Genomic DNA, 87,733 nt, shown 5'->3' with positions numbered 1-87,733 from the left:
GAGCTATCTGCCACGAGTCTAAACTCGTGCGACTAGCATGGCTAAATCGAATCCCAATAGCAATGTCCTCCGGCAGGATCAACCGGAATGTTCCCTCATCAGAGATGAGGGGGTGGCGGGAACAATCTCGTAAAGAGATTGGTCACCAAAATGTGTCTCATTGCATGGTCCGAGTTCGGCGTCCACCGAGCGATCGGGTGACACCGAACTACCAAGGCTAACGTCGGATCCCATCTGTACGGCGTACCGCAGGGGCGGGATCCCCATTTCTTCGGATTAGATCGAACGCGACTAACGGGTATAAACCCGTCGAACTCGACTCGGCCGACCCGGGTCGAACGGCGTCGATCTGCTCCACGAGTGCCGACCGAGTTGAACGGTCGGGCAATCCCGTGTGTTGTCTGTTGCATTCCATCCGAATGCCCTCGTACATATAAGGGCATCGTCTTGGGATGGCCGCCGTCGGGCGATTCCGACGGCGGGTGTCGTCCGGGAGTGCCCCGTGCGACCTTCGCATTACATCGAATGCCGGGTTGATACTTAACCCCGTCGAAGGAAAGCCGCCACGTCATGCGGTTTCATGCCGTGTGGTGGCAGTAACATACCTCGATACGACGACACCAATCTATCGGAGTAGCTTAGTCGACTCTAGGTTCGGATCGCTTCAGTTCCGCTTTTGAAGGCTTGCTCTCGTGCGTGCGCGTGTGTATGGGCACTGAGGACCGACGCACACCCGACAATCGTTCGTCTCGGGAAGCAGGGAGCTGGCAGCAAGCTCCTGGGAGCGTGTCTCCGAGTCTAACGCAGCCGACATCACATCGAGAGATTCCAACCAACAACGACACGTGCGCGTGGGCTCGTCGACATTCAAACGATAATCATGCCTGAATAGGCACTACCGAGACGGACCGATACATACAAAAACCGGTTCGGTCGACCATCTCAGAAGAGACAGATCGACGAAAACCGGGGGAAGACGCCGGGTGTGTGGGTTTTGATCGGACGACCAACGAGTCGAGCATATAAAACCGGCGAAAGTAGTTTATAACGGGTCGGTTTATAAGGGAGGATCGTATATAAGGAAGTATAGATGACAGCGCCGGCAGACTCCATCGAAATCCAGAACGTGGTCGCATCGACAGGCATCGGTCAGGAGCTCGATCTCGAAGCTCTCGCCGAGGACCTTCCAGGAGCGGATTTCAACCCCGATAACTTCCCTGGACTCGTCTACCGAACACAGGAACCGAAGGCCGCCGCCCTGATCTTCCGGTCGGGGAAGATCGTCTGTACCGGTGCCAAAAGCATCGATGACGTGCACGAAGCACTCGGCATTATCTTCGAGAAGCTCCGTGGACTGTCGATCCCGGTCGAAGACGATCCGGAGATCACCGTCCAGAACATCGTTTCGAGCGCCGACCTGGGCCACAACCTCAACCTCAACGCGCTGGCGATCGGTCTCGGGCTCGAAGACGTCGAGTACGAACCCGAGCAGTTCCCCGGCCTCGTCTACCGGATGGACGAGCCGGAGGTCGTCATCCTGCTGTTCGGTAGCGGGAAGATCGTCATCACCGGCGGCAAACAGACCCAGGATGCGACTGCCGCGGTCGAGCAGATCGTCGAACGGATCGAAGACCTCGGCTTGCTGGGCTAGGCGCCGTCGACCAACCCACTATTGGTGTGGGGAGCCGACCGCACACCGAATGGATTGCTGCCATATACGATCCTCAAAAAGCGGCACGCATGATGTCTACGATGTGCTTTCTTCGGTTAACACGTCTTTGACCACTTCGGGATCTTCGAGCAGTTGGTGGTTCGTGTAGCTGCCCTCGGCGCTGCCGCCGCTGTGTTTCGACTGCTCGATGATATCCAGGAAGGCGTGTTCTTTGAGGAGATCACGCACTCGCCGCAGCGAGAGGCTGTCGGAGCCCTCCTGTCGACAGATGTTTTCATAGATCTCGTAGACTCGACTCGTACGGAACCCCTCTTGGTCGTCGTTCGACAGCGAGAGGACCGCAAGCGCCTGGAGGACGTACCGCGAGTGGGGCGTCGAGCCGCGGATCAACTCCCGAAAACGGTCGGTTTCGGCCCGTTGGCGGGCCTGGGTGACGAACTGCTCTCTGACAGTCGTCGAGCCGTTCGACTGGGCGATCTCGCCCGCGTACCGCAGGATATCGATTGCCTTGCGTGCGTCGCCGTGTTCCCGCGCTGCGAGGGCCGCGGCCCGTGGGATCGTCGACGGTTCGAGGACGCCATCCCGGAAGGCGTCGCTGCGGGCCTCCATGATGTTCCGAAGCTGATTGGCGTCGTACGGCGGAAAGACGAACTCCCGCTCACAGAGGCTCGATTTGACGCGTTCGTCCATCCGATCTTTGTACTGGATCTTGTTGCTGATGCCGAGGACGCCCAGCTTGCAGTCGGTGATCTTGCCCGCCTCGCCCGCACGCGAGAGTTGCATGAGAATATCGTCGTCGCTGAGCTTGTCTATCTCGTCGAGGATGATGACGACGACATCGAAGCGCTCGTCGAGAATACGCCAGAGTCGCTTGTAATAGGTGGATGTGCTCAGCCCCTTATCCGGAATGTTGATGTCGGTTTCAGCGACCTCGTTGACGCTGTCGGCGATCGTTTGGACGGCTTGTGTTTCGGTGGTGTCCTGGGCGCAGTCGACGTAGGCAAACGTCGCGGTGACACCCTCGTCGCCAGCGGTCTCGACGAGTCGCCGGGAGACGTACTTGGCACAGAGGGATTTGCCGGTGCCCGTCTTGCCGTAGATCAGGACGTTGCTCGGACTCTGACCGAAGATGGCGGGGTTGACCGCGGTGGCGAGCTGGGAGATCTCGTCGTCGCGGCCGACGATCCGCCCCTCACCCGGGAGGTGGCTGATCTCCAACAGCTCCTTGGTGGCAAAAATCGGGTCCTCACGGGTAAAAAGATCGTCCGCAGTCTCAGACATACCCCAAGACACCACGTTTCCGGTGAAATGGGTTTCCTTTTGATCGCCGAGACACACACACCACGTTTCCGGTGAAACCCGGTTCGAGGGTGGGGGTCGAACTGAAACAATGGTCGGTCGGTAGTTAGTCTCCACCAGTAGCCAATCGGTACAGTGGTGCTCTAGACCACTCTCGGATGAGACTACTCCCGAAACTACTGCCGACGCTGTCGGTCATTGACTACGAAACCACGACAGAATTACGATAGAACCGGACACAAACAAGGGCTGTTTCGACTCGACACTAATCGAGTAGCATTCCAGTATTGTCTACGAGTAGTTTACTGAACTATTCGCCAGTACACTATATAAAAATACCTATAGTGTTGGATTAAGGTCTGTCTAATCTAATAATAAAGCCGACAAAATGGGGGTGTTCTGGTGGGTATGTTTGGATGTACAGCTACCTCTGTGGCCTGTTTCACCGGAAACGAGGTGTGTGTGCGGGGGAGCAAACACCGTCGACGTAGCAGCAGTGAAGATCATCGGAATGACTGGGGTGTGACGTCGGACGATACGGATATCCAACCATTCTGAATACTCCACTGCTCATACCCAACCGAAATCTTGTGTAAATGTTTCCTCGACAAGTACCTGCATGACGATTATCTATATGCCAATCAACGACCGAGCCCCATCTTCACCATTGGAACATTCAAAATAGAAATATAACTGTGTTTCACCGGAAACACGGTGTGGGTCTCATCGTCACAGACAATTGTTTCACTGGAAACGCGGTGTGGCCACACAGTCAGTTGTTTCATCGGAAACACGGTGTGGGGTACCACCTGGCCCATCATGTATTTCATCGGAAACGTGGTGTGTGTCCGCTTACACGGGAGTGTGTACCCGACTGTACGGGACCGAGTCCTCAGGCTTCGTTCCCATCCGATATATCATATAGTTGTCTATTTCTGGGGTTGAATTCCGGGCTCCATCACGTATCCAACAGTATCTGTGGGCAAAACCGTGTATGAAGGGGTAGATTAATTACTGTAGGTTAGAGTGAACGTATCGTATGATGAGAGGGTTCGATGGGGGAGAATCCACCAGCGAGGGTACCGACAGCCAACCAGTTTCGATCACAGCGGGTCGTTCCAGGAGGACGAACTAATGCCCAAAGCAACAGATTCAGTGATATTTTCCGAGACGGAACGGGAGATCCTGGAAACGGCATTACAGAATCCCGACCTGTCAAATGCGGAAATCGCCGAGAAAACCGGGACTCGGCTCACGCTGGTCAGAGACACACGCGCCACCTACGAAGACGAGGTCGAACTTGCCGAAGACGTCGCCGAGGAGAGCGTCGAGACGCCAGCGGCGGTCGACGACGCGGCGCTCAGCGAGACACAGGCCGAGATTCTCGAACTGGTGGCAAGCGATCCCACCATGCTGAATGCGGAGATCGCCGAGCAGACCGGCGCACGGGTCGCGCTCGTCAGAGACACCCGCGAGGAGTACGAAGACGCCATCGACACGGCAGCCGACTCGGCAAACGAGAGCACCGACGGTAGTAGCGACTCGTCAACCGAAGACGTCGAACCCACGGAGACACAGGCTGCGATCCTGGAGCTCGCAGCGGACGATCCCGAGATGACGAACGCGGAGATCGCCGAGAAGACCGGCGCGCGGATCACGCTTGTCCGGGACACGCGAAGCGAGTTCGAGGGCGACGACGGTGCGAACGTCACTGACGGAAGTGCACACAGCGATACCGAATCGGCCGACGCGATCGACTCCGAGGCGTTCTCCGGGACACAGCTCGAAATTCTCGAAACCGCACAGGCGAACTCCGGGATGACCAACGCGGAGATCGCTGAGGAGACGGGCACACGAATCACACTCGTCCGGGATACGATCCGCCACCATGAGTCCGACGACGACTCAGCCGCCGACCAATCGGCGGACGAACCGGCGGCATCAGACGATGATACCGACGTCCTGTCTGCTGTCGACACCGAGGCGTTCTCCGGCGCTCAGCTGGAGATCCTCGAAGCCGCACTGTCGAACCCCGAGTTGACCAACGCCGAGATCGCCGCCCAAACCGGTGCACGCATCACGCTCGTGCGAGATACGCTCTACGAATACGAGTACGATGACAAGCCATGGGACAAGGATCTCGAAGCCGACACTGACGACTCCGAGTCGGAGTCAGACGATGTCGACGAGGCCACACCGACCGAGGAAACGATCGAGATACCGGAGACGACGGCCTCCGAGCTGCTCTCCGAGGCGGAACGTGAGATTCTGGAAACCGCACTGGAGAATCCGGAGCTCACGAACGGCGAAATCGCCGAGCAGACCGGCTCGCGGCTCACGCTCGTCCGGGACACGCGAGCGACCTATGAGGACGCCGTCGACCTCGCCGATGAGTCCGAAGAGAGCGCCGAAACCGAACCGAGTGGGACGGACACAACTGGCGAACTCAGCGACCGACAGCGCGAGATCCTCGACGCCGTCCAGGCAAACGCCGAGTTGACTAACGCCGAGATCGCCGACCAGGTCGGTGCACGCGTGACGCTCGTCAGAGATACGCGCGCTACCTACGGTGACGACTTCGAGGCGGCCGACACAGCCGCCGCGGAAACTACGGACACCGCTGGTGACGACAGCTCGGAGGCTGCTGACGACACCGTTGAAGCCAGCGCTGGAACAGCTAGCGACGGGACGGGCGGAATCAGTGCCGGTCCGATCGTTGCGATCCTGATCGGGCTGCTACTGGCGATCGCGGTTGCAGCATCGCTGGGCGTGATCTGATCGACGTTCGGTCTGATCGACGTTTGGGCAGTGCTGACTGCCCACTCATCTCCCCCTCCATCACGGCAATTACCCGGACCCATCGCGGTTCGGCTCACCAACGCGGCAAAATAATTTTGGGTGCGGCTGTGACTTCTCAGATACTGAAGTGACTTCTCGGATACTATGATGATTGAGGCCGGACGGTCCTCATCGTCGACGACGAGGAATCCCTCGGCGAACTCTACTCACAGTATCTGGCCGACCGCTACGAGACACGCATCGCTCTCCCAGTCCATAATCTCGGCATTTCTCAGAGACACCTTCTGGAGCGACGAGCCGAGATCGACTTCGGCGAGGTCACCGACTTCCGATACGTCCGCACGCCACAAATAGCATAAAACCCCTGCCAGCGGTGGTCCGGCGAGACACCAGCCGACACGGAGCAAACGTCAGTTCAGCCCACACATTGCTTATGCGAATAGGTCACATACTCACAAGAGATGTCCCAACAGATCCAACAGGAACTCGACGTCGACCAGTTTACCCTCGGTCTGGTCGGCCCCGATCAAGAGTGGGCGGGCACCGTAGCCGACGGCGGCACCGTTCGAACCCACACCCCAGCCGGGTGTTGGGGACCGATGATCACGCCCTCGTTCCGTGGTGGACACGAGGTCACCCGGCCGATCCGTGTCGAAAACGCCGAAGTCGGCGACGCACTCGTCGTCCGAATCAAGGACGTCCAGGTGACGAGTGTCGCCACCAGCACAGGCAGCATGGCCGAGCGTGACGAAGCCTTCGGCGACGACCCGTTTATCGACCACCGATGCCCCGACTGCGGAACCGAGTGGCCCGAAACGGTCGTTGAGGGAACCGGAGAGGACGCGATTCGGTGTGCGGAGTGTGGAGCCAACGCCTCCTCGTTCGGTTTCGAGCACGGCTACACCGTCGTCTTCGACGAGGATCGGACGGTCGGGCTGACTGTCGGTCCGGAGGGAGCCGAACAGCTCGCCCAGAACGCCGCCGAGAACATGGCTCTTCCCGAAAACTCTCGGCAGCATCCGATCCTGATTTATAAACCCGACGAGATTCCGGGCACCCTTGGCCATCTCGCACCGTTTATCGGGAACATCGGCACGACGCCAGCGGTCGAACTCCCGGACTCACACAACGCCGGAGACTTCGGCCAGTTCCTCATCGGAGCCGAGCATGACTGGGGGATTGACGACGAAAGCGAGTTGGAGGCACGGACTGACGGCCACATGGACTCGAACGACGTGCGGCCGGGTGCGACGCTCGTCTGTCCGGTCAGAGTCGACGGCGGCGGCCTCTACGTGGGCGACCTCCACGCCAATCAGGGCGATGGGGAACTCTCACTGCACACGACCGATGTGAGTGGGACGACCGAACTCGAAGTCGAGGTCATCAAAAACGTCGAGCTGGACGGGCCGCTCCTCCTGCCGAACGAATCGGATCTCCCGGATATCGCCACCCCCTACACCGACGAGGAGCGCGAGGCAGGCAACGAGCTTGCTGCCCAGTACGATGTCGAGGCGGTTGCCGATGCGATGCCGCTCCAGTTTATCGGATCGGGGGCGACGATCAACGAAGCGACCGACAACGCTTTCGACCGGGCTGGCTCGCTGCTCGGGATGACCGAAGGCGAGGTTCGGGCCCGCTGTACGTTTACCGGTGGCGTCGAAATCGCCCGGCTTCCAGGCGTAGTCCAGCTCTCGATGCTCGTCCCGACCGACCTGCTCGAAGAAATCGGCCTGGATTCGGTTGTCCGAGATCACTACGATCTCTAAGATCGGTTCGTCGCTCACCCACGTGATGGCTATCCGCCCTGGGCGGCCGGAATAAGAGACACCTCGGCAGTTGGCGGACAGGATGTGTCTGGGTCGGCACGCTCGCCATTGACGAGGACGCGAACACTGGCCCGGAGCGTTCCTGGCTCATCGAACAGGTGGGATCGGGCTCCTGGATACTGCTCGACAAACCGTTCGAGGACGTTCTGAACAGATACATGGTGATCAATGTCGGGTAGTGAGACCGTTTTCGACCCGGTGATCCCTCGAAGTGGCCCGTGGACAGTCAGTTCCATGGTAGTATCTTGGTAGCATACTGCAAGGCTGTTGTGGTCACGTCGACTCGGCACACGGGTTAGAACTCACTCGGGGGCACGGTGTCTTTCTTTATAAAGAATGTACCCCTGCCTATGGATTTTGAATCAGTCGGTAAGGAAGTGGGGACGGAGGGATTTGAACCCCCGATCGACTGATATCTCCGGTCTGCGCCTCGGAACTCCAGAGGGTCGTCAACGCGAGCCGATGATCAGTCGGTCGCTCGGTATATCAGTCTGGAGTATCGTCCCGGGCGCGTGGCCTCTGGAGTCAGTCGCCATGCCTGGCTTGGCCACGTCCCCTCGCCCTCTACTTGCGTGATGGGTTGTAAAGAGGTTTCGATCCAATTCCCGGACGGCAGCTACTCGCCGACCGAGTTGACCTGCCGTCACAGAGCCGACCCGCTACTCGTCTTCTTTCTCGCTCCACTCGCAATCCTGGCATTTGTACCCCGTCACAAACGCCGTCACGCTCGGCATATAGCCCACGCTGATGACGTTGCCACCGCAGTCGGGACACTCCCGGTCGGCGTCTTCGATCTCCGTTGCTTCCATCGGTCGATCGCCCTCGATCATCTCGGCGAGCGTTTCGGACGTGACCATCCGCCCTTCGACTACTCGGTTGCTCATAGCTCCGGTTGGGTGACCAACACCTAAGAAGTTCCTGTATGCGCCTTTCCGGCCACCGGACGGCCAGCTCGTCGACCAGCCAACCGATCTACCGATCGGTCAACTACCCATCTCGGAGGAGACGCCCGCTACAACCACGGAGCCTGCGAACGGTCCTCGCTGGGGGAGCCGTAGCCGACATCGCCGCCCTCAATGCGGACCTCCTCCGGATCAACCTCGGCATCCGGATCGACTTCAGCGTCCAGGCCGACCTCGGCATCCGGGTCGACCTCGGTGTCAGGATCGGCGGCGGCCATCACGGTCGTCTCCGGCGCTGACTGGCCAGCCCCTCGACCGGCCGCGCCGTCGGTAACCGCTGAAATCACCGAAACACCCGAGTCAGCGTTGTCACCGATGGGAGCCACGCCACCGGCCGGGTCGATCGGCTCGCCGCGATTCGTGGCAGCCCCTCCATCGCCTGCATGATCCTCGCCGAGCAACGTTTCGTCGGCCGATTCGGCGTCAGGATCGTAGGCCAACAGCCCAGCGACGACCAACACCGCTAGTGCGATGGGGGCATCAGTCTCCAGGAGCCCGAGGATCGGCAGGGCGAGCACGCCGAGGGCGACCGAACTCCCGAACCGGAAGCGGTCGAGATCGACGTTCCCACGCAGCTGTGGGGCGGTCAACGCCACCAGGAGCGCGAAGGCAACACCGATCCCGGCGGTCGCGGCCGCACGGGCGATCAGCTCGGGGTCGATTAGGAGCTCGATCACCAGGCCGTTGGGCTGGAGGCTCGCCACCAGCCCGAGGGCGATGATGACCCCGGGACTCGGCAGGAGTTCGCCGATCTTCGAGCTGGCGGTTTGGGCGGCGATCGCGAGGATCACCAACCCGGCGAACCGCTCGAAGACCACCATATCCAGGACGCTCTCGATGGTCAACGCGAAGACGGCCTGCAGGGCTGCCAACGGGACGACCACCGCTCCGATGAGCAGGATCGAGCCGATCATCTCGCGTGGGCTGTTGTCCATTTCGGCGAGGATCACGGCCAGGGTGGCCGAGCCGCCGAAGATGAGCAGCCCGGTTTCGAGCATTCCGACGGCGGTATCGAGGGTGCCCGCGAGGATCAGCGCGACGAAGATGCCGTCGACTAACGGCAACGCCATCACCGTCGCCAACAGACGAGTGGCACCACCGACGCGTCGCTCCAACTGGAGTGCGATCGGGTGCTGTGAGACACTCATGCCGAACTAGTGGCCGTCACCATCGGCCAAACGGCGATATGAAGGCAACCCACCGGCCGCGCCGTCGACGCGCCCGCCAAAGCAGCCATTAAAAATGGCTCCCAGCGTGGATACTGCCTTTGTCCACATCGGTGTAAAGCGACTGCCGGAGCGCTGCTGCTCGATACCGGCCGTCCGCGATGCGGTGTTCCACTGGGAACTCATGGTTACAAATACACCCGCAGCCCGCTTAAACGTTGTGTGGGTGTGCGAAACACGCACAGTTGTTAGCCGATAATCAGTCTATAGTTCAATTTCTGCATACAATAGTTAGACGAATGGGCAGACTTAAACTAAATAAATGAAAAAGCATATTGACAAATCCCGTCCGAGGTCAAAATACACATGATAATTCGTGTTTAATAGTGGTGCACAGGGATGTATACCTGTGTGGGATCTCTGTGTCGTATCCACACGGGCGTGTAGACTCGGAACGTTTTTGGCCGATCCGCGATGACGGTTTATATGGCGAACCAGAGTGCAGAGGGTTCTTTCTCTCAGAAGCTACAGGTACCGGAGGCGTTGACGTTCGACGATGTGTTGCTCCGTCCGATGGAGAGCCGCATTGAGCCCGACGACGCGGATGTCTCAACGCGTGTCTCTCGTAACGTCGAGCTAACGATCCCGATTCTCTCGGCAGCGATGGATACGGTGACCGAGAGCGACACCGCGATCGGGATGGCCCGCGAGGGCGGCATGGGCGTGCTCCACCGAAACATGGAGATCGACGAAACTGTCGCCGAAATCAAGCGCGTCAAACGCGCCGACGAGCTGATGATCCGACGGGACAACGTCGTCACCGCCAGCCCCGAACAGACGATCAGCGAGGTCGACCGGATGATGAGCCACGAGGGCGTCTCGGGCGCGCCGGTCGTCGACGACGACGACACCGTCCTCGGCATCATCTCGGGCACCGACATCCGACCCTTCCTGGAGGTCGGCGAGACCGACACCGTCGAGGAAGCGATGACCGACGAGGTCATCACCGCCAGCGAGGACGTCGAAGCCCGCGAAGCGCTCGAACTCATGTACGACTACAAGATCGAGCGCGTCCCGATCGTCGACGACGAGAACCAACTGGTCGGCCTCATCACGATGCAGGGCGTTCTCCAGCGCCGCGAACACCAGGAGGCCGCCCGCGACGAGGAGGGACGCCTGGTCTGTGGGGTCGCCGTCGGCCCCTTCGAGACGGACCGCGCGACCGCTGCCGACGAGGCTGGCGTAGATGTTCTCTTTATCGACTGCGCACACGCGCACAACCTGAACGTGATCGAATCGGCCCGCGAAATCAAAGAGACAGTAGACGCCGACGTGGTCGTCGGCAACGTCGGCACCCGAGAGGCGGCCGCCGAGGTCGTCGACTTCGCCGACGGGATCAAGGTCGGGATCGGCCCAGGGTCGATCTGTACGACCCGCGTCGTCACCGGGGCCGGAATGCCACAGATCACCGCGATCGCGGAGGTCGCCGACGTGGCAGCTCCCGAAGACGTCCCGGTCATCGCCGACGGTGGGATTCGGTACTCGGGTGACGCAATCAAGGCCGTCGCCGCGGGTGCAGATGCGGTTATGCTCGGCTCCTACTTCGCCGGAACGGAGGAGGCTCCCGGTCGCGTCATCACGATGAACGGCAAGAAGTACAAACAGTACCGCGGGATGGGCAGCGTCGGCGCGATGAAATCCGGCGGCGGCGACCGCTATCTCAAGGACGCCGCCGAGGACGAGGAGTTCGTCCCCGAGGGTGTCGAAGCCGCAACGCCCTACAAGGGAACGCTCGCCTCCGAGCTCCACCAGCTCGTCGGCGGGATGCAGTCGGGGATGGGCTACGTCGGCTCCGAGACGCTCCCCGAGTTCAAACAGCGAGCCGAGTTCGTCCGCGTCTCGTCGGCTGGCCAGACCGAGGGCCATCCACACGACGTGATGATCACCGACGAGGCACCGAACTACAGCCCCGAGTAGTTACTGCCTACTAATTTCTTTAGTACAGTAACCACAATATTTATATCTGGTAATTTACTTCTACTATGTGCTACAGTATCTCATCCCACACCATTATATGTATCTTGGATATCAGCTGTGTTTCGGGTCGGCGGGACGGACAATCAAAGGGGTATTTTCATATATCCTCGCATACGACGACACTAACGTGACCGCTGAGGGATTTAGGGAGCCATGAACGACGATCGCCCACTCGTTCTCGTCGTCGAGGACGAAGCAGATTTAGCAGACCTGTATGCCACGTGGCTGAAAGCCGACTACCGTGTCCGAACCGCCTACGGCGGCGAGGAGGCGCTCGAAAAGCTCGACGACGAGATTTCGGTGATGCTGTTGGACCGGCGGATGCCGGGGCTCTCCGGGGACGAAGTGCTTGATGCCGCCCGCGAGCAGGGGATCGACTGTCCGGTCTCGATGGTAACCGCGGTCGAACCCGACTTCGATATCATCGAGATGGGGTTCGACACGTATCTGGTCAAACCAGTCACCCGCGACACGCTCAAGGAGACCGTCGAGGACCTCCTCTCACGAAGCTCTTACGATGAGGGCGTCCAGGAACTCTACTCGCTGGCTTCGAAAAAGGCGCTCCTGGAGTCCGAAAAGGGTCGCTCCTCCCTCGAAGACAACGAGGAGTACCAAGAACTCACCGAACGACTCGAAGAGCTTCGGGCCGAACTCGACGAGACGCTCGGCTCCTTCGAGGATCACGACGAGTTCGTCGGCTTTTATGAGGCCTTCGAGACGCCGGATGGTGACCAGGAGTTCGACTTCGATGACGACGGGACGTTCGATGACGATGATGAGGACTCCGACAGTTTCGAGTTCTGAACTGTTGGCCTGTGATTTTTACTGGCATTTTCCGTTCGAGTTTGTGGCAACGGTTCACCCCCTATTCGGCAACAACTCCGAGATAACACTTTAGCGACGCCTCGCAGTTGCCTTGGGTATGGGTGTCAGTGACGCGCTATGGGAGATCGAATCTGCCATCGGCGACGTGTTCGACCAACACGGACGTGACGTCGACCGACAGACAGCCCAGGCCCGGCGAAATACCTACGAACAGACGCTCATCGACGTCAACCAGTGGGCTGGCCCGGAGGCGATGCATTCGCTGAGCGACTGGATCGAACGGGAGATCAGAACCGCCGAACGGCTCCCGGCGAACCACGAGGTCCGACAGATCGGATCCGAAATCTGTCGGCGTACGACAACATCAAACCGATCGCCACCCAAATTGTGAGCGTACCATCCATTCGCCGCCTAGTAGCCAACGCTTACCCTCAGTAACCAGTGCATACGATCCGTTGACGCGTCCGGCAAGGGGGAGTGTGCCGTTTATAAACCATCGAGCCCCCGACTAGCGGCTTCGATAGAACTCTTCGAGCCGATTCATCGCGGTTTTGAGCTCCCGCATTCCCGTCGCATAGGAGACCCGCAGATGACCCTCGCCGCTCTCGCCGAACACGCTGCCGGGGACGACAGCCACGCCCTGGGCCTCCAGGAGCTCCTCGGCGAAGGCCTCGTCGTCACCGCCACACTCCGGGAAGGCGTAGAACGCCCCACGGGAGGTAAAGCACTCGAGGCCCATCTCTTCGAACCGCGAGAGGACGAACCGTCGGCGGCGGTTGTACTCGGCGGTCATCTCGGTGACGGCGTCCTCACAGCTCCGTAGCGCCTCGATAGCGGCGTACTGGGCGGTTGTCGGAGCCGACAGCATCGTGTACTGATGGACGCGGTTCATCGAGTCGATTGCCTCTGCGGGACCCAACGCATAGCCGAGCCGGAGACCCGTCATCGCGTAGGCCTTCGAGAAGCCGTTGATGACGATCGTTCGCTCCCGCATCCCTGGCATCGAGGCGATCGAGGTGTGGTCGCCGTCGTAAGTCAGTGCGGCGTAGATCTCGTCGGCGATCACGTCGACCTCGTTGTCGACACAGAAGTCGGCGACGGCTCGAACGTCCGACTCGTCCATCACAGCCCCAGTCGGGTTGTTCGGATAACACAATACGAGCAGATCGGCGTCTTCGGCCCCCGCGGCCCGCAGTGCCTCCGGCGTCAGCGCGAAGTCGTCGGCGGCGCTGGTTGGGACGCCGAGCGGCTCGCCGCCAGCGAACTTGATGCCTGGCTGGTAGGAGATGTAGTTGGGTTGATGGACCGCAACCGTATCGCCCGGCGAGACGAACGTGCGTAGCGCGAGGTCGACGGCCTCGCTCGCGCCGGTCGTCACGAGCACCTCGGTATCGGGATCGTAGTCGTGACCCCAGCGGCGGGAGTAGTCACTGATTAACCGCCGTAGGTCGCTCATACCACGGTTCGAAGTGTAGGATGTCCGGCCCTCCTCCAGGGAGTGGATCGCCGCACTCCGGGCGGCCCACGGCGTCGAGAAGTCGGGCTCGCCGACTCCCAGTGAGATCACGTCGTCGCGCTCCTCGGCTAGCTCGAAGAACTTGCGAATCCCCGATTCGGGGACATCCGCGACACGGTCGTTTGGCTGGAGCGTCATGGCGAAACCGAGAGCCGGTCGTCGCCGTCGCGGTCGCCGAAGTCGATGCCAGCCTCCTTGTAGGTCTCCATGATGAAGTGGGTCACCGTCTGGGTGATCTCCGGGATGGGTGCGATCTGGTTGGAGATGAACCGCGAGACGTCTTGCATCGAGTCGCCGGTGACCTCGATGGCGAAGTCGTAGTCACCCGAGACCAGCCGCAGGGACTCGACCTCCGAAAAGCGGGCGATCCGGTCGGCGATCTCCTCGTAGCCCGTCTCGCGGTCGAGTTCGACGTTGAGTTCGACGAATGCCGCCACGCGCTGGTCGTCGGTGTTGTCCCAGTCGACGACCGCCTGATATCCCCGGACGGTGCCGTCGGCTTCGAGCTCGTCGAGCAGCTCCTCGACGCGCTCGGCGTCGACACCGAGCTGTCGGGCGATGTCCTCGCTCGACTCGCGGGCGTCGGTCGACAGCAGCGACAACAGTTCGCGTTTGGTGTCCATACCCTCTGTGTCCGTTCCGCCCGCATATTATTTGCGACACACCCCTGCAAACAGTTCCCACGCTGCAACGGTGCCGACCAGTTCAGAACACATACCTTCATCGTCGACGTTGAGTCAGTATGAGCTACCTGCCGTGGGCGGTCATCGCCCTAGGGGCCTACACCCTCGTCCCGGTATTGATGCGGACCGCGACGACCGGCTCCGAGGCGATCCCGAGCGACGTGGCGACGGTTATCTCGAATTCGATCCTGGTTGTCGGGGCGGCGGCAGTCGTCGTCGGCACCGACCAGCGCGTGACGCCGCATTTGGGGAGCTCGAAACTCCCGTATGCGGTCGCCGCGGGCGTCTTTCTGGCCGTTGGTATCCTTACCTACTACCGCGCGCTCGCCCTCGGCCCGGTGAGCGTCGTCACGCCCGTCTTCGGGATGTTTCTGGTCACGAGTTCGATCATCGGGATGGCGTTTCTCGACGAACCAGTTACCGCCCGAAAGCTCGCCGGGATCGGGCTCGCGGTGCTGGCGGTGTATCTCGTGACGGTCGACTGAGCCTTCTGTACTAGAATCGAGACGGTCAAACCGTCGACGCTCCCAGCAGGAGTATGGAGCTTTTCGGTCGGCTGTTGGGACTGCTCGCCTTGCTGCTCGTCGGCACCGGGCTCCGGCACGCTGGGATACTGACCAGCAGCCGCACGGCCCGGCTCAACGCGGTCGCCTACTACATCGCCCTGCCTGCGCTCGTGTTTACCGCGACCTACGACCAGAACATCGCCGCGATCCTCACCCCGACGCTCGTCGTCGGCGTGGTCGCGGTGCTGTCGTCGATGGCCGCCCTCGCGTGGCTACTCAACCGTCGACGGAACCGTCCGGCTCGACAGAGCGTCGCGATGATCCAGTCGTACCACTCGAACCTCGGCTATCTCGGCCTCCCACTGGTGGCCTCGACATTCGATGCGGAGGTGACCGCGATCGCCAGCGTCGTTCTCGGTATCGGTTCGCTGGTACAGGTGCCGATAACGGTGCTCATCCTCGTGGGGATCAACGGGGCCGATACGCGGCTGGTCGATCAGCTGGCCGAACTGGGCAAAAACCCGGTGTTGATCGCGCTACTCGCTGGCATCGCCATCGGCTCGCTCGGACTCCCGGTGGCCCAACCGATCACCGTGGGACTCGACGCGCTGGCTGCGCTTGCGCTGCCGCTGGCACTGTTGTGTGTCGGGGCGACACTGGAGGTCGACGGTCCCGAACTGGATCTGGAGGCGACCGGTACGGTCGTCGGGCTCAAACTGATCGTCATGCCGGCCGTCGCGTGGCTGGCCTTTTCAGCTCTCGGTGTCGGTGCGCCGACGTTTACGGCCGCAATCGTCATGCTCGGTACGCCGACGGCGGTCTCGACGTACGTCTTTGCGAACGAACTCGGCGGTGACAGCGAGTTCGCCTCGCTCAACGTCTTCGCATCGACGGTGGTGTCGGTCGGCTCGCTGTTCGTCTTGATTCGGCTGGTGTTGTAGGTCCGTCCCGCACAGTCCCCTAGCCCGTAGATACCGTTTTGTGTGCGGTCTCCAACTAGTCTACCGCTCGCCATGTCTTCGGACATCATCGACCGAATCGGGTTTCTCCTCCGGGACCGCCAAACGCGGGCGGGCAGAGCAACGAACTCCCTTTTGTATGTTCTCAACACCGCGTTCATCCTGCTGTATATTCTATCGACCTACGAGTTCCCTCCACCCTACCCCGCACTCATCTTGAACCTCGAAGTCGTGTTGGGGGTCGTCTTCCTCGGCGAGTACGCTGTTCGCGTCGAGTCAGCTCCCGACAGGTGGGCCGAGATTACCGACCCTTACACGGTCGTCGACCTCGTGGCCATCCTTCCGCTGTTCCTGTTTCCGGGGCCGGGGGCAGGCTTCCTCCGTGGTTTGTACACGCTTCGGATCTTTCGGTTTCTTCGGCTGTTGGTCGACGAACAACAGCTGTTCGGCCGATCGCTTCCGATCAGGACCATCCGCCGCACCGAACTCTCGGTGACGATCTTCCTGATATTCTTCATTGCGACCGGCTTCGTCTACTCCGCCGAGGTAGGGGCCAATCCCGAGATTTCGAACTTCGGCGACGCCTTCTACTACACGGTCATTGCCGTCTCGACGGTTGGCTTCGGCGACATCATCCCAGTGACGGCGCTCGGTCGCTGGATCACTGTCGTTGCTGTCCTCATTGGTTTCATCCTCATCCCGTGGCAGGCAACTCGGCTCCGAACGGTGTCGACAACTACAGATACAGCCTGTCCACGATGCGGTGATCAGGTTGCCGACGCCGACCGCTACTGTCGTCACTGTGGCTCTGGGTTAGTGGACGTGCCAACTGAAACGTCGGCGTCGAACTCAGCTGACCGATAGCGATAGCCGGTCTACCCACTGGTCTATTCATCCCCGAAGGGCTTCGACCGGCCGGTCAGTGGCAGCCTTCCAAGCGGGGTACAGTCCGCTGATGCCGCTTGCGAAGACTGCGAATCCGAACCCATAGAAGACGTACTGGAAGCTCCGCCACTCCAGGACGAGCAGGGCGTTGTCGGTCAGGAAATAAAACAGCAGGAGGCCGACCCCGACCGAGACGGCCGCACCGACGACTCCACCGACCACGCCCAAGAACAGCGCTTCAGCCAGGATCATACGGAGAATCTCGCCCCGCCGGATGCCGACCGCTCGGAGGACGCCGATCTCGCCGCGGCGCTCGATCGTGCTCATCAGCATCACGTTCAGGATGGCGACGCTGGCGACCACCAACGAGATCGAGCCGATGCCGAGTAACGCGAGGTTGAGCGTCCGGAAGAACGAGCCCACCTGCTCTTCAACGTCGGCGAAGTTCCGCACGCTCACGACCTCCTCGTCGCCCTCGTTGAACCGCGTTTCGAGATCGTTCGTGAGCCCTCTGGCCGTCCGGTCGTCGGCGATGAAGATCGTCACCGAGTCGTAGTACTCCTGGGTCGACAACGCCGACGGCGGCAACACTAGTTCGTTTCTCCCCCCACCGAGGCCCTCGGTCGACGCGATCAGCCCCTCGATCCGATAGAGTCGGCCGTCGTACTCGACGGGATCTCCAGGTTCGAGCCCGAGCGTCCGTGCGGTGGCGTTCGACACCAGCGCACCGGCCTGCAGCCGCTCGGGTGCCGGTCCGGTCGTGAGGTTGTACAGGGCGTTGGCGTTGGTAACGCCTGTCACCCGGACCCTGCGTTCGTCACCGTTGCGGGCGGTGAGCGTCGTCAGATTGGACTTCTGTGGGACGACCGTCGACGCTGGCGCAAGCGAGCGGATATCCCCGACCTGATCGTCGGTTATCCCCTCTTCTTCGGCGTCTTCGCCCGGCGTGACAGTCACCTCGGCGCTCAGGCCTCCGAGATCCGAGGTCGCCTGCTGTTGGAGGGCGACCCCAGCGATACCGAGCGAGGCGATGGCGACGACACCGATGACGATTCCGAGCGTCGCCAGGGCGGTCCGGACGTGGTTTCGCCCGAGGTTCCGCCAGGCCATCTGGACGCTCGGGACGCGCCACAGCAGATCGGCGATACTCATTGGATCTCCCCGTCGACGAGTCGTACGACACGATCAGCATACTCCACCAGCTGTTCGTCGTGTGTGACCGAGACGATAGCAATGTCTTCGTCCTCCTTGAGCCGAGTCAGTTCGTCGAGAATCGTCGCCCCGGTATCCTGGTCCAAGTTCCCGGTCGGCTCGTCGGCCAGCAGGATTTCGGGTTCGTTTATAAGGGCTCGGGCGATGGCGACCCGCTGGCGCTGACCGCCCGAGAGCTGATCGGGCGTGTGGTCGAGGCGATCGCCGAGGCCGACTCGCTGGAGTAAGTCGACCGCGCGGTCGCGCCTGTCGACGCCCGTATCCCACATCGACGGCAGTTCGACGTTCTCGGTCGCAGTGAGCATCGGCAGCAGGTGGAAATCCTGGAAGACGAACCCGATCGCTGTCCGGCGCTCCTCGGTCAGTTCGTCCTCGGAGAAATCGGTCACATCGCGGCTGTCGAGCCGGACCGTCCCCTCTGTCGGCGTGTCGAGCAGGCCGATCATGTTGAGCATCGTGCTTTTTCCGGAGCCCGAGGGGCCGATAATCGTCACCATCTCACCGCGGTTGGCCTGGAAGTCGACGCCCTTCAGTGCCGCGATCAGTTCCTCACCGTTCTGATACCGCTTGATGATCTCGGTGAGTTCGATAACGCTCATTGTCGTCGCCACAGGACCGTACCGACGACACCGATCACGAGCAGGACGACCACGACGCCGATCGGGAGCAGAGGGAGGCCACTCGATGGTGGAGTACCGCTTGCGGCCGCTTGCGTGTTCGGCGGCGGAGCCGTGGTGTTCGTCGATTCGACGGCGATCTGCTGTGTCTTTGTCACGCGCTCGTCGTCGACGATATATGTGATCTCGACGGGGATCGAGTCGGTCTCCGGCTCGATGTCGGCGGTCAGATCGAAGGTGGCGAACTCGCTGGCATCGATCCCGCCGACGAAGTACTCGCCGTTCGGCGATTTCGGGGTTACACCCTCGGTATCGCTAACGCTCAACAGGACCGATTGGACATCGCTGTTTCCGATGTTCGCGGCATCGCCCTGGATCGTTACCCCGTTTCTGGCGGAGGTCTCGACGCTCGTCAGTTGGACTTCCCCTTGCAGATCCGATTCAGTAACGTCGATAAATACGGGGTGGGTATACGTGTAGATCTCGCTATCGTCATCCGAATACTGTGTTGTAATCTCGATTTCGAGGCGTTTCTGTCCGGGGTCGTCGAACGTCGCCGACAGCGGTAACGAGAGCGAGCCGCCCGAGCCGACGGTTCCAACGCTTTCGAACCGGTCGATGGTCATTCCGGATTGACGGAGGTAGACGTATCTTACGTCGACGTTTCGGCTCTCACTGTTCTCGATATTCGAGATTATCGCATCGATCGTGACGCTCTCCTCAACAGTCGGATCACTCGGGGTTACGTTCGTCGAGATCTGTATCGGTGGATCGGTGGCCCCTCCGACTCCGGCAACCGTGCCGAAGATCGCTCCCACGAACAGAGACACAGCGACCAGCCGCACCAGCCACGCGGACGCCGATATCTCGTCGGCTGTCATCTGGACCACCCTGGCTGAGTCAGTTCGATGACTACGCCGGGAACTGTCACTCTATCGTCTCGAATTCCAACCATTTGTCCTAACGTCTTCACTCCGTCTGATAAGATTGTATCCGTATTTCTGGCTCAGAGACTGCCCGAAACCACACATTCCTTTCTTTCCCGGCCACCTATAGGGACGTATGGTGCTCAAAGAGTCCGATTCCGAGCTGAGTCGCGGGGACGCCGCCCCCGCGTTCGAACTGACCGGTACCGACAGCGAGATCTACACTCCCGATTCGTTCACCGACAACAAGGCACTGCTACTGGTATTTACCTGCAACCACTGCCCCTACGCGCAGGCCAAGTTCGACTTCCTCAACGAACTGTCCGACGAGTTCGACGACGCCGCCGTCGTCGGGATCAACCCCAATGCCAACCCGGAGTACCCCGACGACGACTTCGAGCACATGGTAGAGCTCGTCGAGGAGGGCACCATCGACTACGACGCCTACCTCTACGACGAAACCCAGGATGTCGCCCGCGAGTACGGTGCGGTCTGTACGCCCGATCCGTTCCTCTTCGCCCGCGAGGGCGACGAGTGGAAACTGGCCTATCACGGCCGACTCGACGACGCGCTCAACCCCGACGACGAGCCGACCGAGTTCTACGCCCGTGAGGCCATCGAGTCGGTGCTGGCCGGGGAGAAAGTCACACATGACGACCTGCCCTCGCGTGGCTGCTCGATCAAGTGGGTCGACGAGTAACGGACCGGTATAAAACGGATAAATCGACTACGACCGCGACTGTTCCAAGGCCTCGCGGGCGTTTTCGACCGCGGCCTCGTGTTTCGCGGGGTAGGCTTCGACCTTGGCGCGGAGCGTGATCCCGTCGCCGAGTCTGATCTCGTCCTGGAAGGCGGCCTGTTTGTCCAGCCGCATGAAAAACGAGCAGTTGTCGTCGACGCGCTCGTCGAGTTCCTCTATCACACGGTCGATGTCGTCGAGTTCGGCCAGCCGGTCCAGGATATGTCGCATCTCGTCGGCGTTCTCGACGCGCGCCGAGAGCACCACGATCCGGTCGCCGTGGTGGCCGGTGTTTTCCATGCGGTCGAGGTCGAACTCCTCCGGCAGGAAGGCGCGAATCGCCTCCTCGACCCGCTTTTCGTCCTCGGTCGCATAACAGAAGGTCCGGAGATCGATGTAGTGAAACGGCACTCTCGGCATTATCCACCTCTTGGTGACTGGAGGGAAAAAGCGCTCGGCTCGCGGTGGGCGTTACTCGTCGTCGTCGGCCTCACCCTCGACGGCTTCGAGGTCGTCTTCGGGAACGCCGGTCTCCTGGCCCTCCTCGAAACTGATCGTGTAGGTCGCATCGCCGAACATGTTCTCGACGACCTGCGTGATCGTTCCCGTCTCGCCGTCGTACTCGCTGTGTTTGTCGTGCAGCACGGCCTCGTCGTCTTTCTCGAAGCTCATGACCACACGTTCCGCTACCACGGATAAAAACGCGTGGATTCGTCGGCTTTCGACCGCGAGATAACTGAAACAGCCCTTTACATCTCCCGAACCCATTTTTAATAGACGCGCTGAGTGTCACCCATACTGATGGATTCTCACACGCGCCGACGGGTTCTGGCTGTCGCCGCAGCCGCTGTAGGCGGGGTGGCTGGCTGTCTCAGCTCCGAGAGCAGTTCGAGCGAGTCACACTCCAGGACCGACGGACCGGGCCGAACCATCCCCGACGAACAGACCACGACAGCGCCGCCGACGCTGTTCCGTCGCACCGACTCGGCACAGCCACCGATCCGCCTCCCTGAAACCGATTCGAGTGAGGATGAGACCCCATCACCGATCCGCGAGCACTACCCACGGACGACGCTCGTCGACTCCGCCTCGATGGCCGACCGGCTGGTCGACGACGCAGGTGGAGACAGCAGCGACGACACCGACCTCGCGTCGTTCGTCTCGGCGACGGATTTCGACGCCGAGAGCCTGTACCTCGAAACGAGACAGGTCGACCAGTGTTTTCGGCTCTCGCTTTGTTATCTCAGCTGGCAGGACAACGAGATCCGGACGGACTACGGCCGGGTGCTCCGCCCTTACGATGAACAGTGTACGGCCGAGGCGACTGCCTTCGAATCGCGGCTCTTCCGGCTGCCGGTCGCACTCGATGCGGACGAGATCAGTGGATACGGGTCGAGTACGAGCAGCAGTCGGTGTTACCCGGCCGAACGTCGGAGCAACAGCAGCCGCATGAACCAGTCGACTGAGCCAGTGCCACGAATGAACAGCAGTTCGTCGTCCCTAGACGGGAGTGGACTGCTATGACCGACCCCTCAACGACCCGACGGGGCGTACTGACGGTCGCGGGGGCGACGCTGCTGGCGGGCTGTAGCGCCCTCGATGGCGACAGAAATAATGAAGACGAGACGATCAGCGCGCTTCGGCTCCGTGAGATCGTTCCCGACGATGCTGCCGACCCGATCGTGGCAGACACCCTCCCGATCGACATCGAGCAGTCCACGCTCGCCGCCTCGGCACAGCGGGTCGACGAGCTGCTCGCCGATCTCCCCATCCCGTTCGGTCCCGAAAGCGTGCCGAACGGCCACATTCGGCAGCGACTCACCGAGGCCGCCAGCGAGGCGACAGACCACGTTGCCGCGGCCCGCACCGCACCCAGCCGACTCGTGGCGCTCACCGAACTCCGCCACGCACGGTCGGAGGCCCGGTATGCGGCCGCTGGCTGGGCGTTCGTCGACCGCGGGTTGACCGAAGCGGAACTGCGGAGCGAACTCCAGGAGATCGTCGGTGAGGCCGAGTCGTTCCGCACTGACTTCGCGTATTCCGGTTCCGATCCCGTCACGGCCGCGCTGGTCTACGGGCAGGCCGAACGCCTACTCGATTCGGTGCTCGAAGATGGTCGCACGCCGAACAACTGGGAGTCGAGCCGATTGCTGACCGTCGCCGCGTGGGGCGACCACGTCGAATCGGCCCGGACACAGCTCGACGACGCCCGCTATCTGTACGATCGGTATCAGTCGACGCTGCCGGACGACGCCGGATCGGTCGACGAGACGCTGTCGGCGGCTACCGAGACGCTCCGAACCGACATACAGCGCCGACAGAAGGACATCCCACCGGAGCCCGACGGCGACGACCGGCTTCGCTGGCGGCTCTGGGACGACCTGCGAGACGACGCCGACGTGAACACCGAACGGGTCTACGACCCCATCGGTCCGGCCAGCGGGCTGCTGGCGGCGACCGAGGGGCTCACGGCGCTGCTGGCCGCCGACCGGCTCGGCGACCGATTCGACGAGGGGATCGACCGTCCCGAGACGACCGCCGACGTTCGAGCCGCCCGCACCGCCGCAGTCGACGCGATCACTACCGCACTCGATGAAAGTCCGCGCGCCGACCTCTCGCGGCCGATGCTCGCCGACGCCGCGCGGTCGGTCAGCTTTGCCGACGACCGTCTGAGACAGTCAAGCGGCGACGTCCGATCCGCACAGCTCGATCATCCGATCGTCGAGTATACCGCGGCAACTCTGCGAGCACGGAGCGTCCCGGCCGCGTGTGAAACGGTTCTCGATGCACTCGACAGTTAAAGAGAGGTTGTCGATCTGACAGCCGAAACCGTCCGTCGGTCGACAGCTCGAATCGAGTGCCGGATACGGAGCGTCAGTCGGCGTTTTTCGCAACCAGATGGTAGGGTCGCTGGGAGATGGCCTTCCGGAGTTCGCTCAACGACTCCTTCCCCTCGTTTCGCATCGCGCCCATCACCGCGAAGACCTCCTGGCGGGAGACCTTCACGCCGCGTTCGGTCAGCGCGTCCTCGGGGTTGGCGGTGAGTTCCCGCAGGGTGCCGACCGCCAGCAGGAACGGCACGCCCCACGCGGCCAGCGTGTTGCCGTGGCGGAGCGGCATCGCCTTGAGGTACCCCTCGGCATCGGTGAGGAACGACTGGGCGTGGCTGGCGGTCCGGCCCACGACCTCGGCGGCCTCCTCGCGGTTTTCGGGTTCGACGACGGCCTCCTGGTCGATCCCTTTGTCGGCCAACCACTCGGCGGGGAGATAGACGTTGTTCTCCTCGGTGTAGTCGTCATAGACGTCCTTCGAGATGTTCACCAACTGCAACAGCAGGCCGAACTCGACGGCCGTGTCGTAGAGCCGCTGGCGGCGGTCGGCGGCGATCTCGCCGCGGGTCAGCAGGTTCGTGATGAGGTTGCCGACCGTCCCGGCGGCGTAGTAGCAGTACTCTTCGAGCTCGTCGCGGCTGTCGATCCGGAGCCCGCCAGCGTTGGCGTGGCGGTCGACGAACATCGCCATCCCCTCGACCAGCTCACGGACCGGCGGGATGATGGCCTCCTGGACATCGGCGGGAAGCTGCTCGAAGGTCGCAATCACTCGTGGGGCCTCGGCGACGACCCGCCAGTCGGCCGACCGCTCGTCGGCCTCGGGGAGCCACCCGTCGACGGCGGCCCGAAACGCCTCGATATCGGTCTCGCTGTCCGGATCGAGGGCCTCGTCGTAGGTTCGGAGTAGCGCGGCCTGCGGCTCCGGCGGGATGTGGCCCGCGTCCTCGATGGTGTCGGCGACCCGGCAGAGCAGATAGCCCAAACAGATGTGATCCGACATCGGTTCATCCAACACGTCGATAGTCAGCGCAAACGTCCGAGAGACCCCCTGGACCGTCTCGTGGCACCATGCGAGATCAGCCTCGTGGTCCACACCGGGAGGTCGAGATTCGTGTCCCGTCATTCAAGTACCGGTACATAGGGTATGAGGCATAAAAAGTCTCTTGGGGTGAACCGACGACCCACGTCGGGTCCGAGACGACAGAACCCCAAATCATACATCATTGTTCGTTTACAAACTGCCCGATTCGGCCCGCCAGTTCGGCGCGGACCGCCCCGCGGTCGAGGCTCGTCTCGAAGCGCCGCGGATCGAGTTCGCGGAACGCCGAATCGAGCGTCCGCTCCAGGAGAGCCTCGACGGTCACCGGCTGACCCACCTCGCGCAGCCGCTCGCTCAACCGTGTGAGTCGTCGGTGACTCCCGTAGCGGTCGGCGAGGTCGGCCGCGGTTGTCTTTTCCAGCGCTTCCGGATCGCTGGCGTCAGCCATCTGGACCGTGGGATTCGGGAGCCGTCCGCGGTGGCCCGACTTGTCGCGGACCACCACGCCCGCCGCCGGGCCGTCGTACCACGCCGAGTCGGGAATCCGGTAGCTGGCGGGGTCGAAATCACGCGCCCGAAGCTCCTGATCGATCGGATTGACGGCCGCGAGACCGAGCCGCTCGAAGATCCCGTCGACCGCATCCGGCGGGCGGAACCGCTCCGTCTCGGCCGACCAAATGTCGGTCCCCAGAAACGAGGGTGTCCGCGCCCAGTCGTACTCGAGGCCCCGATACTGCATCGCTTCCCCGAAAAAGGTGATCGCCTCCACATCCTTGAGGGCCGCCCGGAGCGCCTCACGGTCGAGGGTCTCCTGGATATGCCGAACCACGTGGCGGTACTGCGGCGGCAGCTCGTCGGGACTCCCGTAGACGCGGTTGGCGTCGCCGAACTCGATGAGCCCCGATTCGCGGAGCCGGAACCGCAGCGGCGCGCCAGCCACCGCTTCGAGCAGCCACAGGTGGCCCGACTCCAGGAGCGCGTCGGGAGCATCGTCGACGTGGGGAACGGGTGGAAACGGATGCATCGGATTGCTGGTCTACCTGACCGGTCGCGTCGTGGACAATTATGTGTTGTGCGCCCCTCAGTGCGAGTAGATGCTTCCTCGACTGCCGGATTCCGACCTCGACGACTCGCTCCGGGACGGTGTCGACGGCCTCGTCGCTGCTGCCGATGGCGATGCGGAGCCGCCGACGATCGTCTCGATCAGCGATATCCATGGCTATCTCGACGATGCCCGAAGCGCGCTGTTGACACTCGCCGATCACCCCGATTACCCGCCGGTCGTGGTCGAGGACGACGACGGACGGCTCCATTGGGCCGACGAGAACTACGTCCTCGTTTTCAACGGCGATCTGGTCGACCGCGGCCCGGCCAACGAGGGCGTCCTCGAACTCGTCGCCCGACTCACCGCGGAGGCCCCGCCCGGCCGCGTACGAGTCACTCTCGGCAACCACGAGGCGCTGGTGCTGTCGCCCGACCAGTTCGGCTTCGATGAGTGGTTCTCCGGACAGGTCGACGATGCTGCCCGCCGCCGACTCTGCGAGGCGATCATCGACGGCCACATCGTCGCCGCGTATACGGGACACAGAGTCACCTACGCCCACGCCGGGGCCGACGAGCCCTACGACGTCACCGCGGCAACCGAGTCGCTCGTCGCCGCCGCCGAAACGCTCCAGGAGGCAATCGGGACCGACGAGGATCGAGCGATGCAGGAACGACTGATAACGGAGTTCCCGGCGGTGTTGGGCATCGGCCGGAACCATTTGAAAGGCCCCGAGGCCGGACTGGTGTGGCTCCATTTCGACCATCTGTCGGCCGACGCACCCCCGCAGGTCGTCGGTCACACCCGCCACGACACACCGACGACGAAGGGCCGGGTTCACTGTCAGAACGTGCTTCGAAACAACCTCGACTCCCCGTCCACAGGCAGTCGGGGAGACCCCGACGAGACCACCGCCACCGGAGGTGGTGAGGCCGTCTTCGTCGAGACGCCGGAGACGCTTTCTGCGCTGATCCGACAGCCCGATGGCAGCGTCGAGAGGCGGCCGAGTCCTTTTAAATAACCCACAGCCGCCCGAATCAAAATATCAAAACTGAATTCCCACACTACAGGTATAAATACCGGTTGTGGTTTTATGCGCATATGACTGATTACGCGGCGATGTTCGGCCGGGGAGGATTCAACGACCGGGTCGATGTCGAGTCGCTCGTCCGGGATATCGGTCTCGACGGCGAGGAGATCGCCTGGCGGAAGGATTTCGTCGACTTCGACGAGGAAGATGCCGAGCGACTGGCGGCGCTCGAATCGCTGTTCGAAGCACACACCGAGGAGATCGCCGAGCTGTTCTACGAGAACCTCACCCAGTACGACGATACGGTCGAGGTCATCGGCCGATCGTCGAAGAATGTCGAGGCGCTCAAACAGACTCAAAAGGCGTACTTCGCAACGCTCGCCGGCGGCAACTACGACCAGCAGTACTTCAACAACCGCGCTCGCATCGGCAAGCTCCACGACATCCTGGAGATGCCGATGAAACACTACATCGGCCAGTACGGCGTCTACTACGACCTCATCCTCCCGCTTTTGACCGAGCAGGCGACCAACCGACTGAGCGAACGCTTGCGGTCGGCGCTGGGCGATGCCGCCACCGACGGGGGAACCGCAGCCGTCAAGAACGGCAGCGACGAGCCACTGGCGGCCGTCGACGAGATCGTCGCCGAGGAGATCGACGAGCTGCGGGCCGACATCACGTCGGTCCTCCGGATCATCAACCTCGATATGCAGGTCGTCGCCGACACCTACATCCACTCCTACAGCCAGCGACTCGAAACGGAGGTCGAGCGCCGCGAGCAGCTGGCCCGCGAGGTCGAAGAGGATCTCGAAACGCCGATGGCCGAACTCCAGCGCTCCTCTGACGACGTCGCCCAGTCCTCCCAGGAGATCTCGACGCTCGCCGACGAGCAGTCCGGCCGGGTCCAATCGATCGCCAGCGAGGTCTCGAACATGAGCGCGACCGTCGAGGAGATCGCCTCCAGCGCCACCGAGGTCGAAGGGAACAGCCAGCGCGCCCAAGAGCTGGCCGAGGACGGCCAAGACGCCGCCGACGACGCGATGGGCGTCATGGACGATGTCGGCGACGCCGTCGCGGAGGTCTCGACCGATGTCGACGAACTCCAAGCCCGCGTCAGCGAGATCAATTCCGTCGTCGAGGTGATCAACGATATCGCCGAACAGACCAACATCCTCGCGCTGAACGCCTCGATCGAGGCCGCCCGCGCGGGCGAAGCCGGATCGGGCTTCGCAGTCGTCGCCGATGAGGTGAAATCCCTGGCGAGCGACTCCCAGGAGCGCGCCCAGGAGATCGAGGACCTCGTGGCGGCCATCGAGAGCGACACCGAACAGACCGTCGAGAGCCTCGATCAGACGACCGAAGAGATCGAACGCGGCGTCGAACGCGTCGACGAGGCGATGACACTTCTCGACGACATCGCCACCGCAGTCGAGGAGACCGCCCACGGGATCAGAGAGGTCTCGGATGCGACCGACCAGCAGGCCGCCAGCTCCGAGGAGGTCGCCAGTATGCTCGACGACCTCGTCGACCGGGCCGACACCGTCGCCGAGGAGGCCGAGGAGATCGCCGCCGCCAACGAACAGCAGGCCGAAACGATCGACGAGATCTCCCAGACGGTCCGGCGACTCACCGAGTAGTCCAAAAACATCGATCCGCACAATTGCGGACCGGACGTCCATTCCCAATTCCCTTGAGGAGGGCGCATGCCGCACCTCAACCGCGGTGGCCATCCGCCGAACGGCTGGCGTCTCGCGTACTGAATAATTTATAGGGACCTATAAAAACCCTCGCTATAGTAACCTATTTATACACCATGAATCGAACCCTGCGAGTCACCCGAGCCGACGGAGCGCACGCGAAATGACAACCGTCAGCGCACCCGGGAAAGTCTATCTCTTCGGCGAGCACGCGGTCGTCTACGGCGAGCCAGCGGTGCCGTGTGCCATCGAGAAACGTGCCACCGTGACCGCCGAGCCACGCGAGGACGACCACGTCCGCGTCGAGGCGGCGGATCTCTCCCTCGACGGGTTCGTCGTCGAGTACGCCGGAGCGACGACCGACCGACCGGACGTCGACGTGCCCCAACCCTTGCTGGACGCCGCGATGGGCTACATCGACGCGGCGGTCCAGGAGGCCCGTGAGGCAGCCGATGCCCCCGAGGCGGGGTTTGATATCACCGTCGAAAGCGAGATCCCGCTCGGGGCAGGACTCGGCTCCTCGGCGGCCGTCGTCGTCGCCGGGATCGACGCTGCAACGCGCGCACTGGGCGAACCGCTCGATCGTCGCGAGCTGGCCGACCGCGCGTATCAGGCCGAGTTCGAGGTCCAGGACGGCCAAGCATCACGAGCCGACACCTTCTGTTCGACGATGGGCGGGGCGGTCCGCGTCGCTGGCGACGACTGCACGGAACTGACGACGCCCACGCTCCCCTTTGTCGTCGGGTTCGACGGTGGTGCGGGCGACACCGGGAAACTCGTCGCCGACGTGCGGGCGCTGCGAGATCGCTACGAGTTCGCCGCCGACACGGTCGAAGCCATCGGCGATATCGTGGCGACCGGCGAGGAGTTACTGCGGGAGGCCGACCCCGACGCCGAGCCGAGCGACGACCTGGTTTCGGAACTCGGCGATCTCATGAACATCAACCACGGCCTGCTGTCGGCCCTGGGCGTCTCTTCGCGATCACTGGATACGATGGTGTGGGCCGCCCGCGAGGCCGGAGCCGAGGGCGCGAAGCTGACCGGCGCGGGCGGCGGCGGCTGTATCGTCGCCCTCGACCGCACCGAGGAAACCCAGACCAGCCTCAAATACACGCCCGGCTGTGAGGACTCCTTCCGCGCCGAACTCGCCACCGAGGGCGTCCGCGTCGAGGAGGGCGAAGCCGAGAGATGACCGGCACAGACTCCGATCTCGTCGTCCTCAAACTCGGCGGCAGCGTCATCACTGATAAAGATTCGCCGGAGACAGTCGACGACGAGGCTTTACATCGTGTCCTGGACGCGGTCGCCTCGACAAGTAAAAGCGAAGACGGTCGGCTCGTCGTTGTCCACGGCGGCGGGAGTTTCGGCCACGTCCACGCGGCCGACCACGGTGTGTCGACGACCACCGGCACCTCGGATGCGGCGGCCGCAACCGCGATCCACGGCGCGATGAAGCGGCTCAACGGTGTGGTGGTCGACCGCCTCCAGGAGCGCGGCGTGGCCGCCCTCCCCGTCCATCCGCTGTCGGTCGCCGCGCGTGACGCCGAGGGAGTGCTGTCGTTGCCAGCCGGGGCCACGGAGGGGCTCCTGGAGGAAGGCTTCGTCCCGGTCCTCCACGGGGACGTGATCGCCCACGCAAATGAGGGCGTCACGGTTCTCAGCGGCGACGAGATCGTGACCAGCCTCGCCGACTCGCTGGGAGCGAGTCGCGTCGGCCTCTGTTCGACCGTGCCGGGCGTGCTCGACGAGCACGACGCGGTGATCGAAGAGGTCCGATCCTTCGAGGACGTCGCGTCGGTCCTCGGCGACAGCGAGTCGACAGATGTCAGCGGCGGGATGGCCGGGAAGGTCCAGGAACTCCTTGATCTGGGTGCACCAGCCCACATTTTCGGCCCCGATGCGGTTGGAGACTTTTTAACTGGCGAGCGGGCCGGGACGCTGGTCGACGGTCGATAACGCCACAAAAACCTTATAAACGGTTTTCGGACGCTCCACGATCGGCTCCCTCAGGACGACAGTTCTGTCTCTATCCCATAAGGTATTCACCGACGGAAATTCAGGCGTTCCTGTGAACAAACGCCTCCAGACGATCGGTCTCGTGCTGATCGTCGTACTCGCGGGCTGTAGCGGAGCACCCGCGGCGGACGGACCCGACGCGGACAACGGAACGAGTATCGAAAACGACACCGCCGGGGCGACGGATGTGACACAGTCCCTCGGAATCACCGTCGACGAAACGACGACCGGTGACGAACTGAACGAGATCGGAGCCACCTATCCCCGAGACGAGTTCGTCGTCGACGCGGCCCAACACGACGAAATCGAGATCGGCGTCGACTCCGACGGGGACGGAACCACCGAACGCACGTTCAACGAAACCCACATCAGTGGCGTCAACAACAACGCCTACTCCTTCGATATCTCCCTTGAGTCGGGCTATACGCTCCAGTCAGGTGATGTCGTCACCGTTGAGTATCCTGCTATCGATAACCCCTCGGAGCCGGGAGAGTACACGGTCGAACTGCGATTGAACGACCGCCAGACCGCCAACGCAACGGCCGTCATTGAGTAGCTGGCATCCCTGTTTGCGTACGCGGACCAAATCCTTATTCAGCGGTCGCGCCGACCTACGGGCATGAACGACGATGCCGTGTTCGAACTGCTGTCGACGGTCGAGGACCCGGATCTCGGTGATGATATCGTCTCGCTGGGGCTGGTCAACGCGGTCGACGCAGACGGCGACGAGGTCAACGTCTCGCTTGCCCTCGGTGCCCCCTACGCACCGCACGAATCGAAGATCGCCAACGATGTGCGGGAGGTCTTCGCCGAGGAAGCCCCCGACATCGACCTCTCGATCAGTGCGGGCCTCCCCAAATCGCTGGGGTCGGACGACGAGGTGCTGCCGAACGTCAAAAACATCATCGCCGTCGCCTCCGGCAAGGGCGGGGTCGGCAAGTCGACGGTCGCAGTCAACCTCGCGGCGGGGCTCTCCCAACTCGGCGCGCGCGTCGGCCTCTTCGATGCCGATATCTACGGCCCGAACGTCCCCCGGATGGTCAAAAGCAACGAGGGCCCCGAGGCCACCGAGGACAAGACACTGATCCCGCCGGAGCGCTACGGCATGAAACTGATGAGCATGGACTTTCTCGTCGGCGAGGACGACCCCGTGATCTGGCGGGGGCCGATGGTCCACAAAATTCTGACCCAGCTAGTCGACGACGTCGACTGGGGCCAACTCGACTACCTCGTCCTGGATCTCCCACCGGGAACCGGCGACACCCAACTGACCGTCCTCCAGACGCTCCCCCTCACTGGTGCAGTCATCGTCACCACGCCTCAACAGGTCGCCCTCGACGACGCCGTCAAGGGACTGCGGATGTTCGGCCAGCACGAAACGCCCGTCCTGGGGATCGCCGAAAACATGTCCGAGTTCCGGTGTCCCGACTGCGGCGGTCGACACGATATCTTCGGCAGCGGCGGCGGCCGGTCGCTCGCCGACGACGAGGACCTCCCGTTCCTCGGGGCGATCCCGCTCGATCCAGCCGTCCGGGCCGGGGGCGACGGCGGCGAACCGGTCGTCCTGGACGAGGGCGAGACGGCCGACGCCTTCCGGACCCTGACCGAGAACGTCGCCAACAACGTCGGAGTCATTCGCCGCCGCCACGTGCAGACGGTGAACTCACGGTGAGACCGACAGTCACGAAATCGAATAACAAGAGACACATACCAGCAGGCAATCACTACGTGTAGATGTACTCGTGGGTTAGTCGACGATTGGGACGGACGTACGAGCGGCTCCTCCACCGCGAGATCGGCGACGGGCCGACACACGTCGCAATCATCCAGGATGGCAACCGGCGCTACGCCCGCAAACAGGGCGAGGACGCACCCGACGGCCACCGCGCCGGTGCCGAGACCTCCGAACAGGTCCTCGATTGGTGTGACGACGTCGATATCAAGGAGCTGACGCTGTATACGTTCTCGACCGAGAACTTCGACCGCCCCGCCGAGCAGAACGAACCCTTGTTCGATATGATCGCTTCCAAACTCCGGGAACTCGCCGACAGCGACCGGCTCCACGACCGGGAGGTCTGTATCCGGGCGATCGGCGAGATCGACCGGCTCCCCGACCGCGTCCAGGAGGCCATCGCCTACGCCGAGGCCGAGACGGCCGACTACGACAGCTTCCGGCTCAACATCGCCCTCGCGTATGGTGGCCGCAACGAACTCCTCCGGGCGGCCCGCGAGGTCACTGCGGCCGTCGGGGCTGGCGAGCTCGCGCCCGACGAAATCGACGTCGAAACCGTCGAATCCCACCTCTACCGCCAGCCGGTCCGGGACGTCGATCTCATCATCCGGACCGGCGGCGACGAACGGACCTCGAACTTCCTGCCGTGGCACGCCAACGGCAACGAAGCGGCGGTCTACTTCTGTGCACCCTACTGGCCGGAGTTCTCGAAGATCGATTTCCTCCGCGGCATCCGGACCTACGAGTCCCGCGAGCAGTCCTGGCAGCGAACCAAGGTCGACCGTGCGGTCACCCTCATGCGGGCGCTGGGGAGTCTCGAACTCGACGAAGCCAAACGCGTGGCCGGACGGCTCCGCGACCAGCTTCCGCAGGCCGGTGTGCAGGCCGTCGACGACGAACTCGAAACCCAGCGGTCGACCGAGATCGTCGGGCCCGACGAAACGGAAAATACCCCGGCGTCGTCGGCCGATTAGGGAGCGGCTACTCGCCGAACCGTCGCTGTCGATCCTCGTAGTCCAGGAGCGCCCGTAGATAGTCCCGCTTGCGGAAATCCCGCCAGTTGACATCCGTAAAGTAGAGTTCCGAGTAGACGGACTGCCAGATCATGAAATCCGAGAGCCGTTCGGCCCCGGTTTTGATAACGAGATCGGGCTCCTCGCGAAAGACGAGCCGGTCGTCGATATGCTCGGCCTCGATCTCTTCGGGAGCGAGCTCGCCCGCATCGACGGCGGCGGCGAGCTGGCGGACGGTTTCGGTGAACTCCCGTTTCCCGCCGAGGCCGATCGAGATCTGGATCGGCTCGTCGGCCTGTTCAGTGTCGTTGGGGGTTCTGACCGCCAGTGGGCGCGGAGCCGACAGCTCGGCGAGTTCCCGTCGAAGCGTCGGCACCACAGCTTCATCGAGGACGCTCACAGAGACGGTGATCCGCTCGGCCCCGTACTCGACGGCCCACTCGAAAAACGACGACAGCGTCCCGTAGGCCCCCTGTTCGAGCAGATCGCGCTCGGTGATGACGACCGCGACGTGTCGAGGGGGGTCCTGCGACCGACGGCGGAGACGGACGGAAAGATAGGTATCGTACAGCACTACCGGAGCCACACGCTACGGCCTAAAAAAGCTCGCTGTCACCGACTCACACGCCGTTTCGGGATGTCGGGACCGTTAAGTGTGTCTCGGAGATATCCCGTGGTGTGACAGACCGGCTCCGACGCGCTGGAGGGTTCGCCGCCGTCGCCAGCCTGGGGTTGGCGGCTCCGGTGCTCGGCCCGGCTTTGGTGGTCCCGTTCGCCCTGATCGGCCTCGCGGCGATAACGGTCAGCAGCGGTCCCGTATTCGAGTTGTTCGCCCGTCCCGGCGACTGGGAGGACGGCCGACTCAACGGGCTGGCTGGCTTTTCGCTCGCTGCGGCGGCCCTCGCGCTGTTGGCGACGATGCCACAGACGCCGCTGCCGGTTGGGATTTTCGTTGCGACTCTGCTGATCCTCGGCTTCGGTAACCTCGGTATGGAGGCCGTCCGCTCGCAGACGAGTCAACCGTTTCTGACGGTCGCTGGCTTCGTCGCCAGCGGCTTCGTGGCCGGAATCACCGGTCAGTTCCTCGTCGATCTTCAACTCGGGGGGAACACTGAGTGGTCGGTGATCACGTTTCTCGCGATTGTCGGTGCGCTGATCGCCGCCCTGCTCCGCGAACTCCTCTATGAGCGGGACGACCCGCTGGTGTTGCTCTCGGTCGGACTCGTAGTCTGGCTATTCGCCGAACTGGTCGGGACGGTGCCGCCGGTCGAACTGGTAGCGGCGCTGGTGGTCACTGTCGTCCTCGGGGCGGTCTCCTACGGACTGGGGACGGCTTCGGTGTCGGGGATGCTCACCGGCGTCCTGCTCGGCGTGCTGATGATCGTTCTCGGCGGCTTCGGCTGGTTTGCGGTCCTGATCGCGTTTTTCGGCATCGGTGGGCTCTCCTCGAAGTTCCGCTACGGCGACAAGGAACAGCGTGGTGTCGCCGAAGGCAACGACGGGGCTCGCGGCACCGGCAACGTGTTGGCGAACGCGGCGGTCGCACTCGTCGCCGTGTTGGGCTTCGCAATCGTCGAAGGCGAAGGCCCGCTGGCCGCCGCGTTTCTCTTCGCGTTCAGCGGCTCGCTGGCGACCGCGCTCGGCGACACGCTGTCGAGCGAGATCGGCGGCCTCTTCGACAGCCCACGGCTCATTACTACGCTCGAACGCGTCGACCCCGGTACCGACGGCGCGGTGACGTGGCAGGGCGAGCTAGCCGGGCTGGCTGGCGCGGGCATAACGGGCGTGCTCTCGATGGCTGTGCTTCCGCTGGGGGCGATGTGGGCTGCCGCGGCTGTCGTTGCCCTCGGCGGCTTCGTCGGGATGACCGTCGACAGCCTGCTGGGGGCGACACTCGAAGGCGGACGACTCGGCAACCAGTGGGTCAACTTCCTAGCCACACTGAGCGGTGGCCTGACAAGCACCGGCCTCGCGGTCTGGCTGCTCTGATGGCCCCACAGTCTCCACCCGTTCGTCCCGCCCGAGAGAACGATTCCGCCGCACTCCGGCGGCTCCAATCGCATCTCTCTGAGCCGAGCCCGACGCTGCTGTCGACGGCGATCGCCGAGCGATCGGATTCGGTTCCGATCCGAACCTCGCGGCTCCTGGTGAGTCCCGACAGCGACGACCGGCCGGTCGGCTACCTGCTCGCCGTCGGCGAGGGACCGATCCATATCGCGGAGCTTGCTGTCGATCCCGACCACCGCCGGGAACGGCGCGCGACTGCTCTTTTAAATAAAATCTGTGACAACACAACACATGCAGTGACGGTTCACGTCGCGGCGGAGAACGAGCCTGCCCGGTCGCTGTATCGGCGTGTTGGCTTCGTCGAAGCCGAGCGGTCGCCGGAGCTGTTCAAAGACAGCGAGGGCATAACGCTTCGGTATCCGTCGTTTAAAAGCGAGTAGGCGTCGACTTACGCTTCGACATCGAGTTCGGCCGCTCGGAGTTGTTCGGCGGTCAGCACCCGGGTGCCGACCGGCTGTTTGACGAACTCGCCGGTCGATCGAACGACGACGTGGTCGAGGCCGCGCTGGGCGGCCACATCGAGCATCCGTTGGGTGAGTTCGCCATCGAAAACGAGGGCGAACGCCTCGTCGGCGGTTTCGAGCGTCGCAACGAGCTCCTCGGGGTCGACCTCCGCCAACAGCTCGAAGGATTCCGAGAGGAGCCTGGCGGTTCCAGTTCCCTCGCCGATGACTGCGCGCACGTGGCTCCGGAGGGTGGCGGGTGTGTCGCTTTCCGTGGCTGCCGTGGTGTCGTCGGTCGCCTCGGAATCGGCTGTTTCGGGACTGTCCGCTCCGTTCGTTGGCTCTATGTCGACTGTTTCGTCGGCTGTGGGCGTCGGCTCCGGATCGGCTGTGGATGGCGGTTCCGGTTCCGTTGTAGACATCTCGGCGTCGTCTCCGGATAGATCGTCCGAACTGGTCGGGATGACCTCGACCTCCGTCGGTGAGTCGGTCACCTCGGCATCGTTCGTTTCGGCGGTGTCCGTTGGGTCGGCCGCCGACCCCTCGTCGGCATCGCTCACGGCGAAATCGAGATCACTAGTTTCGATCAGTCCGGCGATGGTCTCTCGGATGTTCTGGGCGTCGCCGATCCGGTCGGCGGCGATCTTCTCCCGAAGCAGGCCGTGGATCTCCTTCCGCGAGAGGTCTTCGACCGACTGGTCGGCCGGGGCGAAGACGACGTAGTCGACGTCGCCGACCTGCAGCAACTCACGAAGGATGAGCTCGCCGCCACGGTCACCGTCGACGAACACGGTGACCGTCTTTTCGGCGGTCAGCGAGGCCACTGCCTCGGGGATGTTTGTCCCCTCGACGCCGATGGCGTTTTTAATGCCGTGTTTCAGCAGCTGGAGCACGTCGGCCCGCCCCTCGACGACGATGATTGCATCCGAGGAGGCGACGCTCGGCCCCGCCGGAAGTCCGGCATACTCGGTGATCTCCTCGACCTGGGCCGACTCCCGAACGTCGCTCAGTAGCTCCTCGCTGGAGATGGCGGTCTCGTCGAAGGCGGTCGCGAGGAGTTCCTTGGCACGGTCGACGACCGCCCGCCGTTTGGCCGCCCGCACGTCCTCGATGGAGGTGACCTCGATCGAGGCCCGACAGGGGCCGACCCGTTCGATCGTTTCCAGCGAGGCCCCGAGCACCGCCGTCTCGGCCTTATCGAGGCTGGTTGCGATCGTGAGCTCGCCGAACGACTGGCCGTTTTCGGAGCTGATCTCGACATCGATGCGGCCGACTTTCGAGGACTGCTGGAGGTCTCTGAGATCCAACTCGTCGCCCAGAAGCCCCTCGGTCTGGCCGAACACTGCGCCGACGACGTCGCTTCGCTCGACGACGCCCTCGGCGGCAATCCGGGCGTGAATAAGGTATTTGGCTGTATCGTCCATGATGTGTATCCCTCGGAAATCTGCTGATGACTGTAGATGCGGAGCCGATCCGCGACTGCTCTAACACGCTATATAAATACTGTGGTCCCAAATAGCTGTCGTCCATTCTCAACCGACACATTCCACCGGCAAGCGGTCAGTGGTGGGTTTTCCCGGCGATCCAGTCACCGGCCGCCTGCAGCGAGACCAGCGGCTCGGGGGGTGCGTCGTACTCGAAGACGATCCACTCCACGTCGGCGTCGGCCGCAACAGCCAGACAGCCGTCGAGATCCACATCCCCTTCGCCGAGGTCGACTGCAACCCCACCGCGCGGAGCAGTCAAGTCGAGCCGCACGTCCTTGAGATGGATCGCAGTCAGGCGGTCGGCATACCGATCGATCAGCGCGACCGGATCGGCATCGGCTGCGGCGGCCCACCCGACGTCGAGTTCGAGGCCGACGCCGGTTTCCGCTAAAAGTACGTCCAGGGCGAACAGTTCGCCGATCCTCTCGAACTCGGCGTCGTGGTTGTGGTAGGCCAGCCCGAACCCCTGTCGGTCGAGAGCCCCAGCCACGCTATCGATGGCCGCTGCCGCCCCGCGGATCGTTCCCTCCTGGAGCCGCTTTGGGTCGAGGGAGGGAATCACGACCGTCTCGACGCCGAGTTCACGGTAGGGCTCGACTGCACTTTCGACCCCTGATTCGAGCGTCGACAGCGGGATGTGAGCACTCGGCGCAGCCAGATCGAACCGAGCGAGCGTCGACCGAACCGGTCCGGGGTCGGTGCCGAGGCCCGCGAACTCGACGCCGTCGAACCCGGCCTCCGCGACGGCTTCGAGCTGGGCCGAAAGCGACAGCGGCGAGGCGTCGAATGTGTAGAGCTGGACAGCCGTTTGCATACTCGCGGCTTCGCGTCGGAGCCGATTATAGCTCCTGACCGGCCGAAGGAGCCGACTGTCGGACCGACGGAACTGTATTGAAGGGATAATCTCTTCAATAAGCCACTCCGGGGACGATTAGCAATATTTAGGTGTGTCTGTCGGCAATCCGCAGTAATGACAGCGCGTATCCGAACCCTGCTGTGGGTGGTGACGTTCTCCGTGATCGTCGGCCTCTCGGTGCCGTGGTTCCTGTGGGGCGATCCACGGACGGCCGCCGGGCTCCCGATCTGGCTGTGGTGGCACATCGGCTGGATGGGGCTCGCAAGCGTCGTGTTCTACCTGTTCACGCGTACTGACTGGGACCGCTATATGGGGGTAACCGATGGCTGAGCTGAGCCTCCAGCTGGGGATTGTCGTTGGCTACCTGGTGCTGGCGTTGGGGATCGGGCTGGTCGCCTACCGCGTGACCGAAAACGTCGCCGAGGATTACTACCTGGCCAACCGGTCGATCGGTACGCTCGTCTTGCTGTTTACGACCTTCGCCACGCTGCTGTCGGCCTTTACGTTCTTCGGGGGCCCGAACCTCGCCTACGCCCGGGGACCGGAGTGGATTCTCGTCATGGGCGTGATGGACGGGGTGTTGTTCGCCATCCTCTGGTATCTCATCGGCTACAAACAGTGGCTCATCGGCCAGCAGGAGGGGTACGTCACGCTCTCGGAGATGTTGGGCGATCGGTTCGGGTCGACTCGCCTTCGTGGGCTCGTCGCTGGTATCAGCCTCTTTTGGCTCTTCCCCTACGTGATGCTCCAGCAGATGGGCGCTGGCGAGGCACTCACCGGGCTCACTGGCGGGGCGATCCCCTACTGGGCCGGTGCAGCCCTTATTACGGCGTTTATGATCCTGTATGTCGTGATCGCCGGGATGCGCGGGGTCGCCTGGACCGATACGATCCAGGGGCTGTTCATGCTCTCGGTGGTCTGGATCGCCCTTGGCTGGGTGCTGTCGGCGGTCGGTGGGCCAAGTGGGGCGACCGCCGCGCTGGAGTCGAGCAACCCCGAGTTTCTCGCACTCGGCAGCGATTTCTACACGCCCGCCTATATCATCTCGACGGCGGTAGTGATCGCCTTCGGCGTCACGATGTTTCCGCAGATCAACCAGCGGTTCTTCGTCGCTGGCTCCGACCGTGTGCTCAAACGCTCGTTCGTTCTCTGGCCGGCGCTCGTGTTGCTGTTGTTCGTCCCGACGTTCCTGCTGGGGACCTGGGCTGCCGGACTCGGTATCGAAGTCCCGGAGGGGGCGAACGTCCTCCCAGTCCTCTTATCGGAGTACACGCCCGCTTGGTTCGCCGCGCTCGTGATCGCTGGCGCACTTGCAGCGATGATGTCGTCCTCCGATTCGATGCTCCTGTCGGGGTCGTCGTACTTCATCCGGGACCTCTACCGACCCTTCGTCGATCCGACGCTGAGCGAGTCCCGAGAGGCCTGGCTCGCCCGCGGCGGTGTGGCGGCCTTTGCGACCGCCACGTTCGTCGCCAGTCTGAGCCGCCCCGGCACGCTGATCGAGGTCGGCAACACGGCCTTCGGTGGGTTCGCCCAGTTGACACTCCCCGTGATGGTCGCACTCTACTGGCAGGGGACGACCCGAAACGGGATTCTCGCCGGAATCGTCGGCAGTCAACTGCTCTACCTCAGCCACGTGTTCGTCCCCGCGGTCCCGGTCGACCTCGCCGGAACGACCGTGTCGCTGTTCGCCAGAACCTACGGCGGCTGGGATGTCGCCCTGGCTGCGATGGCGCTGGGTGCGCTGCTCACCGTCGGCGTCTCGCTGCTGACGACGCCAGCGGGCGACGAGGACGACAGCCGGTTCGTGGTCGGGGCGGATTAGGCGGCGACTAACCGGTCAGTTCAAGCGGTTGTCGACGCTGACACTCACCGCGAGGGCCAACCATAGCTTTGTGATACGTAGCTGTAGCTATCCGCAACCACCTGATGATGAACCGACGGGCGTTTTTAAAAACGTGTGCCGTAAGTGGGCTGCTTCCGACAGGAGTTGCTGTCACAGGGTCTCGACCGACACGTGCGTCCTCGTCGTCCGGCACGGTGCCGATCGAGTGTGGTCAGTGTGTGGCGAACCAAGCGCAGTACGCCGACGGGTCGACACCGCCGTCTCCGCCGACCTACGAACCTGCGACGATGCGGGTCGACCGTGAGATCGTCCAGGAGATCACGGCTGGCCGAACGCTCGCCGGTGAACTACAGGGTCGGCTCGCCGACGTGACCGAACTCTCTTCTGCGATGGAGACCGCAAGCGGGCGGGTGAGCGTGAGCAGACAATCCACTGACGATGGTCTGCGACTGTTCGTCGACTGTCCGGCCCCGGTCGAGACCGACCGGGTCGAGGGAGCCATCGAGCGTATCGCCGACGAGCTCGACGCCGGGCGAATCGGGGAACGGCTCCTGGAGAGCGGGCGCGTCGAGGTGGAGGTTCGGACCCGACCGACAGAGCGACTGGAAGCCGACTGTCAGCACACCCTCGGCCGGTTTGCCGATGCCCGATACCGGAAACACGGGATCGCCATGGGGGCGGCAGTCAGAAGCGAGACGGTCGGCAAGATCGCCTCGACTGGGTTCCGCGGGCTCCGAAACGGGCGGGCCGTGATCGTCACGACTGCCCATACCTTCGAGGAAAAACAGGACCACGACCCCGCCGCGCTCCGCGGGATCGAACTGTATCAGTCCAGACAACCCCACACGATCGGTCGGTGTTATGCGGCCGGAGACACGGTCGACGTCGCCGCCGTCGCCGTTGAGACGGACAGCTACCCGAGCCGGTTTCTCGCCGATCCGGGCGGCAACAGCTACGACGACCGGCCGATCGTCGGGGCCGCGAGCTGGTCGGCGCTCGAAGCCGCCCACGCCGAGGGGCGGCCGATCTACAAACAGGGCGCAGTCTCGGGCCGGTGTGCGGGCCGGATCACCGAGCTCACGGAGGCCCCCGACGGCCACCGCGAGCTGGGCGTCGATACTCACAGCGCGGGCGGCGACTCCGGCGGGCCGTACTTCCTGGAGACCGACGAGGGGCTTCTCGTCGCCGGGATTCATAAGGGCGTCCGGTCGGAGAGCGGCCAACGGCGGGCGATCTTCGTCGGCTCGGTACTCGATACGCTCGACATCGACATCTACTGACAGCCTCGACAGCACTCTCTACTGCGACCGCCGCCGATCTCCAGAGGCACTCGACCGGGCGGCCGACGCCGATTGCTAATCCGCAGGATAAATGAACTAAGTTATGTACCACATTCTGTTCATACGTACTGTATGTTTGATCGTAGTGTCAGGATACCAGTTCTGACGGGGGGCGTAGCCGATGCATAACGTGCTGGTCGTCAATAGGGCCACTGGGATACTCACTGACGGGATGAACGCGTTCGTCGAGTTCCTGCCGACGCTCGCGACGACGCTACTGATCGTTGCGGTCGGGAGTGCAATCGCGATCGGGCTCGGCCGGTTCACGACACAGCTCGCCACCTACGCGAACCTCGATGCACGGGCGGCAAACACGCCGCTTGCTGCGCTGTTTAGCGGCCGACCACGTCTCGCGCTTATCGCAGGTACGGCCGTCAAAGCCTACGGAATACTGCTCGCCTTCCGCATGGCTACCGGATACGTCGGCCTCAGTGGGCTGAACACGTGGCTGAATGGGGTCGTCGGCTATCTCCCGCAGTTTTTCGGCGGACTGGCGATTATCGGGGCCGGGTTTTTCCTCGCGAACTACGCTGGAACCGTCGCCGAACGCTCCATGTCGGGGATGGTCCAGGCCGTTGTTTCGCCGGTTCTCAAGGGGCTGCTCTACTTCATGGTCGTCGTCGTGGGTGTCGACACCATGGGAATCAACGTCCAGATCGTCTACGTGATCGGCGAGACGTTCTCGACGGCCGTCGGCCTCGGGCTGGCGCTGGCCCTTGGGTTGGCGTTCGGCCTCGGCGGCAAGGAGTACGTCGCCGCCCACCTCCAGGAGTGGGCCGACGGTACCGGGTCGGCCGGTGGCGCTGGTGGGGCTGGTGGGACTGGTGGCGGTGTGTCCGGTGGTCCGAACGACGGGTGGGACGACACGACCGCCGACGGAATGACTGACGATGTGGATGGCGGTGACACAAGCGACACCGGAATAGATGACGACTGGGAGGAAGCTGACACAAGTGACACCGGAATGGATGACGACTGGGACGAGGGCGAAGACTGGGACGAAGGAGAGGATTGGGACGATGGTGAGGACTGGGATGACAACGCGGTCGAAGACCTCTCCGACGACTGGGAAGAGGACTTCTAACGCCGGTTAGGGACAGTCTACGTCCGCGAATGACTGTTAGTTCGGGTGCGAATGGAGCAAGTCACGGCGTCCGAGTCGGGTGCCGTCGAGCCGTTCGACCTGCCACCAGTCGGCGTAGCCGTCCTCGCCCGCATCGTCGTGGCGTAGTCCCACGGTGAACTCGTAGCGGCCTTATTGGGCAGTCACCACCACGCTGACGACGTTTGCCTCCTGGAGATCGAGTTCCCCCGTTCCATCGTCGTTTGGTCGGACCCGTCGGTCGGCTCGGCGTCCCCCATCGTCTCGCTACAGCCAGCCAGCGCGCCGACAGCGGCGGCTGCGAGACCTCCGAGAACGAAGGGGCCATAGTACCCCACAGAGCCGCCACGCGAAAAAGACACTGTTCTCATAGGTTCGACCCTACTGATCATACGTTTCCACGCCCAACAGAGGGTATGCATCTCTTCTGGCACCAGCGGGATCTCCGGATTCGGGGCGGGATCTCCGGATTCGGGACAACTGCGGGCTGGCCGCGGCCACGCATGCGGACACCACGCTTCCGGTGTATATTCTCGACCCCGAATGCCGCGAGCAGGTCGGTCCGCGCCAGTGGGCATTCTTTATAACCGGCATCCGACGGCTCAAACAGTGCTACCGCGGGCTCGGTTCGGACCTACTCGTTCGGGAGGGTGATCCCGCCGCCGAACTCGATGCGATCGCCGCCGAATACGACGCCGACCGGCTCTATTACAACCGGCACTACCGGCCCCGCCGACGTGATCGCCAACAGCAGGTCGATGACACCCCCCAACGGCGTCGGTGACCGACCTCGTGTTGGTCGACCCGGAAGGGTTGGAGCCCCGGTATCCGAGCCACAGTCAGTTCTACACCGACTGGCAGGCAATCGAGAAACCGACACCCGCGGCGGCACCGAGCAGCGATGCCCTCGCAGCGGTGACCGACGATGCCGAACTCCAGGAGGCGGTGGTCGATATCAACCTCCCCGAAGCGGGGTATCGTGCCGCGAGATCGCGGTACGACGAGTTTCTCGCCGATGGGATCGGGACGTACAACGACACACGGGATGATATGGCCGCCGCGGTCGACCGACCGGTCGGGGCGGTCTCGCGGCTCTCGCCTTATCTCGCCGCTGGAATGATCGGCATCCGCGAAGTGTGGGCCGACGCCACCCACCAGTACGAGACTGCCAGCAGCGACGCCGCACGGCAGAATATCGACAAATTCCGCTACGAACTCTCCTGGCGCGAACAGCACTACCACCTGCTGTACAACAACCCTGAACTCCCAACTGAGAACTACAAGACGGTCCCGAACCCCATCGCCTGGCGGAACGACCCCACGGAGTTCGAAGCGTGGCAACGCGGCGAGACGGGCTATCCACTGGTCGACGCCGGGATGCGCCAACTCGACCGGGAGGGCAATATCCACAACCGCCCGCGGCAGAACGTCGCCTCGTTTCTGACCAAGCACCTCCTGGTCGACTGGCGGAAGGGCGCGGCGTACTTCGCCGACAAACTGGTCGACCACGACCCGGCCAACAACAGCGCCAACTGGCAGTGGATCGCCTCGACCGGGACCGATACGGTCGACGTGCGTATCTTCGATCCGGTGGCCCAGATGGCGAAGTACGACGATAACGCGGTGTACGTGACGGAGTACGTTCCCGAACTGCGTGGAGTGGAGCCCGAGAAAATCGTCGACTGGCCGAACCTTTCAGCAGGGAAGCGTGAGGAGTTGGCTCCGGAGTACTCCGAGCCGATCGTCGACCGCGATAGGGCGTACGAACGCGCCCAGCGCGTGTTCGAGGAAGCCCTCGGGCGGCGATGAACCGGCGATCGACGGTACCTGATGCCGCCGACGAGGCGACTGGCAAGGACACCTAAGTGCCTCTCGGCCGTTCCGATAGATATGCTCGAACCGCTCCGCCAGCGAGCCCGATCCGAGTCCACAGAGCCCGACAGTAGCGAGCACCCGCCGTCGAGGCCAACTGCCCGGACGACCGCGTTTCGACTCGGTCGGCTGCTCTATGGTGGGCTCCTCGCGCAGATGGCACTCGATGGCCTCATGAACCTCAACGAGCGCGCCCAGTACGCCGAGGCGAAGGGTGTCCCACTGCCCGAACTGGCGACGAAAGGCTCCCACTGGCTCCTGCTTTTCGGTGGGGTCGGAATCACATTGTGGCGGGTTCCCAAACTCGCCGCAGTATCGGTGGTAACGTTTTTTCTCGGCGTCACGCCGATGATGCACGACTTCTGGGCGGTCGACGAGGAGCAAAAACAACAGGAGACGATCAACTTCGTGAAAAATTCGGCCCTGCTCGGCACCGCGCTGTTGGTGTTCGGGGTCGCACAATCGGAGGAAGAATCCACTTTTAAATAATGGTCGACGCTGGACGTACCGTGTTCAGAACTGGTCGACGAACGGTCGTGCCAGCCGGCGGAGCACGCTGGAGACGCCACCAGCGGCCAGTCGACCGACGCCGCTGGCACCCATCTTCCCTTCATCCAGCGCGTACCGTGGGTCGTCGGCGTCGGGGTCGACTGGATAGATGGTCCCATCTTCCCCGGCTATTTCGATTGCCTCACGGACCCGCGATTCGGTGAGATCGCAGTCGACAGCGAGTTCGCCGACCGTTTTCGGGCCCTCCCGAACGGAGTTCGCAATGAGTTGGGCGTGCTGTGAGAGCACCATTACATCGCTGGCGCTCGGCTCATCGTCCGGTTCGGGGGTGTGGAACCGTCGCCCGTCGAACCGCCGACCCTGGACGAAATCCGCACGGGCGTCCAGGAGCACCCACAGACTCCCTCCGAGAGCCAGGATCGGCACCCAGAGCCTGCGGGCAGCTGTGGGCTCCTGGAGTTCGCCCCAGAGCCAGAGACAACTCAGGGACAGCAGGACCCCACCCAAGCCGACTTTCACCCACCGCTCGTCGACAGCGGGATGGACTTCGAGGATGTCGATGGTTTCGGTGACCAACAGAGCCGTAAGTAACCCGAGAATGAGCGAGAGGTTTCGCGTGACGGCGTATATAAGGCCGAGCAGAACCGCCCATTTGAGCGCACTGACGGCGTCGACGCGCTGGCGGACCAGCGGGAGGATACTGCCGGGCATCTGTGCGTGGCAACAACCGCCGTCAAAATAAAAACGCCGGTGAGTACAATCGTGGTTCCAGGACGAAAACCGGTCGAAACGAGGGGTAGAAATGGGCTGGCGCGGATTCGAACAGGGCGAGACGTGCTCACTACGTTGCGTGCGACTCGCTGGCTCGAATCGTCGCGTGTTCCACACACCCGCAGTCGGAACGCCTCGTTGTCACTCGGCGTTCGGTGAGTGCGGGAGAAGTGGGCCGGCGCAGATTCGAACTGCGGTTACGGCCACCCGAAGGCCGAAGGATACCAAGCTACCCCACCGGCCCGCAGTCGACCAGACGCCGCCACCGATTTTAATGGTTGTGATCCGCCGATCAGTACGTCTCGTAGCCCGCGGTGTCGAGCCAGTTGTGAACAACCGTCATCGTCTGGTCGGCATGAAGGACCTCGGGGCCGACGCTGAACCGTCGCTCGGCGTTTTCGGCCAACAGTTCGGCCTCCGCGTCGGTGAAATCGTGGTGGTCCGACAGCACGAAGATCGGATCGGCGGGCGGCTCGGCCTCGGTCAGCGGCTCGCCGTCCTCGTGGAGTTCGACGACCGTGCCATCGCTGGCGACCGTTTCGAGCGTCGACGCGAACCCCATCCGATACAGTTCGACGCCCGGCGAGACCTCGGCGGGCTGGTGGCCGATCGCGTCGGCTGTCGATTCGAGCGCGCCCTGAATACGGGAGGCGACCGCCCGCTCGTTGGGATACAGTCGCTTGGCGGTCGCACCGTCGAACCGGATCGTGTACTCGTCGTTCAACACGAGATGGACGCGGCAGTCCTCACGGATGCCATGCGAGAGGAACAGCCCGGCGTTGACACACCGACACAGCACGTCGAGCCGACCGGCTCCGCCAGCGAGATCGGAGAGCGAAAAGTCGGGCGTGGTTGGGGCCTCGTGACCGAGAACGATGAACTGACGCATACCAGTCGGTCGTGGTGCGGTGGCTTATCGCCAGTGGTTTGTCGCCGAGATCGGGGTCACGTCGCTGTGGGCAGGTAGTAGTTGTCCTGGCGGTCCACGAGGTCTTTGGTCACTAGCGTCTCCAGGATCGGGAGCAGCGAGATGGTTTTCATCTCCAAGGACCGATTCAGTTCGTCGAGCGTCGACTCGCCGCTGACCTGGAGGTAGAGGTAGACGAGCTTCGTCCCGTCCGACGTGAGTTCTGGGGGAACCGACACCGATTCGGGTTCGGCTGGACCGTACGACTCCGTTGGGCTGGACTCTGTGTTACTCATAGTTGACTCCTGGACGCCGACGAGAGGTGGCTGTGCTGTCGCTCACGGCACGTGTGGGGGACACTCGGCACGGCCCGCCTCGCCGGACGCTTCATCTCGAAGGTCCACCCCCGATGTAATAGCTGTTATGTGGGGTACAGTTGGATGTCTTCCACAGTAGTCATACACCTAAAACAGCCTGCAGGAGACCGTATTCGAGACGAATCTATCAGTCAGCGTATTCGATTTGGCTGCTGGCTTCGAGCCTGTCGAGACAGTGGTTGATCGTCCGCGTCGTCTCATCGTCGGTGTGGGGGTAGACCCCGCGAAGTTCGTCGTCCTCGTAGACCGCCAGACAGAGACACGGCAGCGACAGGACGCGGTAGGTTTCGTCGGTGATCTCGCAGTTGACCTCCTCGACGTTGAACGCCGATTTCAGCGCGACCGACTCTTTGACGGCCCACTGCTGGAAGGCGGTGAAATGGTCGAACACCCGCTGGTAGTAGGTCGTCCCTTCCAGCGGCCCGGCGATCCGGATCGCTTTCGTCCAGACGTTGACCTCGTAGTCGTCGATCCGATCGTCGGCGTCGAGCCCCTCAAGCCGGTCTAACACCGCCTGCTTCTGTTTCTCACAGCCGAGTTCCGGGTCGGCCCGAACGAAGAGCCGGACCGTCCGGTGCTGCGTTTCGCTCCCGTTGATCATTGTTGGAGCGGTACGCCCAGCACGGATATATAATGCCGCAACGGTCTCAACGCCGATATTCAGTACGCTAAGGCGATTTCATCAGGAAGAAAAGACACTCACGACGCCGATGGCCGCGGGTGGCTTAGTCCGTGTCAGGGATCGGGTCGATCAACACAACGGCCTCGCCTTTGATGAGCTGTTTGTCCGACTCGTTGTGGACGTTGGTCGACAGGATGTATTTGTTGTCTTCGAGGTCGTCGACGACCTCGATGGTCGCGGTCAGCCGGTCGCCAATGTAGGCGGGCGCGAGGAAGGTCATATCCTGCGAGAGGTAGATCGTCAGGCCGGGGAGTCGTGCGAGCGCGGCACTGATCAGCCCGGAGACGAGGGTGCCGTGGGCGATCCGGTCGCCAAAACGGCTTTCCTCGGCGAACCCCTCTTCGAGATGGAGGCGATTGGTATCCCCCGATACGTCCGCGAAGGCGGCCACGTCCTCGTCGGTGAGCGTTTTGCTGAACGAGATCCGGTCGCCGACGGTGAGCACACCCTCCTCGGCGGCTTCCCGGTGGAGCTCCCACTCGGGCCGCGCGTAGGCGACCGACGGCCCGCCGCTCGTTCGCTCGGAGTCGGTAAGGCCGTAGGCCGCCAACGCCGCGCGGTTGACTTCGACGGCACTCTTGACGAGATGTCCTGTCGCACGGGCCCATGCATCGGCCATGTTGTACGGTACTGCCTCGATCCCCGCGGTTGATTCTTCACCATTCATAATTGATGATATTCGGAACTCAGTGGGTACCGTTCTTATCCGTTTCGGTCGCCACCCTTTCGTCGACTCCCGTCGTGGAGTCCGGTTACCGTACTCTACGTTGGTCCATCATTTACCATTTGTTGCCATCAGATGGTACGTGTTGGTATTTGGCGACAAGCACTAAGTAGGAGTCCGCCGAAGGTGTAGTCGAGATGACGAACGGCTCAGACGAGATGGCGTGGTCGCCGATGCAGTTCGCAGCACAGCTGCAGGAGGCTGGCCAAGAGATGACTTCCCAACAGATGCAGGCGTTCACCGAACTCATGTCGACAGGCACCGACAGCCCGTCGGGACTCGACCCGACGGGGCTGGCCTCCCTCGGCACGGGAATGGCGATGTTCAAGACGCGCGTCCAGAGCGGCGGTCGGATCAGCATTCCCGACACCGAACGCGAGGTGTTGGATATCGACGAAGGAGACATCGTCCAGGCGTTCGTCATTCCGATCGAGCAGCCCTCCAGTGATTCCAATGAGTAACACAGAACACAGTCCCCGCACGAACCCGATGGCATCGATGATCGCCCTCCAGCGACAGTCGCTCAAACAGGGCCAGCAGGTCCTCCAACAGAGCATGAACGCTCAGAAGCAGGCCCCGCGAATGTGGAAAGACGCGATCGACTCCCAGCGGTCGGTCCAGAAGACGGGCCTCGAAGCGAGCCGCAGCCTCGCCAAAGGGATGGTCGAGATGATGGAAGCCACCGTCCCGAGCGACCAGTCGCTGGTCGGCGAGGAAGACAGCGACGCCAGCGAGCAGCAACACGAGGCCTTCGAGAGCCTCCACCAGGCCGTCGAAGACCAGTTCGAGGCCGTAGACGAGATCAGCGACCAGACCTGGGAGGCGATCGAACAGCAGCTCGACGAGAGCACCGACAACTACGCCGAGTTCGTCGATCAGTCGACCTCGATGACCGAGGAGTCGGTAACGGCCGTCGTCGATTCGCTCGAAGAGGTCGAATCGGAGATGGGAGAAGGAATGCGGTTCGGCGTCGAGACGAGTAGCCCGATGGGGACGACCCGGATGGACACCGACATCGACGACGAAGAGACGGCCTAACCCCGCCCCCTCCGATGTCAGAAACCAACCAGTCGACAGCAGCCGGTGAACAGTGGAGCGAGTACGCCGAGGAGCTGAACCGATCGTTCGTCGAGGCCTTCGAGCAGAACATGCGGATGCAGACGGAGTTCCTGGATTCCTGGCGCGAATCGCTGGCCGAGGGCGACCTCGATGAGACGACCGTCGACGGCATGCAGGGAGCCAGCCGGGCCTACGAGGTCTGGATGGAGGCCGCCGACGCCCAGTACGAACTCGTCGGCGAGTCGCTCCGCGGCGAGGACGTCGACCTCGAGGAGTTCCGCGACGTCTGGCTCACCGCGGCCAACGACGCGTTCAAAGAAGTGATGGGAACGAGCGCCTTCGCCGCGGCCACGGGCCAGACGGTCGGCGAGATGCTTGAGGCGGGCGAGCAGCTCGACCAGCTCAATCGGGAGACGCTCGGCTCGCTGGGGTTCGCTACCGACGGCGACATCCAGGAGGTCGGCGAACGGCTGGTCGAACTCGAACGCCGACAGCACGCCGTCGAGCAGAAACTCGACCGGCTCGTCGAACTGGTCGAGGAGGCCAACACCGAGGAGCCATGAACCCCTTTAGCGCCGCCGTCGACACCCAGCAGCGCAGCCTTACGGCGACCGCGGAGTACCTCGAAAAACTCCCCACACTCGCCGAACAGGTCGAGCGCGTCTCCGACATCGAGGTCGGGCTGACGCCCAACGAGGTCGTCTACGAGGAGAACAAGCTCGAACTGCTCCACTACACCCCGGAGATGGCGGGGATCGACCCCGAGACGCGGCAGGACGTCCCGATCCTCATCGTCTATGCGCTGATCAACAAACCCTACATCCTGGATCTCCAGCCGGACCGCAGCGTCGTCCGGCGGCTCCTGGAAGCCGGTTTCGACGTGTACCTCATCGACTGGGGCGAACCATCCCGGCTGGATGCGAGCCTCACCTTGGAGGACTACGTCACCCGTTACACCGACAACTGCGTCGACGTGGTTCGGGAGCGGTCGGGCCAGGAGTCGATCAATCTGCTGGGCTACTGTATGGGCGGGACGATGGGCGTGATGTACGCCGCGTTGTTCCCCGAGAAAGTCCGGAACCTCGGACTGATGGCCGCCGGACTCTGTTTCGACGGCACCGGGGGTGTCCTGGAGCTCTGGGGCGAAGACGAGTACTACGACGCCCAGCAAGTGAGTGACACCTTCGGCAACGTCCCGGCGGAGTTCCTCGATATCGGCTTTGCGCTGATGGACCCCGTCTCGAACTACGTGAGCAAATATCTCCGGCTGTACGACAACGTCGAGGACGACGAGTTCGTCGAGAACTTCGCCCGGATGGAGCGGTGGCTCGACGAGGGGATCGATGTCGCGGGCGAGACCTACCGGGAGTTCATCGAGGACATCTATCAGGACAACAAACTCGCGCGCAACGAGTTTCATCTCGGCGAGGAACACGTCGACCTCGCCGCAATCGAGATGCCGATCGTCCAGGTCGTGGGCCACTACGACCACCTGATCCCGCCGGAGTCGAGTACCGAATTCAACGATCTGGTGCCGAGCGACGACGTGACCACCTTCGACGCACGGACCGGCCACATCGGGCTATCGGTGTCGTCGAGTTCCCACGACGAACTGTGGCCGTCGGTCGCCGACTGGTTCGCCGAGCGGTCCCAACCCGAAGCCGACGACGAGGCCGGACACGACGAAGCCGAGCATGACGAGACCAGACACGACAGCGAAGCAGCCGACGAGACGGCGTCGACTGGCAGTGACGCCGAGGTCCGTGAGGCTGAGCCGGAGGAAGCTACTGAGAAGCCGGAGACCGACGACGAACCGGCGGTTGGTGACGAAGCGCCCGAAGAGACACTCGATGAAGAACCGGAAGCGAGTGAGGAAGCGCCGACGGACGACGAAGACGAGACCAGTGAGTCGACGTTTTCGAGGGGTATCGGTGGCGATCAGTTGCAGTCGATCCGCGGTATCGGCCCCCACTACGCCGAACAGCTCCGGGGGGCGGGCATCGACAGCGTTGCGGCGCTCGTCGAGGCCGACGCCGAGGCGCTGTCCGAGCAGGTCACTCCCTCCGCCGAGCAGGTCCAGGAGTGGATCGACAACGCGACCGACCACCAGTCGGACTGATTCCGCAGGGATTTCTTTTGTAAACTGACTGTTTCGAATCGCGTACTATCGTCACTACTGTAACAAGACTTAATGGCGGATTCGACACACCAGTAGACAAGCGGCCAGCACGGTGTGTCCCCACTCCCTCCACCGATCGTCTGCAGTTCGACAGTCGCCACTGATCGTCTGCAGTCCGACAGTCCCAGAGCCGACGGCTTCCAAAGTCAATGGGCGTCTCTCACACCCGATGTTGCCGCCACCACCGCACTATGAACTTAGACTCCCAGACGTGCGTTGTGACCGGCTCCTCGCGCGGTATCGGCAAAGGAATTGCCACCGAACTCGGCGCTCACGGCGCGAACGTCGTCGTCAACTACCGGAGCTCCGAACGCGAGGCCTACGATGTCGTCGACGAAATCGAGGCCGACGGCGGCACCGCGATTGCCGTCCAGGCCGATGTCACCGAGGGCGAGGAGGTCGAGGCGATGGCCGACCGGGTACGCAACGCCTTCGGTCCCGCGGACGTGCTCGTCAACAACGCTGGCATTACGATCGACAAGAAGTTCGAAAACATGAGCCGTGAGGACTGGGACGCCGTGATGGATGTCAACCTCGGCGGCGTCTACAACTGTACCAACGCCTTCTTCGACGATCTCAAGGCCGCCGACGAGGGGCGACTCATTAACATCTCCAGCGTCGTCGGCCAGCAGGGCAACTACGGTCAGGCCAACTACGCGGCCACCAAAAGCGGGCTGTTCGGCTTCACCCGAACGGTCGCCCTCGAACTCGCCGACACCGGGACGACCGCCAACTGCGTCTCTCCCGGCTTCGTCAAAACCGATATGCTGGAGAAGGTCCCCGAGCGTGTCCAGGAGAAGATCCTCAACCGAATCCCTCTGGATCGGTTCGCCGATGTCGACGACGTCGCCTGCATCGTGCGGTTTCTCGCCAGCGAGGATTCGAGCTATATGACCGGCCAAGTGTTGGGCGTCAACGGCGGCATGGAGTGGTAATCTTACTTATAGGTGGCCGCCGAACCCCGAGCTAAGATGCCAACAGTGAGCGTCGACCTCGACGAGGAGCTGTTCGAGTGGCTCAGTCAGCGCGCCGACGGCGACAATACGTCGGTAGCCGCCGAACTCGCCGCACTCGCCGCGGAGGCCCGCTGCCGCGAGTCGGCCGACGAGCCCGCAACCGAACTCCCAGTGGGCGTCTACGAGGCCGACGACGGTACCACGGTCGTCGAACTCGGCGATCCCGCTGTCGACGAGACGGAACTCCCGGTGGGCGTCTACGACGAAGCCGACGCTGAAGACGAGTAGCCCGCCACCAGTCGCGCTAGCCCGCCCGGTAGATTCATGTGAATAGATCACATCCTCTGAAAAGGTATGTCACACGGGAGCACTGGTGGCGAGGGCACGCTCAGCACCGCCGACCGGCGTATTTTGCAGCATCTTGCCGCGTCGGGCGTGGATTATCCGGCGTTGATCGCCTCGAACACCGGGCTCCACGTCCCGCTTGTCGAGCGCCGCTGTGAGGCGCTCGAAGCCGCAGGCCTCATCGAACCGGTCACCGGTGAGGTGCTCTACCGCGTGACCGAACACGGTCGGCAGGTCGCCCGGTCGGAGTTTTGAACGGGCCCACGGTGGGGCACCTCAGTCAGTCAGCCCGTAGCCACGCTTGAAGAGGATGATATCGGCGGTGACCACGATTGCGGTCCCACCGGTCAACACCGCCAGCGAGATCAGCGGGTCGACCTCGGCGACGCCGAGGAAGCCGTAGCGGACCCCGTTGACCATGTAGACCATCGGATTCAGCAGAGAGATGTCACGGACCAGCGGCGTCAGGTCCTGGAGGGAGTAAAACACCGCCCCGAAGAACACCAGCGGCCGGAGCAGGAACTGGTTCATCATCGTCAGATCGTCGAAATCCTCGGCAACCAGCCCGCCGACGATGCCGAGGCTCGAAAACAGCAGCGTGATCACCAGCATGAACGCCACCAGGAACAGCGGCTGTTCGACAGGGACCGGCTGGTAGAGCCCGCCGATGATCAGGACCCCGAGGACGGCGATAAGCGTCCCGACGAGCACGCCCCGAAGCGCCGACGATAGCAGGTAGGCCCACACCATCTGGGCATAGGACAGCGGCGAGGTCAGCGTCTCGTCGATATACTCGTTCCAACGACCATGAAAGATCGAAAACGAGGCGTTCTCGAAGGCGTTCGAAACCGCCCCGAGCACCACGAGCCCCGGCAGGATGAACAGGATGTAGGGGACGCCGATGATCTCGCCGACGCGGCTGCCGAGGACGACCCCGAACACCGAGAAGTACAGCACGTTAGTGATAAACGGCGGAATGAACGTGTTTCGCGGCCGACGCACGTATCTGAGGATCTCACGTTTGACCAGCGTATAAAAGCCGGTCGGCACTCCTGCGGCCGCGGCTGCGCGATCGACGACGCTCATCGGTCGCCCTCCACCCGACGGCCGCCATCGGGAGCTACCGGCTGTTCTTGTTCACTTTCCGGGCCGGATTCGTCCTCGCCGACCGAGTCGTTCGCCCGCTCGGCGGGTGTCGCATCGCTCTCGTCGGTCCGGGTCATCTCAACGAAGATCTCTTCGAGGGAGGTCCGGGCGATTTCGAGATCCAGGATCTCCAATCCGGCCCGATCCAACTCGCGGACCAGCTCTGGGGCGACCAGTCCGCCCTCGCGGGCAGTGACTTCGAGCTGGTGGCCGTCAAGACTGACCGACTCCACGCGGTCGTCGCCAGCTAGCAATTCGGGCATCGTTGCCGGTGGGTCCCGGAGTTCGACGACGATCCGATCGGCCCCGCGGCCCTTGAGTTCCTCCGGGGTGGCGACCGCTCTCACCGACCCTGAGTCCAGGATGGCGACCTCGTCACAGAGGCGTTCGGCCTCCTCGATGTAGTGGGTCGTCAGCAGGATCGTCGTTCCCTGCTCGTTGAGTTCGGTGACCAGATCCCACAGGTCCCGCCGGAGTTGAACGTCGACACCGGCAGACGGCTCGTCGAGGATCAGCAGATCGGGATCAGTAATGAGAGCACGGGCCAGCAGGAACCGGCGTTTCATCCCGCCGGAAAGCCAGTCGAACCGGGTGTCCCGTTTGTCGTAGATGCCCACCTGTTTGAGCACTTCGTCGGCCCGCTCGCGGGCCTCGTCGGCCGGAATCCCGTGGTAGCCCGCCTTGTGTTCGAGCACCTCTCGAATCGGGAAAAAGCGGTCGACGTTGAACTCCTGTGGCGCGAGGCCGATCGCGTTGCGGGCGTCCTGATAGTCGGCTTCGACATCGTGGCCGAAGACGCGCGCGGTCCCGCCGGATTTCCGGACCAGCCCGACGAGGATGTTGATAAAGGTCGTCTTTCCCGCGCCGTTGGGACCGAGCAGGCCGAAGAAGCTCCCCTCGGGAACCGTCAGCGAGACACCGTCGAGGGCAGTCACGTCCTCGTACTCCTTTTTCAAGTCCTGGATTTCGAGGGCGGGCGTCGACTGGCTCATTCGTCGGCCCCCGTGGCAGCCTCGGAGCCCTCGGCCGTCACATCGGCCAGTTCTGTCGCCCGGTCTATCAGCTCGAAGATCGCCGAATCGGCGACTGCGTAGTAGGTCCACTTGCCCTCCTTGCGGGTCGAAACGAGCCCCGCGTCGGTCAGACAGCCGAGATGCGAAGCGACTGTCGACTGTGGGGCATCAACGGCCGCTTGGAGTTCACAGACACAGCACTCGCCGTCCCGAAGCGCCCACAGCAGGCGGAGCCGCAGGGGATTCGAGAGCGCCCCACACAGACAGCTCACCCGGTCGGCGACCGCAGCGTTGCCCGCCCGCTCGCGGAGGGTCGCCGCCTCCGCTTCGGGGTCGTCGTAGAGTCGAGACAGGGAGTCTGGCAGCTCACCCGTCGACACGGTAGAATCAGTCATATCGTACTCTATCGATATGAATCAGACACCTAAATACTGCGTGGTTAGCCCCTTTAGTGGCTGTGTGTACCACAGCCATGGCCTGTCAGGGCACCCCGCTACTCTAGGTGATGGTAGTCGAGTTCGTGCCGTTCGTCGAGGGCCTCCTGGACCGGCGCGCTGGGCGTGCCGACCGACCGTCGACGGATCGCCGGTCCCTGGGGGCCATCGGAGACGACGAGGTTCTCCCGGAACTGTTCGTCGGGCGCTGGGTAGTCGGCCCGGTAGTGAGCCCCGCGGGATTCGGTGCGTTCGAGAGCGGTCCGAACCGTCGATTCGGCGACCGCAAGCGAGAAGCCGAGATCGACGGCCAACTCGAAGGCGCGGCTCGTCCGGTCGCCCTCGATCCGGAGATCGCGAATCCGATTCCGGAGCGCCTGCAGTTCCGAAAGCGCCTGCCGGAGCCCCTCGTCGTCCCGGATGATCCCCGCGTCCTGCCAGAGGATCTCGCCAAGTTCGTCGAGTAGCTCCGCGGGAGTCGATCCGCCATCGGCGGCTTCGAGCCGGGCGAGCGCGGCGAACTCCCGCTCGGCACGGGCGCGCATCCGCAGCGAGAGGTCCGCCTCAGTGGTCGTGACGGCGTCGACGCCACCATCGTGTTGGTGGTCCTCGCCGCCGTCAGTCGTGATCCCGTGCTCCTGGACCGTCTCGGCGATGTGTTGGCCGACCGGTTTGGCGACCGCCACGGTTTCGGCCAGCGAGTTCCCGCCGAGTCGGTTTGCGCCGTGGACGCCTGCGGTCGTCTCACCGACAGCGTACAGCCCCTCAACGCCGGTTTCGCCCGTCTGTGGGTCGATGTCGACCCCGCCCATCGTGTAGTGGGCAGTGGGGGCGACCTCCATCGGCTCGCTGGTGATGTCCACTCCGAGGGAAGCGAATCGCTCGACCATACTCGGCAACCGTTCACGGATGTAGTCGTCCTCGCGGTGGGAGATATCGAGGTAGACGCCGCCGTTGGCGGTGCCTCTGCCCTCGCGGATCTCCTGGGTGATCGCGCGGGCGACCACGTCGCGGGCGTCGAGTTCCATCTGATCCGGCGAGTAGCGCTCCATGAACCGTTCGTCCTCACTGTTGTAGAGCCGCCCGCCCTCGCCCCGGACGGCCTCGGTGACGAGCCGACCGTCCCAGTCGTCGCCATAGCGATCGCCGACCATGCCGGTCGGGTGGAACTGGACGAACTCCATATCCAGGAGTTCTGCGCCTGCATCGAGTGCGAGCGCCGGGCCGTCGCCGTTGTTTTCCTCCTCGCGGGATGAGTGGCGGTTGTACATCGCGCTGGAGCCGCCCGCCGCAAGGACGACATGATCGGAGACGAAGACGAGGAAATCGCCGGTCTCCATGTCGAAACCGACCGCGCCCTCCATGCGATCGCCGTCCGACAGCAGGCGGGTGATCATCACGTTGTCGCGGTAGGGCACGCCGAGCGACTGGGCCCGGTCGACCAGTGTTTCAAGCATCGCCTCACCGGTCCGATCGCCCACGAAACACGTTCGCCGGAAGGACTGGGCTCCGAAGTACCGCTGCTGGATCGCCCCCTCGTCGGTTCTGGCGAACTCCATGCCCCACGCGTCGAGTTCGCGGATGCGGTCGGGCATCTCGCGGGCGACGAGTGCGACCGCCGCGGGATCATTTAAAAAGTGCCCCTCGCGGAGCGTGTCGGCGGCGTGGATCTCCCACCGATCTCCGGGGTCGCGGCTGCCAAGCGCGGCGTTGATTCCGCCCGCAGCCCACGTCGTATGCGCATCGCCGTAGTCACGCTTGCCGATCACGAGTGGTTCGACACCCTGTTGTTTGAGTTCGATCGCAACACGGGCACCCGCGGCCCCAGCTCCGATAACGAGGACTGGAACGTGGATCTCCTCGTAGTCGATATCTGTCGTGGTCGACTCGCCGGGGTCGGAAGCCGATGCGTCGCTGTAGATCGAACCGGTAGTATACTGGCTCATTGGAGGGTTGAAACGTCGGACCGTCTCGATTGTATATAACGGCGAGCACCGCTTGAAGGCTTCGCGCCGGGGGAGTAGTCGACAACTAACTACGTAGCAGGCATCCTGAGAAGTGCAATTCGTGTGTCGACCGGGCACGGAGAAACGCCGAAGGGCAAGACAGTTATCGCCGCCGTGGATTGATGGGGTAATGAGTATCCTTGCCGAGGCGCGGGCAGTCATTGCGGCTGGCCCGGTCTGTGACAGCTGTGTCGGCCGCGTCTTCGCCGACCGGAGTTTCGGCCTCTCGAACGACGAGCGGGGCCGCAGCCTTCGGACCGCCATTGCCCTCGACGACGACGAGCCCTACGAGTCGGTCGACCCCGAGGAGTGTTGGGTCTGTGAGGGCGAGTGCGGCCGGTTCTCCGAGTGGGCCGACCGCGCGGTCGAGGCCATCGGAGACCCCGAGTTTTCGACCTACCAGGTCGGCACCAAAACCCCGCCGCTGATCGAGGAGAACGACGAACTCCTCCGGATGGACGCCGGGCTCGATGTCGATCGCGGCGAGCTTTTTAAATCGAACTTCAACCGCGAGGTCGGCAAACGTATCGGCCAACGGACAGGGACCGACGTCGACTTCGGTCGACCGGACGTGCAGATCACCCTCGATATCGAAAACGACCGCGTCGATACCAAGATCAACTCGGCCTTTATATACGGACGCTACCGCAAACTGGAGCGAGATATTCCACAGACCGAGTGGCCCTGCCGGGAATGCCACGGCAGCGGCCGCAAGGGCAAACGCCCCTGCGACCACTGCGACGGCGAGGGGTATCTCTACCCCGAGAGCGTCGAACAGCTGACTGCGCCGGTCGTCATGGACGTGATGGACGGTACCGAGGCCACCTTCCACGGTGCGGGCCGGGAGGACGTCGACGCGCTCATGCTGGGGACGGGTCGCCCCTTCGTGATCGAAGTCGAGGAGCCCCACCGTCGGACGATCGACACCGAGCGCCTGGAGGGCGACATCAACGCCTTCGCCGAGGGCAAGGTCGAGGTCGAGGGGCTCCGGCTGGCCGACTACGAGATGGTCGAGCGCGTGAAGGGACTCGACGCCTCGAAAACCTACCGTGCGGCCGTCAAGTTCGACGCCGACGTAACGGACGAGGAGCTGCAGGCGGCGGTCGAAGAGCTCGACGGGGCGACTATCGAGCAGTACACGCCCGAGCGGGTCGACCACCGCCGGGCCGGACTCACCCGCGTCCGGGACGTCCTCGGAGCCAGCGCCGAACTCGACGATCCGCGCCACGCCACCGTCGAAATCCACGGTGAGGGCGGGCTCTACATCAAGGAACTCGTTTCGGGCGACAACGATCGCACCGAGCCGAGTCTTGCCGGACTCCTGGAGACCGAGGCGGTCGTCACCGATCTCGACGTGACCGCCGTCGAGGGCGTCGACGAGCCCTTCGAGCGCGAGGAGTACTTCCTGGACTGAATGTCCGGGTTCCAGATCGGCGTCGACGAGGCGGGCAAGGGCCCCGTCTTGGGGCCGATGATTGCGGCGGCGGTCCGCGCCGATCCGGCCGATCTGCCGGAGGGGATCGCCGACTCGAAACGGCTCACCCCGGCCAAACGGGAGTCGCTGGCCGACAGGCTGCAATCGATGGACGGGGTCGACATCGGTGTCGGCATCGTCTCGGTCCAGGAGATCGACGATCCCGAGACCGATATGAACGGGCTGACGGTCGCCGCACAGGTCCGGGCGATCGCGGCGGTCGCCGAAGGGAGCGAGGAGGCCATCGTCGACGCGGGCGACGTCTCCGAATCGCGGTTCGGTCGGCGGGTCACCGACGGCGTTGCTAGCGAGGGTATCGACATCGCGGTGACGGCTGAACACGGAGCCGACGAGAAGCACACACTGGCGGCGGCTGCCAGCATCGTCGCAAAAGTCGAACGAGACAGTCGAATGGACGCAGTCGGAGCCGACTACGACGACTGCGGCCCAGTCGGCAGCGGCTACCCCAGCGATCCGACCACCCGCGAGTTCCTGGCGAGCTACGTCGACCGACACGGCGAACTCCCGGCGTGTGCTCGCCAGTCGTGGTCGACCTGTGAGGACGTGTTGGCGGCGGCTGAGCAGGCCGCTCTCGGCGACTTTTAAGCAGTCCTACCGTGGCTCGTCAGTTTCGGTTGGCTGCTCCGGCCCAGTCGATCGATCCGTCTCGACCGAGTGGTCGGTGTCGGTTGGTTTTTCGGTTGGTTTCGGGAGTCGGCTGATCGTGGCGAAGCCGACGAGCATGGCCGCGATCCCCAGAATCGCAAACAGGGAGGCTGACTCACCCGTATTGGTTCCGGCCGCCAACAGCAGCGTTAGTGCGCCGACAGCGACGGCACAGACCCCGAAGACGGCCCGCGAGAGGGCTGACAGTAGCTGTCCGACCGCCCGCCGAACGCCGCGCGTGGCAGCGTCGTCCGTTCGTGAGTCGGATGCCATCTGTCCTTCGTTTGCTTACCAGATACAAAACCTATCGGATCGGTCAGACGACCGTCTGACAGTTGTAGTCCACTAAAAAAAACAGCCTGTAGCCCGCTTACCGGTCGGTCATCAGGTACCGCAGGATGTCACCGTAGGCCGGACGGGTGATCAACACCCCGACGAGCACGCCGAGGATGGTGAAGATAGCGAACCCACGGAGGTTGCCCAGCGGCAGCGCCGCCAGCGGTGACATGGCGAGGATCGTCGTCGCGGCGGCGACCCCGATCACCCAGAAGGCACGTCTGAACCGCGAGTCGAAGACGCGTTGGCTGTTGACCTCGCCCTCGGACATCACCTCGTCGGCGATGATGATCAGGTCGTCGACGCCGGTTCCGATCACCGCGATGAAGCCAGCGATCACAGCCAGATCCAGCGGATAGCCGAGATAGGCCGCGAACCCGAGCAAGATTACCACCTCGGAGAAGGCGGTGAGGATCATCGGCAGGGCGACCTTCGGCTCGCGGTAGCGGGCGAAGACGACGCCAGCGACCGACAGCACCGAAAGGACCCCGATGATCAGCGAGTAGGTTCTGAAGTTGTCACCCTGTGTCGGCGAGATGTAGGAGGTCGTCCCGCCCAGTACGTCGAGTTGGGCTGGGAGCGCACCGGCGCGCAGGTTGATCGCCACGCGCTGGGCCTCCTCGAAGTCGGTCGTCGTCAGGATGAAGCTCGAATCCCGCACCCAGTCGCCGCTCTCGATGCTTTCACCGAGATCGGGGTTCATCCCGAAGGCGTTGACGACCTCGCCATCGACGACCAAGAGCAAACACGGCTGGGTGTTCTCGCGGTCCTGATCGTAGGTACACGTCGAGCCGCCCGGCGCGAGGCCGGTCTCGACGGCGACCTCACGGAACTCCTCGGCGGAGTCCGGACGGATCGTCACGGGAACGTTCGGTCCCGGCCCGTTTTCGCCCTGGCTGGCCGTACTGATACTCTGGAAGTCATCCTGAGTGAGTACGGCCCGTTCGGTCGTGTACTCGCCGCTGTCGTTCTGGTAGTAGATGTCGACCCGGACGTTCCCGCGGTCCTCGATCAGCTCGATGACGTCTTGGCGGTCCTGTCCGGGCACCTCGATGAGAATGTCACCGCTGCTTTGGAACTCCTGGACGGTCCCACCCGAGAGTCCGGCCTGATTGATCTTCCCTTCGAGGACGTTGATCGCTTCCTGTCGCGTTGCGTCCGTGACGCCCGAGGAGATCTCGTCGTACTCGTAGCCAGCATCGTCCATCGCGGTCGCGAACTCGGTTTCGGTGACGTTCGGATTGACGACCTCGACGGTGTTGGCCTCGCCCTGCTCGGTTGCCTGTCGGGCGATGACATCGGTTGTATCGGTGTTCGGGAGTTGGCCCGCTACATCGGTTTCGACCTCTTGGGGGGTCCCACCGGCGAACTCGACGTTGTCGGCGGTCAGTCCGATGAGCGGTGCCCGAATTCGGGTCCCACCGGCCAGATCGAGGCCGAACCGGAGATTGGTGAGCGTCGAGGCCTCTTCGGACTCGTTGCCGAGAGTTTCCTCGCCGGAGTCGAGCGCTGGCGAAAACAGCGCGAGGCCAGCCAGCAGGATGAAGACCGCCAGCAGCGCGACCCGCCAGTTGGATTTGAGCCAGCCGATCATCGTTTGACCCCCTCGTAGACGTACCAGCGAAGCAGACTCACGTTCACCAGATAGGTGTTCATCAGGTCGGCCAGCAGGCCGACCACGAGAATGAAGCCGATCGCTTGCATGATCTGGATGCCGAACAGCGACGCCAGGATCGTCATCACTGCCATCGCGGCGATCGAGGTGATCGTCATCGTCACACCGGTCCGCATCGCCCGCCGCGTCGACTCGTAGAAATCACCCGACTGACGGAGGACGCTGTTGTTCAACAGGATATCGGAGTCGACACTGTAACCAATCAGCATCAGCAGTGCCGCCACCGTCCCGAGTGTGAGATCGATCCCGAAGAGGTTCATCATCGCCAGCGGGATCATCACGTCCGAGAATGCCGAGATGACGATCGCGATCGACGGCACGAACGACCGGAAGATCACGAAGATAAGAACGCTCATCCCGGCGAACGCCGCGACGACGCCGCCGAGGGCGAGCTGGCCCTGTTCAGGGCCGAAGCTCCCGTCGACCGAGTCGACAGTCAGCACATCGAACCCCGCCGCATTTGCCTCCTCCTCGATCTGTGAGGAGCCGAGTGCGCCCTCCTGGAACGTCACGACGAACGAGCCGTCAACGTCGACCTCCTGGACCGACTCCGGGGCGACGCTGAAGGCTTCGTCGATCTGCTGGCGAGGGTTCTCGCCGTCGACATCGATTCGCAGCTCAGTACCACCCGTAAACTCCAGGCCCAGATTCGCCGGGGCACCCGTCACCACGTACCAGCCGACGATCACCAGCAGCGCCACCGCCAGCAACGCCAGCGGCACCGCCACCAGTTGGCGGTTCGAGTACTGGGTGTAGTCGACCTCCGGTACCGCGATTGCAACCATACGGCTTCGTCTAACTCAGCCTCGAATAAGCCTTCTTGTTGATGGATATCTTTGAATACTTATGTGTCTGATTCGTGAGGAACTGGTCGGCGAGTCGCTACGATGATCTAACTGTATTCTGGAGCGAACTGCCCCGACAGCGGACTTAAAAGGGATTTGAGCCCGGACAGTAAGCCGAGCAGGCGACCTGTCCCAAAAGTGGCCGGTGAATAGCTTTACTGCTTGCGGCCGACTAGTTCCGTTATGTACCGCGTTCTCCTGCCGATCGACACACACGACTCACGAGCGCGAGCGCAGGTCGAGGCCGTCCTGGAGCCCCCTCTCGCCACGGGCGACCTCGCGGTCGATGTCCTCCATGTCCACGAGGGCGACTCGACGACCGACCCCCAGTGGGCCGCCGGTGAGGGGTTCGCCGAGCGCTTCGACGAGGCGATGGCAGAGACGGTTCGCAGCAGTGATCGACTTCCCACGTCGGTCGCAACCGCCGTCGATCTCCTGGAGGCAAGCGGCCACACGTTCACTGTTCACGAGCGGGGTGGCGAGCCAGCGGTGGAAATCCTCGATTTCGCCGCCGAACAGGACAGCGACACGATCGTCCTCGGGGTCACCGGCCGGTCGCCGGTCGGCAAGGTGCTGTTCGGCAGCGTCGCCCAAGCAGTGATCCTCGATAGTGATCGACCGGTGACGGTCGTGCCAGCGCCCACCGCGGAGTCGTAGGTGGGGTCGCGCCGACTCGGAGGCGGCCAATTTCTCGGTATCGAAACGTATCTGTCGTCTATATATGTATAACTGACACTGAAATAGTACTTAGGGCCAGCAGTTTGATCTCTAGGCTATGGGAAACCGCTCGCGTCGACACCAGGTGTGGGAGTACTGTTGGGAACTCGACCGGCGTACTCGGAACGCCCTCCGGATGCGACCGACGGCGCTCCTGGACTATTCGAAACTCACGCCGGAGGAGCGGGAACTGGCCGAGCGACTGGCAACCGATGGCGGCCGCAATGAACGGGAGCAGCCAGTCGGTGCTGGCGGGAGCGGCGGTGGGGGAGATGGCGGGAGCGGCGGTGGAGGAGGAGATGGCAGCGGTGGCGGTGACGCCAGCGGCGGCAATGGAAACGGCGACAACGGCGACGACGGGTCGGCGTTCGACGTTGGCGGCCAGTACGGCCGTCGGCAGAAGATCGGCCTCGTACTGGGACCGGTGCTGTTCGCGGCGATCATGCTCATTCCCACTCCTGAAGGGTTGTCCCCAGGTGGGCAAGCCGTCGGCGCGACCACGGCCTGGGTGGCAGCCTGGTGGATCGGCGAGGCGATACCGATCCCGGCGACGTCGCTGTTGCCGATCGTCCTCTTTCCGCTTACCGGGGCGCTCGATGTGGATGCAACGACCGCGCCGTACGCCAACGACCTGATTTTCCTCTTTATGGGCGGCTTCTTTATTGCGATGGCAATGCAGCGGTGGGAGCTCCACCGACGGATCGCCCTGCGGACGATCCGCGTGGTGGGTGCCGGACCGAAACGCATCATTCTCGGCTTCATGATCGCGACGGCGTTCCTCTCGATGTGGGTCTCGAACACCGCGACCGCGATGATGATGACCCCGATCGGCCTCGCGGTTATTCTCCAGACGAGCGACATCGTCGACCGCACCGGCACGGACATCCCCACCGAACAGGGCCAGTTCAATTTCGGGACGGCGTTGATGCTCTGTATCGGCTATTCGGCCTCGGTCGGCGGCGTCGGCACGATCATCGGGACGCCACCGAACCTCGTGTTGGTCGGTGCGATCAACGAGACGTTCGACCAGACGATCTCCTTCGCCCAGTGGATGCTATACGGCGTGCCGATCGCCGCCCTCGGCGTCCTCATCATCTGGGTGTACGTCACCAGAGTCGTCATCCCGCCGAACATGGACACGCTGCCCGGCGGCATGGAGATTATCAACGAGGAAATCGATGCGCTCGGAACAATGAGCCGCGAGGAGAAGCTCGTCCTCATCGTCTTCACCGCAACTGCGATCGCGTGGATCTCCCGATCGTTCGTTCTTCAGCCGATTATTCCAGGCATCGCCGACAGCGTGATTGCGATTGCCGGGGCGCTGGCGCTGTTTTTGATCCCTGCTCGCGAGGAAGACGGCTCCTTTACGTTCCTGCTCGATTGGGAGACCGCCGTCAACATTCCCTGGGGAATCATCTTGCTTTTCGGTGGCGGGCTCTCTATCGCTGCCGGGTTCGAGGAAACCGGCCTCGCCGAGTGGATCGGCGGTCTACTCGGCGGATTGCAGGGTGTCTCGATCGTGCTCGTCATGACTGTCGTGGTCCTGCTGACGATCTTCATGACCGAAGTCACCTCGAACACGGCGACCACCGCAATGTTGATGCCGATCATGGCCTCCCTCGCGGTCGGCCTGGCAGTTCATCCGTACGGAATCATGATCGGTGCGGCGACCGCCGCGTCGTTCGCCTTTATGTTACCCGTCGCAACGCCCCCGAACGCCGTCGTCTTCGGGACGGGCTACATCACGATGCCACAGATGGCCAAAACCGGCTTCGGGCTCAACATCATCGGCATCGTGTTGGTGATCGCACTCGCGTTGACGTGGCTCCCGCTGGTTTGGGGCATCGATCTCACGCAGCTCCCGACATGGGCGGGCTGATCGGTTGAGGGTGACTGCCCGGTTTTCGGTCGGTCACTCGCCGTTCCACTCGCCGCCGACGCGGTCGACGCCCATCATTGCGTCTCCTGGATGCTCGGTAAACACGACTTTCATGTTCTCGTCGGGCACGTCGTGTGTGGTTCCAGCGTGTTCCATCACCGCGAGGGCGAACGCGCGCTTGCGCTCGACGGACCGTCCGCGCCTGATCTCGGCGTCCAAAAACAGCAGTGGCCCCTCGACGGCACGGCCGAGGTGGAGGTCGGCCGACTCGCGGGCGCGGATCGTCACCGCGACATGGCCTGCGGTCGTGTCCATCTCGGTCGTATACAACTCCGTGACCGTCTCCGCGAACGCTGTTTTTTCGGCAGCCGACAGCGAGAGCGTCGTATCGAACTGGAGTAGCGGCATGGGATGAGTCACGTCGTCTCCGTCTTGTCTCTTCTGGGGCCCCTGAGCAATTAGTCAGGGTGGTTCTGTGTGAGGTGTTTGTCCCGCTCGGCGTCGGTCTCGAAGGTCTCGCCGCAGACTGGGCAGTCGAACCCGTCGTTGGCTTCGTCGTCGGGCGGCATAGTCGAACACACGTCTCCTGGAAACATAATGTGTGACCCCACGATGCCGTCCCATCCACCGCGACTGCATGAAGCGATCGGCTGCCAGCGACTCCTACGGCAGATATCGAATGCTCACCACGCCGGGCTCGGAGCGAACCTCGACTCGGTTGACGCCAAGGCGTGCGGCCCGCGAGAGCGTCCCCTCGCGGTCGTCGATGACGTCCGCAACCGCCTCCCCGGTCCCGTCTTCGGGGACGGTCAGGACGTGAATTTCGCCGATCCCGGCCCGCGGCTCCCGCGTCAGTTCGCCGACCGGCTGGTCGGCTGCCAGCTGTCGTTCCTGCTGGGTCGGCGGCTCCTCGCTTTCCTCGATCGAAAGGGACCGCCGCTCCTCGATCTCGGTGAGCTGCCACGACACCTCCATCGGGGGATCGGGCGAGACTTCGCCTTCGATGGCGTCGTCGACCTCCACACCAGGGTTCGAGGCCAGCGTGTGGACCTGTCCGTCGTGAACGTCTTTTAATACGGCCGAATCGCCGTCGGCGTGGGTGACGAGAAACGTGCTCTCTTTCGTGTCGTCGTCAGTCATGGGTGGATAGTCGAGACGCGGGGGTTTCGGCGTTTCGTCATCGCTGCCCACCGGGAGGCTCGACTCGCGCTCGATTGTAGTCTCCGAAACACCTACGCGTGAGCCCTCGGAGGCGAATCATATGACACGTCCGTTTTCCAGCCGTCTGGTTGGGGTGGCGATCGTTGGAGCGGTTCTCTCGCTGTCTCGACTCTGGGTTCCTGGACTGTTCGGGCTCCTCGGTGATGTCCGCTGGGGCGGCGGATTCCTCATCATCGCAAGCATCGAGATCGCTGCCGATCTCGCAGCCGTCCTCGCCGCGGTCGGTGTCGGTGCCCACGTCATCACCCAGTCGGATGGATTCCGCTCGACGGGGATACTAGTCCAGCTAGCGTTGATCAGTGCATGTGGAGTTATCGTCTCAGTCGGCCTCTTGCGGATCGCTCCCTACCGCCTACTCGCGCCGGTGTACCCGGTGCTGTATTTCGTACGGACCGGCGGGCTCGTGGTGCTTCTGGGGGCCATTATTTGCAATCGATACCAGCACCGGGATGCCACCGACGGCAACCCGCGTGCGGTAAACGAGTGACGTGTAGACTGCCTGCTCACCGCGACAGCAGGTAGTGGCCCGCGGCCATCGCGGCCATCATGATCACTGGCGGACTGATGGCGGCGATCTGCGGCAGGGCGTAGAGAACGCCCACCACGGGACCGAAGGGGCCGCTCGGCGGATCACGGCACACTGTCGACCCGTCGAGTTCGAAACACTCCGGCATCGAGATGATGGCGGCGACGTAGATCGATACCAGAAATCCGACGCCGAGCAGCGCCATGATCGTATCGTAACGGGGGTGATACGAGAAGCCGCGCCGGTGTTTCCGGGCGACCAAGAGGATCGGCGCGAGCAGCGGTCCGGCGGCGAACAGCCCCATGACCGCGATGAACGTCCGCGAAAGCGTCAGCGAGCCGCCCGGCGCTCCGGATGTCTCGCCGATCCAGACCACCAGGCTCAGGAGGAACAACCCCCCTATAAAAACGGTCCCGAGCGTGCCGACGAGGACGTACAGTTTAAAAACTCGTGAGTCACCGTGTCGTAGGGCATACGGGAACGCGCCGAACAGCCCGCGGTAGCCGTCTGCCATTGCCAGCGATAGGTGGTCACCGGAATTAAACGTCGTGGATCGGGTCGTACAGACCGACAGTCGGCTATCCCGACAGACGACAACGATTTTACCGTAGCCGGACGCGCAGGTACGTATGTATCTGGATATTGGAAACGTGTTGGATACCTCTCCCGGCATCACCGAACAAACTCTCGACCGACTCGATGAGCGCGTAGCAATCGCCCACGAGCGGATCGCCGAGGGTATGGCGGCCGAGGAACACGGCTACGCCGCGCTCAACCTCCCCGAGACGGTCGACACCGACGAGATCCGTGCGGCGGTCGAGCCCTTCGGAACCCCCGAGGCCGTCCTGACGGTTGGCATCGGCGGCAGCGCTCTCGGCGCGGCAACCATTTCGGCCGCGCTGGCCGACCAGACCGACGTTGAGGCGCACTTCCTGGACAACGTCGATCCCGAAGACACTGCGGAACTCCTGGAGTCCCTCCCACTCGACGAAACCGTGGTCAACGTCGTCTCCCGCTCGGGGACGACCGCCGAAACCCTCGCTAACTTCCTTGTTGTCCGCGAGGCGATGGCCGACGCGGGCGTCGACTGGACCGACCAAACCTTTGTCACAACTGGCGACGAGGGCAACCTCCGGAACCTCGCCGACAAACACGACCTGCCCTCGCTGAAGGTCCCCGACGGCGTGCCGGGTCGGTTCTCGGCGCTCTCGACGGTCGGCCTCGCGTGTGCGGCCCTACAGGGACTCAATATTGAGGGTGTCATCGAGGGGGCCCGCAGCGAGATGGACAAGCTCTCGGGGTCCCTCGAAGCGTCGCCGGGCTACGCCTACGGCGCGGTTGCCTACGCACTCGCCGAGCGCGGCGCGCTCACCAACGCGATGATGCCCTACGCGGAGTCGCTGGAATACTTCGCCGAGTGGTTCGCCCAACTGTGGGCCGAGAGCTTAGGCAAGGAGGGGCTCGGCCAGACGCCCGCCCGCGCACTCGGCGCGACCGACCAACACTCCCAGCTCCAGCTCTACCGGGCTGGCCCACGGGACAAACTCGTCACGCTCGTGCGTCCCCGCCAGCGCGAGGATATCGACATCCCCGAGACGGATCTGGAAGGCCTCTCGTATCTCGGCGGCGCGGGACTCGGCGACCTGCTTGATGCCGAGTTCGAGGCCACCGAGGCCAGTCTCGCCGCGGAGGACCGACCCAACGTTCGGATCGAGATCGATCGCGTCGACGCCCACGGGGTCGGCGAACTCCTGTATGCGATGGAGGCCGCCACCGTGATGTACGGCGAACTCGCAGGCGTCTCGACGTTTACCCAGCCCGCAGTCGAGTGGGGCAAGAAGGCCGCCCGCGGCCTGCTCGGCGGCGGCGAGTTCCAGGAGGCCGAGGCGGTCGCCGACAAACGCGAGTTCACTATCGAGTAGGCCGATCCGCCCGACACTATTGACTATTTATAAATAGGAACTTACTTGTTCCGTTCGTTATGATCTAGTCGGAACCCGTTCGTTCGGGACCATATATGAAACGGACTGGTGGGGTGATTCGAGACGGGCGGTCGGCCGCGCCGGTGCAGACGACGCTTCTGATCGCGGTCTCGGTCATCGTTATCGTCGTCGTCAGTGCGGTAGCGCTCGGCTACGTCGATCTGGTCGGTCAGCCGACGACCGTTCCCGCAGGCAGCGGCGAGTGTACCTACGCCCTGGATTTCGATCCGCGAGACGTGGCCGGATTCGCCGAGGACAGAGCCGAGAACGCGCGGTATTCGGATGGCTCGTTCCCCTGTGTGCTCTGGCTCGATGCCACAGCGAATCGGGGCGTGTCGCCCGGCGATCCCGTCACCGAGTGGCGGGACAGAAGCAGCAACGAGTTCGACGCACGGCCGACCGGCGAGGCTCCCGAGTGGGCGGTCATCGACGGAATCGACGCGATCCGGTTCGACGGCACCGCCAACAGCTCCCTCCGGGTCGATGCTACGCCCGACGCCATGTCTGTCCGGAACGATTCGGGGCTGACCGTGACGATGCTGGTGTACGTGATCGACAAGGAGTACCGAAACGGCGGGCTGTATGCGATCGATGCGGCCGATGACGGTGACCCAGCCATTGAACTCCGCCAGTCCGACGCGCCGATCGAGAGCGGTCGGGCCGACGAGTGGTGGGCGACTCCAGGACCGACTCCGGAGATCACCACCGACGGCGAGTGGGCAATCATCACCCATACGACCGACGGCGAGCAGGGGACCCTCTTTGTGAACGGCGAGAATCTTGGCACTGACCGCGATGGGATCGCCGAACTCGGCAGCGAGGTTCGGATCGGCGCGGCCGGATCGAGCCGGGGGTTCAACGGCTACGTCGCCGAGCTCTTCGTCAGCAACGAGCGACTCTCGGCGGGCAACCGGAACGTCGTCCAGTGTGCGATGGACGCCAAACACGACGACGTGGTCGATCTCAATGTCTGCTGATTATTGTGAGATACCATACCGTGGATGGCTCGGATCGATCATATACTGCCGCTCCCGTCGGTCAATCGCCTCGATCCGGTCCATATCGGCCTCATCCAACTCCCAGTCGGTGACCGCTAGATTCGACCGGATGTGATCGGGTGTGGTCGACCGGGGAATCGTCACGATCCCGTTTTGGACCTGCCACCGAATCACGATCTGGGCCGGGGTTTTGTCGTACTGTTCGGCCAGCTCCAGGATCACCGGCTCGTCGAACACTGCCGTCCGGGCCAGGGGTGCGGCCGCCGCCAGCGGCACGTCGTGGTCGGTTGCGTACGCCCGCAGTTCCGCCTGTTTGAACCACGGGTGGAGTTCGACCTGGTTCATTGCGATTGGAACGTCCGAAATTCGCCGCGCAAACATCAACTGGTAGGCCGTGAAATTGCTCACGCCGATGTTGCGGACCAGTCCTTCCTCGACGAGCCGTGCCATCGCCGACAGCGTCTCACGCAGCGAGACCGCCGGATTGGGCCAGTGGATCTGGTATAGGTCGAGGTAGTCAGTGCCTAACCGGTCGAGCGAGTCACGACACGCCGAAAGAAGGGATTCGTAGTGGAGGTGTTTCGGCACGACTTTCGAGGTGACAAACAGCTCCTCGCGGTCGTACGCTGCCAGTGCCTCGCCGACCTCGCGTTCGTTGCCGTACCCCTCCGCACAGTCGATGTGTCGATACCCCGCCTCAAGGGCAGTTCGAACCGCCTCGGTGGTGTTCTCCGGATCGATGTCGTAGGTGCCGAAGCCAACGAGTGGGATCTCATCGCCGCTCGGAAGCGTTCGTGTCGGAACGGACGTCATACCGGCCAGTCGACCGGCTCCTACTTCAACTGGTGGTGTGTGATCGCCTCGGATCCCGAACCCTCGGTGTCGAGCGTGGCGACGTGAAAGGCATCGTCGGAGCCGGGGATCGGCAGCCCGCCCGGATTGACGCGCACGGTGCCATCGCGGGCTTCGAGGGCGCGTTCGTGGGTGTGGCCATGAATCACGTAGTCGTACTCGCCGGAGTCGACCAGCGCCTCCCGGAGCAGTTTGTTGGTGCCGTGGTAGACCGCGATGGAGACGCCGTCGACCGTGAGCCGCCCACACTCGCCGAGATAGGTGCCGAACTCTTCGACCGTGTTGGCGAGGGCCCACTCGCCGTCGTTGTTGCCGCGGACGGCGTAGAACTCGAAGGTGTCGCTGTCGAAGGGGGTCGCCGAAAACGGGGCGACGATGTCGCCGCAGTGGATGACGCGCTCTACGCCTTCGGATTCGAACAGCCAGACGGCTTGGTCGACGTAGTCGAGGTTGTCGTGGGTATCGGAGACGATGCCGAGTTTCATACTGGGTGGTCGTGGGCAAGGCCTAAGAAATTGATCCGTTCGCGGGCGGCTCACTCGTCCGGCGTCACCCTCCAGCCCGAAACCGTCCGCTCTTTGGCGAGGAAGGCGGTGAAATACAGGAGCGTCGCCAGCAGACCGCCAGTGCTGGCATCAATGAGAATCGGAGTCAACTGCGGAGCCAGTTCCGCGATCAGTTGGACCCCAATGAAGACGCCCAAGACGAGCAACCCACGGCCGCTCATCCCAATACGGTGAAAGCAGTCCTCGACAACTTCGAACGGGAGCGCGAGCAGAAATAGAATGAATCCGGCGGCAGCGATCATGAACGAGTCGACCTCGGCGACCAAATTCGGGAGCAGGAGCCCCGTAGTCGCAACGCTGCCGATCACCTCGACCCACGTCGGCGGGCGGTTCGGAAAGTACGGCTCGAAGTCACGGGGAGCCATACGCAACCAGTCATTCTACTGAACAAAAAACTGTGTCATCTATAGTCGGCGCCCAACGTCGTCGAGCCGACTACTCGGCGGCCTCGATCAGCAGTTCGACGCCCGGCAGATCGTCGCCGGTCAGCGCGCGGATGTACGCGCCGCCAGCGATCGAGACGTGGTCGAAGTCGTCTTCGTCCATCCCGTACATCTCGATCGATCGGGAGGTGTCGCCGCCGCCGACCACCGAGAAGCAGTCGGTCTCGGCGATCGCTTTCACTGCGCCGACCGTCCCCGCCGAGAACTTCTCGTCCTCGAAGACGCCGAGGGCTCCCTTCAGGAAGACGGCATCCGAATCCCGAATGATCGGGTCGTATTTGTCGACCGTCTCCTCGGAGATGTCCATGTAATCGTAGTTCGCGGCGTCGAGTTCCTCGTTGTCGTGCTCGGCGCGCTCGCCGTCGTCATCCTCGTAGGCCAATCCCTCGGGAAGTTTGATCTGGTCGCGGCGCTCCTCGTAGAGCTCGCGGATAATCTCCTCGTTGTTCTCCCACTGGGTGTCGTACAGGTCGAGGTTCTCGTGGCGGTCGTAGCCGACATCGTAGCCCGCCGCCCGGAGGAACAGGTGGCTGGCGATCCCGCCCATACAGAAGGTGTCGATCTTGTCGCCCAGCGTGTTCATCACGCCGATCACGTCGGTGGCTTTGGTGCCGCCGACGACCATCGTGACCTGCCCGTCGAACTCGCGGTTGGCGATGGCGGTGTTGGCCTCGTACTCGGTTTCCATCACCCGACCCGCGAAGGCAGGCAGGACGAGCGGGAACCCCACGAGGGAGGCGTGTTTCCGGTGGGCCGCCGAGTAGGCGTCGTTGATGTAGGCGTCGAAGTGCGGCGCGAGCGTCCGGACGAACTCGGTTTCGGCCTTGACTTCCGGGTCTTCCTCGGGAAGTTCGTCGTCGCTCATCCGGGTGTTTTCGAGCAGGAGCACGTCGCCAGCCTCCAGGGATTCGATGGCCGCGATGGCGTCATCGCCATAGATGTCGTCGACGAACTGCACGTCACGACCGATGTGGTCGGCCATGATCTCGGCGTGTTGGTCAAGCGAGACGAAGGTGTCGTTGCCGGGTCGGCCCTGGTGAGCCATCAGCACGACGCGGTGGCCCGCCTCGGCGAGTTCTTTGACTGTCTCGGCGTGGCGGCTGAAGCGGCGGTTGTCCTGGACCTCGCCGTCGTCGACCGGGGAGTTGAGGTCGAGGCGGACGAGGACGCGCTGTTCGGCATCGAGGTCGTCGATCGTGTTGAAAGATGTCATGAGTTTGTAGACGGCTGTTGCGGGGTTTAAAAGACGCTGCACCGACTGCGGGGACCGACTGGCGAGTTAGGCTTCGTTGGTGATGTACTCGGCGACGTCGAGCATCCGGTTCGAGAAGCCGTACTCGTTGTCGTACCACGTCAGGATCTTCACGAGGCCGCCCTCGCCGCCGATGACGTTCGTGGAGCTGAGGTCGGCGTACGACGAGAACGGCAGGCCGACGATGTCCGAGGAGACGATCTCGTCGTCGGTGTAGCCCAGCACGCCTGCGAGTGGGCCGCTGTCGGCGGCATCACGGAAGGCGTCGTTGACGTCCTCTTCGGTGACGTCGGCTTCGAGGTCGACGACCAGCTCGGTGATCGAGCCGTTCGGGATCGGGACGCGGACTGCCATCCCGTCCATCTTGCCTTTGAGCTGTGGCAGGATCTCGGTGGTGGCCTGTGCGGCACCCGTCGAGGTCGGGACGATGTTCTCGGCGGCTGCGCGGCCACGACGGGTCTTACCCTTCGGGGCGTCGATCAGCGTCTGGCTGCCCGTGTAGGCGTGGATCGTCGTCAGCGTCGCCGTGTTGATGCCGAACTCCTCGTCGAGCACGTGGGCGACCGGCGTGACGCTGTTGGTCGTACAGGAAGCGTTCGAGACGACGTCCTCGCCGTCGTACTCGTCTTCGTTGACGCCGTAGACCAGCGTTTTGACCGGCTTGTCGCCTTTCGGCGGCGCGGAGATGACGACCTTGTCCGCACCGGCGTCGAGGTGCTGACTGGCGTCGTCTTTCGTCCGGAAAATGCCGGTACACTCGAAGGCGACGTCTACGTCGAGGTCGCCCCACGGCAGCTCGCTGGGGCTCTGAATGTTGTAGAGCGAGACCGAAGTACCGCCGATCGAAAGCTCGTCGTCTTCGAGTTCGAGGCCGTCGAGTCGGCCCATGATGGTGTCGTACTTGCCGAGGTACTCCATGTCCTCGAAGTCCATCACGTCGTTGATGCCTGCGAGTTCGAGCCGCGGGTTCTCCATGACCGCGCGGAACACGCTGCGACCGATTCGGCCGAATCCGTTGAGTCCGATACGAACTACGTCCGCTTCGTCGACCTCCTCGCCAGCATCCAGATAGGATTTACTCATGACTGAATGAGTGTACTACAACTACTTAAAATAGGCCGAAACGAATCGAGGATAAACACCACATACAGAAGGTTAGACCGGACTGTAACTGTGATCGCGCTCGCCGTAGCTCGACCCCCTGGACAGAAACCTTTTGAGCGATCCACACATACGCCGGGGTATGAGACGAGACGACCGCGAGGACCCATTCGGCGATATCTTCGACGAGATCGAACGCATGATGCAGGGGATGACTGGCGGGATGGACGATGCGGGCTTCGGCAGCGAGACTCATATCGACGTCTACGAGGAAGACGACATCGTCCGGCTCGTCGCGGACCTTCCAGGAATCAACAAGGACGAACTCAGCCTCCAGTGTGATGGCAAGACGCTCACCATCAGCGCCGCCAGCGACCGACGTGAATATGACGAGCGCGTGCGCCTGCCTGTCGGTGTCGACGAACATTCCGCCGAAGCGACGTTCAACAACGGGGTCCTGAACGTCACCTTCGATCGGGCCGACGACACCGCCGCCATCGACGTCGAATAACTCGAAGACGGGCAGGTCGACTCTATTCGTTTCCGGACTGTTTTCGTCGCCACATCGTTCGACACAGCCACGCTGACGGACACTCCACAGTAATTATACCTAATTAAATTTAATTAAACTGAGGTATCTACTCTCCGTGAGTGTATTCGGCAACTACCGTAGGGCAAATTCGCCAGTGACTGTTTGCTGCCAGCCAGCCGACACGGAACCGATGGTTGCATCAACAACCCGGAGTCGACTCGCGCTCGTCGGAGGTGGCGTCCTCGGCATTGGTTTGTCCGCCGTTCTCGACGTGATCGTCTTTCACCAGATCCTCCAGACACACCATCTACTCTCGAACATCTACGATCCGGGGACGCTCGATGGCCTCCAGCGGAACGTCTACTACGACGGGCTGTTTTCGCTGGCGATGCTCGGGGTAATGGGTCTCGGAGCCAGCGTCATCTGGTGGGCCACGAACCACAGCAGTTACCGGTTGTCGACGGCTGCAGTCGTCGGCTCGGTACTGATCGGGATGGGCGTGTTCAATACCTACGACGGAATCGTCGACCACTACGTCCTCGGGATCCACGACGCCGTCCACGGGACGACGATCTGGAACCCACCGTGGGTTCTGGTCAGTCTCGTCTTGCTCGTCGCTGGAGGAGTACTGCTTCAGCGTGGACGCTGAACCGTCTTCAGACACAGCAGCGACCGGCCCGTCGAGAAGGCGTCGACTACCTGCCAGTAGCCAGCGGCTACTACTCGTTCGGCCCGTCGCCGACCGCGCTTTCGCCGACCGCAGCGTGACCTTCGATCAGTTCCTGTCCACCCATGTAGGGACGGAGCGCCTCGGGCACCGTCACGGTGCCGTCGTCGTTCTGGTAGTATTCGAGAATGGCGACCATCACCCGCGGGACGGCGACGCCCGAGCCGTTGAGCGTGTGGACGTACTCGGCGGATTCGTGCTGTTCGGGCCGGTACTGAATGCCCGCACGCCGGGCCTGGAAGTCCCGGAAGTTCGAGACCGACGAGACCTCCAGCCAGCGGCCGCCCTCCTCTGGGCCGTCGTCCATATCGTCGCCGGGTGCCCAGACCTCGATGTCGTACTTTTTGGCCTGCGTGAAGCCGAGATCGCCGGTACACATCTCCAGGATACGATACGGAAGCCCCAGCCGGTCGAGCACCGATTCGGCCTCGCCCACGAGTCCTTCGAAACGGTTGTCGCTTGCCTCGGGCCGGACGAAGTTGACCAACTCGACTTTGTTGAACTGGTGGACCCGGACGATCCCCCGCGTCTCGGTGCCGTGTTCGCCCGCCTCCTGGCGGAAGTTCGGCGAGTAGGCCTGATACTTCAAGGGGAGATCGTCGTCGAGTAGAATTTCGTCGCGGTGGAGGTTGGTGACGGGAACCTCGGCGGTCGGCAGCAGCCACAGGTCGTCGTCCGCGTACGGTTCCTCGTTGTCGCCTTCGAGCCGGTAGGCGTCCTCGGTGAACTTGGGGAACTGGCCGGTACCGCGCATCGAGGCGCTGTTGACCGGGATCGGCGGGAAGACGTCGACGTACTCCTGCTCGCGGTGGACATCCAGCATGAACTGAATCAGGGCGTGTTCGAGTCGCGCGCCGTCGCCCTTGGCGAAGTAGAAGCCGCCGCCGGAGACTTTCGCGCCGCGGTCGAAATCCAGGATTTCGAGCTTCTCGCCCAGATCGTAGTGTGGCGTCACCTCGTCGGGCAGCTCACGGCGGTCGTCGAACCCCTCGCGTCGGCGCTCGACGTTCTCGGATTCGTCCGCGCCGACCGGCACCGAGTCGTCGGGCAGCTGTGGCAGCGTCAGCAGGGCGGCTTCGAGTTCGGCCTCCAGCTCGTCGGCTCGGGATTCGATCTCCTGGAGTTCCGTTTTGAGTTCGCTCGATCGCTCGATGGCCTCTTGGGCGGCTTCCTCGTCGCCCTCCTGTTTGAGCTGGCCAATCGTGCTCGATACCTCGTTGCGCTCGTGGCGGAGGTCGTCGCCCTCGCTTTTGAGCGCACGCCACTCCTCGTCGATCTCCAGGATCCGGTCGAGATCCACGTCGACGCCCTTCGTCTCCAGGGCGGCACGGACGGCGTCGGGGTTCTCGCGGACGAACTGTCTACTCAGCATTGGAAGGGGGTTCCCCGGGCTGTCAGAAAACCGTGTCGGGTCTGCGTCGGCGGCGCGGCCTCAGCACCGGACGTTCTGCCCGTCGACATCACCGAACCCCTCGCTGTCGTCGCTTCGGCCGTCGCTACTGCCCGGCGTTCGGTCGTAGACGACCTCGCCGCGAACCATTGTGAGTTCGGGGAAGACGCCGAGCCGACCCTCGAAGGGTGTCCAGTCACACTTCGTGTGGGTGTCCTCGCCGCGGATCTCGCGGGGGTCTTCCGGGTCGACGAGCGTGAGGTCGGCGTCGTATCCCGATTCGATCCGACCCTTCGAGTCGAGGTCGAAGACCTCGGCGGGGTTCCGCGAGACGAGATCACGAACCCGCTCGTAGCCTAGCTCGCCCTGTCGGGCCGATTCGAGCAACAGCGGCAGCATCGTCTCGACGCCCGGTACGCCGCTCGGGGCCTCCCAGAGCCCCGCCTCCTTCTCCTCGCGGGTATGGGGCGCGTGGTCGGTGGCGACGATGTCGACCGTCCCGTCGGCGACACGCTCGAAGACCTTCCTGCGGCGCTCTTCGCTCCGCAATGGTGGATTCATCCGGCCGTATGTTCCGAGTTCGTCGAGGTCATCAGTCGAGAGATACAGATGGTGGGGACAGACCTCGCAGGTCGCCCCGCCCGCAACGGCGGCGTCGATTCCTTCGGGCGTGGAGGTGTGGGCAATGTGGATCGCCGCGCCGGTCTCCCGTCCGACTTCGGTGGCCTGTTCGATCATCGCCGATTCGGCGTCGGCGCTGCGGTAGGCGCTCCATAACTCGGCGTTGGCCTCCCGACCCACCCCACCGGCGTCGGCCTCGCGGGTCGACTCGTCGAACAGCGTTTCGTCTTCGGCGTGGACCGTTACCGTCACATCGTTGTCGGCAGCCCGGCCGACCGCATCGTGAAACAGATCCAGCGCGACCCCCATATCGCCGGTCGAATCCGCCAGAAAGACCTCACCGAGCGCACAGAGCGGCTGGTCGAAAAGGGAGTCGGGGTCCCAGTCGCCGGTGACGCCGCCGTTGATCCCGTAGTTGACGCGTGCGGCCTCGGCGTAGTCGGCTTTGGCGTCGAAGTTCGCCCCACTGGTCGTCGGCGGATCGGTGTTCGGCATATCGACGACGGTCGTTACCCCACCCGCGGCGGCGCTCTTGGTTGCGGTGTCCCACGTCTCCTTGTGCGAGTACCCTGGCTCCCGGAAATGAACATGGGCGTCGATCGCTCCCGGCAACAGGAGTTTGTCGGTGGCGTCGATCACCGTCTCATCGGGGTCGGGGTCGAGGCCGTCGTCGACCGTCTCGATCCGCTCGCCCGAGATCCGGACATCGACGGTCCGGCCATCAGCGAGGTCGGCGTTAGTGATCAGCATAGCCTGCCATGGGCAGGGCAGGCTCCTAAGTCTCGTGGATTAGTCATCGCCGACTGTACGGATGGTCCGTTCGCGGCCGTCGACCAGTGTGTCTTCGACTGCCTGTCGGACGACCGCCGGATCGTCCGGTCCACCGGCGGTCGCCACGCTGCCGACGGTCGCCGGATCGAACGGGACGTCGAGGGCACGGTAGACGGGGTCTAATACCGACTGGAGAGCCGCAACGTCGGCTTCTGCGACGGTGAGACACGCTGCGACCAGCGCCGCCCCCGACTGGACGCGCTGGGCGACGCCTGCGAGTTTCCCGCTCGACTCGCCCCCGTCGACGCCACTTATTGAGTGGCTTCCTGGACAGTAGGCGTCCTCCGGCTCGCCCCGCGTCACGTCGGCTCCGAGCTCCGAGAGCACGCCGACGAGCAGCCTGCTGGCCTCGCCGTACCGGTCACACATCCCGCGTCGGATGTCGTCGATCGGAACCGTGTGGGCGATCGCCAGCGTCCGGCCGGTGTAGGCGACCGCACGGCCGCCGACACGCCGCTCGCGGGGGTGGTAGCCGCGCTTCTCGGCGGCTGTTCTGGCAGCCTCGTACCCCGCGGCGTGGCTGTCGCGCCGCCCGAAGGCGACCTGGCGGTGTGGTTGCCAGACCCGGACCCCGGGTATCCCCGTTTCGGCGGTCCGGTCGAGCAACGCCGCAGTTGCCGCCCGATCGGCTGCCGGATCGTCGGCCCGTCCGCGATACACGCACACCATACAGACGGCTGGCTCCAGGAGGGCTAAGCGGTTGCGCTCCCTGGATGCTACTGTCGCCCCCAGTCCAGCCGACGTTTAAGACCGCGGGCCTCTCTGCTTCCGGTATGGACCCACGCGTACACGAACACGCCGAGATCCTCGTCGACTGGAGTGCCCGTGTTGCTGCTGGCGATACCGTCGTCCTCAGCGTCGCCGAAGGAGCCCACGACCTCGCGGTGGCGGTCGCCGAAGCCCTCGGCGAGCGCGGCGCGAACCTCGTGGCGACCTACGATTCCGATGAACTCACCCGAGCCTACCTCCGCGGCCACGACAGCGAGTTCGACGCCGACCCGGCCCACGAACTGGCGCTCGTCGAGAACGCTGATGTCTATCTCCGACTCGGCGGCGGTCGCAACACGACCGCGACCGCCGACGTGCCCAGCGAGACCCGGCAGGCCTACCGGCGTGCCCGCACCGGAATCCGTGAGGCCCGGATGGACACCGACTGGGTCTCGACGGTCCACCCGACCCGATCGCTGGCCCAACAGGCCGGGATGGCCTACGAGCAGTATCAGGACTTTGTCTACGATGCCATCCTGCGGGACTGGGAGTCGCTGGCCGCCGAGATGGCCCAGCTAAAAACGATTCTCGACGAGGGCAGCGAGGTTCACATTGAAAAGGCCGAGACGGATCTCTGGCTCTCGATCGACGGTCGAACCGCGGTCAACAGTGCGGCGTCGGTCGACTACGACTCCCACAACCTCCCCTCTGGCGAGGTGTTTACCGCCCCTGCTGATGCGGAGGGAACGGTCGTCTTCGACGTGCCAATGACGGTCGACGCGACCCGGCTCCAGGATGTCCGACTGACCTTCGAGGACGGCGAAGTCGTCGACTACGCGGCCGCACAGGGCGAGAGCGTTTTAAAAGAGATCATCGAAACCGACGCGGGAGCCAGACGGCTCGGCGAACTCGGGATCGGGATGAACCGCGGTATCGACCGCGTGACTGACAACATCCTGTTCGACGAGAAGATGGGCGAGACGGTCCACCTCGCGGTCGGCAGAGCCTACGACGCCTGTTTGCCTGAGGGTGAGACCGGCAATCAGTCGGCGGTCCACACCGACCTGATCACCGATATGAGCACCGAATCAACGCTGTCGGTCGACGGCGAAGTGATCCAGCGCGATGGGAGTTTCAAATGGGAAGACAGCTTCGGGGGGATATAAATAATATATAAATAGTAGTGGGCTACCGACCGCGTAATCAGTTGCTTACCGCTCGTCGACCGGGACGAAGTCGGCGTCTTTCGGGCCGGTGTACTGGGCTCGTGGTCGGATCAGGCGGTTGTCCTCCCACTGTTCGAGAACGTGGGCAATCCAGCCGCCGACACGGGAGACCGCGAAGATCGGGGTGAAGAGATCGATCGGGATGCCCATCTGGTAGTAGGTCGTCGCCGAGTAGAAGTCGACGTTCGGTGCGAGGCCCTTCTCCTCGGCGATATACTCCTCGATAGCGACCGACATCTCGTACCATTTGGTGTCGCCCGCGGCCTCGCCGAGGGCTTCGCTTTTCTCGCCGAGAATCTTCGCCCGCGGGTCCTTGACGTTGTAGACACGATGACCGAACCCGGCGACGCGCTCGCCACGGTCGAGGGCGTCGACGACCCAGTCGACGGGCTCCTTGCCGGAGTCATCGATCTCCTGGAGCATCTTCATCACGTTGGCGTTCGCGCCGCCGTGGAGGCTCCCGGAGAGCGTGCCGATCGCCGAGGTGACCGCGCTGTGGAGATCCGCGAGCGTCGAGGCGGTGACCATCGCCGAGAACGTCGAGGCGTTGAGCCCGTGGTCGGCGTGCAACACCAGCGCCATATCAAACGTTTCGGCGAGCACGTCATCGGGTGCCTCGCCGTTGAGCATATACAGGAAGTTCGCGGCGTGGCCGAGATCCTCGCGTGGGGCGACCGGCTCGTTGCCGTTCCGCAGCCGGTTGAACGCCGCCAGCGCGGTCGGCATTTTGGCGGTGATGCGTCGGGCCTTGCGGTCGTTGGCTGCGGCATCCGAGACATCCGCGTCGGCATCGGGGTCGTAGGCCGCCAGCGCGGAGGTGATCGTCCGGATGGCGGCCATCGGCTCCTCGTCGGCGTCGGCGAGGTTGCGAATGATCTCTACGACGCCGTCGCTGAGCTCGCGGGCGGCGGCCATTTCCTCGCTAAAGGCCGACAACTGCTCGCTGTCGGGGAGTTCGCCGTGCCAGAGCAGATACAGCGTCTCCTCGTAGCTGGCCTGGCGGGCGAGCTCCTCGATGGCGTAGCCGCGGTAGATCAGTCGTCCAGCGTCGCCGTCGATATAACTCAGGCCGGACTCGGTGACCACCACACCCTCAAGCCCACGCTTCAGCTCAGTAGACATACCTCGACATTTCTGTTTGCCTCAAAAAAGCGTTATCGTTTAGGAAGCTACGGGTACGTTTCAACACAATTGGAGTTCTTCATTCGAAAACTGTACGTCTTCCGTGCTGAGGAGGGTGTCGCTGACCGATGGTAAGCCATCTGTGCTCGACGGCACGAGGGACTGGAGATCCGACTCAGGCCGTTACGACAGTGATCTGTTGTTTTCTGTCGATGGCGTCTTCGAGCTCCTCGGCGATGGCCGACCCCCGAGAGATCTGGATATCGCCGCCCCGACCGACGGTTGCGGTGAAGAGGTATTCTCCATCGGCCTGGACTTCGACGGTCTCGCCGACGTGTTCGTCGAGCCGGATCACGACGTGGCGGGCGGTGATCTCCGGTTGGACGACCTCGCCCGCGGGCTGGAGTTCCTCGCCCGACGAACCGCCGGTATCCGCTGAGCCGGGTCGTTCGTCGAGGGTCCGCACGTCGATATCGATACCGAGGCGGTCCTCGATATCGGTGATTCGGCCGCCGCCCTTGCCGATCACATACGAGATGTCCCGCTCTTCGACGTAGACGATCGCGTTGTTTTGGCCCGTGAGTTCGACCGCCACGTGCCCCCGCGCAACGGAGCGGATCTCGCGTTCGATCTCCTGTTTGGCGATCCGGTCGACGCCGGTATCGCTGGACTCGGCGTCATCCAGCGGCACGGTGACGACCTGCCGGTTGAACGTGTATATCTCGTAGGCGGGCGTCCCGGTCTCGAAGTCCGAAATCTGAATGACGGGCCGGGCGAGGTCCTCGGCGGTGAGGCCTTCGGGCACTTTGACCTCGGTAGTCACATCGTAGACGGTGTGGACCTCGCCAGCCTCGATGTAGACGACAGTGTCGACGACCTGCGGGATCATCCCCAGTTCGACGCGACCGACGAGCCGCTGGAGGGCGTCGATCGCACGTGTCGCGTGGACGACGCCGACCATGCCGACGCCCGCCAGGCGCATATCCGCAAACACGCTGAAGTCCTCGGTTTTCCTGACTTCGTCGTAGATCGTGTAATCCGGTCGGACCAACAGCAGCGAGTCGGCGGTGTTGGCCATATCGCCGCCGAGGGCGGTGTACTGGGTGATCTCCGGGCCGACCTGGAGGTCCCGGGGTTTCTCCATCGTCTTGACCGCGTAGTCGTTGTTGTTGAGGAACTCCGCGACCGCCTGAGCGAACGTCGATTTCCCGGCTCCTGGAGCCCCCGAAATCAGGACGCCGCGCTGGCGTTCGAGTAGCCGCTCCCGGAGGTCGTCGGCGAACTCGTAGTCGTCGAGACTGGTTTTGACGATCGGTCGAACCGCGGTGATTTCGATCCCGTCGGCAAAGGGTGGCCGGGCGACCGCAATCCGGTAATCTTGGTACTGGACGATCGTCATCCCCGGCTCGCTCAGTTCGACGAACCCCTCGCGGCTGGTCCGGGCCAGCGACTCGATCTCGTCGGCCCACTCGTCCATCTGCTCGTCGGAAGTGACCGTCTCGTCGATCGTCTTGTAGCTCATCCCGTCGAGCGCGCCGCGTTTGGCCTTCGGGCGGGTGTCGGTCTTGAGGTGGACGCTCATCGTCTCGTCGTCGAAGAACTGGGCGATCGGCAGGTCCTGGTCACTCTGGACTTCGGGTTCGACGTACTCGACGGCGAGACCCTTTGCTTTCGCCACTTCCGACTGGACGATATCGCTCGACAGCAGGGTGGCCTCGTGGTCCTCGGCGACATCGCGGATGATCGCGTCGACGTCGCCCTCGCTGGCTCCGGCCTGTTCGCTCCCACTGGCGCGTCGACCCACGTATTCGAGTTCGATTTCGCCCTCGTCAGCAAGGCCGGTGAGCTCCTGGAGCTCTTCGAGGCCGTTCCAGCCGCTGTCGTAGCCCGCGTTCGCCTGCGATTCGAGTTCGCCGACGACAGCCTCCGGGACCAACACGGTGGCCTCCTTGTAACTGCCATCAGCAATTCGCTCGGACACGCGACCATCGATGACCGCGCTCGTGTCCGGCACTAGTTTCATACCCCCTGTAGTCGGGGGCCGTTCATAAGGCTGATGTGGTTACCCCCGGCGGGGACCGACCACGTTCTCGCGGCCGTCGTCGTCGACGTCGCGGAACGTCTCGCGGTCGGGGTTTTTGATCGTATAGGCCAACAGGCTCGAAAAGCCGTTGTCGCTCGGATGGAGTCCCAGCCCGCTTCCGGCCCCGACGAGCCCCGGCGGGGTCGTCCCGAGCCGGTCGGCCCACCACTCGCCTTCGAAAAACAGCGTGGCGATCTCCATGTGTTTGGCCTCGTGAGTGAACAGATACGAGCCGTCGGCCAACAGCGGCCACAGCTCCCCCACCGCCGTTTCGGCCGAGGAGCGAAGCCCCACATCGAGAAACGCACAGACGACCGGCTCGTCGAACGCGGGCATCGTCTCCTCGAAGCGGCCCGCCTCGAACCGACAGGCCGACAGCACCCCGTAGCGGTCGACGTTGGCCTCGACGGTCGACTGTGAGGCGTCCCACGAACCTGTCTCGTAGGTGTGGACCTGATCGGAGGCCAACAGGACGTGCTGGCGGTCGGCGGCCTCCGGCTCGGGCATCCCCTCGAAGGAGTCGAAGACGACCAGCCCCCGGCCACAGAGATCGGCGACGACCGAGAGGTTCGCCGTGCTTCCACCCTTATATGCGCCGCACTCGACGAGCACCCCCTCCCTTTCGGCGGGCACGGTCAGCGCCTTCGTGGCAACGACGAGATGCTCGACGAACGACGAGCCGGTCGGAATCGCGAGGTTGTTCCGGGCCATCCGGGCGACGACCCGCAGTTTGGTCGGTGTCTCGACGTCGTACTCCGCGCCCGTCTCGGGATGGAAGAACTCGCCGAGAATGATCGGCAGACTCAACGCGAGGAGCCCGAGCCGGTAGCCTCTGGCGGCGCTCTCCAGGAGGTGGTGTCCGAGGTGGTGCATACACCCGAGTGCCCCCGCCGCCGGGTTTGTAATAGTGGTCCTGTGGCCGAAACAGTCGGCGTAAGACCGACATACACCGTTCGGGTGGCGGGTCAGTCACCGATCCACGACGGAGCCGTCAGGTCGTATCTCGCTCGACGAACGTCACACACCAGTTGTCTGGATCGTCGATCGCCCGCCCGCCGACCTGCCAGGCCGCCTCCGTCTCGGGGTCGCCGTTCGGCCGGGTGACGAGCATCGAATCGTAGCTCCGAAACCGGGAGAGCGGCAGCGAATCGTCCGGCAGGAAGCCGACCGCCGTCAGCACCCGGTGAGGAATCGCGCCGTCGCTGACGGCGAACAGATCGGTCGACGGATGGCTCGACACCACCGCCCGGAGACCACGCTGGAGAGCCCCCTGCCACCGCGTGCCGCCACACAGCGGGGCGACGTCGACTACCTGCGTCAGCCGAAACCCCGAACTCGTGGTCCGGCTGCGGGCCACCAGCGCCGCGATCGGCTCGTCCGCGCCCTCTGTCGGCTCGACAACGTAGCTTCGACGCTCCCAGACCGGACTCGACAGCCGCCAGTCGAGGAACTCCTCGGTTCGATTCGCATGGATTGTCGGCGGTCGACGCCGATCGTGGAGCCTCGCCAGCCGGTCGAGGGGCACTCCTTCGGTCTCCTGGACGGTCAGTCCCTCCGAACCCTTCGACAACTCACGCCGGGCGGCGTAATACCCCTTTAAAAACAGCCGGAGCGCGCCGAAGGCCACCTGTGGGACCTCGCTTCCCGTCGGGATCGCAGCCGGTGTCTCGACGCGGTAGTAGGTCCGTTCGGGGGCGACTGCCCGCCAGCCGAGATCGAGGTACCCCGGCCTGGCATACTCGTTGGGGAAATTGAAGAACAACGCGGGCTCGCCGTCCCGGTAGGCCGACAGCGCGTGGGTGGTCATCCGGTGGAAGATTCCCTCCCGTCGGTGGTCGGGATGCACCATCGTATCGGCTGGCTGGTAGGCTGTCACCGTCTCCCCGCCGAGACGGAGTTCGAACGCGAGAAACGGTCGAACGCCGACGATCTCGCCGTCGTGCTCGGCGACGATTATCGGCGTGTGATCGGCGACAGGGTTGTCGACGTACTTCCAGCGAAACCACTCCGGGCTCCGCGTTCGGTCCCAGACCAGCCGATCGAGCCGGAGAAACCCCTCTATATCCGCCTGCTCGAAGGCTCTGATGGTGTAGCGACCCGCGGCCGCCGCTCCGGAGTGTGAGTCAGTCGACACGGCCAACCCGACGGCAGGAACGCGGTTTGTTATATTCGGGGTACTCCCGTCGTAAGCCGACGGATCTCCTGTGTGGCGATCGACCTGTCGCCGACCGTGGTGGGTTCGGTTGGCTTACTCTCCCCGCTTCGACCGAGAGCCCGGTCGGCTGACACGACCGAACAGAACATCGGCCGAGACTTTTGGCCTCGGGTGTGAATGGGTCAGTATGAGCCACCACGCTGTTCGTGACCTCGCCGAAACGCTGGTCTCGATTCCGAGCCACGACGACGAAACCGCGGCCGGTGATCGGATCGAACGCTGGCTCCGGGCCGAAACCGACGCCGCCGTCCGCCGCGACGAGGCGGGCAACGTCATCGCCAGACGAACACCCACAGACGGGTCGACCGACGACTCGCTCGCGCTGGTCGGCCACCACGACGTGGTCCCACCGGCCGACGAGCAGGTCGACGCCGATGGCGAGTATGTCGTCGACGAACGCGACGGCCGCCTCCACGGCCGGGGCACCGCCGATATGAAGGGTGCACTCGCCGCGGCGATGGTCGCCTTTCGGGACGCAGAGCCGAGCGTCGACCTCGTCTTTGCGAGTTTCGTTGGCGAGGAACAGGGCGGGATCGGCGCACAGGCAGCCATCGATGAGGGGTTTGCGCCGACGTGGGCAGTGGTCACCGAGGGGTCGACCGGTTACTCCGCACCCGGTGTGACCGACATCGCGGTCGCCCACAAGGGTCGACGCGGGAGTACGATCCACACCACGGGGACGGCGGGTCACGCCAGCCGCCCCGACGACGCCGAAAACGCCATCTATCGGGCGAGTGACGCGGTCGACATCGTCCGGTCGCTGGACGCTCCCGACGCGACCGTGCTGGGGACCGAACTGGGCGGCAGCGTCGCTGTCACCGAGATCGAGGGTGGGTCGGCGTGGAACGTGATTCCCGATAGCTGTTCGGTGACCGTCGACGAGCGGACCGTCCCCGGTGGGCGGGTCGATCTCGCGGCGGTCCAGGAGATCGAGGCCGTCGAGTGGGAGGTCGATCAGGACCTCCCGCCGATGGCCTGTGGTGACCCCGCCTTCGCCGACCGGGTGCTCGAAGCGGCGGCCGATGCCCAGCCCGGCGATCCACAGCAGGTGGCCAAACCCCACGCCACCGACGCGGGGTGGCTGGCGGCGGCCGGAACCGACTGTGTGGTTGTCGGTGCGGCCGAACCGGGCGAGGCGCATACGTCGAGCGAGCGCGTCTCCCTGGAGGTGGTCGACCGGTGTTACGAGATCTACCGGGCAGTCGCCGAATCACTGGACAACTGAACGGTGCCGTACGTGAAAGATATTTATCATACGCTACATAACCGACTATTGATGGACTCTGCTGTAGCGATCGGCGCGCGACTCCGCTCTCGGCTCCTCTCACTCCTGTTCGACGACGTGATTCCGGAGGCGATCGCGTGGCTGTTCGTCGTAGGTGGGATGCCCACAGTCCTCTGGGGCCTTCTCAGAGGGACATCGCTTCCGGCTGGCGGTGCTTCCCAGTTGGTGCTGGTGTTTTTTGGGAGTGTACTGAGTGTGTGGGGCGTTTCCGAACTGCTTCCACGCAGGTATCGGCGCAGTATCGCACTCTTGCGAATCTACGCGATATTGGGCAGCGGCGTCGCCGTGTTCGCTCTCCTCATGCTTTTGGTCTTCTGGTGGGGACTGCAACAGCCCCTCTGAGCCACCCCCAATCGATCCCGGGATGCGAACAACGTTGATACGTCCGCGGGCGAATGGAGGGATATGGCAACAGACGCGAGTGCAGTCGAGGCTCCCGAGGCCTACACGGAACTACTCTCTGAGATCGAACGAGTCAACGCCGTCGAGAGCGCCAGCGAGATCCTCTCGTGGGACCAACAGGTGATGATGCCCGAGAGCGGTACCCCCGCCCGCTCGAAACAGCTCTCTACCTTGTCGTCGCTCTCCCACGACCTGCTGGTCGACGGGCCGGTTGGTGATCTCCTGGACGACCTCGAAGACGAACCGCTCTCGGACGAACAACAGGCCGTGGTCCGCGAAGTACACCGCCAGTACGTTCGCGCCGAGCGCGTGCCCGGCGAGCTGGTCGAAGAGATTTCGGAGGCGACCTCCGAGGCCCTCGGCGCGTGGGAATCGGCCCGCGAAAACGACGACTTCGATGAGTTCGCCCCGCACCTCGAACGACTGGTCGACCTCAAACGCCAGTACGCCGACCACATCGACCCGGATGCCGACCCCTATGCGGTCCTGTTTGCGGATTACGAGCCGTGGCTCCCGCTGTCGCAGGCCGAATCCATCCTGGACGAACTTCGGGAAACCCTCGTTCCGCTCATCGAGGATATCCGAGCCTCGGATGCCGACCTCGCCACCGATGCGTTCGAGGGCACCTACGATACGGAGGTCCAGGAGGAACTCTCCCGCGAGGTGCTCGAACTGCTGGACTACGACTTCAGCAGGGGTCGACTCGATGTCTCGACCCACCCCTTTACCTCTGGCAATCAGTTCGACTGCCGGGTGACCACCCGGTTCGACGAGTCGGACCCGATCGGCGCACTTACCTCGACGATCCACGAGTTCGGCCACGCCTACTACACCCTCGGGCTCCCCGACGAGCAGTTCGGCAGCCCGTTGGGCGACCATCGAAACCTCTCGGTCCACGAGTCCCAAT

At 63.4% G+C, this 87,733-nt stretch carries 91 protein-coding genes, 2 tRNA genes, 1 rRNA gene and 1 pseudogene (1 of these 95 running past the window's edge); 47 read left to right on the top strand and 48 right to left on the bottom strand.

Annotated elements, in window-relative coordinates:
* Positions 1-89, bottom strand: a 16S ribosomal RNA gene (locus tag NO877_RS12230); the annotation flags it as partial.
* A gap of 1,001 nt (positions 90-1,090) precedes the next feature.
* On the opposite strand from NO877_RS12230, the gene NO877_RS12225 reads away from it, so the two are divergent.
* On the top strand, positions 1,091-1,651 hold the full coding sequence (locus tag NO877_RS12225; protein WP_256396621.1) for a TATA-box-binding protein: 561 nt from the start codon (positions 1,091-1,093) through the stop codon (positions 1,649-1,651).
* A gap of 96 nt (positions 1,652-1,747) precedes the next feature.
* Here the strand turns inward: NO877_RS12225 and NO877_RS12220 are convergent, their stop codons facing one another.
* On the bottom strand, positions 1,748-2,953 hold the full coding sequence (locus tag NO877_RS12220; RefSeq protein ID WP_256396620.1) for a Cdc6/Cdc18 family protein: 1,206 nt from the start codon (positions 2,951-2,953) through the stop codon (positions 1,748-1,750).
* Between the two features lie 1,152 nt (positions 2,954-4,105).
* Between NO877_RS12220 and NO877_RS12215 the strand changes: the two genes are divergently transcribed.
* Together NO877_RS12215 and NO877_RS12210 are read left to right on the top strand one after the other, a co-directional pair.
* Positions 4,106-5,749, top strand: a complete 1,644-nt coding sequence (locus tag NO877_RS12215; RefSeq protein ID WP_256396619.1) for a winged helix-turn-helix domain-containing protein — start codon at positions 4,106-4,108, stop codon at positions 5,747-5,749.
* Positions 5,750-6,231: 482 nt separating this feature from the next.
* Positions 6,232-7,536 (top strand): acetamidase/formamidase family protein, encoded by a 1,305-nt coding sequence (locus tag NO877_RS12210; RefSeq protein WP_256396618.1) that lies wholly within the window; start codon positions 6,232-6,234, stop codon positions 7,534-7,536.
* 29 nt (positions 7,537-7,565) lie between these two features.
* Here the strand turns inward: NO877_RS12210 and NO877_RS12205 are convergent, their stop codons facing one another.
* The 5 genes from NO877_RS12205 to NO877_RS12185 form a co-directional block, all read right to left on the bottom strand.
* Positions 7,566-7,832, bottom strand: coding sequence for a MoaD/ThiS family protein (locus NO877_RS12205; protein WP_256396617.1), 267 nt, complete (start codon positions 7,830-7,832; stop codon positions 7,566-7,568).
* A 142-nt stretch (positions 7,833-7,974) separates the two neighbouring features.
* Positions 7,975-8,153 (bottom strand) — tRNA-Trp (locus NO877_RS12200).
* 102 nt (positions 8,154-8,255) lie between these two features.
* Positions 8,256-8,480, bottom strand: a complete 225-nt coding sequence (locus NO877_RS12195; RefSeq protein ID WP_256396616.1) for a DUF5795 family protein — start codon at positions 8,478-8,480, stop codon at positions 8,256-8,258.
* Between the two features lie 128 nt (positions 8,481-8,608).
* Positions 8,609-9,706, bottom strand: a complete 1,098-nt coding sequence (locus NO877_RS12190; RefSeq protein ID WP_256396615.1) for a DUF5794 domain-containing protein — start codon at positions 9,704-9,706, stop codon at positions 8,609-8,611.
* Between the two features lie 6 nt (positions 9,707-9,712).
* Positions 9,713-9,910, bottom strand: a complete 198-nt coding sequence (locus NO877_RS12185; RefSeq protein WP_256396614.1) for a DUF8099 family protein — start codon at positions 9,908-9,910, stop codon at positions 9,713-9,715.
* A gap of 300 nt (positions 9,911-10,210) precedes the next feature.
* On the opposite strand from NO877_RS12185, the gene guaB reads away from it, so the two are divergent.
* From guaB to NO877_RS12170, 3 genes are all read left to right on the top strand, one after another.
* The gene (gene guaB / locus NO877_RS12180; RefSeq protein WP_256396613.1) at positions 10,211-11,701 is read left to right on the top strand and encodes an IMP dehydrogenase; all 1,491 of its coding nucleotides are present in this window, start codon (positions 10,211-10,213) and stop codon (positions 11,699-11,701) included.
* A gap of 213 nt (positions 11,702-11,914) precedes the next feature.
* Positions 11,915-12,565 (top strand): HalX domain-containing protein, encoded by a 651-nt coding sequence (locus NO877_RS12175; protein WP_256396612.1) that lies wholly within the window; start codon positions 11,915-11,917, stop codon positions 12,563-12,565.
* Between the two features lie 118 nt (positions 12,566-12,683).
* Positions 12,684-12,977 carry a hypothetical protein gene (locus NO877_RS12170; RefSeq protein ID WP_256396611.1) on the top strand — a complete coding sequence of 98 codons (294 nt, stop codon included), beginning with the start codon at positions 12,684-12,686 and terminating at the stop codon, positions 12,975-12,977.
* 117 nt (positions 12,978-13,094) lie between these two features.
* Here NO877_RS12170 and NO877_RS12165 read toward each other — a convergent pair whose 3' ends face one another.
* Both NO877_RS12165 and NO877_RS12160 read right to left on the bottom strand, forming a co-directional pair.
* Positions 13,095-14,240: a pyridoxal phosphate-dependent aminotransferase gene (locus NO877_RS12165; protein WP_256396610.1), complete on the bottom strand. Its 1,146-nt coding sequence runs from the start codon at positions 14,238-14,240 to the stop codon at positions 13,095-13,097.
* Entirely contained in the window at positions 14,237-14,725 is a 489-nt protein-coding gene (locus NO877_RS12160; RefSeq protein WP_256396609.1) for an Lrp/AsnC family transcriptional regulator, read from the bottom strand. The genes NO877_RS12165 and NO877_RS12160 overlap by 4 nt, the downstream gene beginning before the upstream one ends.
* Positions 14,726-14,844: 119 nt before the next feature.
* Between NO877_RS12160 and NO877_RS12155 the strand changes: the two genes are divergently transcribed.
* The 3 genes from NO877_RS12155 (at position 14,845) to NO877_RS12145 (ending at position 17,114) form a co-directional block, all read left to right on the top strand.
* The gene (locus NO877_RS12155) at positions 14,845-15,270 is read left to right on the top strand and encodes an EamA family transporter (protein ID WP_256396608.1); all 426 of its coding nucleotides are present in this window, start codon (positions 14,845-14,847) and stop codon (positions 15,268-15,270) included.
* Between the two features lie 53 nt (positions 15,271-15,323).
* Positions 15,324-16,232 carry an AEC family transporter gene (locus NO877_RS12150; protein WP_256396607.1) on the top strand — a complete coding sequence of 303 codons (909 nt, stop codon included), beginning with the start codon at positions 15,324-15,326 and terminating at the stop codon, positions 16,230-16,232.
* 72 nt (positions 16,233-16,304) lie between these two features.
* Positions 16,305-17,114, top strand: a complete 810-nt coding sequence (locus tag NO877_RS12145; RefSeq protein WP_256396606.1) for an ion transporter — start codon at positions 16,305-16,307, stop codon at positions 17,112-17,114.
* A 27-nt stretch (positions 17,115-17,141) separates the two neighbouring features.
* Here NO877_RS12145 and NO877_RS12140 read toward each other — a convergent pair whose 3' ends face one another.
* Genes NO877_RS12140 through NO877_RS12130 form a run of 3 tightly spaced genes read right to left on the bottom strand, consistent with a single transcriptional unit; the run spans position 17,142 to position 19,845 of the window.
* Entirely contained in the window at positions 17,142-18,287 is a 1,146-nt protein-coding gene (locus tag NO877_RS12140) for an ABC transporter permease (protein WP_256396605.1), read from the bottom strand.
* Entirely contained in the window at positions 18,284-18,946 is a 663-nt protein-coding gene (locus NO877_RS12135; RefSeq protein WP_256396604.1) for an ABC transporter ATP-binding protein, read from the bottom strand. The genes NO877_RS12140 and NO877_RS12135 overlap by 4 nt, the downstream gene beginning before the upstream one ends.
* Positions 18,943-19,845, bottom strand: a complete 903-nt coding sequence (locus NO877_RS12130) for a COG1361 family protein (protein ID WP_256396603.1) — start codon at positions 19,843-19,845, stop codon at positions 18,943-18,945. The genes NO877_RS12135 and NO877_RS12130 overlap by 4 nt, the downstream gene beginning before the upstream one ends.
* A gap of 181 nt (positions 19,846-20,026) precedes the next feature.
* Between NO877_RS12130 and NO877_RS12125 the strand changes: the two genes are divergently transcribed.
* Positions 20,027-20,590 carry a thioredoxin family protein gene (locus NO877_RS12125; RefSeq protein ID WP_256396602.1) on the top strand — a complete coding sequence of 188 codons (564 nt, stop codon included), beginning with the start codon at positions 20,027-20,029 and terminating at the stop codon, positions 20,588-20,590.
* Between the two features lie 27 nt (positions 20,591-20,617).
* On the opposite strand, the gene NO877_RS12120 is transcribed toward NO877_RS12125, so the two are convergent.
* Positions 20,618-21,049, bottom strand: a complete 432-nt coding sequence (locus tag NO877_RS12120; RefSeq protein ID WP_256396601.1) for an RNA-binding protein — start codon at positions 21,047-21,049, stop codon at positions 20,618-20,620.
* Positions 21,050-21,100: 51 nt separating this feature from the next.
* Entirely contained in the window at positions 21,101-21,301 is a 201-nt protein-coding gene (locus NO877_RS12115; RefSeq protein WP_256396600.1) for a DUF1918 domain-containing protein, read from the bottom strand.
* Between the two features lie 129 nt (positions 21,302-21,430).
* Here NO877_RS12115 and NO877_RS12110 point away from each other — a divergent pair, with 129 nt between their 5' ends.
* Complete coding sequence (locus NO877_RS12110; protein ID WP_256396599.1) at positions 21,431-22,153, top strand: hypothetical protein; 723 nt, start codon at positions 21,431-21,433, stop codon at positions 22,151-22,153.
* Positions 22,150-23,430, top strand: a complete 1,281-nt coding sequence (locus tag NO877_RS12105) for a hypothetical protein (RefSeq protein ID WP_256396598.1) — start codon at positions 22,150-22,152, stop codon at positions 23,428-23,430. The genes NO877_RS12110 and NO877_RS12105 overlap by 4 nt, the downstream gene beginning before the upstream one ends.
* A 73-nt stretch (positions 23,431-23,503) precedes the next feature.
* Here NO877_RS12105 and NO877_RS12100 read toward each other — a convergent pair whose 3' ends face one another.
* Positions 23,504-24,583 carry a phytoene/squalene synthase family protein gene (locus NO877_RS12100; RefSeq protein WP_256396597.1) on the bottom strand — a complete coding sequence of 360 codons (1,080 nt, stop codon included), beginning with the start codon at positions 24,581-24,583 and terminating at the stop codon, positions 23,504-23,506.
* Between the two features lie 97 nt (positions 24,584-24,680).
* Positions 24,681-25,523, bottom strand: a complete 843-nt coding sequence (locus NO877_RS12095; RefSeq protein ID WP_256396596.1) for a hypothetical protein — start codon at positions 25,521-25,523, stop codon at positions 24,681-24,683.
* A 70-nt stretch (positions 25,524-25,593) separates the two neighbouring features.
* Here NO877_RS12095 and NO877_RS12090 point away from each other — a divergent pair, with 70 nt between their 5' ends.
* The 7 genes from NO877_RS12090 (at position 25,594) to uppS (ending at position 32,990) form a co-directional block, all read left to right on the top strand.
* Positions 25,594-26,562 carry a metallophosphoesterase gene (locus NO877_RS12090; protein ID WP_256396595.1) on the top strand — a complete coding sequence of 323 codons (969 nt, stop codon included), beginning with the start codon at positions 25,594-25,596 and terminating at the stop codon, positions 26,560-26,562.
* A gap of 80 nt (positions 26,563-26,642) precedes the next feature.
* Positions 26,643-28,208 carry a globin-coupled sensor protein gene (locus tag NO877_RS12085; RefSeq protein WP_256396594.1) on the top strand — a complete coding sequence of 522 codons (1,566 nt, stop codon included), beginning with the start codon at positions 26,643-26,645 and terminating at the stop codon, positions 28,206-28,208.
* A 223-nt stretch (positions 28,209-28,431) separates the two neighbouring features.
* Complete coding sequence (gene mvk, locus NO877_RS12080) at positions 28,432-29,460, top strand: mevalonate kinase (RefSeq protein WP_256396593.1); 1,029 nt, start codon at positions 28,432-28,434, stop codon at positions 29,458-29,460.
* Positions 29,457-30,224, top strand: coding sequence for an isopentenyl phosphate kinase (locus NO877_RS12075; protein ID WP_256396592.1), 768 nt, complete (start codon positions 29,457-29,459; stop codon positions 30,222-30,224). The genes mvk and NO877_RS12075 overlap by 4 nt, the downstream gene beginning before the upstream one ends.
* A 112-nt stretch (positions 30,225-30,336) precedes the next feature.
* The gene (locus tag NO877_RS12070) at positions 30,337-30,840 is read left to right on the top strand and encodes a hypothetical protein (protein ID WP_256396591.1); all 504 of its coding nucleotides are present in this window, start codon (positions 30,337-30,339) and stop codon (positions 30,838-30,840) included.
* 63 nt (positions 30,841-30,903) lie between these two features.
* Positions 30,904-31,956, top strand: a complete 1,053-nt coding sequence (locus NO877_RS12065) for an Mrp/NBP35 family ATP-binding protein (protein ID WP_256396590.1) — start codon at positions 30,904-30,906, stop codon at positions 31,954-31,956.
* Positions 31,957-32,018: 62 nt separating this feature from the next.
* A complete protein-coding gene (uppS, locus tag NO877_RS12060; protein ID WP_256396589.1) occupies positions 32,019-32,990 on the top strand; it encodes a polyprenyl diphosphate synthase in 972 nt (323 codons plus the stop codon).
* Between the two features lie 7 nt (positions 32,991-32,997).
* Here uppS and NO877_RS12055 read toward each other — a convergent pair whose 3' ends face one another.
* The gene (locus NO877_RS12055; protein ID WP_256396588.1) at positions 32,998-33,603 is read right to left on the bottom strand and encodes an undecaprenyl diphosphate synthase family protein; all 606 of its coding nucleotides are present in this window, start codon (positions 33,601-33,603) and stop codon (positions 32,998-33,000) included.
* 104 nt (positions 33,604-33,707) lie between these two features.
* Between NO877_RS12055 and NO877_RS12050 the strand changes: the two genes are divergently transcribed.
* Positions 33,708-35,018 carry a DUF92 domain-containing protein gene (locus tag NO877_RS12050; protein ID WP_256396587.1) on the top strand — a complete coding sequence of 437 codons (1,311 nt, stop codon included), beginning with the start codon at positions 33,708-33,710 and terminating at the stop codon, positions 35,016-35,018.
* The gene (locus NO877_RS12045) at positions 35,018-35,476 is read left to right on the top strand and encodes a GNAT family N-acetyltransferase (RefSeq protein WP_256396586.1); all 459 of its coding nucleotides are present in this window, start codon (positions 35,018-35,020) and stop codon (positions 35,474-35,476) included. The genes NO877_RS12050 and NO877_RS12045 overlap by 1 nt, the downstream gene beginning before the upstream one ends.
* Before the next feature lie 8 nt (positions 35,477-35,484).
* Here the strand turns inward: NO877_RS12045 and dnaG are convergent, their stop codons facing one another.
* A complete protein-coding gene (gene dnaG, locus NO877_RS12040) occupies positions 35,485-36,963 on the bottom strand; it encodes a DNA primase DnaG (protein ID WP_256396585.1) in 1,479 nt (492 codons plus the stop codon).
* Between the two features lie 136 nt (positions 36,964-37,099).
* The gene (locus tag NO877_RS12035; protein WP_256396584.1) at positions 37,100-37,840 is read right to left on the bottom strand and encodes a sugar phosphate isomerase/epimerase family protein; all 741 of its coding nucleotides are present in this window, start codon (positions 37,838-37,840) and stop codon (positions 37,100-37,102) included.
* A gap of 156 nt (positions 37,841-37,996) precedes the next feature.
* Between NO877_RS12035 and NO877_RS12030 the strand changes: the two genes are divergently transcribed.
* The 4 genes from NO877_RS12030 (at position 37,997) to NO877_RS12015 (ending at position 42,152) form a co-directional block, all read left to right on the top strand.
* The gene (locus NO877_RS12030) at positions 37,997-38,212 is read left to right on the top strand and encodes a DUF3311 domain-containing protein (protein ID WP_256396583.1); all 216 of its coding nucleotides are present in this window, start codon (positions 37,997-37,999) and stop codon (positions 38,210-38,212) included.
* Complete coding sequence (locus NO877_RS12025) at positions 38,205-39,707, top strand: sodium:solute symporter family protein (RefSeq protein ID WP_256396582.1); 1,503 nt, start codon at positions 38,205-38,207, stop codon at positions 39,705-39,707. The genes NO877_RS12030 and NO877_RS12025 overlap by 8 nt, the downstream gene beginning before the upstream one ends.
* A gap of 239 nt (positions 39,708-39,946) precedes the next feature.
* Positions 39,947-41,008: a trypsin-like serine peptidase gene (locus NO877_RS12020; RefSeq protein WP_256396581.1), complete on the top strand. Its 1,062-nt coding sequence runs from the start codon at positions 39,947-39,949 to the stop codon at positions 41,006-41,008.
* A 181-nt stretch (positions 41,009-41,189) separates the two neighbouring features.
* Positions 41,190-42,152, top strand: coding sequence for a mechanosensitive ion channel family protein (locus NO877_RS12015; RefSeq protein WP_256396580.1), 963 nt, complete (start codon positions 41,190-41,192; stop codon positions 42,150-42,152).
* A gap of 182 nt (positions 42,153-42,334) precedes the next feature.
* Here the strand turns inward: NO877_RS12015 and NO877_RS12010 are convergent, their stop codons facing one another.
* On the bottom strand, positions 42,335-42,508 hold the full coding sequence (locus NO877_RS12010; RefSeq protein ID WP_256396579.1) for a hypothetical protein: 174 nt from the start codon (positions 42,506-42,508) through the stop codon (positions 42,335-42,337).
* Between the two features lie 78 nt (positions 42,509-42,586).
* Here NO877_RS12010 and NO877_RS12000 point away from each other — a divergent pair.
* Positions 42,587-43,979: pseudogene (locus NO877_RS12000) on the top strand (cryptochrome/photolyase family protein).
* Between the two features lie 81 nt (positions 43,980-44,060).
* Complete coding sequence (locus NO877_RS11995; RefSeq protein ID WP_256396577.1) at positions 44,061-44,531, top strand: DoxX family protein; 471 nt, start codon at positions 44,061-44,063, stop codon at positions 44,529-44,531.
* A gap of 24 nt (positions 44,532-44,555) precedes the next feature.
* On the opposite strand, the gene NO877_RS11990 is transcribed toward NO877_RS11995, so the two are convergent.
* The 6 genes from NO877_RS11990 to NO877_RS11965 form a co-directional block, all read right to left on the bottom strand.
* Positions 44,556-45,263 carry a hypothetical protein gene (locus tag NO877_RS11990; protein WP_256396576.1) on the bottom strand — a complete coding sequence of 236 codons (708 nt, stop codon included), beginning with the start codon at positions 45,261-45,263 and terminating at the stop codon, positions 44,556-44,558.
* A gap of 231 nt (positions 45,264-45,494) precedes the next feature.
* Positions 45,495-45,567, bottom strand: a tRNA-Pro gene (locus NO877_RS11985).
* Between the two features lie 48 nt (positions 45,568-45,615).
* Positions 45,616-46,212, bottom strand: coding sequence for a tRNA (pseudouridine(54)-N(1))-methyltransferase TrmY (trmY, locus tag NO877_RS11980; RefSeq protein ID WP_256396575.1), 597 nt, complete (start codon positions 46,210-46,212; stop codon positions 45,616-45,618).
* Positions 46,213-46,268: 56 nt separating this feature from the next.
* A complete protein-coding gene (locus tag NO877_RS11975; RefSeq protein ID WP_256396574.1) occupies positions 46,269-46,526 on the bottom strand; it encodes a TrmB family transcriptional regulator in 258 nt (85 codons plus the stop codon).
* Positions 46,527-46,734: 208 nt separating this feature from the next.
* A complete protein-coding gene (locus NO877_RS11970; RefSeq protein WP_256396573.1) occupies positions 46,735-47,208 on the bottom strand; it encodes an HTH domain-containing protein in 474 nt (157 codons plus the stop codon).
* A 124-nt stretch (positions 47,209-47,332) separates the two neighbouring features.
* On the bottom strand, positions 47,333-47,956 hold the full coding sequence (locus tag NO877_RS11965) for a MaoC family dehydratase (RefSeq protein WP_256396572.1): 624 nt from the start codon (positions 47,954-47,956) through the stop codon (positions 47,333-47,335).
* A 194-nt stretch (positions 47,957-48,150) separates the two neighbouring features.
* Here NO877_RS11965 and NO877_RS11960 point away from each other — a divergent pair, with 194 nt between their 5' ends.
* The 7 genes from NO877_RS11960 to NO877_RS11925 all read left to right on the top strand — a co-directional run bounded on the left by NO877_RS11960 (position 48,151) and on the right by NO877_RS11925 (position 52,807).
* A complete protein-coding gene (locus NO877_RS11960; protein ID WP_256396571.1) occupies positions 48,151-48,474 on the top strand; it encodes an AbrB/MazE/SpoVT family DNA-binding domain-containing protein in 324 nt (107 codons plus the stop codon).
* The gene (locus NO877_RS11955; RefSeq protein ID WP_256396570.1) at positions 48,467-49,051 is read left to right on the top strand and encodes a hypothetical protein; all 585 of its coding nucleotides are present in this window, start codon (positions 48,467-48,469) and stop codon (positions 49,049-49,051) included. The genes NO877_RS11960 and NO877_RS11955 overlap by 8 nt, the downstream gene beginning before the upstream one ends.
* A 14-nt stretch (positions 49,052-49,065) precedes the next feature.
* Positions 49,066-49,635 carry a poly(R)-hydroxyalkanoic acid synthase subunit gene (locus NO877_RS11950; RefSeq protein WP_256396569.1) on the top strand — a complete coding sequence of 190 codons (570 nt, stop codon included), beginning with the start codon at positions 49,066-49,068 and terminating at the stop codon, positions 49,633-49,635.
* A complete protein-coding gene (gene phaC / locus NO877_RS11945) occupies positions 49,632-51,191 on the top strand; it encodes a class III poly(R)-hydroxyalkanoic acid synthase subunit PhaC (RefSeq protein ID WP_303646952.1) in 1,560 nt (519 codons plus the stop codon). The genes NO877_RS11950 and phaC overlap by 4 nt, the downstream gene beginning before the upstream one ends.
* Positions 51,192-51,442: 251 nt before the next feature.
* Entirely contained in the window at positions 51,443-52,186 is a 744-nt protein-coding gene (locus NO877_RS11935; RefSeq protein WP_256396568.1) for a beta-ketoacyl-ACP reductase, read from the top strand.
* 36 nt (positions 52,187-52,222) lie between these two features.
* On the top strand, positions 52,223-52,495 hold the full coding sequence (locus NO877_RS11930; protein ID WP_256396567.1) for a hypothetical protein: 273 nt from the start codon (positions 52,223-52,225) through the stop codon (positions 52,493-52,495).
* A gap of 66 nt (positions 52,496-52,561) precedes the next feature.
* Positions 52,562-52,807, top strand: a complete 246-nt coding sequence (locus tag NO877_RS11925) for a DUF2250 domain-containing protein (protein ID WP_256396566.1) — start codon at positions 52,562-52,564, stop codon at positions 52,805-52,807.
* 21 nt (positions 52,808-52,828) lie between these two features.
* Here the strand turns inward: NO877_RS11925 and NO877_RS11920 are convergent, their stop codons facing one another.
* From NO877_RS11920 to NO877_RS11905, 4 genes are all read right to left on the bottom strand, one after another.
* Positions 52,829-53,638, bottom strand: a complete 810-nt coding sequence (locus NO877_RS11920) for an ABC transporter permease (protein WP_256396565.1) — start codon at positions 53,636-53,638, stop codon at positions 52,829-52,831.
* Complete coding sequence (locus tag NO877_RS11915; RefSeq protein ID WP_256396564.1) at positions 53,635-54,690, bottom strand: ABC transporter ATP-binding protein; 1,056 nt, start codon at positions 54,688-54,690, stop codon at positions 53,635-53,637. Before NO877_RS11915 ends, NO877_RS11920 begins: the two co-directional genes overlap by 4 nt.
* Positions 54,687-55,106, bottom strand: coding sequence for an ArsR/SmtB family transcription factor (locus tag NO877_RS11910; RefSeq protein ID WP_256396563.1), 420 nt, complete (start codon positions 55,104-55,106; stop codon positions 54,687-54,689). Before NO877_RS11910 ends, NO877_RS11915 begins: the two co-directional genes overlap by 4 nt.
* Before the next feature lie 98 nt (positions 55,107-55,204).
* Complete coding sequence (locus NO877_RS11905) at positions 55,205-57,091, bottom strand: L-aspartate oxidase (RefSeq protein ID WP_256396562.1); 1,887 nt, start codon at positions 57,089-57,091, stop codon at positions 55,205-55,207.
* A gap of 190 nt (positions 57,092-57,281) precedes the next feature.
* Here NO877_RS11905 and NO877_RS11900 point away from each other — a divergent pair, with 190 nt between their 5' ends.
* Both NO877_RS11900 and rnhB read left to right on the top strand, forming a co-directional pair.
* Positions 57,282-58,565 carry a tRNA pseudouridine(54/55) synthase Pus10 gene (locus NO877_RS11900; RefSeq protein WP_256396561.1) on the top strand — a complete coding sequence of 428 codons (1,284 nt, stop codon included), beginning with the start codon at positions 57,282-57,284 and terminating at the stop codon, positions 58,563-58,565.
* Positions 58,566-59,231 (top strand): ribonuclease HII, encoded by a 666-nt coding sequence (rnhB, locus tag NO877_RS11895; protein WP_256396560.1) that lies wholly within the window; start codon positions 58,566-58,568, stop codon positions 59,229-59,231. It abuts the gene before it with no gap.
* A gap of 6 nt (positions 59,232-59,237) precedes the next feature.
* Here the strand turns inward: rnhB and NO877_RS11890 are convergent, their stop codons facing one another.
* The 3 genes from NO877_RS11890 to secF form a co-directional block, all read right to left on the bottom strand.
* A complete protein-coding gene (locus NO877_RS11890; RefSeq protein WP_256396559.1) occupies positions 59,238-59,564 on the bottom strand; it encodes a hypothetical protein in 327 nt (108 codons plus the stop codon).
* A 97-nt stretch (positions 59,565-59,661) separates the two neighbouring features.
* Entirely contained in the window at positions 59,662-61,221 is a 1,560-nt protein-coding gene (locus NO877_RS11885) for a preprotein translocase subunit SecD (RefSeq protein ID WP_303646951.1), read from the bottom strand.
* Positions 61,218-62,087, bottom strand: a complete 870-nt coding sequence (gene secF, locus NO877_RS11880) for a protein translocase subunit SecF (RefSeq protein WP_256396558.1) — start codon at positions 62,085-62,087, stop codon at positions 61,218-61,220. Before secF ends, NO877_RS11885 begins: the two co-directional genes overlap by 4 nt.
* A 243-nt stretch (positions 62,088-62,330) precedes the next feature.
* Between secF and NO877_RS11875 the strand changes: the two genes are divergently transcribed.
* A complete protein-coding gene (locus NO877_RS11875; RefSeq protein ID WP_256396557.1) occupies positions 62,331-62,804 on the top strand; it encodes a universal stress protein in 474 nt (157 codons plus the stop codon).
* Positions 62,805-62,922: 118 nt separating this feature from the next.
* Positions 62,923-64,743: an SLC13 family permease gene (locus tag NO877_RS11870; protein WP_256396556.1), complete on the top strand. Its 1,821-nt coding sequence runs from the start codon at positions 62,923-62,925 to the stop codon at positions 64,741-64,743.
* A gap of 33 nt (positions 64,744-64,776) precedes the next feature.
* Here the strand turns inward: NO877_RS11870 and NO877_RS11865 are convergent, their stop codons facing one another.
* A complete protein-coding gene (locus tag NO877_RS11865) occupies positions 64,777-65,151 on the bottom strand; it encodes a 4-oxalocrotonate tautomerase family protein (protein WP_256396555.1) in 375 nt (124 codons plus the stop codon).
* Between the two features lie 255 nt (positions 65,152-65,406).
* Positions 65,407-65,883, bottom strand: a complete 477-nt coding sequence (locus tag NO877_RS11860; RefSeq protein WP_256396554.1) for a DUF5812 family protein — start codon at positions 65,881-65,883, stop codon at positions 65,407-65,409.
* Positions 65,884-66,004: 121 nt separating this feature from the next.
* Here NO877_RS11860 and NO877_RS11855 point away from each other — a divergent pair, with 121 nt between their 5' ends.
* Positions 66,005-66,451, top strand: a complete 447-nt coding sequence (locus tag NO877_RS11855; protein WP_256396553.1) for a hypothetical protein — start codon at positions 66,005-66,007, stop codon at positions 66,449-66,451.
* 16 nt (positions 66,452-66,467) lie between these two features.
* Here NO877_RS11855 and NO877_RS11850 read toward each other — a convergent pair whose 3' ends face one another.
* Complete coding sequence (locus NO877_RS11850) at positions 66,468-67,004, bottom strand: DUF8056 family protein (RefSeq protein ID WP_256396552.1); 537 nt, start codon at positions 67,002-67,004, stop codon at positions 66,468-66,470.
* A 115-nt stretch (positions 67,005-67,119) separates the two neighbouring features.
* Here NO877_RS11850 and NO877_RS11845 point away from each other — a divergent pair, with 115 nt between their 5' ends.
* Both NO877_RS11845 and NO877_RS11840 read left to right on the top strand, forming a co-directional pair.
* On the top strand, positions 67,120-68,412 hold the full coding sequence (locus tag NO877_RS11845; protein ID WP_256396551.1) for a glucose-6-phosphate isomerase: 1,293 nt from the start codon (positions 67,120-67,122) through the stop codon (positions 68,410-68,412).
* Positions 68,413-68,507: 95 nt separating this feature from the next.
* A complete protein-coding gene (locus NO877_RS11840) occupies positions 68,508-69,449 on the top strand; it encodes a LamG domain-containing protein (RefSeq protein WP_256396550.1) in 942 nt (313 codons plus the stop codon).
* Here NO877_RS11840 and NO877_RS11835 read toward each other — a convergent pair whose 3' ends face one another.
* The 5 genes from NO877_RS11835 to gap all read right to left on the bottom strand — a co-directional run bounded on the left by NO877_RS11835 (position 69,450) and on the right by gap (position 73,666).
* On the bottom strand, positions 69,450-70,283 hold the full coding sequence (locus NO877_RS11835) for an aldo/keto reductase (protein WP_256396549.1): 834 nt from the start codon (positions 70,281-70,283) through the stop codon (positions 69,450-69,452).
* A gap of 20 nt (positions 70,284-70,303) precedes the next feature.
* The gene (locus NO877_RS11830; RefSeq protein ID WP_256396548.1) at positions 70,304-70,807 is read right to left on the bottom strand and encodes a metallophosphoesterase; all 504 of its coding nucleotides are present in this window, start codon (positions 70,805-70,807) and stop codon (positions 70,304-70,306) included.
* Between the two features lie 50 nt (positions 70,808-70,857).
* Positions 70,858-71,253, bottom strand: coding sequence for a hypothetical protein (locus NO877_RS11825; RefSeq protein WP_256396547.1), 396 nt, complete (start codon positions 71,251-71,253; stop codon positions 70,858-70,860).
* A gap of 70 nt (positions 71,254-71,323) precedes the next feature.
* On the bottom strand, positions 71,324-72,544 hold the full coding sequence (locus NO877_RS11820) for a phosphoglycerate kinase (protein ID WP_256396546.1): 1,221 nt from the start codon (positions 72,542-72,544) through the stop codon (positions 71,324-71,326).
* 66 nt (positions 72,545-72,610) lie between these two features.
* Positions 72,611-73,666, bottom strand: a complete 1,056-nt coding sequence (gap, locus tag NO877_RS11815) for a type I glyceraldehyde-3-phosphate dehydrogenase (RefSeq protein WP_256396545.1) — start codon at positions 73,664-73,666, stop codon at positions 72,611-72,613.
* A 160-nt stretch (positions 73,667-73,826) separates the two neighbouring features.
* Here gap and NO877_RS11810 point away from each other — a divergent pair, with 160 nt between their 5' ends.
* Entirely contained in the window at positions 73,827-74,195 is a 369-nt protein-coding gene (locus tag NO877_RS11810; RefSeq protein ID WP_256396544.1) for an Hsp20/alpha crystallin family protein, read from the top strand.
* Positions 74,196-74,406: 211 nt separating this feature from the next.
* Positions 74,407-74,865, top strand: a complete 459-nt coding sequence (locus tag NO877_RS11805; protein ID WP_256396543.1) for a DUF2243 domain-containing protein — start codon at positions 74,407-74,409, stop codon at positions 74,863-74,865.
* Positions 74,866-74,935: 70 nt separating this feature from the next.
* Here the strand turns inward: NO877_RS11805 and serS are convergent, their stop codons facing one another.
* The 3 genes from serS to NO877_RS11790 are packed head-to-tail and all read right to left on the bottom strand — an operon-like array spanning position 74,936 to position 78,454.
* Positions 74,936-76,315, bottom strand: a complete 1,380-nt coding sequence (gene serS / locus NO877_RS11800) for a serine--tRNA ligase (protein WP_256396542.1) — start codon at positions 76,313-76,315, stop codon at positions 74,936-74,938.
* Positions 76,316-76,375: 60 nt separating this feature from the next.
* On the bottom strand, positions 76,376-77,704 hold the full coding sequence (locus NO877_RS11795; protein WP_256396541.1) for a dihydroorotase: 1,329 nt from the start codon (positions 77,702-77,704) through the stop codon (positions 76,376-76,378).
* A 39-nt stretch (positions 77,705-77,743) separates the two neighbouring features.
* On the bottom strand, positions 77,744-78,454 hold the full coding sequence (locus NO877_RS11790) for a lipoyl protein ligase domain-containing protein (RefSeq protein WP_256396540.1): 711 nt from the start codon (positions 78,452-78,454) through the stop codon (positions 77,744-77,746).
* A 104-nt stretch (positions 78,455-78,558) separates the two neighbouring features.
* Between NO877_RS11790 and NO877_RS11785 the strand changes: the two genes are divergently transcribed.
* The gene (locus NO877_RS11785; RefSeq protein WP_256396539.1) at positions 78,559-79,659 is read left to right on the top strand and encodes an aminopeptidase; all 1,101 of its coding nucleotides are present in this window, start codon (positions 78,559-78,561) and stop codon (positions 79,657-79,659) included.
* 45 nt (positions 79,660-79,704) lie between these two features.
* On the opposite strand, the gene citZ is transcribed toward NO877_RS11785, so the two are convergent.
* The 4 genes from citZ to NO877_RS11765 form a co-directional block, all read right to left on the bottom strand.
* Positions 79,705-80,841 (bottom strand): citrate synthase, encoded by a 1,137-nt coding sequence (citZ, locus tag NO877_RS11780; RefSeq protein WP_256396538.1) that lies wholly within the window; start codon positions 80,839-80,841, stop codon positions 79,705-79,707.
* 175 nt (positions 80,842-81,016) lie between these two features.
* Positions 81,017-82,864: a PINc/VapC family ATPase gene (locus tag NO877_RS11775; RefSeq protein WP_256396537.1), complete on the bottom strand. Its 1,848-nt coding sequence runs from the start codon at positions 82,862-82,864 to the stop codon at positions 81,017-81,019.
* A gap of 39 nt (positions 82,865-82,903) precedes the next feature.
* Positions 82,904-83,797 (bottom strand): TylF/MycF/NovP-related O-methyltransferase, encoded by an 894-nt coding sequence (locus tag NO877_RS11770; RefSeq protein WP_256396536.1) that lies wholly within the window; start codon positions 83,795-83,797, stop codon positions 82,904-82,906.
* Positions 83,798-83,915: 118 nt separating this feature from the next.
* A complete protein-coding gene (locus NO877_RS11765) occupies positions 83,916-85,058 on the bottom strand; it encodes a GNAT family N-acetyltransferase (RefSeq protein ID WP_256396535.1) in 1,143 nt (380 codons plus the stop codon).
* A 208-nt stretch (positions 85,059-85,266) separates the two neighbouring features.
* On the opposite strand from NO877_RS11765, the gene NO877_RS11760 reads away from it, so the two are divergent.
* The 3 genes from NO877_RS11760 to NO877_RS11750 all read left to right on the top strand — a co-directional run.
* Positions 85,267-86,364, top strand: a complete 1,098-nt coding sequence (locus NO877_RS11760) for a M20 family metallopeptidase (RefSeq protein ID WP_256396534.1) — start codon at positions 85,267-85,269, stop codon at positions 86,362-86,364.
* A gap of 51 nt (positions 86,365-86,415) precedes the next feature.
* A complete protein-coding gene (locus tag NO877_RS11755) occupies positions 86,416-86,766 on the top strand; it encodes a hypothetical protein (protein ID WP_256396533.1) in 351 nt (116 codons plus the stop codon).
* Between the two features lie 63 nt (positions 86,767-86,829).
* Positions 86,830-87,733, top strand: the 5' portion of a protein-coding gene (locus NO877_RS11750) for a carboxypeptidase M32 (protein WP_256396532.1). The gene runs 614 nt beyond the window's last position; 904 of the gene's 1,518 nt are visible here — the first part of the coding sequence; its start codon is at positions 86,830-86,832; its stop codon lies beyond the right edge, outside the window.

The organism is Halohasta litorea, from assembly GCF_024494645.1.
GTDB lineage: Archaea > Halobacteriota > Halobacteria > Halobacteriales > Haloferacaceae > Halohasta > Halohasta litorea.
Note: the sequence above shows the minus strand (reverse complement) of the source record. Positions and strands in the feature narration are given on the sequence as shown.

What these genes read in the sequence shown, in the direction of transcription:
- NO877_RS12145 (WP_256396606.1), top strand. Translation starts at nt 16,305, where the DNA reads ATGTCTTCGGACATCATCGACCGAATCGGGTTTCTCCTCCGGGACCGC.
- NO877_RS11950 (WP_256396569.1), top strand. Translation starts at nt 49,066, where the DNA reads ATGTCAGAAACCAACCAGTCGACAGCAGCCGGTGAACAGTGGAGCGAG.
- NO877_RS11900 (WP_256396561.1), top strand. Translation starts at nt 57,282, where the DNA reads ATGAGTATCCTTGCCGAGGCGCGGGCAGTCATTGCGGCTGGCCCGGTC.
- NO877_RS11775 (WP_256396537.1), bottom strand. Translation starts at nt 82,864, where the DNA reads ATGAAACTAGTGCCGGACACGAGCGCGGTCATCGATGGTCGCGTGTCC.
- NO877_RS12120 (WP_256396601.1), bottom strand. Translation starts at nt 21,049, where the DNA reads ATGCCGAGAGTGCCGTTTCACTACATCGATCTCCGGACCTTCTGTTAT.
- NO877_RS12065 (WP_256396590.1), top strand. Translation starts at nt 30,904, where the DNA reads ATGAACGACGATGCCGTGTTCGAACTGCTGTCGACGGTCGAGGACCCG.
- NO877_RS12100 (WP_256396597.1), bottom strand. Translation starts at nt 24,583, where the DNA reads ATGACGGGACACGAATCTCGACCTCCCGGTGTGGACCACGAGGCTGAT.
- NO877_RS12150 (WP_256396607.1), top strand. Translation starts at nt 15,324, where the DNA reads ATGGAGCTTTTCGGTCGGCTGTTGGGACTGCTCGCCTTGCTGCTCGTC.
- NO877_RS12025 (WP_256396582.1), top strand. Translation starts at nt 38,205, where the DNA reads ATGGCTGAGCTGAGCCTCCAGCTGGGGATTGTCGTTGGCTACCTGGTG.
- NO877_RS12015 (WP_256396580.1), top strand. Translation starts at nt 41,190, where the DNA reads ATGCATAACGTGCTGGTCGTCAATAGGGCCACTGGGATACTCACTGAC.
- NO877_RS11825 (WP_256396547.1), bottom strand. Translation starts at nt 71,253, where the DNA reads ATGGCTCCCCGTGACTTCGAGCCGTACTTTCCGAACCGCCCGCCGACG.
- NO877_RS11830 (WP_256396548.1), bottom strand. Translation starts at nt 70,807, where the DNA reads ATGAAACTCGGCATCGTCTCCGATACCCACGACAACCTCGACTACGTC.
- NO877_RS11850 (WP_256396552.1), bottom strand. Translation starts at nt 67,004, where the DNA reads ATGGCAGACGGCTACCGCGGGCTGTTCGGCGCGTTCCCGTATGCCCTA.
- NO877_RS12190 (WP_256396615.1), bottom strand. Translation starts at nt 9,706, where the DNA reads ATGAGTGTCTCACAGCACCCGATCGCACTCCAGTTGGAGCGACGCGTC.
- NO877_RS11905 (WP_256396562.1), bottom strand. Translation starts at nt 57,091, where the DNA reads ATGAGCCAGTATACTACCGGTTCGATCTACAGCGACGCATCGGCTTCC.
- NO877_RS12075 (WP_256396592.1), top strand. Translation starts at nt 29,457, where the DNA reads ATGACCGGCACAGACTCCGATCTCGTCGTCCTCAAACTCGGCGGCAGC.
- NO877_RS12045 (WP_256396586.1), top strand. Translation starts at nt 35,018, where the DNA reads ATGGCCCCACAGTCTCCACCCGTTCGTCCCGCCCGAGAGAACGATTCC.
- NO877_RS11835 (WP_256396549.1), bottom strand. Translation starts at nt 70,283, where the DNA reads ATGACGTCCGTTCCGACACGAACGCTTCCGAGCGGCGATGAGATCCCA.
- guaB (WP_256396613.1), top strand. Translation starts at nt 10,211, where the DNA reads ATGGCGAACCAGAGTGCAGAGGGTTCTTTCTCTCAGAAGCTACAGGTA.
- NO877_RS12160 (WP_256396609.1), bottom strand. Translation starts at nt 14,725, where the DNA reads ATGGACACCAAACGCGAACTGTTGTCGCTGCTGTCGACCGACGCCCGC.
- NO877_RS12140 (WP_256396605.1), bottom strand. Translation starts at nt 18,287, where the DNA reads ATGAGTATCGCCGATCTGCTGTGGCGCGTCCCGAGCGTCCAGATGGCC.
- NO877_RS11975 (WP_256396574.1), bottom strand. Translation starts at nt 46,526, where the DNA reads ATGAGTAACACAGAGTCCAGCCCAACGGAGTCGTACGGTCCAGCCGAA.
- NO877_RS12220 (WP_256396620.1), bottom strand. Translation starts at nt 2,953, where the DNA reads ATGTCTGAGACTGCGGACGATCTTTTTACCCGTGAGGACCCGATTTTT.
- NO877_RS11805 (WP_256396543.1), top strand. Translation starts at nt 74,407, where the DNA reads ATGGTTGCATCAACAACCCGGAGTCGACTCGCGCTCGTCGGAGGTGGC.
- NO877_RS12110 (WP_256396599.1), top strand. Translation starts at nt 21,431, where the DNA reads ATGGATTCTCACACGCGCCGACGGGTTCTGGCTGTCGCCGCAGCCGCT.
- NO877_RS11995 (WP_256396577.1), top strand. Translation starts at nt 44,061, where the DNA reads ATGCTCGAACCGCTCCGCCAGCGAGCCCGATCCGAGTCCACAGAGCCC.
- NO877_RS11935 (WP_256396568.1), top strand. Translation starts at nt 51,443, where the DNA reads ATGAACTTAGACTCCCAGACGTGCGTTGTGACCGGCTCCTCGCGCGGT.
- NO877_RS11990 (WP_256396576.1), bottom strand. Translation starts at nt 45,263, where the DNA reads ATGCCCGGCAGTATCCTCCCGCTGGTCCGCCAGCGCGTCGACGCCGTC.
- NO877_RS12125 (WP_256396602.1), top strand. Translation starts at nt 20,027, where the DNA reads ATGGTGCTCAAAGAGTCCGATTCCGAGCTGAGTCGCGGGGACGCCGCC.
- NO877_RS11795 (WP_256396541.1), bottom strand. Translation starts at nt 77,704, where the DNA reads ATGCTGATCACTAACGCCGACCTCGCTGATGGCCGGACCGTCGATGTC.
- dnaG (WP_256396585.1), bottom strand. Translation starts at nt 36,963, where the DNA reads ATGGACGATACAGCCAAATACCTTATTCACGCCCGGATTGCCGCCGAG.
- phaC (WP_303646952.1), top strand. Translation starts at nt 49,632, where the DNA reads ATGAACCCCTTTAGCGCCGCCGTCGACACCCAGCAGCGCAGCCTTACG.
- NO877_RS12030 (WP_256396583.1), top strand. Translation starts at nt 37,997, where the DNA reads ATGACAGCGCGTATCCGAACCCTGCTGTGGGTGGTGACGTTCTCCGTG.
- NO877_RS12130 (WP_256396603.1), bottom strand. Translation starts at nt 19,845, where the DNA reads ATGACAGCCGACGAGATATCGGCGTCCGCGTGGCTGGTGCGGCTGGTC.
- NO877_RS11855 (WP_256396553.1), top strand. Translation starts at nt 66,005, where the DNA reads ATGACACGTCCGTTTTCCAGCCGTCTGGTTGGGGTGGCGATCGTTGGA.
- NO877_RS11915 (WP_256396564.1), bottom strand. Translation starts at nt 54,690, where the DNA reads ATGAGCCAGTCGACGCCCGCCCTCGAAATCCAGGACTTGAAAAAGGAG.
- NO877_RS12205 (WP_256396617.1), bottom strand. Translation starts at nt 7,832, where the DNA reads ATGGAACTGACTGTCCACGGGCCACTTCGAGGGATCACCGGGTCGAAA.
- NO877_RS12115 (WP_256396600.1), bottom strand. Translation starts at nt 21,301, where the DNA reads ATGAGCTTCGAGAAAGACGACGAGGCCGTGCTGCACGACAAACACAGC.
- NO877_RS11785 (WP_256396539.1), top strand. Translation starts at nt 78,559, where the DNA reads ATGGACCCACGCGTACACGAACACGCCGAGATCCTCGTCGACTGGAGT.
- NO877_RS11865 (WP_256396555.1), bottom strand. Translation starts at nt 65,151, where the DNA reads ATGCCGCTACTCCAGTTCGATACGACGCTCTCGCTGTCGGCTGCCGAA.
- citZ (WP_256396538.1), bottom strand. Translation starts at nt 80,841, where the DNA reads ATGTCTACTGAGCTGAAGCGTGGGCTTGAGGGTGTGGTGGTCACCGAG.
- NO877_RS12185 (WP_256396614.1), bottom strand. Translation starts at nt 9,910, where the DNA reads ATGAGTTCCCAGTGGAACACCGCATCGCGGACGGCCGGTATCGAGCAG.
- NO877_RS11760 (WP_256396534.1), top strand. Translation starts at nt 85,267, where the DNA reads ATGAGCCACCACGCTGTTCGTGACCTCGCCGAAACGCTGGTCTCGATT.
- NO877_RS12215 (WP_256396619.1), top strand. Translation starts at nt 4,106, where the DNA reads ATGCCCAAAGCAACAGATTCAGTGATATTTTCCGAGACGGAACGGGAG.
- NO877_RS11790 (WP_256396540.1), bottom strand. Translation starts at nt 78,454, where the DNA reads ATGGTGTGCGTGTATCGCGGACGGGCCGACGATCCGGCAGCCGATCGG.
- NO877_RS11845 (WP_256396551.1), top strand. Translation starts at nt 67,120, where the DNA reads ATGTATCTGGATATTGGAAACGTGTTGGATACCTCTCCCGGCATCACC.
- trmY (WP_256396575.1), bottom strand. Translation starts at nt 46,212, where the DNA reads ATGCGTCAGTTCATCGTTCTCGGTCACGAGGCCCCAACCACGCCCGAC.
- NO877_RS12225 (WP_256396621.1), top strand. Translation starts at nt 1,091, where the DNA reads ATGACAGCGCCGGCAGACTCCATCGAAATCCAGAACGTGGTCGCATCG.
- NO877_RS12085 (WP_256396594.1), top strand. Translation starts at nt 26,643, where the DNA reads ATGACTGATTACGCGGCGATGTTCGGCCGGGGAGGATTCAACGACCGG.
- mvk (WP_256396593.1), top strand. Translation starts at nt 28,432, where the DNA reads ATGACAACCGTCAGCGCACCCGGGAAAGTCTATCTCTTCGGCGAGCAC.
- NO877_RS11885 (WP_303646951.1), bottom strand. Translation starts at nt 61,221, where the DNA reads ATGATCGGCTGGCTCAAATCCAACTGGCGGGTCGCGCTGCTGGCGGTC.
- NO877_RS11770 (WP_256396536.1), bottom strand. Translation starts at nt 83,797, where the DNA reads ATGCACCACCTCGGACACCACCTCCTGGAGAGCGCCGCCAGAGGCTAC.
- NO877_RS12090 (WP_256396595.1), top strand. Translation starts at nt 25,594, where the DNA reads ATGCTTCCTCGACTGCCGGATTCCGACCTCGACGACTCGCTCCGGGAC.
- NO877_RS11930 (WP_256396567.1), top strand. Translation starts at nt 52,223, where the DNA reads ATGCCAACAGTGAGCGTCGACCTCGACGAGGAGCTGTTCGAGTGGCTC.
- NO877_RS11960 (WP_256396571.1), top strand. Translation starts at nt 48,151, where the DNA reads ATGACGAACGGCTCAGACGAGATGGCGTGGTCGCCGATGCAGTTCGCA.
- NO877_RS11955 (WP_256396570.1), top strand. Translation starts at nt 48,467, where the DNA reads ATGAGTAACACAGAACACAGTCCCCGCACGAACCCGATGGCATCGATG.
- secF (WP_256396558.1), bottom strand. Translation starts at nt 62,087, where the DNA reads ATGGTTGCAATCGCGGTACCGGAGGTCGACTACACCCAGTACTCGAAC.
- NO877_RS11810 (WP_256396544.1), top strand. Translation starts at nt 73,827, where the DNA reads ATGAGACGAGACGACCGCGAGGACCCATTCGGCGATATCTTCGACGAG.
- NO877_RS11860 (WP_256396554.1), bottom strand. Translation starts at nt 65,883, where the DNA reads ATGACTGACGACGACACGAAAGAGAGCACGTTTCTCGTCACCCACGCC.
- NO877_RS11875 (WP_256396557.1), top strand. Translation starts at nt 62,331, where the DNA reads ATGTACCGCGTTCTCCTGCCGATCGACACACACGACTCACGAGCGCGA.
- serS (WP_256396542.1), bottom strand. Translation starts at nt 76,315, where the DNA reads ATGCTGAGTAGACAGTTCGTCCGCGAGAACCCCGACGCCGTCCGTGCC.
- gap (WP_256396545.1), bottom strand. Translation starts at nt 73,666, where the DNA reads ATGAGTAAATCCTATCTGGATGCTGGCGAGGAGGTCGACGAAGCGGAC.
- NO877_RS12170 (WP_256396611.1), top strand. Translation starts at nt 12,684, where the DNA reads ATGGGTGTCAGTGACGCGCTATGGGAGATCGAATCTGCCATCGGCGAC.
- NO877_RS11925 (WP_256396566.1), top strand. Translation starts at nt 52,562, where the DNA reads ATGTCACACGGGAGCACTGGTGGCGAGGGCACGCTCAGCACCGCCGAC.
- NO877_RS12035 (WP_256396584.1), bottom strand. Translation starts at nt 37,840, where the DNA reads ATGCAAACGGCTGTCCAGCTCTACACATTCGACGCCTCGCCGCTGTCG.
- NO877_RS12210 (WP_256396618.1), top strand. Translation starts at nt 6,232, where the DNA reads ATGTCCCAACAGATCCAACAGGAACTCGACGTCGACCAGTTTACCCTC.
- NO877_RS12155 (WP_256396608.1), top strand. Translation starts at nt 14,845, where the DNA reads ATGAGCTACCTGCCGTGGGCGGTCATCGCCCTAGGGGCCTACACCCTC.
- NO877_RS11920 (WP_256396565.1), bottom strand. Translation starts at nt 53,638, where the DNA reads ATGAGCGTCGTCGATCGCGCAGCCGCGGCCGCAGGAGTGCCGACCGGC.
- NO877_RS11870 (WP_256396556.1), top strand. Translation starts at nt 62,923, where the DNA reads ATGGGAAACCGCTCGCGTCGACACCAGGTGTGGGAGTACTGTTGGGAA.
- NO877_RS12175 (WP_256396612.1), top strand. Translation starts at nt 11,915, where the DNA reads ATGAACGACGATCGCCCACTCGTTCTCGTCGTCGAGGACGAAGCAGAT.
- NO877_RS12095 (WP_256396596.1), bottom strand. Translation starts at nt 25,523, where the DNA reads ATGCATCCGTTTCCACCCGTTCCCCACGTCGACGATGCTCCCGACGCG.
- NO877_RS11970 (WP_256396573.1), bottom strand. Translation starts at nt 47,208, where the DNA reads ATGATCAACGGGAGCGAAACGCAGCACCGGACGGTCCGGCTCTTCGTT.
- NO877_RS11890 (WP_256396559.1), bottom strand. Translation starts at nt 59,564, where the DNA reads ATGGCATCCGACTCACGAACGGACGACGCTGCCACGCGCGGCGTTCGG.
- NO877_RS12165 (WP_256396610.1), bottom strand. Translation starts at nt 14,240, where the DNA reads ATGACGCTCCAGCCAAACGACCGTGTCGCGGATGTCCCCGAATCGGGG.
- NO877_RS11820 (WP_256396546.1), bottom strand. Translation starts at nt 72,544, where the DNA reads ATGACATCTTTCAACACGATCGACGACCTCGATGCCGAACAGCGCGTC.
- NO877_RS11755 (WP_256396533.1), top strand. Translation starts at nt 86,416, where the DNA reads ATGGACTCTGCTGTAGCGATCGGCGCGCGACTCCGCTCTCGGCTCCTC.
- NO877_RS12135 (WP_256396604.1), bottom strand. Translation starts at nt 18,946, where the DNA reads ATGAGCGTTATCGAACTCACCGAGATCATCAAGCGGTATCAGAACGGT.
- uppS (WP_256396589.1), top strand. Translation starts at nt 32,019, where the DNA reads ATGTACTCGTGGGTTAGTCGACGATTGGGACGGACGTACGAGCGGCTC.
- NO877_RS11840 (WP_256396550.1), top strand. Translation starts at nt 68,508, where the DNA reads ATGAAACGGACTGGTGGGGTGATTCGAGACGGGCGGTCGGCCGCGCCG.
- NO877_RS11910 (WP_256396563.1), bottom strand. Translation starts at nt 55,106, where the DNA reads ATGACTGATTCTACCGTGTCGACGGGTGAGCTGCCAGACTCCCTGTCT.
- rnhB (WP_256396560.1), top strand. Translation starts at nt 58,566, where the DNA reads ATGTCCGGGTTCCAGATCGGCGTCGACGAGGCGGGCAAGGGCCCCGTC.
- NO877_RS11965 (WP_256396572.1), bottom strand. Translation starts at nt 47,956, where the DNA reads ATGAATGGTGAAGAATCAACCGCGGGGATCGAGGCAGTACCGTACAAC.
- NO877_RS12105 (WP_256396598.1), top strand. Translation starts at nt 22,150, where the DNA reads ATGACCGACCCCTCAACGACCCGACGGGGCGTACTGACGGTCGCGGGG.
- NO877_RS12195 (WP_256396616.1), bottom strand. Translation starts at nt 8,480, where the DNA reads ATGAGCAACCGAGTAGTCGAAGGGCGGATGGTCACGTCCGAAACGCTC.